This window comes from Dyella sp. Tek66A03 (assembly GCF_052567735.1).
Window position 1 is genome coordinate 4,287,745 of sequence record NZ_CP199584.1, and the last position, 115,343, is coordinate 4,403,087.

At 64.1% G+C, this 115,343-nt stretch carries 90 protein-coding genes (2 of these 90 only partly in view); 26 read left to right on the forward strand and 64 right to left on the reverse strand.

What is annotated here, in order from left to right:
* From ACT01B_RS19175 to ACT01B_RS19190, 4 genes are all read right to left on the reverse strand, one after another.
* Window positions 1-2,773, reverse strand: the 5' portion of a protein-coding gene (locus ACT01B_RS19175; protein ID WP_445144800.1) for a TonB-dependent receptor domain-containing protein. The gene continues 38 nt to the left of window position 1, outside the view; only the first 2,773 of its 2,811 coding nucleotides appear in the window; its start codon is at window positions 2,771-2,773; its stop codon lies beyond the left edge, outside the window.
* A gap of 129 nt (window positions 2,774-2,902) precedes the next feature.
* Entirely contained in the window at window positions 2,903-4,042 is a 1,140-nt protein-coding gene (locus ACT01B_RS19180) for a FecR family protein (protein WP_445144801.1), read from the reverse strand.
* On the reverse strand, window positions 4,035-4,550 hold the full coding sequence (locus ACT01B_RS19185) for an RNA polymerase sigma factor (RefSeq protein ID WP_445144802.1): 516 nt from the start codon (window positions 4,548-4,550) through the stop codon (window positions 4,035-4,037). The genes ACT01B_RS19180 and ACT01B_RS19185 overlap by 8 nt, the downstream gene beginning before the upstream one ends.
* A 301-nt stretch (window positions 4,551-4,851) precedes the next feature.
* On the reverse strand, window positions 4,852-6,204 hold the full coding sequence (locus tag ACT01B_RS19190; protein WP_445144803.1) for a GH1 family beta-glucosidase: 1,353 nt from the start codon (window positions 6,202-6,204) through the stop codon (window positions 4,852-4,854).
* A 141-nt stretch (window positions 6,205-6,345) separates the two neighbouring features.
* On the opposite strand from ACT01B_RS19190, the gene ACT01B_RS19195 reads away from it, so the two are divergent.
* The gene (locus ACT01B_RS19195; protein ID WP_445144804.1) at window positions 6,346-7,437 is read left to right on the forward strand and encodes an ABC transporter ATP-binding protein; all 1,092 of its coding nucleotides are present in this window, start codon (window positions 6,346-6,348) and stop codon (window positions 7,435-7,437) included.
* Window positions 7,438-7,460: 23 nt separating this feature from the next.
* Here ACT01B_RS19195 and ACT01B_RS19200 read toward each other — a convergent pair whose 3' ends face one another.
* The 11 genes from ACT01B_RS19200 to tsaD all read right to left on the reverse strand — a co-directional run bounded on the left by ACT01B_RS19200 (window position 7,461) and on the right by tsaD (window position 22,264).
* Window positions 7,461-10,241: a discoidin domain-containing protein gene (locus ACT01B_RS19200; RefSeq protein ID WP_445144805.1), complete on the reverse strand. Its 2,781-nt coding sequence runs from the start codon at window positions 10,239-10,241 to the stop codon at window positions 7,461-7,463.
* A gap of 2 nt (window positions 10,242-10,243) precedes the next feature.
* The gene (locus ACT01B_RS19205; protein ID WP_445144806.1) at window positions 10,244-11,065 is read right to left on the reverse strand and encodes a carbohydrate ABC transporter permease; all 822 of its coding nucleotides are present in this window, start codon (window positions 11,063-11,065) and stop codon (window positions 10,244-10,246) included.
* The gene (locus ACT01B_RS19210; protein WP_445144807.1) at window positions 11,062-11,940 is read right to left on the reverse strand and encodes a carbohydrate ABC transporter permease; all 879 of its coding nucleotides are present in this window, start codon (window positions 11,938-11,940) and stop codon (window positions 11,062-11,064) included. The genes ACT01B_RS19205 and ACT01B_RS19210 overlap by 4 nt, the downstream gene beginning before the upstream one ends.
* The gene (locus ACT01B_RS19215) at window positions 11,937-13,244 is read right to left on the reverse strand and encodes a sugar ABC transporter substrate-binding protein (RefSeq protein ID WP_445144808.1); all 1,308 of its coding nucleotides are present in this window, start codon (window positions 13,242-13,244) and stop codon (window positions 11,937-11,939) included. Before ACT01B_RS19215 ends, ACT01B_RS19210 begins: the two co-directional genes overlap by 4 nt.
* A gap of 3 nt (window positions 13,245-13,247) precedes the next feature.
* Complete coding sequence (locus tag ACT01B_RS19220) at window positions 13,248-14,711, reverse strand: glucoamylase family protein (protein ID WP_445144809.1); 1,464 nt, start codon at window positions 14,709-14,711, stop codon at window positions 13,248-13,250.
* 168 nt (window positions 14,712-14,879) lie between these two features.
* Entirely contained in the window at window positions 14,880-17,885 is a 3,006-nt protein-coding gene (locus tag ACT01B_RS19225) for a TonB-dependent receptor (RefSeq protein ID WP_445144810.1), read from the reverse strand.
* A 50-nt stretch (window positions 17,886-17,935) separates the two neighbouring features.
* Entirely contained in the window at window positions 17,936-18,964 is a 1,029-nt protein-coding gene (locus tag ACT01B_RS19230; protein WP_445144811.1) for a LacI family DNA-binding transcriptional regulator, read from the reverse strand.
* A 385-nt stretch (window positions 18,965-19,349) separates the two neighbouring features.
* Complete coding sequence (locus ACT01B_RS19235; RefSeq protein ID WP_445144812.1) at window positions 19,350-20,207, reverse strand: DUF6159 family protein; 858 nt, start codon at window positions 20,205-20,207, stop codon at window positions 19,350-19,352.
* A gap of 72 nt (window positions 20,208-20,279) precedes the next feature.
* Window positions 20,280-20,762 (reverse strand): 2-amino-4-hydroxy-6-hydroxymethyldihydropteridine diphosphokinase, encoded by a 483-nt coding sequence (gene folK / locus ACT01B_RS19240; RefSeq protein ID WP_445144813.1) that lies wholly within the window; start codon window positions 20,760-20,762, stop codon window positions 20,280-20,282.
* Between the two features lies 1 nt (window position 20,763).
* Window positions 20,764-21,120, reverse strand: coding sequence for a dihydroneopterin aldolase (gene folB, locus ACT01B_RS19245; RefSeq protein WP_445144814.1), 357 nt, complete (start codon window positions 21,118-21,120; stop codon window positions 20,764-20,766).
* Between the two features lie 109 nt (window positions 21,121-21,229).
* Window positions 21,230-22,264 carry a tRNA (adenosine(37)-N6)-threonylcarbamoyltransferase complex transferase subunit TsaD gene (gene tsaD, locus ACT01B_RS19250; protein ID WP_445147530.1) on the reverse strand — a complete coding sequence of 345 codons (1,035 nt, stop codon included), beginning with the start codon at window positions 22,262-22,264 and terminating at the stop codon, window positions 21,230-21,232.
* A gap of 114 nt (window positions 22,265-22,378) precedes the next feature.
* Here tsaD and rpsU point away from each other — a divergent pair, with 114 nt between their 5' ends.
* Window positions 22,379-22,594, forward strand: a complete 216-nt coding sequence (rpsU, locus tag ACT01B_RS19255) for a 30S ribosomal protein S21 (protein ID WP_055999514.1) — start codon at window positions 22,379-22,381, stop codon at window positions 22,592-22,594.
* A gap of 166 nt (window positions 22,595-22,760) precedes the next feature.
* On the forward strand, window positions 22,761-23,207 hold the full coding sequence (locus ACT01B_RS19260) for a GatB/YqeY domain-containing protein (protein ID WP_445144815.1): 447 nt from the start codon (window positions 22,761-22,763) through the stop codon (window positions 23,205-23,207).
* Here the strand turns inward: ACT01B_RS19260 and ACT01B_RS19265 are convergent.
* Window positions 23,185-23,355: a hypothetical protein gene (locus tag ACT01B_RS19265; RefSeq protein WP_445144816.1), complete on the reverse strand. Its 171-nt coding sequence runs from the start codon at window positions 23,353-23,355 to the stop codon at window positions 23,185-23,187. The two genes, ACT01B_RS19260 and ACT01B_RS19265, sit on opposite strands and share 23 nt — an antisense overlap.
* A gap of 97 nt (window positions 23,356-23,452) precedes the next feature.
* Between ACT01B_RS19265 and ACT01B_RS19270 the strand changes: the two genes are divergently transcribed.
* Entirely contained in the window at window positions 23,453-23,623 is a 171-nt protein-coding gene (locus ACT01B_RS19270; protein ID WP_445144817.1) for a DUF1328 domain-containing protein, read from the forward strand.
* Between the two features lie 8 nt (window positions 23,624-23,631).
* Here the strand turns inward: ACT01B_RS19270 and ACT01B_RS19275 are convergent, their stop codons facing one another.
* Window positions 23,632-24,327 (reverse strand): GNAT family N-acetyltransferase, encoded by a 696-nt coding sequence (locus ACT01B_RS19275; protein ID WP_445144818.1) that lies wholly within the window; start codon window positions 24,325-24,327, stop codon window positions 23,632-23,634.
* A 100-nt stretch (window positions 24,328-24,427) separates the two neighbouring features.
* On the opposite strand from ACT01B_RS19275, the gene ACT01B_RS19280 reads away from it, so the two are divergent.
* Complete coding sequence (locus ACT01B_RS19280; RefSeq protein WP_445144819.1) at window positions 24,428-26,221, forward strand: DNA primase; 1,794 nt, start codon at window positions 24,428-24,430, stop codon at window positions 26,219-26,221.
* A gap of 143 nt (window positions 26,222-26,364) precedes the next feature.
* A complete protein-coding gene (locus ACT01B_RS19285; protein ID WP_445144820.1) occupies window positions 26,365-26,994 on the forward strand; it encodes a DedA family protein in 630 nt (209 codons plus the stop codon).
* Window positions 26,995-27,039: 45 nt separating this feature from the next.
* On the opposite strand, the gene ACT01B_RS19290 is transcribed toward ACT01B_RS19285, so the two are convergent.
* From ACT01B_RS19290 to ACT01B_RS19335, 10 genes are all read right to left on the reverse strand, one after another.
* Entirely contained in the window at window positions 27,040-28,566 is a 1,527-nt protein-coding gene (locus tag ACT01B_RS19290; RefSeq protein ID WP_445144821.1) for an efflux transporter outer membrane subunit, read from the reverse strand.
* Between the two features lie 2 nt (window positions 28,567-28,568).
* Entirely contained in the window at window positions 28,569-31,664 is a 3,096-nt protein-coding gene (locus ACT01B_RS19295; RefSeq protein WP_445144822.1) for an efflux RND transporter permease subunit, read from the reverse strand.
* Window positions 31,657-32,784: an efflux RND transporter periplasmic adaptor subunit gene (locus ACT01B_RS19300; RefSeq protein ID WP_445144823.1), complete on the reverse strand. Its 1,128-nt coding sequence runs from the start codon at window positions 32,782-32,784 to the stop codon at window positions 31,657-31,659. Before ACT01B_RS19300 ends, ACT01B_RS19295 begins: the two co-directional genes overlap by 8 nt.
* Window positions 32,785-33,060: 276 nt before the next feature.
* Window positions 33,061-34,716, reverse strand: a complete 1,656-nt coding sequence (locus tag ACT01B_RS19305) for a Na/Pi cotransporter family protein (RefSeq protein WP_445144824.1) — start codon at window positions 34,714-34,716, stop codon at window positions 33,061-33,063.
* Window positions 34,717-34,891: 175 nt separating this feature from the next.
* Complete coding sequence (gene mgtA / locus ACT01B_RS19310) at window positions 34,892-37,558, reverse strand: magnesium-translocating P-type ATPase (RefSeq protein WP_445144825.1); 2,667 nt, start codon at window positions 37,556-37,558, stop codon at window positions 34,892-34,894.
* A 169-nt stretch (window positions 37,559-37,727) separates the two neighbouring features.
* Window positions 37,728-37,973 (reverse strand): hypothetical protein, encoded by a 246-nt coding sequence (locus ACT01B_RS19315; RefSeq protein WP_445144826.1) that lies wholly within the window; start codon window positions 37,971-37,973, stop codon window positions 37,728-37,730.
* Window positions 37,974-38,565: 592 nt separating this feature from the next.
* Window positions 38,566-39,471, reverse strand: coding sequence for a heme o synthase (gene cyoE / locus ACT01B_RS19320; RefSeq protein ID WP_445144827.1), 906 nt, complete (start codon window positions 39,469-39,471; stop codon window positions 38,566-38,568).
* 2 nt (window positions 39,472-39,473) lie between these two features.
* Window positions 39,474-40,640: a COX15/CtaA family protein gene (locus ACT01B_RS19325; protein WP_445144828.1), complete on the reverse strand. Its 1,167-nt coding sequence runs from the start codon at window positions 40,638-40,640 to the stop codon at window positions 39,474-39,476.
* Window positions 40,640-41,209, reverse strand: coding sequence for a hypothetical protein (locus ACT01B_RS19330; RefSeq protein WP_445144829.1), 570 nt, complete (start codon window positions 41,207-41,209; stop codon window positions 40,640-40,642). Before ACT01B_RS19330 ends, ACT01B_RS19325 begins: the two co-directional genes overlap by 1 nt.
* Window positions 41,209-41,946 carry an SURF1 family protein gene (locus ACT01B_RS19335; RefSeq protein ID WP_445144830.1) on the reverse strand — a complete coding sequence of 246 codons (738 nt, stop codon included), beginning with the start codon at window positions 41,944-41,946 and terminating at the stop codon, window positions 41,209-41,211. The genes ACT01B_RS19330 and ACT01B_RS19335 overlap by 1 nt, the downstream gene beginning before the upstream one ends.
* Window positions 41,947-42,005: 59 nt before the next feature.
* Here ACT01B_RS19335 and ACT01B_RS19340 point away from each other — a divergent pair, with 59 nt between their 5' ends.
* Window positions 42,006-42,221, forward strand: a complete 216-nt coding sequence (locus tag ACT01B_RS19340) for a twin transmembrane helix small protein (RefSeq protein ID WP_266151663.1) — start codon at window positions 42,006-42,008, stop codon at window positions 42,219-42,221.
* A 223-nt stretch (window positions 42,222-42,444) separates the two neighbouring features.
* Here ACT01B_RS19340 and ACT01B_RS19345 read toward each other — a convergent pair whose 3' ends face one another.
* From ACT01B_RS19345 to ACT01B_RS19365, 5 genes are all read right to left on the reverse strand, one after another.
* Window positions 42,445-43,326, reverse strand: a complete 882-nt coding sequence (locus tag ACT01B_RS19345; RefSeq protein WP_445144831.1) for a cytochrome c oxidase subunit 3 — start codon at window positions 43,324-43,326, stop codon at window positions 42,445-42,447.
* Window positions 43,327-43,439: 113 nt separating this feature from the next.
* Window positions 43,440-43,571, reverse strand: coding sequence for a hypothetical protein (locus ACT01B_RS19350; protein ID WP_445144832.1), 132 nt, complete (start codon window positions 43,569-43,571; stop codon window positions 43,440-43,442).
* A gap of 50 nt (window positions 43,572-43,621) precedes the next feature.
* Window positions 43,622-45,238 carry a cytochrome c oxidase subunit I gene (gene ctaD, locus ACT01B_RS19355; RefSeq protein WP_445144833.1) on the reverse strand — a complete coding sequence of 539 codons (1,617 nt, stop codon included), beginning with the start codon at window positions 45,236-45,238 and terminating at the stop codon, window positions 43,622-43,624.
* A gap of 49 nt (window positions 45,239-45,287) precedes the next feature.
* Window positions 45,288-46,253 carry a cytochrome c oxidase subunit II gene (coxB, locus tag ACT01B_RS19360; protein ID WP_445144834.1) on the reverse strand — a complete coding sequence of 322 codons (966 nt, stop codon included), beginning with the start codon at window positions 46,251-46,253 and terminating at the stop codon, window positions 45,288-45,290.
* A gap of 20 nt (window positions 46,254-46,273) precedes the next feature.
* A complete protein-coding gene (locus ACT01B_RS19365; RefSeq protein WP_445147531.1) occupies window positions 46,274-46,714 on the reverse strand; it encodes a DUF2244 domain-containing protein in 441 nt (146 codons plus the stop codon).
* Window positions 46,715-47,219: 505 nt separating this feature from the next.
* Between ACT01B_RS19365 and putA the strand changes: the two genes are divergently transcribed.
* Window positions 47,220-50,375, forward strand: coding sequence for a bifunctional proline dehydrogenase/L-glutamate gamma-semialdehyde dehydrogenase PutA (putA, locus tag ACT01B_RS19370; protein ID WP_445144835.1), 3,156 nt, complete (start codon window positions 47,220-47,222; stop codon window positions 50,373-50,375).
* 54 nt (window positions 50,376-50,429) lie between these two features.
* Window positions 50,430-51,158, forward strand: coding sequence for a TlpA family protein disulfide reductase (locus tag ACT01B_RS19375; RefSeq protein ID WP_445144836.1), 729 nt, complete (start codon window positions 50,430-50,432; stop codon window positions 51,156-51,158).
* Window positions 51,159-51,261: 103 nt separating this feature from the next.
* Here the strand turns inward: ACT01B_RS19375 and ACT01B_RS19380 are convergent, their stop codons facing one another.
* Complete coding sequence (locus tag ACT01B_RS19380; RefSeq protein WP_445144837.1) at window positions 51,262-52,059, reverse strand: acid phosphatase; 798 nt, start codon at window positions 52,057-52,059, stop codon at window positions 51,262-51,264.
* 119 nt (window positions 52,060-52,178) lie between these two features.
* Here ACT01B_RS19380 and ACT01B_RS19385 point away from each other — a divergent pair, with 119 nt between their 5' ends.
* The 6 genes from ACT01B_RS19385 to ACT01B_RS19410 all read left to right on the forward strand — a co-directional run bounded on the left by ACT01B_RS19385 (window position 52,179) and on the right by ACT01B_RS19410 (window position 62,095).
* Entirely contained in the window at window positions 52,179-53,261 is a 1,083-nt protein-coding gene (locus tag ACT01B_RS19385; protein ID WP_445144838.1) for an AraC family transcriptional regulator, read from the forward strand.
* 186 nt (window positions 53,262-53,447) lie between these two features.
* Complete coding sequence (locus tag ACT01B_RS19390; RefSeq protein ID WP_445144839.1) at window positions 53,448-55,568, forward strand: TonB-dependent siderophore receptor; 2,121 nt, start codon at window positions 53,448-53,450, stop codon at window positions 55,566-55,568.
* Between the two features lie 166 nt (window positions 55,569-55,734).
* On the forward strand, window positions 55,735-56,973 hold the full coding sequence (locus tag ACT01B_RS19395; RefSeq protein ID WP_445144840.1) for a parallel beta-helix domain-containing protein: 1,239 nt from the start codon (window positions 55,735-55,737) through the stop codon (window positions 56,971-56,973).
* Between the two features lie 11 nt (window positions 56,974-56,984).
* Window positions 56,985-58,133 (forward strand): SO2930 family diheme c-type cytochrome, encoded by a 1,149-nt coding sequence (locus ACT01B_RS19400; protein ID WP_445144841.1) that lies wholly within the window; start codon window positions 56,985-56,987, stop codon window positions 58,131-58,133.
* Between the two features lie 68 nt (window positions 58,134-58,201).
* Window positions 58,202-60,676, forward strand: a complete 2,475-nt coding sequence (locus tag ACT01B_RS19405; protein ID WP_445144842.1) for a TonB-dependent receptor — start codon at window positions 58,202-58,204, stop codon at window positions 60,674-60,676.
* A 6-nt stretch (window positions 60,677-60,682) separates the two neighbouring features.
* Window positions 60,683-62,095, forward strand: coding sequence for a coniferyl aldehyde dehydrogenase (locus ACT01B_RS19410; protein ID WP_445144843.1), 1,413 nt, complete (start codon window positions 60,683-60,685; stop codon window positions 62,093-62,095).
* A 147-nt stretch (window positions 62,096-62,242) separates the two neighbouring features.
* Here the strand turns inward: ACT01B_RS19410 and ACT01B_RS19415 are convergent, their stop codons facing one another.
* Window positions 62,243-63,682: an OmpP1/FadL family transporter gene (locus tag ACT01B_RS19415; RefSeq protein ID WP_445144844.1), complete on the reverse strand. Its 1,440-nt coding sequence runs from the start codon at window positions 63,680-63,682 to the stop codon at window positions 62,243-62,245.
* 305 nt (window positions 63,683-63,987) lie between these two features.
* Here ACT01B_RS19415 and ACT01B_RS19420 point away from each other — a divergent pair, with 305 nt between their 5' ends.
* Both ACT01B_RS19420 and ACT01B_RS19425 read left to right on the forward strand, forming a co-directional pair.
* Window positions 63,988-64,284, forward strand: a complete 297-nt coding sequence (locus ACT01B_RS19420) for a YcgL domain-containing protein (RefSeq protein WP_445144845.1) — start codon at window positions 63,988-63,990, stop codon at window positions 64,282-64,284.
* Window positions 64,285-64,357: 73 nt separating this feature from the next.
* Window positions 64,358-67,825 (forward strand): ankyrin repeat domain-containing protein, encoded by a 3,468-nt coding sequence (locus ACT01B_RS19425; RefSeq protein ID WP_445144846.1) that lies wholly within the window; start codon window positions 64,358-64,360, stop codon window positions 67,823-67,825.
* Here the strand turns inward: ACT01B_RS19425 and ACT01B_RS19430 are convergent.
* The 5 genes from ACT01B_RS19430 to ACT01B_RS19450 form a co-directional block, all read right to left on the reverse strand.
* Entirely contained in the window at window positions 67,744-68,901 is a 1,158-nt protein-coding gene (locus tag ACT01B_RS19430; RefSeq protein ID WP_445144847.1) for a glycosyltransferase family 9 protein, read from the reverse strand. The two genes, ACT01B_RS19425 and ACT01B_RS19430, sit on opposite strands and share 82 nt — an antisense overlap.
* Before the next feature lie 256 nt (window positions 68,902-69,157).
* Entirely contained in the window at window positions 69,158-70,999 is a 1,842-nt protein-coding gene (locus ACT01B_RS19435; RefSeq protein WP_445144848.1) for a monovalent cation:proton antiporter-2 (CPA2) family protein, read from the reverse strand.
* A gap of 107 nt (window positions 71,000-71,106) precedes the next feature.
* Window positions 71,107-71,991, reverse strand: coding sequence for a LysR substrate-binding domain-containing protein (locus tag ACT01B_RS19440; RefSeq protein WP_445144849.1), 885 nt, complete (start codon window positions 71,989-71,991; stop codon window positions 71,107-71,109).
* A gap of 150 nt (window positions 71,992-72,141) precedes the next feature.
* Window positions 72,142-72,291 (reverse strand): hypothetical protein, encoded by a 150-nt coding sequence (locus tag ACT01B_RS19445; protein ID WP_445144850.1) that lies wholly within the window; start codon window positions 72,289-72,291, stop codon window positions 72,142-72,144.
* Window positions 72,279-73,364 carry a hypothetical protein gene (locus ACT01B_RS19450; RefSeq protein WP_445144851.1) on the reverse strand — a complete coding sequence of 362 codons (1,086 nt, stop codon included), beginning with the start codon at window positions 73,362-73,364 and terminating at the stop codon, window positions 72,279-72,281. Before ACT01B_RS19450 ends, ACT01B_RS19445 begins: the two co-directional genes overlap by 13 nt.
* A 399-nt stretch (window positions 73,365-73,763) precedes the next feature.
* Between ACT01B_RS19450 and ACT01B_RS19455 the strand changes: the two genes are divergently transcribed.
* The gene (locus ACT01B_RS19455) at window positions 73,764-74,327 is read left to right on the forward strand and encodes a DUF4865 family protein (RefSeq protein ID WP_445144852.1); all 564 of its coding nucleotides are present in this window, start codon (window positions 73,764-73,766) and stop codon (window positions 74,325-74,327) included.
* A 12-nt stretch (window positions 74,328-74,339) separates the two neighbouring features.
* Entirely contained in the window at window positions 74,340-74,720 is a 381-nt protein-coding gene (locus tag ACT01B_RS19460; RefSeq protein WP_445144853.1) for a tautomerase family protein, read from the forward strand.
* Window positions 74,721-74,775: 55 nt separating this feature from the next.
* On the opposite strand, the gene hemB is transcribed toward ACT01B_RS19460, so the two are convergent.
* Window positions 74,776-75,768, reverse strand: coding sequence for a porphobilinogen synthase (hemB, locus tag ACT01B_RS19465; protein WP_445144854.1), 993 nt, complete (start codon window positions 75,766-75,768; stop codon window positions 74,776-74,778).
* Between the two features lie 183 nt (window positions 75,769-75,951).
* Between hemB and ACT01B_RS19470 the strand changes: the two genes are divergently transcribed.
* Window positions 75,952-77,496 (forward strand): S53 family peptidase, encoded by a 1,545-nt coding sequence (locus ACT01B_RS19470; protein WP_445144855.1) that lies wholly within the window; start codon window positions 75,952-75,954, stop codon window positions 77,494-77,496.
* A 7-nt stretch (window positions 77,497-77,503) separates the two neighbouring features.
* On the opposite strand, the gene ACT01B_RS19475 is transcribed toward ACT01B_RS19470, so the two are convergent.
* Window positions 77,504-78,070, reverse strand: a complete 567-nt coding sequence (locus tag ACT01B_RS19475) for a YbhB/YbcL family Raf kinase inhibitor-like protein (protein ID WP_445144856.1) — start codon at window positions 78,068-78,070, stop codon at window positions 77,504-77,506.
* Window positions 78,071-78,142: 72 nt separating this feature from the next.
* Window positions 78,143-79,000, reverse strand: a complete 858-nt coding sequence (locus tag ACT01B_RS19480) for a fumarylacetoacetate hydrolase family protein (protein WP_445144857.1) — start codon at window positions 78,998-79,000, stop codon at window positions 78,143-78,145.
* 444 nt (window positions 79,001-79,444) lie between these two features.
* On the opposite strand from ACT01B_RS19480, the gene ACT01B_RS19485 reads away from it, so the two are divergent.
* The 5 genes from ACT01B_RS19485 to ACT01B_RS19505 all read left to right on the forward strand — a co-directional run bounded on the left by ACT01B_RS19485 (window position 79,445) and on the right by ACT01B_RS19505 (window position 84,226).
* Window positions 79,445-80,254, forward strand: a complete 810-nt coding sequence (locus tag ACT01B_RS19485; protein ID WP_445144858.1) for an alpha/beta fold hydrolase — start codon at window positions 79,445-79,447, stop codon at window positions 80,252-80,254.
* The gene (locus ACT01B_RS19490; RefSeq protein WP_445144859.1) at window positions 80,238-81,287 is read left to right on the forward strand and encodes an SAM-dependent methyltransferase; all 1,050 of its coding nucleotides are present in this window, start codon (window positions 80,238-80,240) and stop codon (window positions 81,285-81,287) included. The genes ACT01B_RS19485 and ACT01B_RS19490 overlap by 17 nt, the downstream gene beginning before the upstream one ends.
* 132 nt (window positions 81,288-81,419) lie before the next feature.
* Window positions 81,420-81,737: a hypothetical protein gene (locus ACT01B_RS19495; protein ID WP_445144860.1), complete on the forward strand. Its 318-nt coding sequence runs from the start codon at window positions 81,420-81,422 to the stop codon at window positions 81,735-81,737.
* 310 nt (window positions 81,738-82,047) lie between these two features.
* Window positions 82,048-82,368, forward strand: coding sequence for a hypothetical protein (locus tag ACT01B_RS19500; protein WP_445144861.1), 321 nt, complete (start codon window positions 82,048-82,050; stop codon window positions 82,366-82,368).
* Between the two features lie 25 nt (window positions 82,369-82,393).
* A complete protein-coding gene (locus ACT01B_RS19505; protein WP_445144862.1) occupies window positions 82,394-84,226 on the forward strand; it encodes a GGDEF domain-containing protein in 1,833 nt (610 codons plus the stop codon).
* Between the two features lie 278 nt (window positions 84,227-84,504).
* On the opposite strand, the gene ACT01B_RS19510 is transcribed toward ACT01B_RS19505, so the two are convergent.
* The 7 genes from ACT01B_RS19510 to ACT01B_RS19540 all read right to left on the reverse strand — a co-directional run bounded on the left by ACT01B_RS19510 (window position 84,505) and on the right by ACT01B_RS19540 (window position 94,903).
* Window positions 84,505-87,549: an efflux RND transporter permease subunit gene (locus tag ACT01B_RS19510; protein ID WP_445144863.1), complete on the reverse strand. Its 3,045-nt coding sequence runs from the start codon at window positions 87,547-87,549 to the stop codon at window positions 84,505-84,507.
* Window positions 87,546-88,592, reverse strand: a complete 1,047-nt coding sequence (locus ACT01B_RS19515; protein WP_445144864.1) for an efflux RND transporter periplasmic adaptor subunit — start codon at window positions 88,590-88,592, stop codon at window positions 87,546-87,548. Before ACT01B_RS19515 ends, ACT01B_RS19510 begins: the two co-directional genes overlap by 4 nt.
* Window positions 88,589-89,959, reverse strand: a complete 1,371-nt coding sequence (locus ACT01B_RS19520; RefSeq protein WP_445144865.1) for a TolC family protein — start codon at window positions 89,957-89,959, stop codon at window positions 88,589-88,591. Before ACT01B_RS19520 ends, ACT01B_RS19515 begins: the two co-directional genes overlap by 4 nt.
* Before the next feature lie 224 nt (window positions 89,960-90,183).
* Window positions 90,184-91,611 (reverse strand): ATP-binding protein, encoded by a 1,428-nt coding sequence (locus ACT01B_RS19525; RefSeq protein ID WP_445144866.1) that lies wholly within the window; start codon window positions 91,609-91,611, stop codon window positions 90,184-90,186.
* Window positions 91,608-92,273 carry a response regulator gene (locus ACT01B_RS19530; RefSeq protein WP_445144867.1) on the reverse strand — a complete coding sequence of 222 codons (666 nt, stop codon included), beginning with the start codon at window positions 92,271-92,273 and terminating at the stop codon, window positions 91,608-91,610. Before ACT01B_RS19530 ends, ACT01B_RS19525 begins: the two co-directional genes overlap by 4 nt.
* A 133-nt stretch (window positions 92,274-92,406) precedes the next feature.
* Entirely contained in the window at window positions 92,407-92,769 is a 363-nt protein-coding gene (locus tag ACT01B_RS19535; RefSeq protein WP_445144868.1) for an MliC family protein, read from the reverse strand.
* Window positions 92,770-92,920: 151 nt separating this feature from the next.
* Window positions 92,921-94,903 (reverse strand): serine hydrolase domain-containing protein, encoded by a 1,983-nt coding sequence (locus ACT01B_RS19540; protein WP_445144869.1) that lies wholly within the window; start codon window positions 94,901-94,903, stop codon window positions 92,921-92,923.
* Between the two features lie 510 nt (window positions 94,904-95,413).
* Between ACT01B_RS19540 and ACT01B_RS19545 the strand changes: the two genes are divergently transcribed.
* Entirely contained in the window at window positions 95,414-95,749 is a 336-nt protein-coding gene (locus tag ACT01B_RS19545) for a hypothetical protein (protein ID WP_445144870.1), read from the forward strand.
* A gap of 381 nt (window positions 95,750-96,130) precedes the next feature.
* Here the strand turns inward: ACT01B_RS19545 and ACT01B_RS19550 are convergent, their stop codons facing one another.
* From ACT01B_RS19550 to ACT01B_RS19620, 15 genes are all read right to left on the reverse strand, one after another.
* Complete coding sequence (locus ACT01B_RS19550) at window positions 96,131-97,090, reverse strand: RDD family protein (RefSeq protein WP_445144871.1); 960 nt, start codon at window positions 97,088-97,090, stop codon at window positions 96,131-96,133.
* A gap of 159 nt (window positions 97,091-97,249) precedes the next feature.
* Window positions 97,250-99,769: an ATP-dependent helicase HrpB gene (hrpB, locus tag ACT01B_RS19555; RefSeq protein ID WP_445144872.1), complete on the reverse strand. Its 2,520-nt coding sequence runs from the start codon at window positions 99,767-99,769 to the stop codon at window positions 97,250-97,252.
* A 153-nt stretch (window positions 99,770-99,922) separates the two neighbouring features.
* The gene (gene gspD, locus ACT01B_RS19560) at window positions 99,923-102,292 is read right to left on the reverse strand and encodes a type II secretion system secretin GspD (RefSeq protein WP_445144873.1); all 2,370 of its coding nucleotides are present in this window, start codon (window positions 102,290-102,292) and stop codon (window positions 99,923-99,925) included.
* The gene (locus ACT01B_RS19565) at window positions 102,293-103,030 is read right to left on the reverse strand and encodes a hypothetical protein (RefSeq protein ID WP_445144874.1); all 738 of its coding nucleotides are present in this window, start codon (window positions 103,028-103,030) and stop codon (window positions 102,293-102,295) included.
* Window positions 103,027-103,656 (reverse strand): type II secretion system protein GspM, encoded by a 630-nt coding sequence (gspM, locus tag ACT01B_RS19570; RefSeq protein WP_445144875.1) that lies wholly within the window; start codon window positions 103,654-103,656, stop codon window positions 103,027-103,029. The genes ACT01B_RS19565 and gspM overlap by 4 nt, the downstream gene beginning before the upstream one ends.
* Entirely contained in the window at window positions 103,653-104,816 is a 1,164-nt protein-coding gene (locus tag ACT01B_RS19575; RefSeq protein ID WP_445144876.1) for a PilN domain-containing protein, read from the reverse strand. Before ACT01B_RS19575 ends, gspM begins: the two co-directional genes overlap by 4 nt.
* Window positions 104,813-105,691: a general secretion pathway protein GspK gene (locus ACT01B_RS19580; RefSeq protein WP_445144877.1), complete on the reverse strand. Its 879-nt coding sequence runs from the start codon at window positions 105,689-105,691 to the stop codon at window positions 104,813-104,815. The genes ACT01B_RS19575 and ACT01B_RS19580 overlap by 4 nt, the downstream gene beginning before the upstream one ends.
* Window positions 105,688-106,386 carry a prepilin-type N-terminal cleavage/methylation domain-containing protein gene (locus tag ACT01B_RS19585; RefSeq protein WP_445144878.1) on the reverse strand — a complete coding sequence of 233 codons (699 nt, stop codon included), beginning with the start codon at window positions 106,384-106,386 and terminating at the stop codon, window positions 105,688-105,690. The genes ACT01B_RS19580 and ACT01B_RS19585 overlap by 4 nt, the downstream gene beginning before the upstream one ends.
* The gene (locus ACT01B_RS19590) at window positions 106,383-106,784 is read right to left on the reverse strand and encodes a prepilin-type N-terminal cleavage/methylation domain-containing protein (RefSeq protein ID WP_445144879.1); all 402 of its coding nucleotides are present in this window, start codon (window positions 106,782-106,784) and stop codon (window positions 106,383-106,385) included. The genes ACT01B_RS19585 and ACT01B_RS19590 overlap by 4 nt, the downstream gene beginning before the upstream one ends.
* The gene (locus ACT01B_RS19595; protein WP_445147532.1) at window positions 106,781-107,200 is read right to left on the reverse strand and encodes a GspH/FimT family pseudopilin; all 420 of its coding nucleotides are present in this window, start codon (window positions 107,198-107,200) and stop codon (window positions 106,781-106,783) included. Before ACT01B_RS19595 ends, ACT01B_RS19590 begins: the two co-directional genes overlap by 4 nt.
* Window positions 107,201-107,313: 113 nt before the next feature.
* Entirely contained in the window at window positions 107,314-107,682 is a 369-nt protein-coding gene (gene gspG, locus ACT01B_RS19600) for a type II secretion system major pseudopilin GspG (RefSeq protein ID WP_445147533.1), read from the reverse strand.
* Between the two features lie 114 nt (window positions 107,683-107,796).
* The gene (gene gspF, locus ACT01B_RS19605; protein WP_445144880.1) at window positions 107,797-109,014 is read right to left on the reverse strand and encodes a type II secretion system inner membrane protein GspF; all 1,218 of its coding nucleotides are present in this window, start codon (window positions 109,012-109,014) and stop codon (window positions 107,797-107,799) included.
* 306 nt (window positions 109,015-109,320) lie between these two features.
* A complete protein-coding gene (gene gspE, locus ACT01B_RS19610; RefSeq protein WP_445144881.1) occupies window positions 109,321-111,054 on the reverse strand; it encodes a type II secretion system ATPase GspE in 1,734 nt (577 codons plus the stop codon).
* A 502-nt stretch (window positions 111,055-111,556) separates the two neighbouring features.
* The gene (locus tag ACT01B_RS19615; RefSeq protein WP_445144882.1) at window positions 111,557-113,557 is read right to left on the reverse strand and encodes an ESPR-type extended signal peptide-containing protein; all 2,001 of its coding nucleotides are present in this window, start codon (window positions 113,555-113,557) and stop codon (window positions 111,557-111,559) included.
* Between the two features lie 236 nt (window positions 113,558-113,793).
* On the reverse strand, window positions 113,794-115,343 hold the 3' portion of the coding sequence (locus ACT01B_RS19620) for a PA domain-containing protein (RefSeq protein ID WP_445144883.1). 439 nt of this gene lie beyond the right edge of the window; the window shows 1,550 of its 1,989 coding nt (coding positions 440-1,989); its start codon lies beyond the right edge, outside the window; the stop codon is at window positions 113,794-113,796.

Genomic DNA, 115,343 nt, shown 5'->3' on the forward strand with positions numbered 1-115,343 from the left:
CCAAGAGCGGACGGGCGATGAACACGCCCTTGCCCGCATCGCTGCTGGCCAATTCGCCTGCACGTGGATTGCCCTCGGTCAGACCCAGGGAGTTGTTGAGATTGTCGGCATACAAGAAGAACGACAGTTCGGGCGTGGCCTGGTAGCGGGCGCTGAAGCCGATCGTGTGGTATTGCGGCAGGATCACCGAATTCGCGGTATCGACATAGCGCTTGCCTTCGTACTCGTAGGTCATCTGCAGACGAAGCTTGTTGTCCAGCAAATTGAATCCCGGCACGACACGGAAGCTGTTCTTCGGCACGCGAATCAGCTGATTGTCATCGTAGTTGAGCAAGACCGGTGCCCCGGCCACCAACGTCGTATAGCTCAGGCCCTTGTACTTGGGATCCTGCAGGGTAGCGGTGTACTGCACGTCGAACAGCTGCGACGGGTAAACGGTGCCCTCGAGCTCCAGGCCGTAAGTTTCGGTATTGGCATAGCCCGTTTCCGGCGTCGACACGCCGGTATTGGCATCGAACACGTAGTTGCTGAAGGAGACATTGTTGTACTTCGTGTAGAACAGCGTCGCATAGGCATCGAGGTAGCGATCGCTGTACTTGTAGCCGATCTCGGGCAACACCATGGTTTGCGTAATCGGCGTCGCGGTGGGCGTGGTGATATACGAACTCAGGTTCGGCAGGCGAAAAGTCGACGTGTAGCGAGCGAATAGGCCCTGGCGGTCGCTGAACTGGTAGTTCGCGCCGAGCGTCCAACCGAGTTTGTTGAAACTGTGGTCGTAATCGACGAACTGGCCGCTGCCGGTGATGATCTGCGAGCTTGCTGGCGTGCCCAGGTTGACCGTCGTCGGCAGCTCGGTCCAACCCGCGGTATTGACCTTCTCCCAGCGCATGCCACCGTCGATGCGCAACTTGTCGTTGACCTGCCACTCGTCCGAGACATAGAACGCATTCGTCGTCGAGGTGCCCTTGGCGTGGGCCCACTCGTAGCCGTAGTTGTAGATGCCGTTGCTGGTCAGCGTGCCCAGAGGATTACCCGCCGCATCCAGGGCCACAAGGTTCAGCAGGCGCGCATTATTGGTGGCGTCGAGCAGCGCCGTGGAGGAGTAGCGATCGAAGCTCTGGTTGAAGCGCGCGTAGTAATAGCCAAAGGAGACATCGTGGACCTGATCACCGAACTCGAACTTGCGCAGCACGCGCGTATCGCTGGTGAACTCATTCATGGGCATGGTGATGCCGCGCAAGCCACCGATCACGACCAAACCATTGCCGTTCTGGTTGGCGTTGTTGAATACCTGGTTCGGCGCATTGACGTATTGCAGCTGCATCCCGCTGGCCGTCGGGTAGTACTGGGTCAGCCTTGACTGCGCCGATGCCAGGAAGGTCGCCGCCGTCTCGACCGCATTCGGATACACGCCATTGCGCTGGGTATCGGTATCGCTATAGCGAAGATTTTCCGCGAGCTTCCAGTCGTCGCCCAGGTTGTAGTCGAATTTCACCGTGAATTGGGTGCGCTTGACCTGGGTGCCCAGGCTGTTGTCGAAGTTGTACGCGCTGCCATCGCCCTGCAGCATCGTGACGTGCTGCGTATCCGGCCCAGCCAGGGTGCCGTAGTTGCCGTTGAAGCCCGGCACGGCGACCAGGTTGCCGCCCGTATTGCGATACATGGGAATGCCAAGGTCCAGCGCAACCTTGTCGTCCAGATGCTTGACGTCGAAACTGATGTCGCCGTTTTCGAATGTGCGCGAGAGTGTTGCGCGCAGCTGGCCGCCCTGGTCGTTGGTAAAGCCCGGGCTGCGGATGCCGTTGTCGATCCGGTAGAAACCGCCGGCACTCAGTTTCCAGCCGTTGCCCAGTGGCGTGCCGTACCAGAAGTCGAGGCGGTTCAAACTGTAGTTGCCGACGGTGTACTTGACGAGTCCCTCTGCCGTGTCGCCGACCTGGCGCGGTATGAAGTTGATTGCGCCGGCCGGCGCATTGGAATAGAAGATGGAGGACGGTCCGCCACGCACGACCTCAATGCGGTCGATGGTTTCATCCAGGCGGAACACCTGGTCGGCGTTGAGGTAGCCAAGCGCAGGGTCATGCTGCACTGGAATGCCATCCTCAAGCAGATTGACCGAGCCGTAGCCGTCTACCGGAATACCGCGCGCGCGGATATTGCCGCTCGCCTCACCACCGGATGACTCCACCCAGAAGCCCGGCACGGATTTCACCGCCTCGGTCACGCTCGTCGGCGCCTGCATACGCAAGCGGTCTTCATCGATCGTGGTGATCGAATAGCTGGTCTGCGCCTTGGTGCGCACATCCACACCCGATCGGCCGGTAACTACCACCTGCTCGAGGTCCTTGGCGCTCTTGCCGTCGACCGATGAAGGCGCGGGGTTTCCGCTGGGGTCCGCTTGCTTGCTATCGGCCATCGTCGCCGCAGCGGCGGCCGTCGTGCCCGCATTGGCTGATACGTTTCCCGGGACGATCGTGACCGTATTGGGCGTGATGAATCGATAGGCAAGCCCTGTACCCGACAGCAATTGATGCAACTGCTGCTCGGCGGACAGACCCGCATCGGCGCCAGGGCTGCGAATGCTGTCGGCTATCTCCGCGCCATAGACAACCTGCATGCCCGCCTCGCGCGAAAAGCGGTCCAGCGCCTGGGACAGCGGCATGGCCGCAATGGCCGACGTGTGCGGCACGGCCGTGGGTGCATCAGCGAAAGCGGTCCACGGAATACTGCCCGCGAGGGCAAAAGCGATATGTAAAGCAAGACGATTGCGCATGTCGGTGGTGGCCTTGATGGGATAGACGTCATGGCAAGCACCGACGCTCTATGCGCTGCGTGCTTGCCGATACCCATCTAAGAGTCACCTTCGTCACAACCGGGTACCGCGAATTCGATGAATTTTTTCTTACAGCCGTCCAGCCTTTGCCGTGCCGTGGCTCGACAAGGCAACCACGCGTACGCGGTCGCCCTCCTGCTCGATGCGAACATCCGGCAGCGTTGCCAGGTAGGCGATGAATGCATGGGGATTGTTTGCGTGAAAGACACCGCTGATGCGCATGCTGGCAATTCGCTCATCCTCGATCACCAACGGCCTCGTGGTGTACGCATTGAATCGCCGCGCGACGTCACCGACGGTTTCGCGGTGGAAGCGAATGTCTTCCGGCAGCCACGCCGTGGCCTGCGCGATCTGTACCGAGTGAATCGCTCCCACGCCGGAGGCGCTCAACTCAACTTGTTGGCCGGAAACCAGGTCAGCGAGGGCATCTTGGCCGGTCGCCAGGTCGGCCACCCTGACATCCTGCTTGTCCATGCTCGGCCGCCACGCGTTCAAGATCCGGACACGGCCACTGATGACCGTCAGCGTGTCGCCGCCCGTATCACGATTGACATCGAAAACCGTGCCGATGTCCTGCAGCACATGGTCGCCTACGCTCACTAGCATGGGTCGAGCTGGATCCTTGCCGACGTCGAACAAGGCATGCCCGCGAAGCACTTGGATACGCCGGCAGTGCGCATCGAAGTGCACATCGATGCTGCTGTTGCGGCCGATCTGGACCAGAGTTCCGTCCGACAGCTTGACCGCCTTTACCGCGTCGGCACCAGCGGCATAATTTTGGTCCTCTACCTGGCGCGCCAGGTTCCAACGCGCGATGCCCAGCAAGGCCAGGAGCAGCAACGCAACCGCTGCGATCGCCCCGGCAAGCTTGCGCCCGAAGCGACGGGCCCTGGTTGGCGCGACAGCTCGGTCGCAGGCGACATCGGCGGCGACCTTCGGAAACAGCACCACGGGATTTTCGCGCCGAGCGCGCTCCACCAGCGCATCGGTGGTGTCCGCCTGCAGCGAGGAAGCTGCCTTGAGATCGCCATGCATCTGCGCGATGGCCAGGTATTCGGCCACATGTGCGGGCGACGCTCGCAGCCAGGCAAGGAAAGCGGCACGCTGGCGTTCGCTGGGCTCATCCTGTTGTTCGAGATACCAGGTAGCGGCCTGCTCGGTGATCCGGCGCGTGTTGCCCGCGGCTTCGAAATGCCTGGGCTTATTCATAGTCAGCCATCCTTTGCCGGCATGCCGCCAATCCCTTCACGATGTATTTTTTCACCATGTGGGTGGAGATCGACAATTGCTCGGCAATCGCACGATACGACAGCTCGTCTCGGTAGTGCATGACGAGCACCGCCCTGCACTTGGGCGGAAGCCGTGCGATGAGTTCGCCCAATCGTTGGCGGCGCAACTCCCGATCAAGCTCTGCTTCGGCACTGGAAGGCGCACTGAGCCGCTCCATCACCTCTTCCAGGCCATCACTCGCCAGCGGGAACTGCTGCCGAAGCACGGCGTGCTCTTTGATCAGATTGGCGGCGACGGTAAAAAGATAGGCCTCAGGGTTGCGAATGCTTGCCGCATCGGCAGGCTCGATGCGCAGCAGCCGCAGATACACTTCCTGCACCAGGTCCTGAGCATCCCATCGATGCTTCACCCGGCGCAAGAAATAGCCGCTCAAGGCCGCGCCCTTCTCCGCGAACAACGCGGACCACGCCCCCAGTGCTTCAGGCATCACACCACCTCCGGCCATCATCGCCGAAGCAGGCTTACGGCACCGATGGCCGCAGAGCCTAGTGCGCGCTTATGACTGCTTTGTGAAACTTTTACGAAGTCGCTGCCGACGGGCACGGGTTCGCGCACAGAGTCCGTGCGATGGAATCGCCAGGACCATCGATGCTCAAGTTCTCAAACTTGCCGTAGGAGCGCACCCTGTGCGCGAAAAGCCCGCACCTGGACGACGTCGCCACCGCGCAAAGAACACGCCCCGGACTCGATCCGGGGCATGCCACGTGGCCGAAACGAAGGTACCGTGATTATTCGTCCAACACCGTACCGTTGCTTTCAATCACCTTCGCATAGAGTTTTGCCGTAGCCTTCGGCGTGCGCTTCTGCGTGGCGAAGTCCACGTGGTAGAGACCGAAACGCTTGGAGAAACCGAGCGACCACTCCAGGTTGTCCATCAACGACCACGCGTAATAGCCCTTGAGGTTCACGCCTGCATCAATGGCACGGTGCAAGGCCTTGAGGTGCTTGCGCAGGTAATTGACACGCAGCGGGTCCTCCAGCACATCGGCTTCGGCCACCGGCGGATCGTAGAACGCCGAGCCGTTCTCGGTGATGTACAGCGGGATGTCGCCGTAGCGCTGCTTGAACCAGGTCAGCGTGTCGGTGAGGCCCTGCTCGTACACCTCCCAACCCGTCTCGGTGTACGTCTTGTTCGGCTGGCGTACCGGCACGGCCTTGAGCGGGTAGGCATTCGCATCGTGCTTGACCACGGCGCGCGTGTAGTAGTTGATGCCGACAAAATCGACCGGTTGCTGGGTCAGTTTGAAATCGTCTTCCGGAAAATCCGGCCACGCATCGCCGAAGATTTCCTTCAGCTCGGGCGGATAGCTGCCGAGCAAGGCGGGGTCGGCGAACTGCTCATTCATGTAGGCATGGGCGCGACGGGTGGCGGCCAGGTCCTCGGCACTATCGGAAGCCGGATACTTCGGCTCGATATTGAACACCACGCCAATCTCGTGCTTGCCCAGCGCGCGATAAGCCTGGATGCCGGCGCCGCTGGCACGCATCAGGTTATGCGCGGCGATAGGCGCTTCGTACTTGCTGCGGTGACCCGGCGCCAGCGCGCCATGCAGGTAACCACCATCGGTAACCACCCACGGCTCGTTGAGCGTGGACCAGCGCTTGACGCGACCGTCCAACGCCTTGAACACCACACCCGCATACTCGGCGAACCAGTTCGCCACATCGCGATTCAGCCAGCCGCCGCGATCGTCCAGCGCCGCTGGCAAATCCCAGTGGAACAGTGTGGCATTCGGCTCAATACCGTTTTCCAGCAGTTCGTCGACCAGTCGTGAATAGAAGTCCAGACCCTTCTGGTTGATCCGGCCGGTGCCTTCAGGCAGCACGCGCGCCCAGGCCACGCTGAAGCGATAACCCTGCAGGCCGAGCGCGCGCATCAGCTGCACGTCGTCCTTGAAACGGTTGTAGTGGTCGCAGGCCACGTCGCCGGTATCGCCATTGATCATCATGCCGGGGGTATGCGCGAAGCGTTGCCAGATGTTGGGGCCGGCGCCATCGGCGAGGGGCGAGCCTTCGATCTGATACGCCGAGGTGGCGGCACCCCAATGGAAATCCGCAGGAAAACGGTAACGTTGAGTCATGTCGGGAAGTTCTCTTGTGCCGCATTGCGGCTTGATGTAAACGATTACATGGTGAGAATAGCCTAGCAAGGCCCGAATGTGCAGCGGGTCGACTCAAGCAGGCGCGCACGGCCCCACGGGGCACAGGAGCGAAGAACATCGATGGCGACGGTAAAGCTGGATCGCGTGTGCAAGGTCTATCCCAATGGCCACGTTGGCGTCGCTGAGGCGAGTTTCGACATCGCCGATGGCGAGCTGCTGGTGCTGGTGGGGCCGTCCGGCTGCGGCAAGACCACCTTGCTGCGCATGATCGCGGGGCTGGAATCGATTTCCTCCGGCACGCTGAGCATCGATGGGCGCGTAGTGAACGAGGTGTCGCCCAAGGACCGCGACATCGCCATGGTGTTCCAGAACTACGCGCTGTATCCGCATATGACGGTGGCCGACAATCTCGGTTTCGGCCTGCGCCTGCGCGGCAAGCAGCCGGATGAGATCGCGGCGCGCGTGCGCGATGCGGCGCGGCTGCTGGAGCTGGAGCAGCGCCTCGATTCGCTGCCGGCGGCGCTCTCCGGCGGCCAGCGCCAGCGCGTGGCGCTTGGACGTGCGCTGGTGCGCGAGCCCAAGGTATTCCTGCTCGACGAACCGCTCTCCAACCTGGACGCCAAGCTGCGGCTGTCGATGCGGGTGGAAATTGCGCGGCTGCACCGGCAGCTCGGCGCCACCATGATCTACGTCACTCACGACCAGGTCGAAGCGATGACGCTGGGCCAACGCATCGTGGTGCTCGATGGCGGCAAGATCCAGCAGATCGATACGCCGATGAATCTGTACGACAAGCCGGCCAATCTGTTCGTGGCAGGGTTTCTCGGCTCGCCTGCCATGAACCTGCTGCGTGGCCAGCTGCAACGCGAGCGCGCATGGCAGCTGCAGACTCCGCATGGCTCACTGAGCCTGGGCGAACTGTCCACGCAGTCGCCGGAGCTGCTGCCGTGGCTCGACCGCGACATCGTGCTGGGTGTGCGACCGGAAGACCTGCGCTTGAGCAGCGCCGACGCTTCGGCACTGACCGCCGTGCTTGAAGTACCCGAGCCGATAGGCAACGAGATCTTTCTCAATCTCCGCTATGGCACGCAGGCGCTGGTTTCGCGTGTACCGCCGGGCCAGCTACCGGAGCCGGGTACCCCGATGCATTTCAAACTGACGCAGGAACGTCTGCACTTTTTCGAACCGGTGAGCGGCGCGCGTATCGTCTGATCCGCCTGCGCCCTGCGCATCGATCAGCGCATGTCCATTTCCAGCGTGGCAGGCAACTGGCGAATCGCCACTTCGCCGGCTTGCCATGCCACTGCCTTGCCGTTGAGCGACGCCGATGAGACGGGCTTATTCGCATAAGGCCAGCGGAATGCCAGCCCCCCCGGCGGCATTTCGAGCCCGGCAGGAATGTTTAGCACCAAGCGTCCGTGCTCGGCCCGCAGGCGATAGCTCAGCTCGCCATACGGCGTGCGTAAACGTTCGATGCCTATGCCGTCGCCAGCGAACCATGCGGGATCGAGTCCAGCGCCGAGCACGAGCGCGTGGTCGCCAGATCGCTCGTAGGCAAACATGTCGTACACCGAGCGGAGATAGTCCGAGGCGATCCAGGCATGCGGCATATCGCCAACGAAGCGCGGCTCACGCGGCTCCCTTCCCACCACCTCGGCCCACTGGTTCCACGCTGCGGGTCGACGGTCGGCCATAAAGAACGCCAGCAACTGCCCTACCCGATCGCGCCAGCCCAGGCGCACGAAGCTCGCTACCACGCGTAGTTCGTAGGGCGTATAGGCGTCCCAGCTCTGGGGACCGTCACGGCGCTGCACGAAGCCGGCCCAATAGCGCTCAAACGTGCGCTCCAGCAGGTCGCGCGGCAACCAGGCCAGGCCATCGCCGGGCGATAGCGCGACGGTGGTCGATGTCGCATCGAAATCGCCCAGTTCAGCGGCACCGGGCAGGTAGTCGATGTGATGTTGTGCGATCGATGTCTTGATGGAAGCGAGCAGATCGCTACGGAACTGATCGCGCGACTGAGCCATGCGTGTAGCCTGGTCGCGCTTGCCCAGCACCTGCGCCAGCATGCTGGCATCGTTGTAACCGATCAGCGCCCAGAAATTGTCCCAATACGCATGCATCGGCTTGGCCGAGTAGCCTTCATGGCTGATCGAGGCCGGCATCAGGCCGTACAGCGATTCGCGCCCCGCCTGGTGATTGGCCTCGGTGCGCTCACTGGCGCGCAGTGTGTCCATATAGGCCACCGCACGTTCGACATGCGGCCACAGCGCCTCGAGCTCGGCGCGATCGCGGCGGTAACGCCACAATTCGCCGACGGCAAAGATCAGCTCGCCGTGGCTGTCATTTTCTGGCACCGGATCCGAGCCGCGGGCATCGACGCAGCACGGCACCTTGCCGCTGCGGAACTGATAAGGCGCGTACCAGTGCACGAACCGCGCGGCCACGTCACCATGGCCGCTGCGCAACAAGCCCTCGGTCATCATGGCGCCATCGCGCACCCAGCTGCGACCGTAGGAGCGGGTACCTGGCTGCAAGGCCGACCCGTCGCGCGACATCAGGATGTGCGCCAGCGCACTGCGTGCGGTGTCGGCAATCGCCTGCTGCGACGCGGGCAACGCGAGCGTCACGCGATTCAAGCTCTCGCGCCAATGCGCGGCCACGGCGTCCTGTTGCTGCTGCAGCCATGCGGCGGCATCGGCCGGCGGTGTCAACGCGCGCGTGGAACCCGGTACGGCCAGACCCATCACGCGCTGGCCGTGCGGCGGCAAGGTGACCGTATACAACAGGGCGCCTTGGGCGAGCCCGCTATCGTCATGCAGCGTCGAGGTGATGGGCCGCTCGCCGCGCAACAGACGCTCCGGCAGAGCGCCATCCTTGTCGGTACTGGCAACGAAGCTGGCACCTGGCTGCAAGGGCACGACCTGCAGATCGCCGTTCACCTGCACATGCTGGCCATTCCAGCTGAGCTCACGGATCGGACTGATACCGCCAGCCGTATTGAGGAACTGCGTCGGCGGGTTGACCTGGAAAGGACGCTGGAGCAGCGCCAACGTGACCGTACGTGGCAGCGCGCCGGTATTGGACAGCACGTATCGCAACAAGAGATCGGCATCGTCGCCATCGCCAGCCGCGATAAGCGTGGTATCCAGCGACAACTCACCGGATTGCCAGTGCACCGTAGGCACCGGCAGATAGCCATCGAGCAGGCTCTGCGTGACGTTCGACGAGGCCCAGTCGATCACATGCCGGCCGTCGAAGATCATTGGCTCGATGGACCAGCCGCCCCGGCGCACCTCGACTGCGCCATCCTCGGACATGAGCGCCGAGCGTGCAGCACCGCCATCGGTACCTACCAGGGTCCAGTAGCTCTGCTCGCCCGAGAAGCCCCGAGGATAGAGACCGCGGGCCACCTGCTTCGCTCGCTGCTCAAGCAACGCGTTAGGTGTCGCCGGCGGCGGCGCAGCGTTCTTCGCCTCGGGTGGCAACGCACGCAAGCGTAAGTTATCCAGGCACAACTCGCCCTTGCCGCCATGCCCAGCGTAGACCGTGAAAGCCAACGCCGCCGTGTGGCGAAGTGTGCGATCGGCGCTTGGCCCCCAGGCGAATTCGACCTGCGACCGGCGTATGTCGATGCTCTGCCATATCGTCGACGGCACCAAGGCCTCGCGCCGATACCACCACACGTTGTCGCCGCTGGCATCGATCAACTTCACCTGCAGGTCGTTGGCCGGCATAGTGCCGCGCACGTCGAACGACAGCATGAAATTCGCCGGCCAATCGATGGGCAGCGCCTTCTGCACGGTGGCGCCGCCCGACACGCCGTTGAAATCGAAGTCCAGGCAGATCGCCTTGCCCTGCTGGCCATCGATGCGACGCAGCGAAGCGGACAGGTCGTCGGTGCCTTCCGCCTGCCAGCCCTGGGCTGCGAACGCCGCTTCGAGCGGGTTGCCCGTGGCGGCATGTACCGCGGCAGCAGCAAAGAGCACGAAACCGAACAACGCAGCCCGACGCATGCTTATCCCTTCACGCTGCCGAGCAGCAGGCCCTCGATGTAGTAGCGCTGCATGGCCAGGAACAGCACCAGCACAGGCACCACGGTGACCACCGAGCCGGCCATCATCTGCTCGCTGTCCTGCCAGTGCTCGCGCGCCAGCGAGGCCAGGCCGATCGGCAAGGTGTAGTGCTCCTGCCCGGTCAGCGCGATCAGCGGCCACATGAAATCGTTCCACGCGGCGAGAAAGGTGAAGATTGCCAAGGTCACCATGATCGGCTTCAGCAGCGGCATGACGATCTGCGCGAAGATGCGCAACTCACTGGCGCCATCGATGCGCGCGGCCTCCATCAGCTCGTCCGGAATGCTGCGCGCGTACTGGCGCACCAGGAAGATGCCGAACACGCTCGCCATCGCCGGCATGATCACGCCCGCATAGGTGTTGACCAGGCCGAGGTACTTCAGCAACAGGAACAGCGGCAGCATCGCCACTTGCGCAGGAATCACCAGCGCACCGATCAAGGCCTGGAACAGGCGCTCACGGCCGGCGAAACGCAGCTTGGCGAAGGCATAGCCGGCCATCAGGTTGAAGCTCAGCGCCAGCAGGGTGATCGCCGACGACACCAGCAGGCTGTTGAGCAGGTAGCGGCCCATGCCGGCGTGCACGAACAACTCGCGATAATTGCCCAGGGTGGCATGGGTGGGCAGCAAGGGCGGCGGTTGTGCGCTCGCTTCGCCGGGCGACATGATCGACACCGAGAACATCCACAGCAGCGGGAACAGCGCGATGACGGCGCCGCCGATCAGCAAACCGTTGATCATGGCCTTGGCAATTCGTGGGCTCATACTTCACCTCCACGACGCGACAGTCGCAGCATCAGCGCCGTCACCCCGAACATGATCACGAATAGCAGGAACGCCACCGCCGAGGCCGAACCGAGGTTCCACCATTTGAAGCCTTCCTCGTACATCAGGTACAGCACGCTGGTGGTGCTTTGCAGCGGACCGCCCTCGGTCATCACATACGGTTCGGCGAATAGCTGAAAGTAGCCGGACACGGTGAGGATGCTCACCATCAGCAGGGTCGGCCGGAGCATCGGCAAGGTGATGTGCCGGAACTGCTGCAGCAAGGAAGCGCCGTCGATGCGCGCGGCCTCGTACAGGTCGGCGGGAATGGCCTGCAGGCCGGCGAGAAAGATGATCATGTTGTAGCCGAAGTTCTTCCACACGGCGAACAGGATGATCGTGGGCATGGCCCAATGCGGATCGCCCAGCCAGTCCACCGGATGAATGCCGATCAGGCCGAGCACATGATTGGCCATGCCGTACTTGGTGTTGAACAGGTAACGCCAGATCAGGGCTACCGCCACCACCGTGGTCACCACCGGCGCAAACAACGCGGTGCGGAAAAAAGGCTTGCAGCGCGCCAGCGGCGAATTTAGAAGTAACGCCGCACCCAGCGACGCGCCCATCGACAGCGGCACGCCGACCGCGACGAAGTAGACGGTATGCCCCAGCGCGGACCAGAACAGCGGCCGCTGCAGCAGCTCCCAGTAATTGCCCAGCGCTACGAAGCGCAGGTTGCGGATATCGGCCAGGGCGTAGAGATCGAAATCGGTGAGGCTCAGACCCAAGGCCGCGATCACCGGCAATAGAAAGAACACCCCAAGCACCAGCAGCGCGGGCGTCAGAAACAGCCACGCAGCGCGTTGCGAATTCATGGCTGCTTCCTTGGGTGGTCGAGTATCCAGCGGTGCTTTTCCAGGATCGCGTCGGTGCGGCGGTCCATCTCGGCGGCGGCCTGGTCGACCGTCAGTTCGCCGGCCACGGCACGCGCGGCCACCAGCTGCATCTCGTTGGCGATGCGCTCCCATTCGGGCACCGGCGGGGTGGGCTTGACCCGTTCAAGCTGTTCGCGGAATGCCTGCGCCTGCGGGTCCTCGTGCAGCATGCCGCCTTCCCACGAGCTTCGCCGTGGCGGCATGTCGCCGAGCAGTTCGTAGAAACGCTGTTGCACTTTTGCTTGCGACAGGTATTCGATCAGGATCCAGGCCGCGTCCTGATTCGTCGACTGACGGAAGATCACCAGACTGGAGCCACCGGCCACCGAGGCGCCCGCACCGTTCGGACCAGGCAGCGGCGCGGTCGACCAATCGCCCTGCTGAGCGGCCGGCAGACGCTTGCGGAACTCACCGATATTCCACGGGCCGGACAAATAGAACGCGTACACGCCGCGACCGAATTCCGTCCACGGGTTGCCAGCTTCCGCATTGGTAATCGCCGGCGCCTGGTGTCGCTTGAACAGGTCCACGTAGAACGCGAGCGTGCGCTTGAAGCCGGCGCTTTCGAAATTGCCGTAACGGTAGTTGTCGCGAAGCAGTGGTTCGTCCTGCTGCAGCGCCAGCGCCATCAGCGGCTCGTATTCGTTGACCGGCAGCAGGATGCCGTAGGCCTTGCGCTCGGGATGGCTGAGCGCGGCCAGCATTCGCCGCCACTCGGCCCAGTCGCGCGGCGGCGCTTCGAAGCCGGCTTGGCGCAGCAGATCCTTGCGATAGAACAACAATCGCGTATCGACATACCAGGGCACGCCGTACAGCGTGCCGTCGATGACATTGGTGGCCCAGATGCTGGCGAAGTAGTCGTCGGGTTTCACCCCCGCGGAACGATCGACCCGCGCCTGCAGCGGCTCCAGCGCACCCAGCGCGACGAACTCGGGCAGCCAGGTATTGCCGAGCTGGGCCAGGTCTGGCGTCGAGCCGCCCGCGAAGGCGGTGAGCATCTTCTGGTGCGCCGCCGTCAGCGGAAGCTGCTGTAGCTTCACGTGGATATCCGGATGCGCGCGCTCGAAATCCGGCAGCAGCTGGACCATGGCCTCGCCTTCGCGACCGATGGTCCAGAACGTCAACGTGCGCGATTGCGGCGGTTGCTGCGTACATCCGCTCAAGCACAGCAGCACACACGCCGCCAGGCCGACCCACACGTCTCGCATCGCCGAAGCCACGCCATGATGCGAGCGGTGAAGCATCGCCTACTGCTCCGCCTGGTCCAGCCAGCCGCCGGTGAAGCCGGCCCGCTCCAGCCCCTTGCGGATATAGGGGTTCTTGCGCATGACCTTCCACACGAAGTCGCTGCGCCAGTTTTCGATCATCAGCACGATCGGGCCCTGGTCGATGCCCAGCTGCTTGGTATCGGCCCAGCCCATGCCCGGCACGATCCGGCCCACCGTGGGCGCGACCTTGCCATCGAAGCTGAGGTTGAACGCATCGACGAAGCCATATTGGTTGTAGATCGCGTGGCCGTAGCGCGCCTTCATCTCCATCAGCGCCGGCACCACGATTTCCGGCGCGAAGGCGATCGAGCCGCCCGCCGCGGTCGGCACGATGGTGCCGTCATCAACGATCTGCTCCATCCCCGCGCCGCGTGCGATGTAGCCGTGGAATTGACGCGTGCTGCCGTCGCTGGCCTTCACCACGATGTCGCCGGGTCCGTTGGAAGCGGTCAGGCCCCACACGTTTTCGCCGTAGCCGGTCCAGTGTCCGGGGTTGGCGATGGCGTACGCGCGCTGCGTATAGGTGGCGAGGCGGCTGTTGTCGAAATAGTCCAGCTTGTGCTCGCGGCTCCAGGCATCGCGGATGCCGCGGAAGTCGATCCAGCTATGGCTGTACTGATGACCGAACAGGGGCGCGAAGTTGAGGAAGGTCTTGCCCTGGAACTCGCCCCAGGTACGCGGATAGGTCTTCGACCACGCCGACCAGGCATCGTCGCTGATCGGATGCGTGGGCGAACCCAAGGCCAGCACATAGACCAGCATGCCTTCGTCGTAGCCCTGCCAGTCATGCGGGATAAACATGCCGCCCGGCGTCCAGCCCATGCTGATCAGGGGCGCGCGCGGCTGCATCCAGGTCCATTCGACGCGGCGGTAGATCGCATCGGCCAGCTCCCGGATGTCCTTCTCCTTCGCGGTGGGACGGTCGTAATACGACTGCGCGAACAGTACCCCGCCGAGCAGCAGGGTCGTATCCACGCTGGACAGCTCGACCCAGCGCGCTTCGCGCTTGCCGGTCTTCATATTGAGGAAGTGATAGTAGAAACCGTGGAAGCCGGTGGCGCCGTCCTCGCTATCGTCTTGCGGTGCATCGTGGAAGAAGCGTAGCGTCGTCAGCGTGCGCTCGACTGCTTGCTCGCGCGTGATATAGCCGCGCTCCACGCCGACGCCGTAAGCGGTGAGGCCAAACCCCACGGCGGCGATGCTGGCGAAGGATTCGCTCGGATAGTGGTCGGGCACCAGCCCGGTCTTCGCATCGGCGCTGTCCCAGAACCATTGGAAGGTGCGCTTCTCCAGGTCGTCGACCATGACCCGCTGCTGCTGCGGCAGCGCGTCGAATCCGCTTGGCGGCCCCTTCGCCAGCGCGGGCGATGGCCAGCCCGTCCCCAGGGTCAACAGCGCGGCAAGCGCGCTGGCGAATACGACACGATGCAGTTTTTTGAACATGGTCAGAAGCAACTCGAGATAAGGCGCCGGAACTTGGCGCTGTACGGAAGCGACTCACGCCGCGATGGTAGCTGCGGCGCGTTGTCGAAGGTGCTCATGGCCCGCCCCAAAGACGAAGCGGGTCATGACAGCCAGCTCACCGGATCACCCCGGTCGGCCGAAACGAACTTAGAACCTCAGCCCGACCGTCAGCTTGACCGTACGCGGCACACCGAGGATGTTGCCGATCGGGTTGTAGGTCACCGGCCGGCTGTTCAACACACCGCTCGAGCCGAAGTTGGTCGCGTAGTCGCTGTAGTTGTTCCAGTTGAATGCGTTCAGCAGATCGAAGCGCAGGTACGCGTTCAGACCATCGTAGATCCTGAAGTTCTTGGTCATCTGGAAGTCGATATCGCGATAGCCGAAGACCTTGCCGCCGATCAGGAAATGCGAACCCGGCGGCACGAAGGTCATCGGCACGCAACCGTTTGGCGTGTCTGCGCCATAACAGGCAAGGTTGACGGACGCGATCGGCGTCGCCAAGGTCAGCTTGGCGGCGAACAGCAGGCCCCACGGGCCGTCCAGCGTGCCGGTCGAGACGAGACGATGCCTGGACACAGCCGAACCGATGAAGGGATATTGACCTATCGTCGCCTCATCGAACGCATACGTGTCGGTCATATCCTGGCTGTCGTTGTTCTGCTTGGCGTCCGTGTAGGTATAGGCGATCGTGGCACTCCAGTGCGAGTCAGGGGTGTAGGGCTTCTCGGCCGACAGCAATACCTGCGTCGTCCTCGTCTGCAAGCCGTTATTGGCAATGATCATGCTGCCAAAGCCGGGAATGCCGTTACCCCAGGGCTGGCTGCAGCTGTTTGGACCGTTATTGCAGTTGCCCCAGAACGCACCGTTGGGAAAGCGGTTGCCGAGCTGGAATACCAGGCCGTCATGGCTGTTGATGCGCTGGACCGTAGCGTCCGTATTCCACTCGCCGAAGCTGTTGCGCATGCCCAGGCTGAACTGGTCTGCAAACGGCGTCTTGAGGTGGTTGGTGATCATGTCCACCTCCTTGCCCGCCGTAGTGCCGGCGACCAAGGCCTGCAATCCACCCAGGCCGTTCAACAGGGCCGGATCCCACGGGACGCAACTCGGGCTGGCGACACAGGGATGCAGTGCGCTGGGGAAATTGATGACCGGCTGCGACAGCACCGACTTGGTCTGTTCCAGCTGCAGGATCTGGTACAGGTTGCGGTCGAAGGAACGACCGATACCTGCATGGAAGACATGCGCCTGGTCGCCGTTGAGGTCATACGAAAAGCCCAGGCGCGGCTGGAAGTTGCCCTTCGGCGCACTGCGATTGTTGCCGGTGCTGATGTAGTCGTTGACGTTGACGCCGCCCTTGGCCAGGGTCTGCGCATAGGTCTGCCCTGCGGGCGCGGCGGGGTCCTGCATGCCGAAGGCCGCGACCACATTGGCCGGCGTCACGTAGTTGAGATAGGAGGGGGTTTGCTCAAGATCCCAACGCAGGCCCAGGTTCAGGGTCAGATGCTCGTCCACCGTCCAGTCGTCCTGGATATAGGCGCCGAACTGCCGGGAGGTGGTGCTGACTTCCGGATTCAGGCCCGGCGCCGGCGACGGAAACTGCACCTTGTACGGAATGGGCAGCGTGCCGTCCGGCGTGACGTCGTAGAAGAACTGCGGATTGAATTCACCCGAATCCTGCGCCGTCAACTTCACCCATTTGGCGCTCACACCCATCTTCACCACATGGTCGCCATGCCATTGCAAGTCGTTGAAGGTGAAGTCGTCCTGCAACGCCGGGCCCTTCTGGCCCTTGTTCTGCGTCGCCAGCGGGGAGGCAGCACCGACGGCGAGGATTTGGTCGTTGTTGTTGTTCGGCCCCGCCGTATAGACATAGCCATTGCCCTTGTTCAGCGCGGTGGCCGTATAGAACGCATCCTCGTAGTTCGCCTGCAGGCGGTTGAACCAGCTGTCGGTGCTGTGATCCCAACGGATGTCGTAGCGCTTGTCGGTATTGATCGTGTCGTAGGCCCAGGAGGCGGCATTGGCGATACCAATGCCGCTGATCGCGCTCTCGTCGCGATACTTGGCGCTCGCCTCGATACGGTCGTTGGCCGTCGGCTCCCAGTCGATCTTGCCGAAATACAGGTCTTCGTTGAACGGCTGGCTGGCCGAACCCAGCTGCGCCTTGGCGCTGGCCGGCAACTGGTCGGCCAGGCCCACCGGGCCGCCCGGAATCACGCTGACCGGCGTGTTGAATTCCTTGCCTTCATAGGTGAAGAAGAAATGCGCCTTGTCCTGCACGATCGGGCCGCCGATGGCAAAACCGTACTCCTTGTTGTGCGAGGCGATCTTGTCGCCGTTCGCCTGTTCGGCGGGCGTTTCGGCGCGCAACGAGTCGTTGGTGTAATTGCCGAACACCTCGCCATGAAACTCGTTGGTGCCGGACTTGGTTTCCGCCGTCACCGCCGCGCTGGAGATCTGCGCGTATTCCGCCTTGTAGTTGGAGGTAATGACCTTGTATTCGCCAATCGCCAACTGCGGGAACGGATTGCCCTGGGTGTTGTTCTGTCCGGCCAGACCGCTGGCCAGGACGTAGTTCTTCTGACCCACGCCGTCGATATAGACATTGATGGCGCCGGGGCTTTGACCACCGGCCTGCAGGCTGGCATTGCCGTTGCTCTGCACGGTAAACACCATGCCCGGCACGGTGTCGGCGAACTCCAGGAAGTTGCGCGTGATCTGCGGAATGGTGGCGATCTGGCGCTGCGAAACCGACGCGCCCACTTCGGACGTGGTCACCTCGGTGAGCGTGGTGGCGTTCACCGTCACCGCGCCCAGGTTCTGTGCAGCGGGTGCAGCCTCAAGATTGAGCGTCGCCGTCGAGGCAACGGTCAAGGTCACCGTCTTCTGCGTACCCGGGCCCGCGTCGACCTGATAGGTACCGGGCCGCAGCCCCACGATCGCGTAGCTGCCGTCCTTGCCGGTGCGGCCCTGGCGCACCGAACCGGTGTCCACGTTCTTCACCGTGACCTCCGCATCGGCAGGCCCCTTGCCTCGCAAGGTGGCATCCGCCGACTGCGCCCACACCAGGGTCGGCGTCACCGCGGTGGCAAGCATGGACGCAGCGATAACCGAAGCGAGCAAGCGCCTCTTGGAATTGCAGTAAACACTCATTGGTTTCTCTCCCCACCTACTTGGTATAGGCCAGTGCAGCGTGGCTAGTTCTAGAGTCCTGCCCTGATGTGGCGCTCGCCACACGAATCTCGTACGACAACATCGCAACCGAGCGTGTGGATGGATGCGGCCGGTGGGCCACTCCCGTCCATCAGTTCGGCCAGCATGAGCAACGCGCTCTTGCCCATGTCCGCGATGCGTACGCGTACCGTGCTTAGCGGCGGCGTCACATATCGCGCGATCAAAATGTCATCGAAGCCGGCCAGGGCGATGTCCCTCGGCACCTCCAATCCGGCTTCCCTGAACGCATAAAGGCATCCCACGGCCATCATGTCGTTCCCTGCAAAAACGGCGCGCGGGCGCACCTTCTGCGCCAGCAATTCGCGTCCTGCGCGGTAACCGGACTCTTCCGTGAAATCGCCGGCAACGATGTTCAGCGCCGCTTTTGGCGCATGGCTGGCCATGGCCGAGCGGTAGCCCTTCTCGCGTTCCTGCGCATCGAAGTTGCCTCGCGGCCCCGCGATGAGCGCGACGCTGCCGTGGCCCAGGTCAAGCAGATGCCGCACCATGGCGTTGGCGCCGGCGAAGTTGTCGATGTTCAAGGCCGGATAGCGCGTGCTCTTGACCGGACTATCGAGCAGCACTGCCGGCAGATCCGACGGCAAGTTCGCTTCAAGGAATGCGGCATCGACGAACTCGGACAGGATCAGCATGCCGTCCACGCGGCCGCGCATTGCGCGCACGGCTGCTGCGGCAGCGTCCACGCCATCGTGGGAGCTGGATACCAGCAGGTGCAGGCCGCGGGCGCGCGCCGCCAGGTCGATGCCACGGATGAGTTCCGAAAAGTACTCGCCGTACAGATCCGGCAAGACCGCACCAACGGTGTTAGTGCGGCCGGTAATCAGGCTGCGCGCTGCGTTGTCGGGGACATAGCTCAGACGCGCGGCGGTCGCTCGAACGATCTCCTGCGTCTCGGGCGTAACTCCGCCGCTACCGTTGAGAACACGCGACACCGAGGCAATCGAGACCTTGGCCTCGCGCGCCACGTCTTTGATGGTGGTTCTCTTTTTCGTCGCCATGGCATTGCCGCGTCGCAGGGCGTGATCAGGTCACGCGACAAAGCCAACGTAAACGTTTTCATGAGAACTTGTAAAGAAGGAGAAACACTCTTCTTACGCTGCGGTGCGGAATTTCAGGACGCGGGAAAATCGCCCTATTGATGCAGAAAGGCGTTTAGGCAGCGGTGCAATTGCACTTGTCCGCCGATACGGCAGTGCAGCATCGACAGAAGATGGGTGGATGCGTCAGCACGGTCTCGTGCCGACCGTGCGCTTCAGTACGGCAGGCCTGGCCAGGCGGGTGGGCGCTTCATCCGGGCATGTCAGCGGGTGAGGCGTTAGAGGAGGCGGGTCATGCGCCCCTCCGCACGCCCTTCTTCCGGCCGCGCAGAGGGGCGCCGAATCCTCACTTCTTCGGACGGAACGCCTGCTCAAGCAGCGCCTGGTCGAAGCCGTGGCCAACCTGGCCCTCTTCGGCATAGCGATACAGCGCTGCCGCATAAATACCCTGCAGCGAAGCCTGGATCAGGCCAAGCAGGGTCAGGCCGATTACCACGATCGCGATGGCCAGCACGACGGCAACGGCCGATTGCAATGCGAATGCACCCATCAGCAGGAGACCCGACACCAGCACCGCCACAAACATCAGCAGGCCAAACACCACCCCGAGACCGGCATTGCCGATGATGTTCTCGCCCCAGGTTTGCTGCAGCAGCTCGACGCTGCGCTTGATGGCATCGGTGGGACCTACTTCCTGACTGGCCAGTACCGGCACCACCAGGAAGGTTGCCACCGTCCAGGCCAGACCCAGGAAGCCAACCACCAGGCGGCCGATCAGGCCCAGGCGCTCCTGCAACGCACGCAGCAGCAAGCCCACCGTGGCCGCGATCAGCGCATAGCCAAAGATGCTCGCGATGCGTTGACGTGCCAACTCGAAACCCGCCGAGAAACTGGCCGGCTCACCGCGCAGATGCATCAAGGCGGCGCCTGCCAGGGCGGTGTTGAAGAAAATGATCACGAAGTACTGCACGAGATAGAACAGGAACAACGCCACGTATCCGCCGGCGGACAAAGCGCGCTCATGGGATTCCAACGCGTGTCCTGAAGCGGCAACAGTCAGCCCGATGGGAATCAGAAAGCTGGCCGCCACCAGCAGGCAGCATATGCCGGATACCAGCGGGAACATCAACAGCGACTTGTCCGAACGCAACACCGCGGCGCTGGCCTTCATCAGGCTCCAGCTACGAGAAAAGCGACCTGCCATGAGCTACCTCCTTGTTGAGAACATGTGCGTTCTATCATCCGCTCTCTGCCGGCGACAGTGCATACGCAGCGCCTACAGCGGCTCCGCCACCAGCGGCTCACTGTCCGCCGGGAACGCGGCCCACAAGGCCGCCATGGTGAGACCGCTGAGCGGGTGCACCAGCGTAGGCGCGATATCGGCGATCGGCTTGAGCACGAACGCGTGCCGGAGCTCCTTGCGCGGGATGTCCAGGTGTCCTTCGCCTTGTCGTACCAGATCGTCGTACAGCACGATATCGACATCGAGCGTGCGGTCGGAGAAACGTGGCACGTCGCGGCGCCGACCATGGCGATCCTCGAGCGCATGCAGCCAGTCGTTCAGCGCCTCGGGCGAAAGATCGGTATCCATGCCCACGGCGAGATTGACGAAATCGGCGCCTTCAAAGCCCACCGACTTGCTGCGGTACGCCGGCGAAACGGACAGCTCGCCGAATTGCGCACGCAACTCGTCCAGCGCCGCACGAAGGTAACGCGTCGGCTCGAGATTGGAGCCCAGGCTCAAGTAAACGCGTGGCATCTTAAGGACGCGTGCCACGCTCAATGCGTACGCCTACCGCCTTCGCGCCGCGCACCGCACCCGGCTTGGACAGCTTGAGCCGCACCCACGACACGCCGAACTCTTCGCGGATGATCGCAGCGCAGCGTTCGGCCAGCGTCTCGACCAGACCGAAGCTCGAGGCACCCACGTAATCGATCAGACGCTTGGAGACGTCCTTGTAGTTGAGCGTGAGCGCAATGTCGTCACTCGCGGCGGGCACCGTGTTGTCGAACGCCATCTCGATATCGAACGACAGCGTCTGGCGCACGCGCCGCTCCCAGTCGTAGATGCCGATAACGGCGTCGATGCGCAGGTCTTCGATGAAAACAATGTCCATGCCGATAGGGTACCGATCTCCCTGTAGGAGCGCACCCTGTGCGCGATCACGGCGTTACCGCTCCGTTGGCTTCTCGCGCACAGGGTGCGCTCCTACACAGGATGGGGGATCACATCGCCGGCGGCAGGCTTTCCAGATCCCAGCGCGGAAACACCTGCACGGAGGCGTCCTGATGCTGCCCGGCCGCCAAGCGGATGGCACCCGCCAGCGCAATCATCGCGCCGTTGTCGGTGCAGAAATCCAGGCGCGGGAAGTACACCTTGAAGCCCTCCTTATCACCCGCGGTCGCCAGCTCGGCACGCAGACGCTTGTTCGCGCCCACGCCACCGGCGATCACCAGTCGCTTGGCGCCACTGGCCTGCAAGGCGCGGCGACACTTGATCAGCATGGTGTCGACAATCGCTTCCTCGAAGGCGCGGGCGATGTCGGCGCGGGTCTGCTCGCCGTGGTCGGAGTGTTGCCAGGCCAGCAACACCTGGGTCTTCAGGCCGGAGAAGCTGAAATCCAGGCCAGGGCGATCGGTCATCGGCCGCGAGAAGCGGAACAGGCCGGGGCGCCCCTGCTCGGCCAGCTTGGCCAATGCGGGGCCGCCGGGATAAGGCAGCCCCATCATCTTGGCGGTCTTGTCGAAGGCTTCGCCGGCAGCATCGTCCAGCGTGTCGCCCAGGATGCGGTACTCGCCGATGGCCTTCACCTCGACCAGCATGGAATGGCCGCCGGATACCAGCAGGGCCACAAAAGGCGGCTCCGGCGGGTTGTCTTCCAGCAGCGGGGCCAGTAGATGGCCTTCCATGTGATGGACGCCGATCGCCGGCACGCCCAGCGCCCAGGCCATGGCGCGGGCGGCCGAGGCGCCCACCAGCAGGGCACCCACCAGACCAGGGCCAGCGGTGTACGCTACGCCACCCAGGTCCGACGGGGTCAGCCCGGCTTCGGCCAGTGCCTCGCGCACCAAGGGCAGCAGTTTGCGCACGTGATCGCGGCTGGCCAGCTCGGGCACCACGCCACCGTAGTCGGCGTGCAGCTTGATCTGGCTGTAAAGGGTATGTGACAGCAGGCCGCGCCCAGGCGCGTCCGGCTCCCAGCGCAACAGGGCTACGCCGGTCTCGTCACAGGATGTCTCGATGCCCAGAACAGGCCCGATAACAGGCTTGGTTGACTGGGGCTTTGAAAATGCTGTCGTTTCCACGTTATACTTCGCGGCTCACCGTATTCAAACGGCTCGTTAGTGCGGGCCAGTCTAACACTTGGAGTTTCCATGCCCAGCGTAAAAGTCCGCGAGAACGAGCCTTTCGAGCTTGCCCTGCGCCGCTTCAAGCGCACTTGCGAAAAGGCCGGCGTTCTGGCCGAGACCCGCAAGCGCGAGTTCTACGAAAAGCCGACCCAGGAGCGTAAGCGCAAGCGCGCTGCCGCCGTGAAGCGTCACCTGCGCCGTCTTTCGCGCGACGTCTCCCGCAAGACCCGGATGTACTGAGTCCGTCGTCCGCTTCGTGCGGACGGCTGGTCGCGGTTACTTCGCGGTACCGTGACCCGGGTTGCCCGGTAGCTGGCGCGTCCATTCGCTGCCGCTGCCCTCAAGCTTTGCACCGGCCGGCGTTGCCTTGAGCAGCGCCGGCTTTGTGTGTTTCCGAGGAAAAACCATGACCCTCAAGCAGCAGCTCACCGAAGACATGAAGACCGCCATGCGTGGCGGCGACAAGCACCGCCTGGGCGTGATTCGCCTGATGCTGGCCGCGATCAAACAGCGTGAAGTGGACGAGCGCATCGAGCTGGACGACGTCCAGGTGCTGTCCGTGCTGGAGAAGATGCTCAAGCAGCGCAAGGACTCGGTGACCCAGTTCGTCGCCGCCAACCGCGAGGATCTGGCCGAGGTCGAGCGCGGCGAGATGGTGGTGATCGAGACTTACCTGCCGGCCAAGCTCAGCGACGACGAAGTCGACGCGCTGATCACCGCCGCCATCGCCGAAACCGGTGCCAGCTCCGCCCGCGATATGGGCAAGGTGGTTGCCGCGGTGAAGGAGAAAGCCGCCGGCCGCGCCGACATGGGCGTCGTATCCGGCCGCATCAAGGCGCGCCTGGCGGGCTGATCACGCCGCTTTCACGCAGCCAGAGCAGCAGCGCCACGACCAACCCGATCACTGCGGCCACCGACAGCGCAGTGATCCGTTGGCGTTCGCGCAACCCAAGCCAGCCGGGCCGGTCCACGTCATAGCGCCCATTGCCCGGCTGCGCCAAACCAACCCTCGCTGCATCCCCTTCACGTCCGCGCCTCTAAAACCGGCGACGTCGTCAGCGCCGACGCTGGCCATCCCCAGGCATAAGGGAGTGACGCATGCTCAAGTGGGCCATCATCTTCTTCATCATTTCGCTGCTCGCCGGCTGGATGGGCTTCGGCAGGGTATCGGGCGCCGCCGCCACCATCGCCAAGGTGCTGTTCGCGGTCTTCGTGATCCTGTTCCTGTTTGCACTGCTGGTCATGGCCGGCTTGATCAAGGCCATTTGAGCGACGACTCAGTCGATCGCGCGTTCCATGCGCCGATGGTCGGGCACGCGCACCTGCGCGTTGGCCAGGCGCGAACGTCGCTCGCTGACCACTTTGAAGCCTGCACGCCGATAAAGCGCCTCGGCTCGGGGATTGCTTGCGGCGACATCCAGAGCGACGCGCCCCCTGCCCGCCTCACGTGCGCTGTCCACCAGCCGGTCGATCAGGGCACGGCCAACGCCGCATCCGCGTAGCTCCGGCACGACGGCAAGGTGGGCGAGGTAGTGCATGTCGCCATCGGGTGGGCGGATCACCGATTCCACGCGCAAGCCGCGGGTGATCACGGCGGCGCCGTGTCGCAACCCGTAGTGAGAGAGAATTTGCCGCGCGGCTGCAAGCATGAACTTCCCTTTGGTGTCCGCGCCGTAGCCGGCGCCGACGGCTACCACCCGCTCATCGGCGACGCCTACCCAGTGGTTGCGCCAACCGAACTCGCCCGCGCCATCGACAAAGCAGTACTGCAGGAACGATGGTGCATCACCGCCCTTTCCCGCGGCAAAGACGTAATCGAACGCCGCCGGTCCCGAGCTATAGATGAGCGGCACCGCCACTGTCGCGTCTTCAGGCCTGGCAGGGCGAAAGCGCACCTGCAAGCCCGGCCCTGCCATCCCAACGCCATGGTCCATCGCCGCCCCCAACACGTTCAGCTTCCCCGCATGCAGCATAGGGCAACCCAGGAAGCCCCGCAGGGGGCGCTCCGACCACTAAGAGGGCATCCGCGGCCACCGCACGGACAGGCGTCACACCCTCTACACTAAACAGCTTATGCGCGGACGTATCCCTGACAGTTTCATCGACGAACTGCTTGCCCGCGTCGACATCGTCGACGTGATCGAGCGGCGCGTGCCGTTGAAAAAAGCAGGTCGCGAATGGACCGCCTGCTGCCCGTTCCACAACGAGCGCTCGCCATCGTTCTACGTCACTCCGGCCAAGCAGTTTTTCCACTGCTTTGGTTGCGGTGCGCACGGCAGCGCGCTGAAATTCCTGATGGACTACGAGCGCCTGGAGTTCCCGGATGCGGTCGAGGAACTGGCGCAGTCGGTCGGTCTCACCGTGCCGCGCGAAGGCGGCCACGACCAGGCCCCGCGCGAAGACAAGACCGATCTCTACGCCCTGCTCGACGCCGCCGCGCGCTGGTACGAAAACGAGCTGCCCAAGAACGCCGAGGCACAAGCGTATTGCCGCAAGCGCGGGCTGGACGAGGACACCATCAAGCGCTTCCGCATCGGCTGGGCGCCGGCGGGGTTCGACGGCGTGATCAAGGCGCTGGGCAGCAACGACCGCCGCATGCAGTTGCTCAACGAAGCCGGCATGGTGGCGAGCAACGAGCGCGGACACCGCTACGATCGCTTCCGCGAACGGGTGATGTTTCCCATCCTTGACCGCCGTGGCCGCGTGATCGCTTTTGGTGGCCGCATCATTTTCAGCGCGCCTCCTGCGCGCGAGGGTCAAGAAGCGGGCATCCATGCCCGCACTTCTCAACAAGCACCGGGCCCGAAATACCTCAACTCGCCCGAGACCCCACTGTTCCACAAAGGCCGCGAGCTGTTCGCGCTATGGCAGGTGAAGCAAGCCAATCCGAGCCTGGCACGCATCGTGGTGGTCGAAGGCTATATGGATGTCATCGCCCTGCATCAGGCCGGCCTGCCGATTGCGGTGGCCACCCTGGGCACGGCGACCACGCCCGAGCATACCGAGGTGCTGTTCCGCGCCGCGCCGGACGTGGTGTTCTGCTTCGATGGCGACCGTGCGGGCCGTGCCGCCGCATGGAAGGCATTGGAAGCTGCGCTACCCCGCATCCGCGATGGACGCCAGGCGTATTTCCTGTTCCTGCCCGATGGCGAAGACCCCGACACGCTGATCCGCAAGGAAGGCAAGGACGGCTTCGAAAAGCGCATGAAGGCGGCTACGCCCTTGTCCGAATACTTCTTCAACGAGCTGGCGCACGACGTGGACACCGCCAGTCTCGATGGCCGCGCGCGACTGGCCGAGCGTGCACGCCCACTGATCGCCAAGCTCCCGGATGGCGCCTTCCGCGACCTGATGGCGCAGGAGCTGGAAAAACGCACCGGCGCGCGTGCCTTGCTTGAGCCCGACCCGGCCGCACGACGTTCCCTGCAGCGACCGACGGTCGTACAGCGCTCGCTGGTCCGCAGTGCCATTGCGCTGTTGCTGGCCCAGCCTGGCGTGGCCGATCAAGTGGAACGCCCCTATGGCTTCCTGCGCCTGGAAAAGCCAGGCGTCGAACTGCTGGCCGAGTTGATCGACCTGGCGCGTTCGCGCCCGGGCATCAACCCGGCCATGCTGGTAGAACACTTCGCCGAGCGTCCTGAATATCCGTCGTTGCAAAAGCTGATGGCCGCGATGGTGGTGGGTGAACCTGAAGCGCAGCGCACCGAATTCTTCGGTGCCTTGCAGCGCATGGAACAGCAGATCGTCACGCAGCGGCGCGAATGGCTCACCGCCAAGAGCCGCGAAGGCACGCTGGATAGCGCCGAAAAAACCGAGCTGCGCGAATTGCTGGCGGCGCGCGTCCCGCCGACCGCACCCGCGAACTAGCCGGCTCCGCTCGCAGCATCCCCGGCCCAGCCCGTCCATGCGTGATGTGTCAAGGGTGCGTTGCCGCAAGCGCAGGCAGGCATGGGTGTGGGATCATCGGCCACTCCCCCACGGCATCGGCAACCACCCGGGCATGGATGTAGATGGAACTGCTTGAACGACTGGTAACCGTGTTCGCCGAGAACGGCTACTTCGCGGTGTTCATCGCGTTGCTGCTGTGCGGCGCGGGCGTGCCATTGCCCGAAGACATCACCCTGGTCGCCGGCGGCGTGATTGCCGGCCTCGGCTATGCCAACGTGCACAGGATGTTTGCCGTGGCAATGGTCGGAGTACTGGCCGGCGACTCCGCCATGTTCCTGCTTGGACATCATTACGGCGCACGCATCCTGCAGTGGCGCCTGGTCGCGCGCGTGCTGACGCCGGAACGCTACGCCAAGGTGCAGCAGAAATTCGAGCGCTACGGCAACCGGCTATTGTTCTTCGCGCGCTTCCTGCCCGGCATCCGTACGGCGGTCTTTATCACCGCCGGTTCCACCCATCGCGTGTCATTCCTGCGCTTTTTCCTCCTCGATGGCCTGGCTGCGCTGATCAGCGTGCCGTTCTGGGTCTATCTCGGCTATTTAGGTGCCGACAACCACGAGTGGCTGGCCAAATGGATACGCCGCGGCCAAAACGGCCTGTGGGTACTTGCCGGCATCTTGATCGTCGTCGCGCTGGTGCTCTGGTGGCGGCGCAAGCGCCGCGCCTCCTGCGCATCGCCGGATTCACCCTGACGCTTTCAGCAAGCTACGCCTTGGCCCCACCGCAGGTGTACGTCTTTAGTACTGTCCCGCGGGTGCAGCAGATGCCGCTACATCCGACGCATCCTGCCGATGCCACCAGCCACCGCCGAGCGCCTGGAACAATGCCACGGTATCGGCATAGCGATTCGCCTGCGCCTGGATGAAGGCGATCTGCGCCTGCCGCCAGGTCAGCTCCGCATTGAGCATCACCGCATCGCTGATATCGCCCAGCGCGAGCTGGTGCTGTGCGATCTCGAAGCTGCGCGCCGCCGCGCGCTCGGCGCGCTCCGCCGCCATCAGCGCCTCGGCATCGAAACTCACCGCATGCAACACATCCGCCACGTCCTGTACGGCGGAGATGACCGTGCCCCGGTACTGCGCAGCGCTCTGCCGATAAGTGGCCTCCGCGGCACGCTGCTTATGCTTCAGCGTGCCGCCGTCGAAGAGCGGTACGACGATAGGGGCACCGATATTCCAGAAGCCCGTGCCCGTGCCCAGCAACGTGCTGGCGCTGTCCGCCGCGCTGCCGATATTCGCGGTGATCTGCACATTCGGCAGCCGGTTCGCGATGGCGACACCCACCTGGGCGCTGGCCGCATGCAACTGTTCATCGGCCATGCGCACATCGGGGCGCTGCTCGACCAGGCGCGCCGGCAAGCTCAACGGCAGTTGGCTCGGCAGTTGCAATCCATCCAGAGTAAAGCGGGCATCCATGCTGTCGCTGGGCATGCGACCGCTGAGTGCGGCAAGCAGGTCGCGCTGCTGGGCCAGCTGCTTTTCGAGCGGCGGCAACGTGGCCCGGCTCTGCTCAAGCGCGGCCTGTTGCGCTGCCACCGCTGCTTCGGCCGCATCACCGAGCGCAAGCTGGCGTTGCAGCGTCGCCATGATCCGCTGCTGGTCATCGATGATGTGCCGGGTGGCGTCGATCTGTGCACGCAGCGAGGCCTCCTGGATCGCGGCATTCACAAGGTTGCTGGTCAGCGTGAGGTAGGTCGCCTCCAGCTGAAATCGCTGTGCGTTGGCCTCCGCCACTAAGGACTCGACCTGGCGGCGATTGCCGCCCCAGAGATCCGGCGAGTACGACACGCTGACCTGTGCGGTGGTGAGGTTGTACAGCGTGCTGTTGGAAGCGACGTTGCTGGCCAATACCGAGCCGGTCTTCTGCCGGCTCGGATCGACACTGGCACTGACGCTGGGGAAGAACGCACCGCGCTGTGCACGCACATTCTCCCATGCCGCCTGCAAGGCCGCATGAGCCGCTTCGGCATCGGCGTTGTGCTTGAGCGCGTCGTCAATCAGCGCATTCAGCGGGGCGGAATGGAACAACGTCCACCACTGGCCCGGAATGTCCATGTCCTGCACGAACTGTTGCGGCTGCCCGCCCGGACCGGAGGTGGAAGCGGTGGTCTGCGGCGTGGCCGTGGGTGCGTAGTCATGGGCGGCAGGCGCCTGCGGACGTTGGTAATCCGGTCCCACCGTACATGCGCTGAGCGTGATGGCGATGCCCAGGGCAAGCAGCGCGCGCTTGCTATGACGAGTCGTTACTTTGCGGATGGTGTGCATGGTCAAACCTCCGTCGCCGGCGGCGCGCGTCGCTTGTGCTTCTCGATGAAGCGTTCCACCCCGAAATAGAAGCCGGGCAGGATGTACAGCGTGAGCAAGGTGGCGATCGGCAGGCCGCCGACGACCACGGTGGCCAGGCCGCGCTGCACATCCGTCCCAATGCCGGTGGCGAGCGCAGCGGGAAGCATGCCCACGCTGGCCACGGTGGCGGTCATCAGCACCGGGCGGAAGCGCTCGGTCGCGCCGGCCAGCACCGCTTCCGCCAGCGGCATGCCTTCGTTTCGAACGCGGTTGATATTCGACACCATGATGATGCCGTTCTGTACGGCCACGCCGAACAAGGCGATGAATCCGACCGCGGTGGCGATGTTCAAGGTCTCGCCACGCAGATGCAGCGATATCAGCCCGCCGACGGTCGCCAGCGGCACCACCGCCAGCACTAGCAAGGCCTGATGCAGCTTGCCGAATTCGGCAAACAACAATACCGCCATGATCGCCAGCACCAGGCCCAACACCACGATCAGGCGCGCCTGCGCACGTTGCTGGTTCTCGAACGTGCCTGCCCATTCGAGGTGATAGTTCTGCTTGTCGAAGTGAACCTTCGCATCAATCCGTTTTTGCGCATCGGCGAGGTACTCCGACAGCGCACGATCGCGATTGTCGATGCGTATCGTCAACTGGCGATGACTTTGCTCATGAGAGATCGTGCTTTCGCCCATCGCCAAGCCGATATGTGCCACCTGCTTCAGGGGAATTTGTGCACCGCCGGCGGACGTCAGCGGCAGCTGACCAATCGCTTCGATATTGTTGGCAGCAGCATTCGGGACCCTGGCCGTAACGTTGTAGATGCGATCGCCCACAAAGACCTGCGCCATCGGCGTGCCGCCGATGGCCGTTTGAATAAGGCTGCTGATATCGGCGATGTTGATGCCATAACGTGCCGCCGCCTCACGATCCGCCGTGATCGCCAACTGGGGATTTGGCGGCTCCTGGAAGATCGACGCCTCGGCCGTGCCGCGCACGTTCTTGAGCACATCCACGATCTCGCCACCGATGCGGCGCAGCTCCCTGAAGTCATCGCCATAGATGCGCAACACCAGCGGGCTATGCGCACCACCGATCATGTCGTTCTCGCCGTCCACGATCGGCTGGCTGATACCCACGCTGATGCCTGGCATCTGCTGCATGCGCGCATTGAACCGGCGCAGGAATTCCGCCTTGCTCTCACCGCTCGCCCAGGTGTTGTACGGCTTCAGGCCGACGCCCGATTCGACGTGTGACGGCGTCCAGGGATCCGTGCCGGAATCGTTGCGGCCGAGCTGGGTCACCACATAGGAAACCTCGGGAAACTCGCGCACGGCATGGCGCAGATCGGCCGCCATCGCACTGGCCTTGTCCAGCGAAATACCGGATGGCATCTGCACCTGCAACCACAGCGCACCTTCATCCAGCTCGGGAAGAAACTCGCGCCCGATCGTGGCCCCGAGCGCCAGCACGCCGAGGAAGGTCACGCCAGCGGCCGTATAGGCCACCGGCAGTCTTTGCATCAACCGCCCAAGGCTGGCGCTATAGGCTGCCTGCAGTCTTTGCAGCGGCTTGTTGTGGAACATCTTGCGCGGCTTGCGCAGCGCGATATAGGCGAGGCCCGGCGTCAGTGTCACCGTGCATAGCAAGGCGGCCAGCAAGGCATAGCCCACGGTGAAGGCCATGGGCCGGAACAGCTTGCCTTCCGCATGTTCGAACGCGAACAACGGCAGATACGCCGTAATGATGATCAGGGTCGCAAAGAAGATCGAACGGCCGACGTGCTTGGTCACCGTCATGACGTCGTCTTCGGTGAGCACGTCGTCGGGCTTTTCCTCGCGGCGCCGCAGGATCGCCTCCGTCACCACGATGGTGCCGTCGACAATCACGCCGAAATCGATCGCGCCGAGCGAGAACAGATTCGCCGGCATATGCGTGAACTGCATCAGGATGAATACCGTGACCAGCGACATCGGTATCGCCACCGCGGCCACCAGGGCCGCGCGCGGGCTGCCAAGGAACAGGATCAACACGATGCAGACGAGGCCGACGCCCTCCATCACCGTGCGGAAAACTTTCTCCTTGGTGGCATTGACCAGGTCGTCGCGGTCGATATACGGGACGATGCGCACGTCCTGCGCCGCGAGCTGCTGGTTGAGCTCGGCGACCCTGGCATGGATACCTTCCAGCACGCGCGACGGATTCTCGTACTTCAGTTGATCGACGATGCCCTGGATGGTGTCGGGATTGTTGTCCTTGCCGAGGATGCCCTGCCGCACCTGATGGCCATAGCGCAACTTGCCCAGATCGCGTACGAGCACGGGCACGCCATTGCTCTGGGTGACCACGATGTCGCCGAGCTCCTGCAGCGTATGCACCATGCCGATGCCGCGCACGATGTACGACTGCTCGCCGCGCGTGATGCGACTGCCGCCGGCATTGGAGGTATTGGCCGAGATCGCGCTGGTGACCTGATTCACGCTGACGCCGAAGCGCAGCAGCTGGGCAGGATCCAGCTCCAGCTGGAACTCCCTGGTGAAGCCGCCGAAGATATCGACATTGGCCACGCCAGGCACTTTCTTCAGCGCGGGAACGATGACCCAGGTCTGCAACTCGGACAGCTGCATAAGATTCTTGCTGTTGGACTCCAGCGTGTAGCGATAGATCTCGCCGGCCGGACCCGAGACCGGATCGAGCCCAGGGGTGACCCCGGGAGGCAGACTGACCTGGCTGACCCGCTCCATGATGCGCTGGCGCGACCAGTAATCTTCTGCCCCATCCTTGAACACCATGGTGATCAGCGACAGGCCGAAGGTGCTGCTGGAGCGCATGCTCACCAGCCCCGGCGTGCCGGCGAGGCCGCGTTCCAGCGGCGTGGTGATCTGCTGCTCGATTTCTTCAGCGGCCAGGCCCGGCACCTGGGTGGTGACCTGGGCGGTGACATCGCTCAACTCCGGGTAGGCCTCGATGGCCAGCTGTGTCCAGGAGTAGTAGCCGAAGCACGCGACCAGGATCGTCACGCCGAAGAACAACACGCGCTTTTGGAAACAGAACTGGAAGATCGTATTAATCATTGAGCAGGACTCCGCCTCTCACGATCACGCGATCGCCGGCCTTCAGGCCCTTGGTCACGCGTGCACCTTCCGTCTCCGAATAGCTGAGCTCGACGGCGCGGCGCTCGAACGCCCACGGCGCAACTTCGACGAACACCGTGATGCTGTCGTTGTTCATCAGCAGGGCCGACTCCGGCACGATGACCTGCGGCGGCTGCGGGATGTGGAAGCTCGCCTGCGCGAACATGTTCGGCTTTAGCCGTCCATCCGGATTGGCGACGGCCACGCGCACCATGCTGCGTCGCGTATCGGCCTGTAGCACGGGACTGACAAAACTCACCTGCCCGTGAATGACCTCTTCCGGATAGGCGGACAGCGTAGCGTCGACCTGCTGGCCCTTGGCCACCTGGCCCACGTCGCTCTCCGGCACATTGGCGGTGATCCACACCGTATCGAGATTGGCGATAGACAGCATGGGCGCGTTGGCGTCGTTGACATACATGCCTGGCGAAACCGACAACGCGGTGACGTAACCGCTGGCCGGCGCCGTGACGTTCATGGACCGTGCCGTGGCATGCGAACCCGACGCACCACCAACCGCGGTCAAACGTATCTGCGCGCGATTGAATTCCGCCAGCGCCTGGTTGTAGCCACTTTGCGCCGCCTGCAGGTCCTTCACTGCGCTACCGCCCGCCTGCTGCACACCCCGTGCACGCTCCAGGCTTTTTCTTGCCAGGTCGAGCGTATCGCTGGCCTTGTCCGCGTCGGCATAAGCCTGCGCCAGGTCGCCCGAATCGATCACCGCCAACAGCTGACCACGGCTGACATGGTCACCCAGACCGACCTTCAGTTCGACCACCTTGCCTGTCAGCGACGGCAACACATTCGCCTGATGCGCCGGATCGACCTCGACCTCCGCCGGGAACGTCATGGCGTGCGGCATCTCGCGCATCTCGACAGCCTGGACGATCAACTCGGAGCGCAGCGGGGACTTTTCAGGAATCCGTAACACGCCGTGATCCGAAATGACGTGGGGCGTTTCCACAGACTCGTTCGACGAGTGCGAGCAGGCGGCCAGGCTCAGCGACACGGCAAGAGCGATGGACAGGCGCGACAGATGTTTGATGGTGAGGAAGAACATGACTTTCCCCTTGCGGGATGGAAGCTCGAACGAAGGCACAGCGGTCACCAGGACCACAGAGCAGAGTTGTGCGACAGGGGAAAGACAGGGGCTGGGAATCTGCCCGAGAGGTCCCGGTTCGCGGTCAAAGCCGTTGACGGCTACCGCTTCCGGGGGCGCCTTCAGAACGAAGGGCGCGCGTTGGCGATATCAGGTCGGCGTATTCAGGATTGACAGATCGCTTGTAGGACTAGGGTCCAAGGTCGGGTTTCTCCTCTACCGGAATGTATCGACGCGTCATGCTGCGCCAGGGGCCGCCGGCTCACGGATCAGGCGATCCTGCAACAAGCCGGCACGCTGCAGCGGCAGATAGGCCAGCGCCGCCAGATGCGAATGCACACGCTTGAGGTCGCGCAAGATGCGCAGGTACACGTCGCCACCGCCGCCGTCGCGGCGTTCGCGCAGCGCACGCACGTGCCGATCCGACGCTTCGTTCTCCAGGCGCCACAACACTTCCTTGCGACCGATCAATTGCTGCGCCGCGCGCAGGTCGCCGCGCAGGAACACGGTCAGGCCCAGGCGCAGGCTCTCCATCACCTGCGCGTGCATGGCGGCGAGGTCCTGAATATCGTCGGCGGAGAAGTCCTGCCCGCTCTGCACCTTCTTGGCGGCGAACTCCATCAGGTTGTTGGCGGTGATGTCGCCGATGTGCTCGATGTTGATGACGAAGGCGTGGATCTCCTGGCTGCGCTCGCCATCCTCTTCGTTCAACGCTTCGCCGCCGAGATCGGCCAGGTATTCGCGGATGGCCAGGCCGAGACGGTCCAGCGAGGTATCCATGCGGCTGATCGATGCCGCGCGCGTACGGTCGTCCTTGCCAAATACCTCGACCAACCCCTTCAGCATGTCTTCGACCATATCGGCCATGCGCATCGATTCGCGTACCGCGTTGGCCAGGGCCACATTGGCGGAGTCGAGCGCACCGATATCGAGATACTGCGGCAGTCCCGGATCGTTCGGCTGTGGCGGCTCCGGCAGCAGTCGCACCAGCAAGCGGGCAAGGCCGTGCAAGGGCACGATAAAGATCAGCGCCAGCGCCAGGTTGAAGGCGGTGTGGAAGTTCACCACGATGCGCGCAGGCGACGTGCCCAGCGGCGCCAGCCAGTGCGCCAGCAGCGGCAAGATCGGCAAGCACACGATGCAGCCGAAAGCGCGCACCATCAAATTGCCCATCGGCAAGCGACGCGCTACCGGCGTATGCGCTTCCAGCAACGCGGGAATGGTGCCACCCAGGTTGGCACCGAGCACCAGGGCCAGGGCACCAGGCGCATCGATCACGCCGGCGCTTGCCAGCGACACGATCAACAACACCACCGCGATGCTCGAATGACAGGCCCAGGTAAGCAACGCCGCCACCAGCATGGCCAGCACCGGCTCGCTGGCCAGGCTCTGCAAGATCGCGTGCAGCACCTGCGCGTTCTCCACCGGCGCCATTGCGACTACCAGCAGATGCAGCGCCAGCAGCATGAGGCCCAGGCCAATCGCCACGCGCCCGATGTTCTCGTAGCTCACGTCGTCGCTGCGGCGATAGATGGTGAAACCGATCAGGATCAGCACCGGCGCCACAATCGAAATATCGAACGACATCACCTGCACGATCAGGGTGGTACCGACGTTGGCGCCGAGCATCACGGCCAGTCCCGGCGCGAGACCGAGGAAACCGCTGGCAGCGAACGAGGTGGCCATCAGGCCCGTCGCCGTACTGCTCTGCAGGATCGCGGTGATGCATACCCCGAAACCGAACGCGGCCGGGCGATGGCCCAGGTAGCGTCCCATCCAGCGGCGCAGCGCACTGCCATAGCCACGCAGCACGCCGCTGGTGACCATGTGCGTGCCCCACAGCAGCAGGGCGACGTAACCGGCAATGTCGAGTAAAGCGAAGGTGCCCTTCATGGCGTGGCCTCCTTGATGCGAATCGAACGCGCGAGGCGTCCGCCCCTCCCTTGGCGGGAGGAGAGGTGATCATTCATGGGCATCGATGCAGGTGCCCTCGTCAGTTGCTGCGTGGCAACGCAGCAAGCCATGAAACGCTTACCCTACGCTTTCGCCCCTCGCGAAATCGGCAGGGTCACAACCAGCGACCGTAGCGGCGGATATAGATCAGCTTCATCAGCTGGGTCAGCACGCAATAGGTCAACACCGTCAGCACCAGCCAGCCAAAGTACACGCCGGGCAAGGCCACCATGCCGATCTTCGCGCCAAGGCTGGTGTAGGGCACCAGCATGCCGATGATGATGATCGCCGTGGTCAAGGCCAGCACTGGTGCTGCCGCCACGCTCTGCAGGAACGGGATCCTGCGCGTGCGGATCATGTGCACGATCAGCGTCTGCGTCAGCAGGCTCTCGATGAACCAGCCGGACTGGAAGAACGCCTGGTGCTCGGTGGAATTGGCGCCGAACACGTACCACAACAGCAGGAAGGTGGTGACGTCAAAGATCGAGCTGACCGGACCGACCCACACCATGAAACGGCCGATATCGCTGGCGTCCCATTTGCGCGGCCTGCGCAGGTATTCGTCGTCCATGCGGTCGAACGGAATTGACAGCTGCGAGATGTCGTACAGCAGGTTCAATACCAGGATCTGCAGCGGCAACATCGGCAGGAACGGCAGGAAGGCGCTGGCGATCAGCACCGAGAACATATTGCCGAAGTTCGAGCTGGCGGTCATCTTGATGTACTTGATGATGTTGCCGAAGGTGATGCGACCTTCGATCACACCCTCTTCCAGCACCATCAAATTCTTTTCCAGCAAGATGATGTCGGCCGACTCCTTGGCGATGTCGGTAGCGGTATCCACCGAGATGCCCACGTCCGCCTCGCGCAGCGCTGGTGCGTCGTTGATGCCATCGCCGAGGAAGCCCACGGTGTGGCCCTGGCGCTGCAACGACTTCACCACGCGCGCCTTCTGCAACGGCGACATCTTGGCGAACACGGTAGTGCGCTTGACCAATTCATCCAGCGCATCGTCATCAAGCGGTTCGATGTGCTTGCCCTGCGCCGAGTGCTGCACATCCAGGCCCACTTCGCGGCAGATCTTGCGCGTCACCGCCTCGTTGTCGCCGGTGATCACCTTCACTTCGACGCCATGATGATGCAGTGCCGCGATGGCCGTGGCCGCGGTGTCCTTCGGCGGATCGAGGAAGGCGAGGCAACCGATCGCGATGAGGTTGCTTTCGTCGGCCACACCATAGGCGCGACCCGCCGGTGGCTGGCGCTTGATCGCCACCACCAGCACACGCAGTCCGTCCTCATTGAGGCCGCGCGTCATCGCCTTGATGTCGGCGCGCTGCTCATCGGTCATCGGCAGGACTTCGTCGCCGGCCTTGGCATAGGAGCAGATCGAAAGCATCTCCTCCACGGCACCCTTGCACACCAGCAAATCGTTGCCGTCGCCGTTACCCAGCACGACCGACATGCGACGGCGCTGGAAGTCGAACGGAATCTCGTCGACGATGCGGTAATGCTGCGCGACTTCTTCCAGGTCGCGATGGGTCAGCACCGCCTTGTCCATCAGGTTCTTCAGGCCAGTCTGGAAGCGGCTATTGAGATAGCCGTATTCCAGCGCCTCGTCGGACTCTTCGCCGTACAGGTCCAGATGGCGCTCCAGCACGATCTTGTCGAGCGTCAGCGTGCCGGTCTTGTCCGTGCACAGCACGTCCATGGCGCCGAAGTTCTGGATCGCATTGAGGCGCTTTACCACCACCTTGCGCTTGGACATCGCCAGCGCACCCTTGGCCAGGTTCGCGGTGACGATCAGCGGCAGCATTTCCGGAGTCAGGCCTACCGCCACCGACAGCGCAAACGTGAACGCCTGCAGCCAGTCGTGCTTGTCCAGGCCGTTGATCAGGAAAACGATCGGCACCATCACCGCCATAAAGCGGATCAGCAGCCAGCTGACGCTGTTCACGCCGCGGTCGAAGCTGGTCTGCACGCGCTGGCCGACGATAGTGCGCGCGATCGAGCCCAGGTAAGTACGCGAACCGGTCGCCACGACCACCGCCGTGGCGGTGCCGCTGACCACGTTGGTGCCCATGTAGCACACGGTCGGCAGATCCAGCGGATTGTCGGCGCCGCCGGCATGCAGGTCGTCGGACACCTGAGCATGCGCGGGCGCCGACTTCTCCACCGGCAGGGACTCGCCAGTGAGAATGGCCTGACTGATAAACAGATCCTTGGCCGAAACCAGGCGCAGATCCGCAGGCACCATGTCGCCAGCGGCGAGATGCACGATATCGCCCGCGACCAACTCGCCCACCGGCACTTCGATGCGCTCGCTGTGGCCGTCCGAAGCGCGGCGCGTCACCGTGGCGGTGTTGCGCACCATCGCCTTGAGGTTTTCCGCCGCCCTCGACGAACGGTATTCCTGGGTGAAGCTCAGCAGCACGCTGATGCCCACCATCACGGCGATGATGATCGGCCCGGTTAGGTCGCTGGCATCGGTAAACAGCTGCACCGCAGCGAGCACCAGCAGCACGATGATGAACGGGTTCTTGAACGCACGCAGCAGCTGCGCCGACCAGTGCGGCGGTTTCTCGTGCGACACCTCATTGAGGCCGTCCCGATCCAGACGCTCGGCAATCTGTTCCTCATTGAGACCTGCGGCGCTGGTATCCAGCGCGGCGTACAGTGCCTCGTTATGGCGGAACGCTTCCTGCGCGACGGCCACGCGCACGGGTGCGCCGGCGCTCTTGCCGGCCGGCTTGCCGGTGACGGTCTGGGTGGAGTGCTTGAACATGACTCGCTTCCGTGAAATCGGTGACATCTGATGCGGACCAGCGAGCCGGCAGGGTTACCCCGCGCGTGACGCCAATGCCTGCGCTACGACCTTCGTCGCCATCGAAACCACGGGACTGGCGGAGGCCAGCCCTTGCGCGGGACATCGATGCGAGCCGACGACGGCTTCATCAGTGACTGGATACCAGCTGTAGATGACGATGCGCTTGCGACGGGGCATGTTCGTGCCAACGGGCGACAGGGCGACCGCGGGACGTATCGGGCTTCCAATGCATGTCGAGCACGGCCGGAGCCGCTGCGTCATGCAGCGGCGCGGGGACGGTGATCGTCCAGGAACGGCGAGATTCCACACGGCGGCCTGCCAGCAACTGGCGTCCCGCGGTGCGCAGACGAAAGAAATCGCGAAGGAGCTTCATGGGCCCATCTCCTCGTAACGGCGCCGACGGCGCCATCAGAGGTGGGCCGGACTTCCCTAGTCTAGGAAAGCACCAGCCGACCGCAGGCGGTCGCCGCAGGCAATCAATTTGTTATGCAATGCCGGCACCCGATGCTTGCGGATGTCGACGTTGCGACTAGGGTAAACGTCCATATGCCTTGGTTTGATAGGACAGAGGCCCACAGGGCAGGTCATGCCGAGGGGCTCGGGTATTGTCTTGCTGCGGTGCGCAAGTGTCAACCCGATGACAACGCGCCGGATGGCGAAAGTTGTTGCGCATTTTGGACGCGACGGCCATTTCGACCACCTGCCGGGGCTGCAGCTCCTTCTCCCCTCCGGGGAGAAGGTTGGGCTGAGGGGGCGGGTGCTCGCGATAACGCTACAACCGAGCGGTACCGCCAGCGTGCCGCTTACGCGGCAGGCGATCGAAACGCCCGCTGCGTAAGCGGCACCCTTGCCATAACGCTCAGTTTTAGCGCTATCGCAAGCACCCGCCCCTCATCCCAGCCTTCTCCCCCTTGGGGAGAAGGAGCAAAGCGTGCGCGACGCGACCTTCCGGCAGACCGCTAACGTCACACCGAACGCTGAAACACCATCCCCTGCTGCACCAACGGCTCCATCAACCAATGGTCGGCGAGCAGGAAGGCGAACAGCGCCATCAGGTACACGATGGAATAATTGAACACCTTCATCGCGAAAAACTCGTCCGGTGGATTCAGCAGACGCACGGCGTAATACAGAAAGCCCGCCCCCAACACCACGGCACCGCCCAGATAGACCATGCCGCTATAGCCGGTAAGCGCCGGCAGCAAGGTCACCAGCACCAGCAGGATCGTGTAGAACAACACGTGCCAGCGCGTGAACACCACGCCGTGCGTGACCGGCAGCATCGGCACCTGCGCACGCGAGTAATCGTCGCGGCGGAAGATCGCCAGCGCCCAGAAATGCGGCGGCGTCCACACGAAGATGATCAGGCACAGCTGCAGGGCGAACGGATGCAAGGCACCGGTCACCGCAGTCCAGCCGAGCACCGGCGGAATCGCGCCGGCGAGGCCGCCAATCACGATGTTCTGGGGTGTGGCGCGCTTCAGGTAGGCGGTGTAAATCACCGCATAACCGATCAAGCCGCCAAACGTCAGCAGCGCGGTGAGCGGATTCACCAGGAATACCAGAATCAGCATCGACACCACGCCAAGCGTCAGCGCAAACGTCAGCACCTGGCGCGGGGTGAGATGCCCGGTGGCCAGGGGGCGATGTGCCGTGCGCGCCATCAGCTTGTCGATGCGCTGATCGATCAGGTGATTGAAGGCGGCCGCCGAAGCAGAGGCCATCCAGATACCCAGGGTACCGAACACCAGGGCACGCCACGGCGGAATGCCGGGCACGGCCAGGAACATGCCGATGACAGCGCAGAACACCAGCAGCGCGACGACGCGCGGCTTGGTCAGTTCCAGATACTCGTGGAAAAGGCTGCTCATCGTCAGAGATGTCCGAAGGAGAGAAACATGGTGTCGTCATGACGACGCTGCGTGCGCGCCAGCGTGGCCAGCAAGGTAAACAACAGCAGGGCCGCGACGCCATTGTGCAGCGTGGCCACCGGCAGCGGCAGACCAAAATGCACATTGCTGATGCCAAGCAGGACCTGGCTGACCAGGACCAGCGCAATCGCCAGGCCCAGCCCGCGCAGACCGCGACGCGATACCCGATGCGATAACCAGGCGAGGTAGCAGAACACCACCAGGGCACCGATACGATGCGCGATCTGGATGGCACTGCGCGCGGCCATATCGAGCACGCCGCCTTCGTAATTCACGCCGATGCCGCGCCACAATACGAAGCCCTCGCGGAAATCGGTCGGCGGCGCCCACTGGCCGAGGCACTTCGGGAAGTCGGTGCCGCAAGCCAATGCTGCATAGTTCGAGGACGTCCAGCCGCCCAGCGCTATCTGTGCGAGCAACAATACGATGCCAAACACCACAGCCTTGCGCAGTCCGGCATAGCGCTCGTCGTCAACGCCCACGCCAGCGAAGCGCAGAGCCGCGTAGGCCAACAGCGCAAACGTGGTGATGCCGCCCATCAAATGCCCCATCACCACGATCGGCTTGAGTAGCAAGGTCACCGTCCACATGCCGAGCATGGCCTGGAAGATGACTACCGCAAGCGCGAGCACGCTGATGCGCCAGGCCCCGGGCCGATGCAGCCCGATCGCCGCAAGCAGCGGCAAGCTAATGGCGACGCACGAGAGCAACAGCGACCAGTGGCGTTCGCCTCGCATATACAGCGTGACGCCTGCCGCGGCAAAGATGGCTCCCACGATCACCGCATAGCGCGCCCACGGGCGCCGCCAGCTGGCGATCAGGGCCAGCGCGAACACCAGGGCGCTGAGCGTACCGGCGAGGAAGCGATGCACCTGCTCGCGCCAGGCCTTGTTCGTCTCGAACGGGCGATCCGGGAAAGCCGCATTGGCCTGCACGATCTCATGCGCGTGTTCTGGCCAGCTGGCCTTGCCATAGCACGTCGGCCAGTCCGGGCATGACAGGCCGGCGTTGGACAGGCGCACGAAGGCGCCGAACATCACCACGCCGAACGCAAATACGGCAGCAAGCAGTGCCAGACCGCGCAGGATTCTCAGGGAACGGGAAGCCATCAGCGGATGACCTTCTGCAGATCCTTGCGCAACCCGGACGGATCAAAACCAGCGGGATAGAGCGACAACGCCGTTCCATCGGATTCCACCAGCAAGGCGGCCACACTGTCGGGCGCGCTGGGACGGAATGCGGCCAACTGATCCTTGCTGTCCTGACCCAGCTGCCAATAGCTGGTCATGCCGCTGCTGGCCGCCTCTGCCGGAGGTTTCCCGACATACAGCAGGCGCAGGCGTGGCGCGTTGCGATTGAGCGTGATGCGCGCTGCGGCGATCTTGGTCAGCACGTCCAGGCACTGCGTGGCGCAGTCGGGCCCTGCCAGGGCGATCAAGGTCAGCTGTGGTTCGTCCGCACGCCATGCCCACGACTGGCCATTGGCCAGCGTCACCTGCAACTGCTCGCTGGCGAAGTTGCGCTGCGGCACGATCGCCTGGCCATTGGCCTTGCCGCTGGGCTGCCAGCCCATCACGGTGAGCACGCCGGCAGCCACCATGGGCGCGGCGAACACCAGCATGATCAGCAACAGTTTCAGTCGGCTCGCGCGCAGCGCGGCGGGATCAGGCTTGTTCATCAGTTGTCCGACGGTATCTTGGGGCGGCGGCGATGCAGCACCAGCAGGATCACCACCGCCGCCAGGGCAAAGGTGAACCATTGGAAGGCATAGGCACGGTGCCGGGCTGGCGGCATCGAGGAGAAATCGAGCATGTGCTCGCGCACGAAGATCGCGGCAGGGTCCGCGTCCAGCGCCAACACCTGCGGGTACAGCTGCGAGCCCAGATCGGTCGAGACCTGGGACAGGTTGAGGTAGATCGTGGTCTTGGGCCAGTGCGCCTGGCGCGCGAGCGCATCGCCGCCCATTTCGAAACCGACTCCCGGCGGCGGCAGATACAGGCCATGCAAGGTTTGCTCACCGGTAGGTAGCGACGGCAGCTGTGGCGCCTGGTCGGTACCGTTGCCTGGCAGGAAGCCCAGGTCGACCAGCAGTACGCGCTCGCCATCGCGCGGACGGAAAGGCGCATAGACTTCCACACCACCGCGTTGATCGTGCTTCGGGTTGTCGAGCAGGTAGGCGCGATCGGCGAGGTATTCGCCCTGCACGTGCACCCGCGCGAAGGCGTTCGCGGGCGGCGCCAGGGCCACCGCGGCAAAGTCGCGCGGCTGCGCCGAGTCCGCCGCGGCATACCGTCGCAGAAGCTCGTCCTTTTCGTCCGCACGATGCAGCTGCCATACGCCTAAGCGTATGAACAACAAGGCGCCGGCCGCCGTGAGCAGCAGCGCGAACCAGGATGGGCGGCGCAGCCACTTCACGCGGCGGCACCGCAAGCGGCCGCTATACTGCGGATGTCTAAAGCGTTCGGACCTATCACGTGGAAACCATCTACAAATACGCGCTGGTGATCCTGCTGTTGGTGGTGCTGTTCAATCTCGGTCAGGCCCTGTTTTTCATGATGACCGACAAGGACGGCAGCAAGCGCACGGTGTGGGCGTTGACCCGCCGCATCGGCTTGTCGGTGCTGCTCATCCTGATGGTCGTGTTCGGCATCTGGATGGGCTGGATACACCCGCACGGCGTGGGCCAGTAATTGTAGCGTGACGCTGGCGCCGACGCCTCGCATGCGACACCTCGCGCCGCTACGCCAAGGGGAAATACCGTAGTTGTTGTCGTTGTAGGAGCGCACCCTGTGCGCGATCACGGCGTCTCCGCCACGTAGGCTCTTCGCGCACAAGGCGCGCTCCTAGAGGAAACCGTCCATCCAAACGAAAAGCCCGCCTTTCGGCGGGCTCTGCCTGTGACGCCGGGGCGTCTCAGAGGATGTAGACGAACATGAACAAGCCCAGCCACACCACGTCGACGAAGTGCCAGTACCAGGCCACCGCCTCGAAGGCGAAGTGGTGATCCTTGCTGAAATGGCCCTTGGCCACACGCAGCCAGATGATCGCCAGCATGATCGTGCCCAAGGTCACATGCATGCCGTGGAAGCCGGTAAGCATGAAGAAGGTCGAACCATAGACGCCGCTACGCAGGGTCAGGTTGAGTTCGCGATAGGCCTCCATGTACTCGTGCGCCTGGAAGTACAGGAAGGTGGCGCCCAGCAACACGGTGAGACCGAGAAACAAGAGGATCTTGCCGCGATGGCCGACCTTCAGCGCATGGTGCGCAATGGTCACCGTCACGCTGGAGGACAGCAGGATCAGCGTGTTAAGCAGCGGCAGACCCCAGGGAGCCACGGTCTGAAAGTCACCGCCGACATGACCCGGGCCGGTATTGCTGCCCCAGGCCGCCGTGTAGTCGTTCCACAGGAACTGATGGGTCAGCACACCGTGACCTTCACCACCCAGCCACGGCACGGCGAACATGCGGGCATAGAACAGCGCGCCGAAGAAGGCGCCGAAGAACATCACTTCGGAGAAGATGAACCACATCATGCCCATGCGGAACGAGCGATCCACCTGGCTGTTGTAGCGGCCCGCCAATGATTCGCGGATCACCGAGCGGAACCAGCCGAAGAACATCAGCAGGATGCCGACGAAACCGATCGTCAGCATGGTCTTGCCGAAGCTCGCCTCACCCGGAGGTGCATTCAGCCAGTGCGCGGCACCGAACACGGTGACGAACATGACGACGGCGGCCACGATCGGCCAATAGCTCTTGGCCGGTACGAAATAAGCGTCTTGCTGCTGACCCATGGTGAGACCCCGTGGATTTCTCTTGTTTACTTCCGCCCCCGCCCAACTGTGCGGGGAACTTCAACCCGCAGCGCCTCACCGGCGCCACGGAGGTGAGCGATTGCCCTAACGCGTTACGAGTAATGCAGCCCTTGCAGGATCGAGAGCAGGAACAGCGCCACGGCGATGGCACCCACCACCAGGGCGGTGCGTCGCACGCCTTTCTGGCGCGCTTCCTTGATCAGATCGTTCGACAGCTGCTTCATCTAATGCGCTTCCCGCCCGCCCCGGCCAAGGCCGGAGCGGTAGTCATGGATCAATCTTCGACGTGGCCGTGAGCCAGATCGTAATCATGGATCACGGGCGGCACATCGAAGGTGTGGTGCGGGGCCGGCGACGGCACGGTCCATTCCAGGCCCTTGGCACCTTCCCATACACGGTCGGTGGCCTTCTTCTTGGAGAACCACAACGCGTGGACGATCACGCCGAGGAAGATCAACTGCGAGGCGCCGAACAGGAAACCGCCGATGGAGCTGATCATGTTGAAGTTGGCGAACGCGACGTTGTAGTCCGGGATGCGGCGCGGCATGCCGGCCAGACCCAGGAAGTGCTGCGGGAAGAACAACACGTTCACCCAGATCATGCTGTTCCAGAAATGGATCTTGCCCCACGTCTCGGAATACATGTGGCCGGTCCACTTCGGCAGCCAGTAGTACGTCGCGGCGATGATCGCGAAAATCGCACCGGTCACCAGCACGTAGTGGAAGTGCGCCACCACGAAGTAGGTGTCGTGGTACTGGAAGTCGGCCGGAGCCAGCGCCAGCATCAGGCCGGAGAAGCCGCCGATGGTGAACAGGATCACGAAGGCAATCGCGAACAGCATCGGGGTCTCGAAGGTCATCGAGCCGCCCCACATGGTGCTGACCCAGTTGAACACCTTCACGCCCGTCGGCACCGCGATCAGCATCGTCGCGTACATGAAGAAGATCTCGCCGCCCAGCGGCAGACCCACCGCGAACATGTGGTGTGCCCACACGATGAACGACAGGAAGGCGATCGAGGCGATTGCGAACACCATCGCCTTGTAGCCGAAGATCGGCTTGCGCGCGAAGGTCGGGATGATCTCTGAGACCAGGCCAAAGGCCGGCAGGATCATAATGTAGACCTCGGGGTGACCGAAGAACCAGAAGATGTGCTGGAACAGGATCGGGTCACCGCCACCGGCGGCATTGAAGAAGTTGGTGCCGAAATACTTGTCGGTGAGCAGCATGGTCACTGCGCCGGCCAGCACCGGCATCACCGCGATCAGCAGGAACGCCGTGATCAGCCAGCTCCACACGAACACCGGCATCTTCAGCAGATCCATGCCCGGCGCACGCATATTGAGGATGGTCGCGATGATATTGATCGCGCCCATGATCGAGCTGATACCCATCAAGTGGACGGCGAACACCACGTAGGCGGTCGAGCTGCCCTGCAGCGACAGCGGCGGGTACATGGTCCAGCCACCGGCAGGGCCGCCGCCCGGCAGGAACAAGGTGGACAGCAGCAGCGCGAACGCGAACGGCAGAATCCAGAACGACAGGTTGTTCATGCGCGGCAACGCCATGTCCGGCGCACCGACCATCAGCGGAATCATCCAGTTGCCCAGGCCGACGAAGGCCGGCATGACCGCGCCGAAGATCATGACCAGCGCATGCATCGTGGTCATTTCATTGAAGAAGTACGGCTGCACCAGCTGCAGGCCGGGCTTGAACAGTTCGGCGCGGATCACCATGGCGAAGCTGCCGCCGATGAAGAACATCAGCAGCGAGAAAACCAGGTACAGGGTGCCGATGTCCTTGTGGTTCGTGGACATGCACCAGCGGACGAAGAAGTTCTTCGGCGCGCCGTGATGATCGTCGTGGTGGTCGTGAGTGGCTGCGTGAGCCATGGCCTTGCACCTCTACCTAAATGCGGAAACGGTTAAGCGGGCTGACGAATCAGCCCTGGTGGCCCTGAGCAACAGGTGCGTCGGGTGCAATCTGCGCCGTGCTCGGCGTGGCCGCAGTCGAGGCAGCCGCCGGAGCAGCCGGCGCCGGCTGCTTGGCCTGCGCTTCCTTGTCGGCCAGCCACTTCTCGAACTCTTCCTTCGGCAGGGCCTTCACCACGATCGGCATGAAGCCGTGATCCTGGCCGCACAGCTCGGCGCACTGGCCACGGTACACACCCGGCTCGATGATATTGGTCCAGGCCGCATTGACGATGCCCGGGATGGCGTCCATCTTCCAGCCGAGCGCAGGCACCCACCAGGAGTGGATCACGTCACCGGCAGTGATCACGAAGCGGATCTTGATGCCGACCGGCACCACCAGCGGCTCATCCACGTTGATGAGGTAGGTGTTGTCACTGCCCACCTTCACCGCGTTCGGATCGAGGCCCGAGTTCAGCTGACGCGTCTCGTCGCTCTCGCGATCCAGCTTGGACATGAAGCCGACCTTGTCGATCGCCTTGCCCTGGTAGTCGACGTAGTCGTAACGCCACTTCCACTGGTAGCCGGTGACCTTCACCGTCATCTGCGAGCCGGTGGTGTCGGAGAACGTACGCAGACCGCCGGTGGCCAGATAGGCCAGCACGATCAGGATGACCACCGGGATGGTGGTCCAGATGATCTCGAGCGTGGTGTTGTGCGACCACTTCTCGGCCACCGCACCGCGCGATTTGCGGAAACGGAACATGGCGATGAACATCGCGCCGAACACCAGGATGCCGATGACGACGCAGACACCGAGCGCGACGTTATTGAGGAAGTACGGCACCGGCGACCACGTGGACGCGCCACGCGTCATGTTCAACTGGCCCGGCTGAGGGTTGGCCATCGCCACACCGCCGAACATTGCAAGGGCGATGAGTGCGCATGCTGCGACTGCTCGCTTGGTACTGCCAGGCCTGATGCCGCCAGATGTCATGTCTTGCACCTTTGTTGAACCTACCTGCGTTGCTGACTGTTGATATCGGCCAGCAACACCTTGAGTTTCCTTGACAGTTCGGCGCGCTCCTCATCAGCGAGGAAAGCCCCGATCTCCAGTTCCTGCCCATGCGACGTCAGCCATAGACGAGCACTCCCCTTGCCGCTGCGCAGCTGCACGCGCACCCAGTAAGTCTGGAAACGCGCACTGCGCCGACCTGGCAGGGATTGCACCTCCAGCGACGATTCGTCGAGGGTGATGCGCTCGCTGCGGTCGCCGGCTCGCCAGGCCACGCCTAAAGCGAAAGCCACAGCAAAGGACTCGACCAGGGCAAACAGCGGAGCAAACACATTCCCCTGCCACGCGCCCAACCCGGCCGTCGTCAACGCCAGCGCCACCAACACCCCGATCACGCGACGCAAGTCACGGCGACTCAGAGCGCGATTGGGCTTGAGCCACATCGTCGCGCACGGCAAGCCGGCCGCTGCTGGTCGAAGCACGATCATGGGGATCCGGCGTGCCTAGAACGCAGGAATGATAGGCCGCGATGGCCTCGATGGGCAAGAATGACGCACCCACTTGATTTGAAGCCGGCATGAATAGCGCTAGTGGCTTGTTGAGCCACGCTTTCTTGGTGCGTGATCGAAGCCGCGCATGGCGAAGCGGGGCGCAACACTCGCGCCAAACTCCCAAAACTGGCGTTAGGGTGCGCGCCTTTACACCACCACCGATGTCGAAATCCACGACAAATCGCTTGCATGCGCGCTTTTGCCGCAGTCACTTGATGAACGTGAGGCTCCGAATCCGTCATCCCAGCGAAAGCTGGGATGACGCAGAGGGGAACGTTTTTCGAGGTGCCCTTCATCGAAGGTGTCTTGCGCCGCAACACCCCATACGGATGCGTGCGCCGCCACCCCCGCGTACAATCCCGCGATTCCCCACCCCGCATTCTTTGGCTACAGCTCTGTGACCCAGCCCATACTCAGCCCCGAACTTCCGACTGGCATCGAGCCGGCCCGCGCCCGCATCACTGCGGCCTGGCTGCGTGACGAGACCGAGGCGGTCAACGACCTGCTGGCCCAGGCCACCCTGCCGCCTGTGGAACGCGAAAAGGTGATCGACCTGGCCGCCGACCTGGTCTCCCGCGTGCGCCTGCGCGCCAAGGACCAGAGCGCCGTCGAATCCTTCATGCGCCAGTACGACCTGTCGTCGGAAGAAGGCGTGCTGCTGATGTGCGTGGCCGAAGCCCTGCTGCGCATCCCCGACAAGGCCACCGCGGACAAGCTGATCCGCGACAAGCTGGGCGATGCGAACTGGAAGAAGCATCTGGGCCAGAGCGAATCGCTGTTCGTCAATGTGTCGACCTGGGGCCTGATGCTCACCGGCAAGCTGGTGACGTTGACGGAGGAAACCCGCCACGACTTCACCGGTGCGCTGCGGCGCCTGGTTGGTCGCGCGGGCGAACCGGCCATTCGTCTCGCGGTGCGCCAGGCCATGCGCATCATGGGTCACCAGTTCGTCATGGGTCGCACCATTGGCGAAGCGCTGGATCGTTGCGCGCAGAAGGAATACGCGGTGTACCGCTATTCCTACGACATGCTCGGCGAATCGGCACTCACCAGCGAAACCGCCGAGCGCTATCAGCAGGATTACCGCAACGCGATCGCCGCGATCGGTTCGCGCGGTCCGTTCGCCAGCCACACGGAGGCACCGTCGATCTCGGTGAAGCTGTCCGCCCTGCATCCGCGTTACGAAGTGGCCAAGCGCGAGATCGCTCACCGCGACCTCAGCGCCAAGCTGCTTGAGCTGTCTCAGCTGGCCATGAAGCACGGCATCGCCTTGTCGGTGGATGCCGAGGAAGCGGAGCGCCTGGAACTGTCGCTGGACATCATCGGCGACGTCTTCGCGCATCCCTCGCTGCAGGGCTGGAATGGCCTGGGCATCGTGGTGCAGGCGTACGCGAAGCGCACGCCGTTCGTGATCGACTGGCTGATCGAAACCGCGCGTGCCACCGGCCGTCGCTGGTACGTGCGCCTGGTCAAGGGCGCGTATTGGGACGCCGAGGTCAAGCGCGCGCAGGAAAACGGCCTGGCCGGCTACCCGGTGTATACGCGCAAACCGAATACCGATGTGTCCTACCTGGCCTGCGCACGCAAGCTGTTCGATGCGGGCGTGGAGCTGATCTACCCGCAGTTCGCCACGCATAATGCGCACACCATCGCCGCCGTGCATCACGCGGCGCAGGGTCGTCCGTACGAATACCAGCGCCTGCACGGCATGGGCACGGACTTGTACGCCGAGGTGATCGGCAAGGGCAACCTCAACGTGCCATGCCGCGTGTACGCGCCGGTCGGCACGCACGAGGACCTGCTGCCTTACCTGGTGCGCCGCCTGCTCGAGAACGGCGCCAACACGAGCTTCGTCAACCGCGTGGTCGACGAAAGCCTGCCGGTGCGCGAACTGGTCGCCGATCCCTGCGAGACCGTGCGCTCCTTCGCCTCCATACCTCACCCGCGCATCCCGCTGCCGGTGAATCTCTACGGTGAACTTCGGAAGAATTCCATGGGCGTCAACTTCTCCAACGACAACGAACTGAAGGCCCTCGCCGAGGCGATCCATAGCAAGAACGGTCCGTGGACCGCCGAGCCGCTGGTGCCTGGCACCAAGAGCGCCGGCGCCACCGTGCAGGTGACCAACCCAGCCGATCGTCGCCAGGTCGTCGGCAGCTATGTCAGCGCCGACAGCGCCACCGTCGACAAGGCGCTGGCCAATGCCGTCGGCGCGCAGCACAACTGGGATCGTCTGCCGGCCGCCAGCCGCGCCGCCATCCTCGAACACGCGGCCGAGCAGCTCGAAGCGCGTCGCGGCGAGTTCATCGCGCTGTGCGTGCGCGAAGCGGGCAAGAGCCTGCCGGACGCGATCGCCGAGATCCGCGAGGCGGCAGACTTCCTGCGTTACTACGCCACCATGGCGCGTCGCCTGTTCGGTCATCCGGAACAGTTGCCCGGCCCCACCGGCGAGAGCAATCAATTGTTCCTGAACGGCCGCGGCGTGTTCGTGTGCATCAGCCCGTGGAACTTCCCGCTGGCCATCTTCCTGGGCCAGGTCAGCGCCGCGCTGGCTGCCGGCAATGCGGTGATCGCCAAGCCGGCCGAACAGACCAGCCTGATCGGCTACGCCGCGGTGAAGCTGTTGCAGGATGCCGGGGTGCCGGCCGAGGTGCTGCAGTTCCTGCCCGGTGACGGCGCCACCGTCGGTGCCGCGCTCACCCGCGATCCGCGCGTGTCCGGTGTGGCCTTCACCGGCTCCACCGAAACCGCCTGGGCGATCAACCGCGCCCTCGCCGCTCGCAATGCGCCGATCGCTGCGCTGGTCGCCGAAACCGGCGGCCAGAACGCGATGATCGCCGACTCCTCGGCCCTGCCCGAGCAGATCGTCAAGGACGTGGTCGCCTCCGCCTTCCAGTCCGCCGGCCAGCGTTGCTCGGCCGCGCGCGTGCTGTACGTGCAGGAAGACATCGCCGACAAGGTCTGCGCGATGCTCGCCGGCGCCATGGCTGAGCTGAAAGTGGGCGACCCGGGCCAGCTGTCCACCGACGTCGGCCCGGTGATCGACGAGGACGCCAAGAAGATCCTGGTCGACCACGCCGCGCGCATGGACAAGGAAGCGAAGAAGATCGGCGAAGTCGCACTCGACCCGGCCACGACCGGCAACGGCACTTTCTTCGCGCCGCGCGCCTACGAGATTCCCTCGCTGGCCACGCTCACCCGCGAAGTGTTCGGTCCGGTGCTGCACGTGATCCGCTGGAAGGGCGACGAGCTGAGCAAGGTGGTCGATGAGATCAACGCCACCGGCTACGGCCTCACCCTGGGCATCCACAGCCGCATCGACGACACCGTGGAGTACATCCAGAGCCGTGCGCGCGTGGGCAACTGCTATGTCAACCGCAATCAGATCGGTGCGGTGGTCGGCGTGCAGCCGTTCGGCGGCGAAGGCCTGTCCGGCACCGGCCCGAAGGCGGGCGGCCCGCATTACCTGCTGCGTTTCGCCGGCGAACGCACGCTTACCATCAACACCACGGCGGCTGGCGGCAATGCGTCGCTGCTGACCATCGGCGAGTAATCGCGTTATCGGGCCGGTGCGCCCGCACCGGCCCGGACTTCCCTGGAGATTCCCATGCGGCGTCCATCGCATCTCCTAGGATGGTTGTTTCTGGCGCTGTTCACGGCCCCGCTGCATGCCGCACCGGGCCATGACGAGGAGCAGCGCCTGGTCGCGTCGCTGCAACTTGGCTCATCGCCTTCCGTGCGCTATCTCGATGCCGCCGGTGCGCCCATCGACTACGCCGCCTTCGCCCGACTGCTGGGCGACGGCAAGACCTATAGCAGCACCAAGGACGGCGAGGCGGGCGCCGCCGTGCTGCGCATCCGCACGCCGGGACAACCCGGGCGATTCGCGTTCAAGCGCGGCGATGCGTTTCCGCCGTTCGAGCTGCCGGCACTGCAGGGCGGCACACAACGATCGGGCTCGTACCAGGGCCGCTACACGCTGATCAGTTTCTTTTTCGCCGATTGCGCGCCATGCATTGCCGAAGTGCCGACGCTCAACGCCTTTGCACGCCAGCACGGCGATATGAACGTCGTCGCGATCACCTATGAGGATGCGCAAACGGCGCGTCAGTTCGCCAGCGGCCGCGGCTTTGCCTGGCCCATCCTCCATGACGGGCAGGCGTTGATCGATACCCTGGGCGTCAGCACCTACCCCACCTTGATCCTGCTGGACCCCACGGGCCACATCGCGGGCGTGGCCATCGGCATGAACATGCGCGATGACGAGGCGAAGCGGCTGGCGGATATGAATCGGTGGATCGAACTTTGGCGGACCGAAACACGCGCGCCCTTGTAGGAGCGCACCCTGTGCGCGATCACGGGGGTTACGGCGTCGTCGCCCTGTAGGTTTTTCGCGCACAGGGAGCGCTCCTACACAACGCAGCATCGTTGGGCGTCATTCAATAAGGCGTCGGCTCGATCAACGCCTTCTCGGCGGAACACTGCGGCCCGGCATTCGAAGGTGTCGCCTTGCGATAGTCGGCCAACTCCGCGCGCGCCGCGGAGAGCTGTGCCTGGAACGCTTCCGACGCACGCAGGGTCGCCACCACGGCGGCACCGTTCATCGCGCCCGCCTCGATCGCACTGAGGTTGTGCGCGCCGCAAACCACGCGACTATCGGCGAAGGCGCGGGAGCGCAGCAGTAGATCGGAGGCGCGGTCCGGCGCCAGCTCGGCGAGCACCAGGGCCACCGCCCAGCCGCGCGTGGCGTGGCCCGAGGGGTAGTCGAAACTCTTGGCCAGCTTTTCCGTGGGCTGGCAGACCGCGCCCTGGTCGATCAGGAAAGGACGCTGCCGCTGGTTGGCCTGCTTGGCAGGCCCGGTCGATTTATCGGCGGCATTGCTGGTCTGGTCGACGAGTGCGGCCAGTGTCGGCAGATGTGCGGGGTCCAGCGGCACGCCCATGGCGCAGCTAAAGTCGTCCATCAGCACCGGCGTGGCGTAGTCCACGTCATGTTGAGCCAAGGCCCAGCGCGGCGTGCCTTCCAGCTTGCGAGTGGCGCGAAACACCTGCCGGTCGGCCTCATAGCGGGGCGACCCCGGCTTGGGCGCGGCCGGCAGCAGCATGGCGGTCTGTAGTGGGGGAGCCTCCGCCCCGGGCGGCTTCGCCGGTGTTTTTTGCACCGGCGCACAGCCGCAGGCCAGGACCAAGGCTGCGAGCAGCCCGGCACGCCATACCCGGACAACAAAGGGTTTCATCGCTGTTCTCCCCTAGGCATTGAGCGGTTGGTGCAATGCATAAAGCGGTAGAGCCGCTCCGCATGATATAGATCAAGTCGGCGTCGGGCTTATCTGGCGTCAGGGGTTGGAGTGAGTAGATGACGTCCGTTGCCGCCATGCCCGGCCAAGCAACAGAAGAGTCCACGGGTGCGCCAGCTGGCGCCGACCCGCGCTTTACCTCGGCCGAAACCCCGCCGAACATCCTGGTCCACCTCACCCAGCTGGCAATCGCGCGCGGCCTGCCCTACGACGCCTGGTTCACGGGTTCCGGCTTGCGGCGCGACCAGCTCAACGACCCCACCCTGCGCGTGTCCTATCGGCAGGCCCAGATGGTGATACGGCGCGCCCTGCTGGTCACGGGCGTGACGGGACTGGGGCTCGAGGTGGGTCGGGTCGAGACTTTGGGTAGCTTTGGCCTGCTGGGCCTGGCCATGATGACCTCGGCCACCTTTGGCGAGGCCATCAACGTCGGCATCACCCATCATCGGGTCAGCGGCAGTCTGCTCGATGTCAGTTTTGAAGTGATCAGTCCGGGCGAGGTAGCGCTGGCCGCGTGGCCGCGCTTCAACGACGCACCCTTGCTGCCGTTCCTGTGCGAGGAATTGTTCGCCAGTTCGCTGGCGATTTCACGCCAATTGCTGGGCGGCGACTTCCGCCCGTCACGGCTGGAAGTGACCTACGCCAAGCCAGCACACGTCGATGCCTACACCGACTACTTCCAGTGCGAACTGGTGTTTGGCGCTCGCTTCAACCGGATCGTGCTCGATGCGCAATGGCTCGAGCATCCGCTGCCCTCGCATAACCCGCTTACGGCGCAGCAGGCGCTTGCCCTATGCACGCAACAGCATGGCGTCGGCGGGGTACGGCAAGAGGTCGTTACGTCCGTCGAGCGTCTGCTGCGAAGCCATCTGCGCCAGCAGCCGCGGCTTCCGGATGTCGCCCGCATGCTCAATATGAGCGAACGTTCGCTGCGCCGTCGGCTGGCCGAGGGCGGCTGCATCTTCCGCGAGATCCACGACCGCGTGCGCGCCGAGCGGGCGCTGGAACTGCTGCACGGCGGTGCGCTGAGCGTGGCCGAAATCGGTCTCGAGATCGGCTTCAGCGACCCGCGCGAATTTCGCCGTGCGTTCAAGCGCTGGACCGGCATGCCCCCGCGCAGTGCCCGCCAGCACGCGGCCTGAGCGCCCTCAGAGCTGCCAGCTCACGGCTCCAAGCAAGTCGTTGCCCCTGACACGGCCAAGCGGCCCGGGCATTGACGTAAAAACTTGAATTCCAAATACGAATCACTATCATTCGCCTATCCGCCGTAAGAGCGGGTGGCGCCGGTGCGGGCCACTACCTAATTCCTTCTGCCCAGGCTGCCCCGCATGTCCGCCACGTTTTCCAGAAGCGCGCTTCTGGTCGCGATTTCGCTTGCCCTCGCCGGCCCGGCCTTTGCCGCTGAGCAAACCGATACCCCCACGACCCAGCCAAAGACCACCAGTGGCAAGGACACCAAGGACGGCAGGGACAGCATCGCCCTCGAGGCGGTGAACGTCGTCTATTCGACGACCAAGACCGAGACGCCGACGGTCGACATTCCGCAATCGGTCAGCACGATCACCCCTGATCGCATGCACTTGTACGGTGTACAAGGCCTGGACGAAGCGGTGCGCTACCTGGCCGGGGCGGTGGGCGGCAGCTATGGCGCCGACCCGCGCAGCGACTGGATCCTGATCCGCGGCTACGATCCGGCCAAGTTCCTCGACGGCCTTGCCCTGCCCAGCGGTGTCTGGACCGCCGACTCGCGCATCGAGCCCTACGGCCTGGAGCGGATCGAGGTGAACAAGGGGCCGTCGTCGGTGATGTACGGGCAGTTGCCGCCCGGCGGCATGATCGACATGACCAGCAAGCGCCCGAGCCTGGATGCACCGCACGAAATCGAGGCGACCGTAGGCAGCTTCGGTCAACGGCAGCTGGCGGGCGATGCCGGCGGCCAGCTCGACAGCGACGGCAAGTGGCTGTGGCGCGTGGTGGCACTCGCTCGCGATGGCGACTCCAACCTCAAGCACTCGCAGGACGATCGCTACTACTTCGCCCCCAGCCTCACCTGGAAGCCGGACGACGACACCTCGCTGACCTTGCTGGCGCGCGACCAGCGCAGCCTGTCCAGCGGCGTGGGTGGCTTCCTGCCCTCGCAAGGCACGCTGTATCCCAATCCGAACGGCCAGATCCCGCGCGACGTCAATCCGGGCGAGCCCGACTACGACTACTACCACAAGACCGACGCGTCCCTGGGCTACGAATTCACCCACCGCTTCGACGATGTGTGGTCGGTCCGCCAGGACCTGCGCGTGCAAAACGAAACAGTCGACCACCGCTCGATCGGTAGCCTGGGCCTGCAGGACGACCTGCGCACGCTCAATCGCTACAACTATCCGCTGGTCGACGAAGCGCACGTCTTTGCCGTGGATAACCAGGCCGAGGCGAAGTTCGCGCAGGGCGAGGTGCAGCACACGGTGCTGATGGGCGTGGACTATCTGCACAGCACCAACGACTACAAATCCGGCTTCGGTGCCGCGCCGCCCATCGATATTTTCGATCCGGTCTACGGCGCGCCGATCGAGCCGACGCCGTACACCTTTCACACCCACAGCGTGCTCGAACAGCTGGGTGCCTATGTGCAGGACCAGATCAACTGGGGCCGCTGGGGCATCGTCGCCAGCGGACGTAACGACTGGGTGACCAACACGGTCGACGACCAGATCGCCGATACCCAGCAAAAGCAGCGCGACAATGCCTTCTCTGGCCGCCTCGGCATCAACTACACCACCGATATCGGCCTGGTGCCGTATATCGCCTATTCGCATTCGTTCAAGACGACGGTGGGCCAGACCTTTGACGGCAGCGCGTTCAAGCCGATCACCGGCGATCAGTACGAAGGCGGCCTGAAGTACCAGACCCCCGACGGGCGCTCGCTGATCACCGCGGCCGTCTACCAGCTCACCCAGAAGAATGCCCTCACGGTCGATCCCGAGCACCTGTTCTTCTCGCTGCAGCAGGGTCAGACGCGTACCCGCGGCGCGGAACTGGAAGCAAATGTCGCGCTGACCGAATATTTCAGCATGACGGCCGCCTACGCCTACACCGACGCCAAGGTCACGCGGGCCAACGATGCCACGCTGGGCAAGCAGGTCGCCCTGGTGCCCAAGCAGCAGGCCTCGCTGTCGGCCGACTACAACGTCCATGCAGGCGCGCTCGCCGGCCTCGGCTTTGGCGGCGGCGTGCGCTACATCGGCGCACATTACGGCGATGCGAACAACGCGTTCCGCACCGGCGGCTACGTGCTCTACGACGCCAACGCCCACTACGATCTCAGCAACTGGCGTTTCCAGGTCACCGCGGCCAACCTGTTTGACCGGGAATACGTCAGCGCCTGCAACAGCGCCATCTGGTGCTATTACGGCTATCCGCGCGAAATCACCGTATCGGCGCGCTACCGCTGGTAGCCCGCGACGGCCAGCGTGCCCGCGGGCGGACGCTTCGGGTCGTCCGCGGGAGGCACACTGGCCGAATTGCCCCCCTTCACCGCTGCTACGCCCCTCCCCGCCGCCTGCGGATTCCGAGACAGTGGCTCGTCAAGCAGACAGCTGCTCCCGGGGAAGCAAGGCAACCATGCGCAAAACTCATCTGGCCGTCATCATTCCGTTCTTGCTGGCCGCCTGCAGCAGCCCGCAGGCACCTACGCAGAGCAGCACCGACGCATCCTTCGAGGCCCAGCTGCAGCAGCAGTTGCTGGACGCCAAGCCGGGCAGCGTGATCGAGATTCCCGCCGGCCATTACCATCTTCAGCGCGGCCTGAGCCTGCGCACCGATGGCGTGACCATCAAGGGTGCCGGCAAGGATCAAACCGTGCTGTCGTTCAAGGGCCAGGTGGTCGGCCCCGAGGGCCTGCTGGTGAATGCCAACGACTTCACCATCGAAAACCTCGCCCTGGAAGACACCAAGGGCGACGCCTTGAAGATCAACCAGGGCAAGAACATCACCATCCGCGGCGTGCGCGTGGAATGGACCGGCGGTCCCAAGACCACCAACGGTGCCTACGGCCTGTATCCGGTGAAGACGCAAAACGTGTTGATCGAGGACTCGGTCGTCATTGGCGCGTCAGACGCGGGCATCTATGTCGGCCAGTCCGACAATATCGTGGTGCGCCGTAATCATGCCGAATATAACGTGGCCGGCATCGAGATCGAGAACTCGGTCAACGCCGACGTCTATGACAACACCACCACCAACAACACGGGTGGCATCCTGGTGTTCAACATGCCGAACCTGTCGCAGGCCGGCCATAGCTCGCGCGTGTTCAAGAACAAGGTGTTCGGCAACAACACCGACAACTTCGCCGCCAAGGGCGCGGCGGTGGCGAGCGTGCCGCGCGGCGCCGGCGTGGTGGTGAACTCCAATGACAAGGTGGAGATTTTCGACAACGACATTGCCGACAATCAGAGCGTCAACATCATCATCTCCAGCTACTTCTCCACCAACTACTACAACAAGAGGGGCGTGGCGGCCGAGTACAACCCCTACCCGAAGGGCATCTTCATCTACGACAACCGTTTCAAGGGTGGTGGCGATTCGCCTGACGGCTTCAAGCTGAAGGCGCTCAAGACCGCCGTTTACGGCATCAACGGCAGGTTCCCGGACATCCTCTGGGATGGCTATGTGAACGAGAAGACCCTGGTGAACGGCCTGCCGCCCGACGGCGAGCGCTTCTGCGTTCAGAACGGCGACGTCGGTGTGATCAACGCCGACGGTCCGCACGACTACAAGAACCCCAGCACCGACACCAAGCCGTACCAATGCACGCTGCCCAAGCTGCCGCCGGTCGTACTCGATCCGGAACCGAAGGCCTGAGGTAGTAGTCGATGTCGATGAAGTCATGCTTGCGCGCTGGCCTGTTGCTGGCGTTGTTCCTGCTCAGTGCCTGCCACCGCGGACTGGACCCGGTGGCTTTCCAGGCGGATGGCCGTCCGCCGAAGCTGAGCGACTGGCACGTCGTGGAGGTACGCGGCGGCAAGCTCGTGCTCAATCAAGGCGTGGTGCCATACGACCTCAACACGCCGCTGTTCACCGACTACGCGCACAAGCTGCGCACGATCTGGATACCCAAGGGCGTCGCGGCCAAGTACGACGCCACCGATACGTTCGATTTCCCGGTAGGCACCATCATCAGCAAGACGTTCTATTATCCGAAGACGGCGAACGGAAAATTCAGCGACGTCGCGCGCACCTACGACAGCTCGCGCGATTTCGCTGGCCAAGGCCTTGATCTGGACCACGTGCACCTGGTCGAGACACGCATCCTGGTGCGCCGTGAGGCGGGCTGGGCGGCCATTCCGTATGTGTGGAAGGACGACCAGAGCGACGCCGAACTGGCCCGCACCGGCGCGGTGATTCCGCTGACCCTGGTCGCCGATGCCGGCGAACGCGAAGACTTCAACTATGTGGTGCCCGACGAAAGCCAGTGCTCCAGTTGCCACGCGCAGGACTTGGTCACGCGCAAGATCCATCCGATCGGACCCAAGGCGCGTCACCTCAATCGCGACTATCACTATGCCGAGGGCGAGGAAAACCAGCTCGCCCATCTGATGAAGGTGGGTTATCTCACCGGTGCGCCAACGGCGGCCGAGGCGCCGCGCAACGCGAACTGGATGGACACACACGCTACGCTCGATGCACGTGCGCGCGCCTATCTCGATATCAATTGCGGGCATTGCCACAATCCGAAGGGCGCGGCGAATACCACCGGGCTGACACTGGACGTGAGCGCGCCTGAAGATCGCCACCTGGGCATCTGCAAGCCGCCGGTCGCGGCCGGCCGCGGCACGGGTGATCATCTGTTCGACATCGTGCCAGGCATTCCGAACGACTCCATCCTGCCTTATCGCATGGACTCGGCCGATCCTGGCGTGATGATGCCCGAGTTGGGGAGAAGCACGGTGCACCGTGAGGGCGTTGCACTGATCAAGGCATGGATCGCGGCGCAGTCGGGGGGCTGCGTCGCGATCCATTGAATGCTCTGCAAGCCGCGGGCTGGGACCGCGGCTCTACATAATTCAAAGGGGAGAAACCGGTGATGATCATGCGTCCACGTCCGCTATCCGTTTGCCTGCGCCGCCTGTTGTTCGGTGGCACGGTACTTCTGCTCGGCACTCATGCTGCCGTCGCGTTCGCTGACGATCAGGCACAGCCGTCGCCGCAGGACAACCCAACTTCGGGCGCCAGCGGCACCACCGCCAATCCCGACAAAGCCAAGCTGCTTGGCAACGTCACCGTGACCGCGCAGAGCCGCACCCAGGAAGTGCAGTCGGTGCCGATTCCGCTGCAGATCATCACCGCCAAGCAGATTGATACGCTGGCCGCGACCGACCTCAGCAAGATGGACATCTTCGTGCCGGGCCTGGTGGTCAGCGCCAGCCAGCCGACCCAGCCCACCTACGAATTGCGCGGCATCAGCACCGGCAACTTCGGCGTCGGCACCGAACCCGCCGTCGGCGTTTACGTCAACGGCGTCTACGCCGCGCGTTCGGGTGGCGCCTTGCTGGCTTTCAACGACATCGCGCGCATCGAGGTGTTGAAGGGTCCGCAAGGCACGCTGTTCGGCCGCAATGCCGCAGGCGGCGCCATCTCGATCGTCACCAACGAGCCGACCGACAAGTTCGAGGGCGACGCGCGCGTGCGCATCGGCAACGAGGGCCAGCGCTACGGCGACGCCTTGCTCAATATCCCGATCAACCAGGACATGGCGCTGCGCCTGAGCGTGCTGGACAACCAGAGCGACGGCTGGATCAAGGACGCCGCCACCGGCAAGCAATACGGCGGAGAGAACCAGTGGGGCACCCGTGCGGTGTATCGCTGGAACGTCACCGACGATACCCGCGTGCTGCTGTCATGGGATCACGAAAAGCTCAACCAGGCGCCCGAACCGGCTATCGGCCTGATACCGCTGTCCAGCGACACCAACCAGCGCGCGCCGTTTCCGGCCGATCCGACGACCTATCTCAACCCGCTGCACGCGCCGCTCTACAACGATGCGATCGGCGCGAAGGAAACGCGCCGTTTCGACGGTGGCACGCTGTCGATCGATCACTCCTTCTCCTGGGGCAGTCTGGTGTCCACCACAGCCTGGCGCGGCTTCGATACCGTCAATCTCGGCGATTACGATGGCACCAACCATGTCGTCACCTATCTCGACACGGCCAACATCGAACACAACAACAGCTGGTACCAGGAGTTCAAGCTTTCGGGCAACAACGACTTGATGGACTGGGTGAGCGGCGTCAGCTACTACCAGGAACAGGCGCGCCAGCAGAGCCAGACCAATACCAACACCAGCAGCCTCGACACGCTGGCGCAAAACGTCCTCGGCGTCGGTACACCACTGACCGATATCAGCAACGCGCTGGCCTCGTTCGGCCTGCCCTTCAGCCTGCTCGGCTATCCCTGGCACGAGGGCATCAGCAATAACGGCAACTTCAAGGCGTATGCCGCGTTCGGTGACGTGATCTGGCACGTCAACGACAAGTTCAACATCACCACCGGCCTGCGCTATACGCGCGACGAGAAAGAGTTCAGCTGGTACAACATGCCGCGCAGCGCGCCCGCGTTCGATGGCGTCATCACCGGACTCAACGGGCTTGGCATCACTCAGATGCTGCCGCCCCAAGCGCAGGCGGCGCTGGCCGCGTTCGGCGGCAATGTGATCTTCCCCACCTTCGTGGGCATACCGGTATCGGAAAGCAACACCTGGAACAATTTCAGCCCCCGCGTCGTGGCGGACTACAAGTTCACGCCCAACGTGATGGGCTACGTGTCGTTTACCCGAGGCTACAAGGCTGGCGGCTACAACAGCGTGGAGATCGGCTCGCGTTTCGCACCTGAAACGGTGACGAACTATGAGGCCGGCATCAAGAGCCTGTTCCCCGACCAGAACCTGCTGCTGAATGCCTCGATGTATTACTACCGCTACAACAATTTGCAGTCGCTGGCGCTGGACCCGAACAGCGCCGGCTCGGCCGTGCCGGTCTACATCGTCAACAGCAGCAACCAGGAAGCCAAGGGCCTGGAGCTCGAAGCCCAGTGGCAACCGATCGACAGCTTGCGAATCAGCTTCAACGGCGCCTATATCGATGACACTTATCGCAATGCAACGGCGCCCGACGGCACCAACCTGAACGGTCAGCCGACCGGCACGCCGGAGTTCTCTGCCGCCGCCTCGCTGGCCTACACGTGGCATCATGTGGCAACCGGCGATGTGGAGTTCGACCTGTCGCAGGCCTACCGTGGCAAGACGCGCTGCAATTCCGATTCGCAGGTGCAGGGCCAGTGCAACATCAGCCCCAACTTCCAGGTCGGCACCAGCCAACAGCGCACCGACGCCCGCTTGGGCTGGAGCGCAGCTGGCAATCGCTGGGGTGTGGCACTGTATGGCACCAATATCTTCAACAAACGGTACGTGACGGGCGTGAACAACATCAGCACCAGCGTGTTCGGCACACCGTTCGGCAGCATTTCGCCGCCCCGTGTGTGGGGCGTCGAATTGCATGCCAAGTTCTGACCTGACATGAGCGATACCAGCCAGTCTCTCAACGCTACCCTCACCCGCCTGCGCGACGCGCAGGCGGGTGACCCGATGCCGGTGTGGAGTGTGCGCGCCGCCCGCCTGCGCGCTCTGGAGAAGATGCTCAACGAACAGCGCGATGCCTTCGCCAAGGCCATCAGCGCTGATTTCGGCCACCGGCCGGTCGAAGAGACCGAACTGCTGGAGATCTACCCGAGCCTGTCCAACCTGCGTTACTCGCTGCGCCGGGGACGCCGCTGGATGCGACCACGTCGCGGGCTCGCCAATATGGTGTTCCTGCCCGCGCAAATCTCGCAGCTGCCGCAACCACGAGGCGTGATCGGCATCATCGTGCCGTGGAACTACCCGATCTTTCTCGCCGTCGGCCCGCTGATCGATGCCCTCACCGCGGGCAACCGCGTGATGCTGAAGATGAGCGAATACACGCCGCGTTTTTCGGCGCTGTTCGCCGAGCAGGTGGCGCACTATTTCAAGTCCGACGACGTGGTGGTGGTGACGGGCGACGCGGAGGTTGCACAGGCGTTCTCGGCGTTGCCGTTCGACCATCTGCTGTTCACCGGCTCGACGGCGGTCGGTCACCATGTGATGCGCGCCGCCGCGGCCAATCTCACGCCGGTGACGCTGGAATTGGGTGGCAAGTCGCCAGTCATCATTGGTCCCACCGCGCGACTGGAGCACGCCGCCGAACGCATCGTGGCGGGCAAGCTGTTGAACGCGGGCCAGACCTGCATCGCACCCGACTACCTGCTGGTCCCACGCGAACGTGTGGCGGATTTTGTCGGTGCCGCTCGTGCGGCCGCGGCGCGGCTGTATCCCTCGCTGGCTACGCAAGGGCAATACGCCACCGTGATTACCGACCGCCAGTATGAGCGACTGGCCAAGCTGCGCGACGACGCCGTGGCGGCGGGCGCACGCCTGGAGCCACTCAGCGATGCGCAGGAGGATGCGTCGCGTCGCCTGATGCCGCCGGTGATCCTGACTGGCGTCAACGACAGCATGGCCGTGATGCAGGATGAGATCTTCGGCCCGCTGCTACCCCTGCTGCCCTACGACACGCTGGACGAAGCGATCGCCTACGTGGCTGCGCATCCGCAGCCACTCGCCCTGTATCTGTTCGAGCAAGACCGGGCCACCATCGACCGCGTGCTGTCACGCACCCATGCGGGTGGTGTCACCATCAACGACACGATCTACCACATTGCCCAGCATGACCTGCCCTTCGGCGGCGTTGGTCCCTCCGGCATCGGCGGTTATCACGGCGAAGCCGGCTTCCGCACGTTCTCGCATATGAAGCCGGTGTTTCACCAGTCGCGCATCAATGGTGCCGGCATGCTTAGCCCGCCCTACGGCTCGCGCTTCCGCCGCATGCTTGGCCTGTTGCTACGCCACGGCTAAAGCTCTAGCTATATAAGTGGGAGCGGCTTCAGCCGCGACAGCCGTTCACTCGATCGCGGCTGAAGCCGCTCCCACTCGCCCATACACCCATAAAAAAACCTCCCCGCTCGCGCGGGGAGGTTTTCCTGTTTCGCGGCGTAGCGCGAGTTAGAACTTGTACTGGGCCGAGAAGCTCAACAGGTTGCCGTAGTCGTCCGAGCTACCGGTCAGCACGTCGCCGGTGGAGCTGGTCGCGTTGATGGTCGCCTTGTTCACGAAGATGTGCGCGTACGAGGCGTTGAGCACGAAATGCTCGCTGGCCTTGTAGCCCACGCCGAACGACACCAGCTGGCGGGTGCCATCGGGCACGCGCGGGTCGCGGGTGCTGTTCTTCGTCGGCGTGGTGTCGACGGCGAGACCGGCACGCAGGGTGACTTTTTCATTGAGGTAGTAATCGCCACCGACGGCCGCGTACCAACTGTTCTTCCAGTTGAACTCTTCCACGGTGGCCGGCTGCGCCGGGTTCGCATAGTTGACGGTCAGGTTCTTGAACACGTCCCACTTGGTCCAGGACAGATCGGCACCGATGCCGAACTTCTCTTCCTGATGCCAGTAGCTGGCGGTGGCCGTGGCCGGCGTGGTGAACGGCGCGGTGCCTTCGGTACGGGTGAACGGCACGCCACCGGCGCCGGCCAGCAGTGGGGCTACGGTCGGGCTGGACAGCAACGCCTGCACATTCGGCGGCATGCTGAAGTTTGCCGTGCCGGTAAGCGTGTGCGAGATCTTCGAGCGATAGTCGAAGGCCAGCTTGTCGTTCGAGGTGATCTTCCAGTACGCGCCGACCTGGTAGCCATAAGCCCAATCGTCACCCTTGATGCGGGCGATGCCATCCGAGCCCGGCGGGATGATGGTGTTGACCTGCTGGCCCAGCGCCTGGGCCTGGGCCGGCGTCAGCGCGCCAGCCAGCGCGGCCTGGTTGACCAGGCCCAGACCGACCGCGTTGTAGTTGATGGCGCTGGTCAGTTCGGCCGAGGTGCGCTGCGCAATGCCGCTCACGCCCAACGCAAAGTTATCGGTGACGTCGTAGGACACCGACAAGGTGGCGTCCAGCGAGGTGAACTGCGATTTGATGGCGTTGTAGCGGCCCATCCAGTTCTGCTGGTACTCGGTCTGGAAGCCGAACGGCACGGTGAACGCGCCACCGATGTGCCACTTGTCGTCGATCTGGGTGGCAAAGAACAGCGCCGGGACCGGCATGGTGGTGCCGGCGTCGCCGCCGCTGCCGCCGCTGATCGGGCGACCGAGCGCGTCATGGGCGGAACCGCTGAAGGTGGTGCCGAAATTGATGGCGGTAACGTCCGCCTGGAAGTACGTGCCCTTCAGGTCGGACATCGCGGCCGGGTTGTTGGCCACGACAGACACATCCCCACCCGCCGTAGCGGAACCGGCGTAGGCGCGGCCCATGGCGGCGGCACTGTCTTCATGCAACTGGAAGGCGCTGGCTTCGGCGCGCTGCGGCGCAGCCAGCGTCCCCAGGATGGCCAGGCTCAGCGCAGCAAGCGTGAGCGGACGGCCCGCACGTGAAAATTGACGGAAAGACATCTGCATCAGCATTGCTCCTGCTTATCGTTGATCTGGCTCGGGTCGTAGCGGGAGGCTTGACGATGGCGCTGAATTCATACGCGCGTTTAACACCCCCGGCCGGCACTTTGCCGGCTCGCCGCGGGGCTTGCAAGTGCAGTCGCAGCAAACCTTCAAGGGGATGAACACCCATGTCGCGTGTTCGTGGGCGTTAGCCGAAGATCGCGACGTTCAGGTCGTGACGGGGACGTCAACGCCTTGGACTGTTACCCTTGCAGTCCGTACCGATGCCGGTGCGCCCTCCTTAACGATTCTCTGATGGGTGCCCCCTCATGCACTGTTTTGTCTATGCCAGCCAGCGCAAGCCCGACTCCTACCTGTGGTTGGGTCGCCGCGACGACTTCAGCACCCTTCCCGACTCGCTGACCCAGATGCTCGGCGAATTGCGCCTGGTGCTCGAAGTGGAACTGAACGACCAGCGCAAGCTCCCGCATGAAGATGCCCAGCAAGTGATGGAGCATTTGCGTGGCCAGGGCTGGCATCTGCAGCTGCCACCGCAGCAGACGCTGGGCGCTGCCAATCATCTTGCCTACAACAGCGCACCGCAGGATCGCAGTCGCGATCGCTGAACGTTCAATTTCATTGGCGCTGTTAACACGGGATTACCGTCTGCCCTCGTAACGATTCCTATACTCCGCGCACATGGCCTACTCAAAAACGCGTCGCCCGCCCCCGCTGCTGCAAGCACTCGCCTGGTTCGTGCCTGGACTGATCGCCACAGCGATCGCCGCGCTCGGCGCGCACCCGCTTGCACTGATCCCGCTGCTGATAGCCAATGCCTTGACCATGGCGGCGGTGTGCCACGCCATCGGCTTCGATCCGGAGCCACATTTTGGACGCACCGTGCTGCGGCGAGGCGCGGCCTACCTGGTGATGTTCAGCGGCTACGTGGTGCTGGTGTTCCTGCTGGTCGCCTGGCCGATGCTCAGGTTGAACCAGGCGCCAAGCCTTAGCGCGGCGCTGCTGCTGGCCGGCGCGCTGATGGTGGCACTGACGGCGCTGTGGCGCGTCTGGCCCGCCTTCGGGCTGGTCTATGTATGGGACGACGCCTATCCGGCGCAAAGCGACGGCTCATGGATCTTTACGGCGACCGCACGCAGCCTGACGTTTGGCCGCCACCTGTCGCGCGAGGAACGCTTCTTCACGCACTTCCTTCCGGCGGCGTTCTCGCTGCTGGTGCTGGCCTTCGTCGCCGTCGCGCTGACCGGGCTTTATGGCGTGCTGCCATCGGAGATGCGCACGGCTGCGCTGGCCATCTACGGCGTCGTGTTGATGCCGTTGGGCTGCCTGGTGATCGCGAACCGCACCTTGCGCGCCCTGTTGTGCGAAACGCGGCGCCCACTGCGACGTCCATCTGCCGGCGTGGTCGAGCCGCGTCCGCCCGCCCCAGCGCCGAAGCCCGCGCCGCAACTGAGCGAGGAAGAGCGCACCGCGGGCACGCCCGAACAGGCACACGCCCTGCTGGCCGCCGTGCGTGACAGTGACATCGAGCGCGCGCTGGCCCTGGTCGAGGCCGGCGCCGATCCCAACACCATGGCGGCCAGCGGCGAACGCGATCAGCGCCCCGTGCTGACCCTGGCGGCCCTGCTGCCCGACACCAGGCTGTTGCGCGCTCTGATCGCCAAGGGTGCCGACGTGAACCGCGCCAGTGGCGGCCTGACTCCATTGCTTGCGGTGACCCGGAACAGTTGGCACGGCCGCGCCGATGCGGTGATGACCCTGCTGTCCAACGGTGCCAGCCCGCTGGCGGCGGACAGCGAGGGCAACACACCACTACACGGCGCGGTGCTCAGCGGCGAGCCGATCGTGGCTGCCATGCTGCTTGACGCCAGTGCCTCTATCAATGCGCTCAACAAGGCCGGCCTGAGTCCGCTGGCCATCGCCTGCCGCGCGGCCAACTGGCCGGTGGCGAAGTTCCTGCTCGAACGCGGCGCCAAGCCGAACCCGCCCGATGGCGAGCCGGCGATCGTCGCCGCGGCCGGCGTGGCCGACGACGATGTGGAAGGCGTCAAGCTGCTGCTCAAGCATCGTTCCTCGGTCAACGCCGTGTGTGCACGCCATCGCAGCGCGCTGATGGCCGCCGCCGCTGAAGGCCACGAGCAAATTGCGCGTGCGCTGCGCACCGCCGGTGCCGACGTGGGGCTCACCGATCGCCACGGCAGTACCGCCCTGATGGAAGCCTCGCGCGCCGGTGCCGTGGGCATTGTGAAACTGCTGGCCGAAGTCCAGCCCGATGCGCGCGTGCGCGACAGCCATGGCCGCGACGCGCTGACCCTGGCCTGCCAATCGCCGCATGCCCACGCCGACATGGTGCGCGCCCTGCTCGCACTGGGCGCCGAGCCTAAGACGGTGGGCAGCGACGGGCGCAGTGCGCTGGACCACGCGGCCGCGGCCGGTCGCTGGGACCTGGTCGCCCTGCTCGACCCGGAAACCCCGCTTCCCGCCAGCCTCAGCCGGGACGCGCTGCCGGAAGGCGCCGACACCCCCGCGCACCTGCTCGACGCGCTGCGCTTTGGTCACTGGGCCATCGTGTCCACCTTCGCGGCACGCGTACGCGAATGGCCGCAGGCGCAACTCGCCCAGCTGTATCTGGATCTCGCTGCACCGGGCCAGGGCGCGGCACGGCGTTGGTTGCTCGATCACGCCCTCGATCCCGAAGCGCGCCTGCAACCGCAGCTGGTCGACGATGCCGACACCATCGAGGAGCGCGAGCAGCCACTGCCGCCGCTCGGCCGCCGCTTGTTCGACGCCTTGCTGCAACAGCTGCCGGCGGCCACCGAGGCGGTGGAAGACTTGCTGCAGGCGGGCGCGACGCCGGCCGGTGCGGGCCTGATCACCCAGGCCTTGCTGCGACTGGAAGACAGCGTGCAGGGCGCGGCGCTGCCGTTGGCCATGCTTGAGCGCGGCGGCGATCCGTTCGCCCCGGATGCGCGCGAGCGCACGCCGGTGCACCTGGCGGCCACCTTTGCACAGCCCGCCTTGCTGCAAGCGCTATTGGCGCGCGGCTGCGATCCCAATACCCGCGACCATCACGGCCGCACGCCGCTGTTTGCCGCGTTGGAGCATGGTGAACACGCGCTGCCACTGGTGCGCGCGCTGGTCGCGCATGGCGCCGATGCCGAGGCGATCGATGCCAATGGCGAAACCCCACTCGGCCTCTCGCTGGAACATGCCGCGGTGGAGCGCTGGTTGAACTGGGGCGACTGGGCGCGCCCGCGTCGACCGCTACGCGCCGACGATCTGCCTCAGGCCGCGGCGGCCGGCGCCCTGGCCGCCGTCGAACGCCTGCTGGAACTCGGCTTCGCCGCCGACACGCAAGACCAGCAAGGCGCCACGGCACTGCTGCACGCCTGTGGCGCCGGTCATCGCGAGATTGCCGCCCTGCTACTGGATGCGGGCGCAGACGCATCGCTGGCCGCCAACAACGGCATGACGCCGCTGACCGCAGCGGTCGGCGCCCGCCGCGAGGCCTTGATCGCGCTGCTGCTGCAGCATGGCGTCAGCGTGGACCAGCGCCTGCCCGGCGACGCCACGGCGCTGATGATTGCCGCCGCCATGGGCTATCCCGAGATCGCCGAGCAACTGCTGGAAGCCGGCGCCGATGTGAACGCGGTCGACGCACGTGGCCATGGCGCCCTGCACGCCGCGGCGCAGTTCGGCTTCGAGCACAACGACAGCCTGCGCGCCCGCCGCCTGTTCGATGCACTGCTCAAGCGCAGTGCCGATGTAAGCCTGGCGGACAAGGAAGGCAAGACGCCGTTGTTATTGCTCCTGGGTGCGCACCTGCGTCCGGGCAGCGACTGCGATGCGACCCATATCGGCGCCCTGGTGCCGGTGTTGCTGGATGCCGGCGCCTTGCTGGGACACGCGGATCAGCGCGGCGTCACCGCCTTGCACGCCTGTGCCATGCATGCCTTGCTGGCACCGGCTCGTGTGCTGCTGGCGCGCGGCGCCGACCGCCAGGCCGCCGATGCGTTCGGCCGTACCGCGGCCGACGTGGCCCGCGCCATCGGCTACATCGATATCGCTCACGAACTGGCGGCGCGTACCGGCTCGTCGATGCCCAGCGTGCGACAGACGTTGCGGCAACCCGCCCAGCCGTCCGACTGAAGCGCATTTTCGGCCAGCTTCCTGGCCAACGGCTCCGGTCGTGGTGGCAATTGCCGCCACGACCGCACCACCTGATCCAGTCCGATCCGGTCGACGCGCTCAACTTGTGGCAACCCGCCCAGCACGGTGACGGCGCTGCCGACGCCACTGCGCGGCGCCCACTGTGACGGCCAGCGATTCCCGAACAGGACCACCAGCGGACATCCCACCGCAGCGGCCAGGTGCGCCGGCCCCGTGTCGACCGACACCATGCTGTGTGCGGTATGCATCACCGCGCGCAGATAGCCCAGCGGCAAACCGTCCTTGGGCACGATCACCTGCGGATGATCGGCCGCTGTTCCGATCGCGGTGAGGTAGCCGGCCTCGGCCGCCGAACCGCAGAGCAGTACGCTCGCATGCGGCATTTCCTGCAGCATGGCGCGAGCCAGTCCAGCCCAGCGTTCGACCGGCCATGATTTGTCGTCATCCTCGGCCTCGCGCACGCCATTCCAGCGCAGGGTCCGCTTGTTGGCGGGCTGCAGCAGCACCAGTGGACGGCCTTCCAGACCGCGCTCCGCGATCCAGACGCGCGCCCCGTTCTGCTCTGCCTTGGTAGGTAGCAGCCTGGGTGCGCTCGGCAGACCGGGCCCGACACTAGGCACATCGTTGAACGCTGTCGGCGTTTCATCCGCAAATCGCATCAGCCAATCCACCCAGTGCTCGTCCGGGTGCAGCGGGAGGTCTTCAATAAAGACGCAATGGTCGGCCGGAATCGCGGCCAGCGAAAGCATCGGGCGCACCTTGGTGCGGGTACGTACATCGGGCTCACAGATATAAATCGGCGCCCCGCGCATGGCGCGCATCGACAAAGCCGTGCGCAAGCGCTGCGGATTGAACCAGAGCGAACCGTGCTGCTTGTCGAAATGCCTGACTTCGGCGACGTCCTCGTCGCCCTCGTACAACACGCGTGAATAGTCGCCCAACGATACGAGGATGCATTTCTCGCCGTAGCGACAACGAAGCTTGTGCAGCAAGGGCTGCAGCAGGATGGTGTCGCCAAGTCGGCCGAAGCGGATGACGACAGGATGGGCTGGCACGCGCGAATTCATGCACGAAAAAGCCGGCGTCGGGCCACGCCCGATCCCGGAAGCGATCCGTCCCTCGACGGCAGGACTTCCCGGCGGAGCTATCTTTCCCCATCCGCGTCGAAATGAGTTGCGAACACGGCGAAAGTTGCCACGCCGGCCCTACGTTTACCGGAACACGCACGGGGCCGAGATTTGCGGGACACCGGCCAGCGTGCATCGAAGACACTTGCGACGATGAAGCTTGCTACGTCGGTACCTTCAGTGACTAGGGCGTGACATCCTTGTCATCCGGGGTGACGCCGGTCGGGCGCTTGCGCTCGCGCGCTGGCTCCGGCTCGGCATCGGCCTGGTACAACTGGTCGAGATCCTTCAGCGCTTCGCGCGTAGTCTGCACGATGCGCGCGTCGTCGTCATACACCAGGTACTGCCGCTTGAGCAGCTCCGCATCGTGTCGACGAAAGCGCTCGACGCGGTCGGCCGCCAGCTCGGGCTGCATGCCCAGCGCCTCCAGTGTCTGCCGCGTCATCTTGAGGCTGGAATACAAGGTTTCGCGGATCGGCACATCCACGCCAAGATCCATCAGGCGCCACGCGTGCTGGCGATTGCGCGCGCGGGCGACGATCTTCAGCTTTGGATACAAGCGGCGCACCACACGCGCCGTGCGCAGGCTCGCCTCGGGATTGTCGAGGGCCAGCACGAAGACTTCCGCCTGGTCAATCTGCGCGGCACGCAACAATTCCGGCCGCTCCGGATCGCCGTAGAAGATGTTCTTGGCAGCACCGAAGCGCTGCACCAGATCGATCTGCTCGACCGAATGGTCAAGCGCCACGAACGAGATGCCTTGTGCGCGCAAGACGCGTGCCACGATCTGGCCCATGCGGCCGTAGCCGGCAATGATCACTCTTGGCGAGTCGGCCGTGATGGTGTCGAACTCACGCGTCTTCTTCGGCTTGGTGCCGAACACCCGGCTGCACAGCACGACCAGCAAGGGGGTCAGCGCCATCGACAGCGTGATGACCAGGACCTGCAGGTTATGCTGTTCGGCGGTGATCAGGTTCTGCTCGTGCGCCAGCTTCAGCACCACAAACGCAAACTCGCCGCCGCAGGCCAGCAGCACGGCCAGGCGCAAGGCATCGCGGCGATCGAGCCCACCCACGACTCTGCCCAGCGGCCACAACAACACGCCCTTGATCAACATCAGGCAGCCGACCAGGATTGCCACGCGCGACGGCTGGTGCAGCAACAAGGTGACGTCCATCGACATGCCGACGCTGATGAAAAACAGGCCAAGGAGTAGCCCCTTGAACGGCTCGAGATGAGATTCCATCTCATGTCGATATTCCGAATCGGCGAGCAGCACGCCGGCCAGGAAGGCACCCAGCGTCGCCGACACGCCCACGGCCTCCATGATCCAGGCCGTGCCCATGACCACCAGCAGCGCCGTGGCCGTGGATACCTCCAGCGAATCCGTCTTCGCCACGAAACGGAACACCGGTCTCAACAGATACCGACCACCCACCATCACGGCGACGATGGTGCCCACCGTCCGGGCGACTGCCACGAGATCGAAACCGTGCTTGCTCGAGGCGCTGGCTAGCAAGGGCACGGCGGCAATCAGGGGAATCGCCACGAGATCCTGGAACAGCAGTATGGCGAACGCCTGGCGGCCATAGGGCGAGCCGGCCTCCTTGCGCTCGGCGAGTATCTGCAAACCAAAGGCCGTCGATGAGAGTGCCAGGCTGCCACCCACGATGGTCGCCGCGTTCACCGTAAGGCCGAACAAGTAGTAGCCCGCGGCGCCGATGACGACGCTGGCCGCCAGCACCTGCAGCACGCCGGTACCGAACACGGAACGGCGCATCACCCACAGACGCTGTGGCGACAACTCCAGGCCGATCACGAACAGCATCAGCACGATGCCGAACTCGGAAATGGTGGCCACGCCGGCGGTGTCGTTGATGAGGCCCAGCTCCTGCGGACCAATCACGATGCCGGCCAACAGATAGCCCAGCACCGAGCCCAATTTGAATCGCTTGGTCAACGGCACCGCGATGACGGTCGCCACCAGGAAGATCAGCGCCGTCTGCAGAAATTGGCGGCTATCCATTCGCGCGCTCCGTTCGGGGAACGGCCATTATTCCACGCCGTTGCATTCGACGAGCCGAACTCAACGCGCTGCGCCGATGTGACACCTCGGCGTAACGGTGCTGTCCATCACAGGTGTAAACCCTGCCACTGCTGCGCAATGATGTTCGCCAGGCGCTCGACGGCCGGCGACGGCTCGGCATCGGCACGATGCAGGTATAGTCCCAGCGTGCCGAGGGCAGGCAGGCTCGTTTCATGCGGTGCGAGTGCGCGCACGCTTGGCGGCAAGCCAAACGGGGTGCGCAGCGACACCCCCAAACCGGCCGCCACCGCCGCCCAGGTGCCGGCCAGGCTGGCGCTGGTGAAGGCGATGCGCCAGGGCATGCCGGCGTGATCGAGCGCTGTGATCGCTGCCGTACGCATGAGACATGGCGCTTCCAGCATCACCAGCGGCAGTGGCTCGCTGCGATCGCGCGTCCTCAAACCGTCGGCATCCGGGCCGCCGATCCACAGCAGCGGTGCATCGCCCAGCCGTTCGGCATGGGGCGAGACCGTCCCCGTGTCCCAGGCCAGGGCGAGGTCGAGCCGCCCGGAGGTCACCCGGTCAAGCAACTCCACGTTGCGCGCGATGCGCGCTTCGATACGCACCTTGGGATGCGCTCGTGCGAAACGTCCCAGCACTTCAGGCAACAGGGTTTCGCCAAAATCCTCTTGCAGGCCTAGCCGGACCCAGCCTTCCAGCTCGACGCCGTGGAGCGCCGCGGCAGCTTCGTCATTGAGTTCGAGCAGGCGCCGCGCATAGGACAGCATAGTCTCGCCGGTTTCGGTCAGCACCATGCCGCGCCCCGATTTGCGCAGTACGGGCGTGCCGACCTGGTCTTCCAGCTTCTTGAGCTGGGCGCTGACGGCCGAGGTGGAGCGCCCAAGCCGCTCGGCCGCCTTGGCAAAGCTGCCCAGCTCGACGCCGGCAACAAAGCTGCGCAAGACATCCAGATCGAACGTGACACGTCGCATAGATCATCCCATTGCGCGGGAAAACGAGCGCAGACGCTCCCGATTTTCACCCAGAGATTGCTGCCCGGCGCGGGCTGCCGTCAAGCGAAACCGGTGATCGATCGGCCAACGAATCGAGATGCCCCATGCCGCAGCGACGGGAGACACGCGTTATCGGGGCGCCGCGGCCGGAGCGCCGGAGAGGTAGTACTCGAAATACGCCACGCTCACCGTCGGGTGCAGTACCCAGAACGCAAGCACCGCATAGAACACCAGCAAGGCGACGATGAGCAGTGGATAGATCCGGCTCAGACGACCCATGATTTCACCGCCATCCACGCTATGTACATATAGGCCAGCCCCAGCACGAAGATGGGCATGAGCACGATCATGGTCGCCCGCCGACTGATCACGTTCGCCAGCACCAGCAGGATGGGCGCCTGCCACCAGATATAGCGTGGCATCGACTGCAATCCCGTCCACAGCGGAATCAGGGTGCAGAACAGCGAGAACAGGCCAAGCGTCAGGCGACGGGTGAAGATCAGGAACAGTGAGGCGCCCAGCGCAAGCACCGACATCGACGCCCAGATCAGACGGATCTTGCCCTGCTCAAACCCGCCGACAATCACCGACAGCGGATTGCTTAGCGGGCGACCCCAGGCCTTCTGCACGTGGATAAAGGCAAGCGCGTCGCCGGTGACGGCATGCAGGTGCAGCATGAACAGCGCGATGCCCAGAGGAATGAGCAGACCGCCCAGCACCATCTCCAGCTTCTCCTCGCGGCTTGCCGGCAGGAAGTGCTGGGCGACCACGATGGCGTAGGGAAGCACTACGAAAATTCCTGGCACGCGGGTGGCCGACAGCAAGGCACCCACCAGACCGCAGGCCAGGTATCGACGATCCTTCAGGAACACAAAAAACACGCACGTCAGCAGCAGGAACAGCGGCTCGGTGTATCCCGTATTGCCGTAGACCGCATACGGACTCAGGGCGACGATCAGTCCCGCACAAAGCGGCGGCACCTGCTCGCTGTATCTCGTCGAGAACTCGATGAAAGCATAGATGGAGAACAGGAAAAGAACTTTCCCGAGCAACACCGACGCCAACGGGATCGACACGGAAGTGGCCGCGTTTGTCAGCAGCACCAGCAACGGAAACAGTGGAAAGAACGCCCAATTGGCCTGGTGGTTCGCGGCGGTCGCCGTCGGTGCGTAGCCGTGCAGGGAAATGCCCGCATACCACTTGCAGTCCCAGTAGCAGACGTCCAGCACATGGCGGTGAAACACGAAGGCAACCACCAGCTCAATCAGCTGATGAGCCGCGAAAAGTCCCACGGATAGCCACAGGGCATAAAGGCGCTCGTGACGCCTTGAGCCCTCCCCTTCGAGCATCATTGCGATACATCCCGGTGGAATCCCCTGGCCATCATAGCCGCCGGGAGCGGCCTTCGAACGCCGGAAGTAGGTGGCAAGGGGCTAGCGCCTGCTTTCTCTGTAGACGCACATCCCGACCAACGGCCCAATCGGTCGAAGACCATCCCGTTTTTCGGGATCAGTACTCAAAAAATTCCCGCTTTTTTTGCATGAAATGATTGGCCTACAGTGAAATCCTTCGAATTCACCGGGCAAGCGCGACATGAACGACGACACCGGCCAGCGCAGGCGCGCACGGGATCGTGATGCCGGCCGGAACACACTGCTCGAGCTGAACGCGCTTGCCACGTACCACGCCGGCTGGCCGCGCACCGTCTGCCGAGGTCACGCGGCAGGTCGCCCCGATGGAGCCAGTTCGCCATGATCGCGATGCAATACAGCTTCGTGCTGCCCGCCGACTACGACATGGCGATCGTCCGCCAGCGCATCGCCAGCAAGGGACATCTGCTGGACGATTTCGAAGGCCTGCATCTCAAGGCGTACCTCTATGCCGAGCGTGGCGCGACCTCGCGGGACAACCTCTACGCGCCGTTCTATTTGTGGCAGGACAGCGCAGCGATGCAGCGCTTTCTCGGCAGTCCCGGCTTTGCTGGCCTGACCCAGGCCTTTGGCTGGCCAGCCATCCAGTGCTGGCCGGTATGGGACGCCTACCTGATGCCGGAATCGCGCCACGCTCGCTACGCTTCGCGGGATATTGTCCGCATCGCGCCGTATACCGCCCTGGATGTCCTGCGCCAGCACGAACACGAGACGCTGCAGAACGATGTCGATCGCGGCGCACTGGCCGCCGCCAACGCGTTTGAGCCCACCACCTGGACCCAGGTCCGCTTTCGCTTGTGGGATGAGCCAAACGCCGCTCTCGCTGCCGAACATCGCCAGCTTTACCAGGTCGGTCACATCTCCCAACCGCAAGCCCACAGCTAGGGATCTCCTGCCATGCCTCTCGTTCGCATCAGCCTTCGTCGCGGCAAGTCGCCGCAACACATCGCCGCCCTTCGCAACGGCATCTATCGCGCCATGATCGAGGCGTTCAACGTGCCGCAGAACGACCGCTTCATCCTCGTGCAACAGCACGACGCCGACGAGTTCGACTACGACGCGAACTATCTGGATATCCCGCGCAGCGACGATCTGGTGATCATCCAGATCACCTGCAACAACACGCGCACCGTCGAGCAGAAGCAGGCGTTCTATGCGCGCATCGCCGAGCTGCTGAGCGCCGAACCCGGCTTGCGACCCCAGGACGTGTTCATCAGCCTGCTGGAAACGGCCAAGGAGAACTGGTCGTTCGGCAACGGCATCGCGCAGTACGCGTGATGTGTGTGAACTTACTCCCTCTCCCCTCTGGGGAGAGGGAAAAAACGCGCGCCGCCTACTCCCCGCGCAACCACCGCGCCGCGTCGATCGCGAAGTACGTAAGAATCGCATCGGCACCCGCACGCTTGAATGCCGTGAGCGATTCGAGCACCACCGCTTTCTCGTCCAGCCAACCGTTTTGTGCGGCGGCTTTCAGCATCGCGTACTCGCCGCTCACCTGATAGACGAAGGTGGGCATGCCGAAGGCGTCCTTGACCCGACGCAGCACGTCGAGGTACGGCATGCCGGGCTTGACCATCACGGCATCGGCGCCTTCGCTGATGTCGAGTTCGATTTCGCGCAGCGCTTCATCGCTGTTGCCGACATCCATCTGGTAGGTGTGCTTGTTGCCCTTGCCCAGGTTCGCCGCCGAGCCCACCGCGTCGCGGAACGGGCCATAGAACGCCGACGCGTACTTGGCCGAATAAGCCAGGATGCGCGTGTGGATATAACCGGCACCTTCCAGCGCATCACGAATCGCGCCAATGCGGCCATCCATCATGTCCGACGGCGCCACGAAATCCATGCCCGCCTCGGCCTGCGCCAGCGACATCTTGATCAGGGCCTCGATGGTCGGCTCGTTCATGACGTAGCCGTCGTCGTCGATCAGCCCGTCCTGCCCATGCGTGGTGTACGGGTCGAGCGCCACATCGCCGATCAGGCCCAAGTCCGGATACTTCGCCTTCAAGGCACGCGTGGCGCGCTGCATGAGACCCTGCGGATTCCACGCTTCGCGCGCATCCTCGGTTTTCACCGAACCACCGGGCGCGGGAAACAAGGCGAGCGCTGGTATGCCCAGGCGCACGCATTCGCCCGCCAGCTTCACCAGCTCGTCGATGGACAGACGCTCAACACCCGGCATCGACGGCACCGGCTCGCGCTGGCCCTCACCCTCGATGACGAAGGCGACCATGATCAGGTCGCTGGGCAGCAAGGTGTGCTCGCGCATCAGGGCACGGGAAAAGGCATCGCGGCGCATGCGACGCATGCGGACGGCGGGGAAGCTCATGGGCGGACTCTCGCGTAAGACATCGCAGCATTTTAGCGCCACTCGCGCTGGCAGCCTGTAGGGCCGGTTGACGCGGTCCCTGAGACCACCAAACCGCACCATCCATGAACGGCGCCGCCGCGCATCACCCAACTGACACGTTTGCCCATGCAGTCTGTCCCCGCCCACCAAGGAGTCCCATCCATGAGCACGACTTCCGCCCGTCGCAAGCATTGGCCCCTGGCCGCTCAGGCCCGTTACCTCGGCCCGCACGAAGGCACGGAGCCTATCGACGTCACCGTGGTGCTGCGCCGGCGCGGCGACCAGCCCATGCCCACCGCATGGCCACACAAGTCGGTGCTCCGACGTGAGGATTTCGGCGCGCAATGGGGTGCCGATCCCGCCGACGTGGACAACGTGCGCGGCTTCGCGCGGCAGCACGGCTTGCAGGAAACCGCATGCGAACCGCATCGACGCGTGGTTCACCTGCGTGGCACGCCGCAGGCGTTGCAGCAGGCGTTCGGCGTGACCCTGGGGCGCTATCAGTTCGATGACGGTGGCGCGCTGATGCTCGGCTGCCACGGTCAGCCGACCTTGCCGACCGATCTCTCCTCGCGCGTGATCGCCGTGCTGGGCCTGGACAAGCGGCCCGTGGCGCGTCCCCACATCCGCCGACCCGCGGCGCAACCGTCGGTAACCTATACGCCATTGCAGCTTGGCCAGCTCTACGATTTTCCGGCCAACACCGATGGCAGCGGCCAGACCGTGGCCGTGCTGGAATTGGGCGGCGGCTACACCCAGGCCGACTTCACCCAGTACATCCAGGGACTCGGCATCAAGCAGGTGCCCACGGTTACCCAGGTATCGGTGGCCGGAGGCACCAGTCAGACCGGCAGCGATGCCGACGGCGAAGTGATGCTGGACGTGGAAGTGGTCGGCTCGCTCGCGCCGGGCGCCGCCATCGCCCTGTATTTCGCGCCAAATACCGACCAGGGTTTCTACGAAGCCATTTCGCAAGCCGCCCACGACACCACTAACCACCCTTCGGTCATCTCGATCAGCTGGGGCGGCCCCGAAGACAGCTGGGCGGCAGCCTCGCTCGCCGCCATGGAATCCGCATTGCAGGACGCGGCGGCACTGGGCGTCACCGTCACCGTGGCCTGTGGCGACAGCGGCTTCACCGACGGCGAAAGCGATGGCAAGGCGCACGTCGACTTTCCCGCCTCCAGCCCTTACGCCCTGGCCTGTGGTGGCACCAAGCTCGTTGCCACTGCCAGCGCCATCCAGAGCGAGACCGTGTGGAACGAACTGGCAAGCAACCAAGGCGCCACCGGCGGCGGCGTCAGCGCCAGCTTTGCCCTGCCCACCTGGCAGAGCTCATCGAAGGTGCCCAAAGGTGCCAACAACTTCGTGGGCCGCGGCGTGCCGGACGTCGCCGGCAACGCCGATCCGACCACGGGCTACCAGGTACGCGTCGATGGCACCGACGAAGTCATCGGCGGCACCAGCGCGGTGGCCCCGCTATGGGCTGCGTTGATAGCGCGCTTCAACCAGCAACTCGGGCATAGCCTCGGCGATCCGCATGCAGCGCTCTATGGCATTGGCGAAAGCGCGTTCAACGACATCACCGTGGGCAACGACGGCTACTTCAAGGCGGCCAAGGGCTGGGACGCCTGTACCGGCCTGGGTACCCCCAACGGTGCGGCGCTGCTTGCGGCGTTGGCGGCCATGGCGCCGGGCGCCGCCTGACGGATGGTTAGCGACGCTCGAAGAGACCTTCGAGCGTTCCGCGCGCAAGCAGTTTCCCCTTTAGTGCCTCAACCAACTCATCGCGGCGCGCACCCTGCTCGAGTCCGGACGGCCGACCCAACGCGAACAGCTGGAACACGTAGCGATGTGTGCCGTGCCCTGGCAGGGCGCGCGGCCCGCAATAGCCAAGGTGGCGAAAGGTAGTGAGACCGAACACGCACGGCGCGCCATCAAGCGCGCTCAACGCACCATCTTCCAGGCGGTTCAAAGAAGGATCGATGCCTGCAGCGATCAGATGAACAAACGGTCGCCGCAACGGTGCGTCCGGGTCCTCCATCACCAGTACCAGCTCCATCGTAGCTGGCGGCAATGCCGACCATGCCAATGCGGGGGATACATTGGCACCCACGCCTTCACCGGCGTATCGGACAGGAATGGTTCCCCCCGCGGCGAAAGCCGAACTCGCGAGCTGCAATGCTTCCTCTCTGGATTCCACCGGCAACTCATGGCAAAGCAGGCGCTGATCACCGGCGCGGCGTCCGCGCAGCAAGGTACCGAGAAGACGTGCAATCACTTGGGTGACGCCATGTCGTGAGGGGACGACAAGAGAACCACAGCACGGCGCTCCTGCTCCAGTGCCGCAACTTCAGGTCTCCTCAGCCACCACATTGCGCAAGATGCCGATACGCTCAATGTCGACTTCACAGATATCGCCGGCCTTCATGAATACAGGCGGCTTGCGCGCATAGCCCACACCCGATGGCGTGCCCATGACAAGCACATCGCCCGCGTCCAGCGTCATCGCGTCGCTGAGCAAGGCGATGGTCTGCGCCACGCCAAAGATCATGTCGCTGGTCGACGCGCGCTGCATGACGATGCCGTTGAGACGCGTCTCCAGCATCAAGCCCGTCGCGCCCAGCGGCAGTTCGTCCGCCGTGACCACCCACGGGCCGAACGCGCCCGTGCCGTCAAAGTTCTTGCCCACCGTCCATTGCGGCGTGAGCAACTGGTAATCGCGGATCGAGCCGTCGTTGAAGACGGCGTAGCCAAAGACGTGATCTAGTGCCGTCGCCTGCGAGATGTGCCGTCCCCCGCGGCTGAGTATCACCGCCAGCTCGCCCTCGTAATCGAACTTGTCCGAGACACGCGGGCGGATCAGGTGCTGGCCATGGCCGATCAGGCTGGAGGCAAACCGCGCGAACAGTGTGGGATAGGCGGGCGGCTCGAAGTCGAACTCGTGGGCATGGTCGCGATAGTTCAGGCCAAGGCAAACGATCTTGCCGCTCTGCCCGCAAGGTGGAAGAAACGTGACGGCGGCGAGATCGACGCTTTCACCGGTACGTAGATCGTCAGCGGCGCGGGCCAGCTCGCCCGCGCTCTTGCGGGCCAGCAACGAGATGGGACCCGGATAAGCGGTCTCGCCCACGAAGCGCGCGCGATATCCGCCATCGATGTCGATGGCTACACCTTCGCGGTCGCCTTTGATGAAACGAAGGAATCGCATCACGGCTCTCCTCTGAGGAAGCTCCACACTTTAGAACGGGTACGCACCCATCGCACGCCAATCGTCACCAGGCCGAACGGCACTGCACGGACTTAGACCGTTGGTACAGGATGCCGCATCGCATCGGCGGGCGGCCGCTGCGGCGCATGGGTATTCAAAAAGGATTGGGAGGCATCACCGATGGAGGCATCCGGGACTTCGGAAGACCTCTCACCACGTTCGTCATCCCAGCGGCTCTCAACAGCCTGATGGCTGGTCAAGCTGGGATCCAGCGCCTCTACAGCCTTGCGCCAAACCCCAAGTCCAAGTCACTGGATCCCAGCCTTCGCTGGGATGACGAGCGAGAGGGATGACGAGCGAGGGGAATGACGTACCCCGGGGAAGCTTTTCGAGGTGCCCATGATGGGTCCAGCCAACCGACTCCCAACCCGATATCGAGCGACCATGGATGCCCACCTTTCGCCTCACCGAGAACACTTCATACGAGGCAGGCGGCTCGCCTACCGCACGGCTGGAGACGAGGACGGCGAGCCGGTCGTACTCATCCACGCGTTCGCCAGCCAATCCACCAGTTGGGCCGAGGTGGCCGGCGCGCTGGCGCGGCGAGGATTCCGGGTCATCGCCCCGGATCTTCGCGGCCACGGGCGCAGCGCCTGGGCCGACAGCTACGCGCTGGAGGATTTCGAGCAGGACCTGATCGACTTGCTCGATGCACTCCAGCTGCAGCGTACGAGTCTGGTCGGTCACTCGCTGGGCGGGCACCTCGCCCTGCGACTGGCCATGCGCCTGCCCGAGCGCATCGATCGACTGGTGATCGAGGCAGCACCGGTGCCACCCCGGGATGCCGCCGATGCGTTACTGCTCAAAGCCATGCAGGCGCAGCCCTCATGGTGGAGGTCCGCCCAAAAGCTGGGTGCCGCACGCGTGGCTCGACTCTGGCTACTCAGGGCATTCGACTTTCGCTCGGCGCGCACCGTGCTGCCGGCGCTGCGCTCGCCGATGCCGCACTGGTGGCAAGGGCTAGACCGTGTAGACACGCCCTGCCTGTTGCTGGCCAGCCACAATGATGGCGCTGTCACGCAGCGAATCGGCCTGCTCTCCGCCCGACTCGTCCATGCCTGCACCCACTACCTCGGCAACGGCCATCGCTTGCACACGGAGCACGCCGAGGCATTTCTGGATGTCGTCCTGCCGTTCCTGACCAGTAGAGCTCCGCTGCACACGCGCATTTGTGAGGGTGCCCATCGAAGCTGAATCCGCCGGGCCATCTCCCAGGCCGGCGAGTGGCCACCTTGAATACGGTTGCCATAGTCAACGTGGCGACCTGTCCCAGCTCTTTGCACGATGGCAGACATCACCAGGCTCGGCTTATGCTGGGTTCCAGCAATACTGGCATCCGCCTCAACCAGCGCAATGGCTCATCCACTGCCCGTTACACACATCGGAGCACCATTCATTGAGCACACCCTCATCCACTGGCAGCCTGGCTTGCGTCGGCATCGGCATTACCCTGGGCTCGCACATCAGCCCGCTCGCCCGCAGCCATATCGAAAGCGCGGACGTCGTGTTCGCCGGCGTCTCCGACGGGATCGTCGAACTCTGGCTGCAGCAGATGCACGCGGACGTGCGCAGCCTGCAGCCTTACTATCAAGAAGGTAAGTCGCGGAAACAGACTTACCGGCAGATGGTGGACGCCATGATGGCCGAAGTGCGTGCAGGTAAGCGTGTATGCGGTGTGTTTTATGGCCATCCGGGCGTGTTTGCTTGGGCACCGCACAAAGCCATCCAGACGGCCAGGCAGGAAGGCTTTCAGGCGCACATGGAACCGGGTATCTCGTCGGAGGACTGCCTCTACGCCGACTTGGGCATCGACCCTGGCACCTACGGTTGCCAACATTACGAAACCAGCCAGTACATGCTTTATCGACGTTGTATCGATCCAAGTGCCTGGTTGGTGCTGTGGCAGGTGGGCCTGGCCGGCGACCAGACGAGCAAACGCTTTGCCACCGGCGCCGCCTACCGTCAGGTACTGGTCGACGTGCTGACACGGGACTACCCGCTGGATCATGAAGTCATTATTTATCGCGCCACGACGCTGCCCATCCAATCTCCCCGGATCGAGCGCATGCCTCTGCGGGCTTTGCCAGAGGCCGATCTGACCATGTCAGACACGCTGGCCGTCCCCCCCTGTCGCTCCATGCAGGCAGATCCAGAGATACAAGCGCGCCTTACCGCTCTGGATGCTGGCTTGGCAGCCGAAGCGGCCATCCCGGAGCCGATGACCTAGTCCTTCGATCCGCTGGTCCGCAACACCTGCAAGTAGACGTCTACGTATATGATCGAAGTCCCGCGAATCCTCTGAACGGGACGCGGGTAATGGGATGTCTAAGGAAACAATCAACTATCGGAGGCAGGTCCAATGTTTAGCGTGATTGAATTTCTGGAAAAGATGGGACGCGATGCTCAGCTACGCCACGCCTCGCTGGACGAGGTCGCGAAGGCGCTGGAAGTCGCCGGCGTAGAGGCCCCGCTTTGCACGGCCATCCTTGCCAAGGATGCTGCGGAACTGCAGGCGTTGCTGCATCAAGGGCCGCTCTATTGCATCCAATCGACTGGCACGGACGACGAAGAGAGCGAAAAACGCAAGCGCCAGGCGGCCGGCGAGGAAGATGAGCAGGAAGGTCGCAAGGGCGACAAGACCAAAGGGACTCAGCACAGCCCCACTATTACGGCTTGATTCCATCTCAAGCTGACCTGATTCAGGGTAAGTGGCCAGTTCCAAAGGCACTGAAACTAGCTTATTGCGCGAAGTCGCATTACACGGGCACAGCCGCAATAGCTGTGCCCGTTCGAGATAGGGTCTGTTGTGGAGCCCGCTCAAGAACACCGCCAGTCGCGCCGATGACGGCTGGTCAGAGCCGAGTATTGGCCCTAGACATAATTTGCTAAAAAGCGGGCTATGATCGCGAATGGACACCGGTCTCCAGGAAGGGGGGGCCGAAGCAAGTGGATAAACGCAGTTCTGCAACCACTAGGGGGAAAATCTAATGTTGAGCGTCATCGACTTTCTCGAAAAAATGGGCAAGGACGCGCAACTGCGTCACGCCTCGCAAGACGACATTGCACAAGCCTTGGCGGACGCAGACATCGAGTCTGCGCTCGGGGCAGCCATCATTGCCAGAAGTACCTCCGAACTCTATGCGCTCCTAGGTCAGGGGCCGATGTTCCATGTCCAGATGGATCCCGGCAAGGAAGACGAGGAAGAGGATGAGGACGAAGAGGGGGATGAGGGTGAAAAGCCCTCGTCAGAGATGCGTCAGCAAGTGGAAGTTGCCCCTGATGATTGTGTTGCCGTCGCAGTGATTTAAGTCTGCGATGCCGTGGCAAGGCAACATGGGCCGCAAGCCGCTGGCAGGATTGTTCCTGACCATTGGCGTGTCTGTAGGCACGGCCGCTTTGGCCGTGCCTACGGCAGATGACCCTGCGCAACTACTGGAACGTGCGGAAGGCGTAAGGACGTCCAATCACTCTGAGTTCGTGAGCATCCTCAAACGGCTTGACCAACAGGCCGCAGGCCTGTCTTTGGAACAGCAATGGCATCTGCGGTACCTCGACGCCTGGCAGATGGCCTTCGACGGAAATTACAGCAAGGCCGGAGCAGCACTCAAAGCGATTGAAGATCAATCGCCTTATGCGCCGCTAAGGCTCCGCGCTACTGCAACGCAATTGAACATCCTTGGCTTCGGGCATCGTTACGAGGTTGGTTTCGCGCAGTTGGATCGACTGGCCAACCTGCTGACTCAGGTCAATGACAAGGAGGCCCGCTTCTACGCCCAAGGTGAGGCAGCTCAGTTTCTCATCATCGCCGGCCAATACGACCTGGCCAGCGACTATGCCGAGCAAATGTTCGAAAACATTCCGACGGGGAGGAGCGCCTGCAAGGCGACCTACATGAAGCTGCATGCCCTCTTTCACGGGGGCGCCAACCGAGTGCAGCAACAGGAGTTTCAACAAGGCATAGACACTTGCACGCACGGCGGTGAATCGCTGTTCGCCAATGCCTTGCGCAGTGACCTGGCTGACCTCGATATCCAACTAGGCCAGGCGGCCAACGCGATTGAGCTGCTACAGGGTCATTATGCAGAGGTCGAGGGATACCACTACCCGGCACTCATGGAATTCTTCAATATCCTGCTGGCGAAAGGCTATTTGAAGCAGGGCGACCTCGACAAGACACGCAAATTTGCGCTCGCCACGATCGCGAACGGTGTCGAGAACGAATACAGCGAGCCGCTAAGTCAGGCATACGACTTGCTGTATCGACTTGAAACGCAGCAGGGGAATATGCGTGCGGCGCTGACGTACCACGAAAAGTTCATGGCGGCAGACAAAGGCTATCTGAATGACGTCAGCGCGCGGGCACTCGCCTATCAGACCGTCAAGCAGCAGCTGCTCGCCAACAAGTTGCAGGTCGACACGCTGAACAAGCAGAACAAGATTCTGCAACTCCAGCGCGAACTCGACCACAAAGCCGTGGAGAACGGTCGCCTGTATATCGCGCTGCTGCTGATGTTTCTTGCCTCCATCGCACTATGGCTCTATCGCCTCAAACGCTCGCAATTGCGCTTCAAGCGACTGGCTCAGCAGGATAGCCTGACCGGGATCTACAGCCGCCAGCACTTTGTCGATGCTGCGGAGCTGGCTTTGCGACAGGCGGCAAAATCCACACGAAGCGCCTGTCTGATCCTGATGGATCTGGATCATTTCAAATTGGTCAACGATACCTACGGTCATGGAATCGGCGACGCCGTGCTAAAGCGCACCGTGACTGCCTGCCAGGGGCATCTACTTTCGCACGACGTATTTGGCCGTCTCGGAGGCGAAGAGTTTGCGATTCTGTTGCCTGAATGCGGACCGGCCCAGGCTCGGGATAGAGCCGAACGTATCCGCATGGCCATCGCCGCCACTCCCGTGGACGGCGAGACCCGCGACGTGGTGATCTCCGCGAGTTTCGGTGTCGCGTCCACTGACCGCAGCGGTTACGAGTTACGCCAGCTCATGATCGATGCCGACAACGCGCTCTACCGCGCCAAGCATGATGGGCGTAACCGCGTGGTCTATGGCGAGCTCGGCGATGTCTCCACGGGTCCCGGGGCCGATACCGGCGGGCACGGGGTGAACGGCGACTTGCACCCGATGCCGCCGCACACCGGCGCCGTTAGCTGACAACCAAGCCACGCGTCAGTCAGCGCGAGCGATCCAACAATTTGGGATCGGCCATGGCGGCCTGGGCCGACACCAGGCTCACCCATCCAGGCCTAGGCGTTGTGATAACGCGAGCGCGATTCGTGGTGGGAGCGACTTCAGTCGCGACAAACACTTGCCTCGATGTGGGAGCGACTTTAGTCGCGACTAGTACTTGCCTCGAAGTCCGATGTCGCGACTAAAGTCGCTCCCACAAAAACAGAGCAGGTATTTCGGGGCTCGCTGACGGGCCATGAAGGTCATGGCCCAGCCGAGCGTTGGGAGCGGCCCAACGTGAGACCGATCAGCGTCGGCATCACCAGCAGCACCAGTGGGTACTGCAGGGTCAGACCCGCGATGATGGCGATCGCCAGCGGTTGCTGGATGCCCGCACCCTGCCCCAGGGCGAGCGCCAGCGGGAACAAGGTCAGGATCGCCGCCAGCGTCGTCATGGTGATCGGCCGCAGACGGTCCCGGCTGGCGAGGCGCAGCGCCTCAAAGGGCGACATCTCGCGTGCCAGGGCGACGTATTCGGACACGTAGAAGATCGCCATTTCGGTGCCCATGCCGATGATCATGGTCATGCCCATCATGGCCGTGATGTTCAGGTCCACCCCACACAGCCATAGTGCAATGAATACCGCGGTGGCCGAGAACAGCGAGCAGCCCATCACGATGATGGCCAGTCCCGGGCGCCCGTACAGGAACAGCAGCAGCACGAACTCGGCCACCAGCGCCATCAGGAACACTTTGCTCAAGCCGACAAAGGCAATCTGTTGCTGCTGGTACAGGCCACCGAGTTCATAGCGCACATCGGCGTCGAGCATGCCCGGCTGAGCCAGCAGCTTCTTCACGTCGGCGACGCTCGCGCCAATGCCACGCCCTTCGATGCGCGCGGTGACGGCGACCATCTGCTGCAGATTTTCGCGGGATATTTGCGGCTGGCCGGTGACGGCCGTGACCGCGGCGACGCGACCCAGCGGAAACACGTGGCCATCCGGCGCCTTGATCGGCAGCGCAAGAAGCTGCGGGATGCGCCACTGCGTCGCGTTGGGCATGCGCACGCGCACGCCGACACTCTTGATCGCCGAAGGCAACTGCGTCGCCACAACACCGGTGAGCGCATTGTTCACTACCTGGGTGACCGCTTGCACGGTCATACCTTCCTGGGTCGCCTTGTCCGCATCGACATCCACGTTCAGCGCATCGCCGGCCAGCTGCACGCCGTCCTTGATGTCGACCACGCCCGGAATATCGGCAATCGCCTTGGCGATTTTTTTGGCCTGCGGCACCAGTTGCTCAGGATTGGCCGCGTACAGCTTGATCTCGATCGGCTGCGGCACCGCGGTGAGGTCGCCGATCAGATCCTCCATCAGCTGCGCCAGCTCGACTTTAACGCCGGGGACTTCCTGCTCGATGTGCCCACGCACATCGCTCATCACGTCCTCGGTGGCCCGCGCATGCCCGGGCTTGAGCCGAACAAAGAAATCGCCGTGATAGGACTGCCCAAGATCACCGCCCAGCCCCGTGCCGAGCCGACGCGAGAAGGTCTCGACTTCGGGCATGCTGTGGAGGATGGCCTCTACCTGGGCGATCTGGCGATCCGTTTCGGGCAGCGACGTACCGGGTGTCGTGTAGTAATCCATCACGAAGCCACTTTCATCGACGGCCGGCATGAAACCCGTCGATACACGGGTAAAGGCGATGCCACCCACGATCAGCAACGGAACGACGACGGCAAGCAGCCACCAGGGCCGCCTGGCAAGGCCGTCATAGAGATGGACGTGAACGCGTGCCAGCCTGCTTTCGTGATGAAGACCGGGGTCGCGCCAACGCGTGAAGTCGACCAGCCGACGCAATAGTGGCGGCACCACCCAGGCGGCCACCAGCCACGACACGGTGAGCGCGCTCGCCATGGTGACCGACAAGGCCTTGGAAAATGCGCCAGTGACGCCGCTGAGCAGACCCAGCGGAATGAACACGATCAGCGTGGCAAGACTGGAACCCGTGAGTGGCGCCAGGAATTCGCGCGCCGCCGGCAACACCGCATCCGGACCACCGCCCTCATCGGCACCGGCACGACGCGCGACGTGTTCCACCATCACGATGACGTCGTCGATCACCAACCCCACGGCCGCGGCAATGCCGCCAAGCGTCATGATGTTGAAGCTCAAGCCCATGACTTGCAGCAGCAAGACCGTGACCGCGAGCGTCACCGGCACTACCAGCATGGCGATCAGGGTCACGCGCAGGTTGCGCAGGAACAACAGCAATACGGCGGCGGCGAGCAGCAGGCCGATCAGCACGGCGTCGCGCACACTGTTGGCCGATTCCACCACCAGCTCGCTCTGGTCGTACCAGGGTCGCAGCTTGACGCCGGCAGGCAGGCGGAAGGTCGCCAGCCTGTCGCGCACCTGCTTGGCGATCTGCACGGCATTGCCGTCCGGCTGCTCGAACACGTTGAACAGCACGGCGGGACGACCGTCCTCGCTCACCTTGATCCACTGGGGCACGAAGCCATCGCGCACGGTCGCGACGTCGCCAAGGCGCACCCACCCATGCGGATCGTTCTTCAGCATGATCTGGCGGATCGCCTCGATCCGCTTCAGCGAGTGATCGGCCACGACCAGATAGAGCTTGTTGTGGTCCTGTAGGCGTCCGACCGCCTGCAGCTGGTTGGCGCCGGCCAGGGCATTGGACAAATCATCGATGCTTAGGCCGTACTGCGCGAGCTTGCGCGGGTCGGCCTCGACCTGCAGCTCGGCCGTTTGGCCACCTTGCACGTCGACGCGGGCCAAGCCCTCTACCGAGGCGAGCAACGGCACGATCTGGTACTGGGCCAGATCACGCAGTGCGACCGGTGACATGGTGTCCGATTGCAGCGCGTAGGAAATGATCGGGAAGACCGTGGGGTCCATGCGACGCACGTTAAACGCCGTCCCCGGCGGCAGGCTGGGCAGCACACGCGCAATCGCCGAATCGACCAGCAGGGTCGACGCCACCATGTCGCGGCCCCAGCCAAAGTCGATGGAGATCTGCGCCGAACCTCGGGTGGTTTCCGAACGCAAGCCGGCTACGCCGGGCACCGTGCGAATCGCCTCCTCGACGGGTCGCGTTAGCAGCAGCGAGGTCTGGTCAGCGGGACGATCGCCGGCATCAAGATCCACGACTACGCGCGGAAACGAGACTTGCGGAAACAACCCGACCGGCAGGGTGAAGGCGCTAGCGAGTCCGGCGAGCGCCAGCGCAAAAGCCACGATGACGATGGCCCGGGCATGCCGGGCGAGAAACGTGACGCTGGTCATGGATGAGAGTCCGGCGCCGCGACGCGAACCGCCATGCCGTCATCGAGCTGTGTGGCGCCAACGGTCACCAGCGGGCGATGCGCGTCGAGTTTGCCGGTGGCCACGCTGGTGCCGTCCGATTCGCCGATCACCTGCACCGGCACGCGCACGGCTTTGCCATCAGCCACCTGGAACACGTAGCGCTCCGCTTCGTCACCGAGCACGGCGTCGCGCGGCAGCATCCAGCCCTGCGCCTGGCCGACGACGATGTCCGCACGGAATCCCTCGCCCGCGACAGGCGTGCCGTCCGGCACCACTTCCACATCGAGCTGATGCGTATGCGGATTCAAGGCACGGGCAACTCGGCGCACCGTGCCGTGCATCGGCGCAGCGGCATCCAGCGGCGTCAGCTCAACCTTGGCCCCCGCGTGTACGCGCTCCATGGCCTGACGCTCGATGCCCACGGTAATCACCAACCCATCGCCCCGCTGCACGGATAGCAAGGCTGCTCCGGGTTGCAGCACATCGCCTTGCGCGGCATCGACCGTCACCACGGTACCGTCAAACGGCGCCGTGAGTTCGACCTTCGGCGCACTGCCCTGCTGCTGGACCAAGGCATCGAGGTTGGCCTGCGCATCCTTCAGCGCCTTGTCGGCCTGTTCGAGCTGATCGCGCGTGGCCAGCTGCTGCGCCAGCAATTCGGCCGTATGCGCACGCTGTGTTTCGGCCAGCTTGCGCGCGCTCAGCGCCTGCTGATAAGCCGCCACCGCCGAGGGCGCCAGCTCAAACGAAAGCAGTCGCTGTCCGCGCTTCACCGGCGTGCCTGGGATCACGGCCCACTGCGTGACGCGACCTGCGGCCTGCACATTCATGACCAGCGCCGCGTCAGCGGCGGGACCGGCCGTGCCATAGGCCACAACCAGCTCGGGCAGGCTGCCCTGGCGGACCGGGATGGTGGAAACGGCCGCACTCACGGCCGATGCTTCGGGTGTCTCGCCGCCGGAACAGGCGGTGAGCGCCAAGGCGGCGATGGCCGGAACAAACCATGGCAGTCGGGAAATCATGGGGCGATCACATCCTGGTCAAGTGAACTCGGCATGCCACGTCCCACCAGCAGCTCCAGCGCCGCCTGCTGCTCCAGCATGGCCTGCTCCAGCGCGATCATCGAGATCTGGCGGTTGATGGCAGCCACGTCGAGGTCGACGTAGCTACGAAGGTCGAGCAGTCCCGCCTGCCAGGCTGTTCTGGCCCGGGTCGCGGCGTTGACGGCATCAGCGGTGACCGGGGCAAGGGCGAGCCATTGCGCATGCAGCTGCCCGTATTGAGCGAGCAAGGCATCCACGTCATCGCGTGACGTCGCCAGTCGGGTGACGTACTCCTGATGCAGTTGCTCGCGGGTGGCGCGGGCCACGCCGATATTGCCCTGGTTGCGGTCGAAAATTGGCAACGCGAACGACACGGCCGGGCCGCCGTTGCGCACACGGCTATTGTCCTGCGATGCGTCGTAGCCGATGGACAGTGGCGGAAACTGCGCCAGCACGGCAGCGCGCAGCGTGGCGTCCTGCGCCTGGTAGCCGAGCTGCAAGGCCACCATGTCCGGTCGGCGGCGGCTGATGGTGGCCGCTTCATCCTGGATCGATGCCGCGTCCAGGTCCGCACGTGCCAATGGTGCTAGCGGCACCACCACGTCGGGCTTGAGCCCCAGCAGGGCCGTCAATTGCTGCCGCTGGTCGAGGCGACGGCGCTGCAGGTCATTCATCGCGGCGCGCGCATCGGCGGCGGCGGCGAGATCGGGTTCGACGGTCAGGCGCTCGAGATTGCCCTTGCCGACCTGCTGGGTAATCCGCGCTTCGCGTTGCTTCAGCGCATCCAGGGCCTGCTGTTGCAACTGGATCTGGCGATCGCCCTCGACCAGGCCGATCACCAGCAGGCGCGCCTTGCCGAGCGTCTGCCATTGTTCCCACAGCAGTCCGGCATCGACTTCGTCGGCCGCGGCCTTGGCCGCTTCACGGCGTGGCTTGAGCGTGATCAGCGAGGCAATGTCCTGGCTGATCGAAGCCGTCCATGCGGTGGCATCACCGGCCCCGGACAGCAGATAACCGAGGCTGCCGCCGACGACGGGATTGGGCAGCACCGTGTTCTGCCGGCGCTGCGCCTGGGCGGCCTGATGGCGCGCATGCGCAGTAAGCAGGTCGGGGTTGTTCAGCAGGACAAGGCGCTCCACGGCCGCCGAATCCAGCGGCAGCGTCGTGCCGTCGTAACCACGCAGTTGGGACAGCGAGGTGGCGGACTCCGCCTGCGTGGGCAGCGGCAACGGCTTGTAGGTGGCGCAGCCAGCAAGTCCGGCACCGATCAGGGCGGCCAGGAGCATGCCCGCCGACAGGCGATGCGCAGTGACGCGTCGATAGCGAAGATGACTGGGAAACAGCACCGATAGACCCGGAATACGGTGGGGGAGCGCACACCCTAGCGGATTTGCCTTAGCGTTAACTTTTGCCGGGCTGTCCGGACCAGCCCCGCCCTTCCTGCGCCACGCGCTGAAGGTGGGAGCGACTTTAGTCGCGACAGCGGCTATCGAGGCAAGGGTTTGTCGCGACTGAAGTCGCTCCCACCGCGCCATCACAGCAACCTGGTGCAGAGGTTTTTTGAGGTGCTCTATACGGCGGGCGACGGCGCGGCCGACATGTCTTGTATCAACGGAATGCAGACGCGCACCCGCAAGCCCCGGCCCAGCGGCGAATCGAGCAGTTCGATGGGGGCATCGTGCAGCTGGGCGGCGCGCTGCACGATGGACAGGCCCAGCCCATAGCCCTCGCCGCGACTGCTGGCTTCGCGATGGAAGCGTGCGAATACCGCATCCCTGCGCTCAGGCGGAATGCCTTCGCCATTATCGATGACTTCGATCACCGCTTGATCCCCTTCGCGAGCCACCGATAGCTGGACGCGGCCCCCGGCGGGAACGTGGCGTAGCGCGTTCTCCAGCAGGTTGCGCAGCAAGGCAGCCAACGCTACCTCATAGCCCGACACAGGCAGGCGCTCGGAAGACAGCGCAACGTCCAGCTCGACATCCGTGTCGCCGATCACCGTCGAAAGTTCTTCGATGACCATGGTGGCGACGTCCACCAGGTCGACCTCGGCGCGGTGCCCCGCGCGCGAACTGGTCTCCAGCCGCGCCAGCGACAGCAGCTGCTCCACCCGCCGGGCCAGCGCGGCCAGGCTTTGCCGGGCGCCTGCCAGGGCGACGTCCGCCTCCTGCGTAGAGCGGCTCGCTTCGGCGTTCTCGAGATTGATCATGGTCGACGCCAACGGCGTGCGCAGCTCATGCGCCACATCCGCGCTGAACCGGCGTTCGCGCTCCAGCGCGTCCTCGAGGCGTGCGAACTGTTCGTTGAGTGCCGTCAGCACCGGCTCCAGCTCCCGCGGTGCCTGTGCGATTTCCAGCGTGTCGTGGCTGCCCGGTTGTCGCTCGGACAGCCGCTCAGCCAACACATCCAGCGGTCTCAGTCCCCGTCGCACCGCCCAGCCGATCAGCAAGGCGAGTACCGGCAGCGCAACCAGGGGCGGCAAGCCATGTTCAAGCCACAAGGCATTCGTGATGTCGCTGCGGCTGTCGTAACGCTCGGCCGAGCGGATGACGATGCCATTGGCGTCCGGCGGCAGGGTGAACATGCGCCAGCGATAACGCCCGATCTGCAGGTCGCTGAAACCCCCGCTGTCGGCCGCCGGCGGGGGCAAGGCGCTCAAGTTGGCCGTGACCAGCAGCGGATGCGCGTCACGATCGAACACCTGAAAGCCGACTTCCGATTCGTTGGTTTGATCATGCAACACGTGCTCTTGCAGGGACCTGGTGGCGATCGGCACCACCACGGCGCGCCCCGTTTCGCGACCTTGCAGCGCCGAAAGCCCGCCGTTTTCAATCAACACCTGCAAGGTGCGCGCCGATTGCGCGAGGCGCCCGTCGGAGAGTTCACCGACCTCGTGCACCGTGCGCCGGAAACTGTAGACACCCAGCGGCAGCAGAACCACGGCGATCACGCCAAGGATCAACCAGCGCAACCGCTCACGCAGGCTTGTCGCCCTCACTTCGGGTCCCGCGGAATCATGTAACCAAAGCCACGCACGTTGCGAATCGTCTCGAAGCTCAACTTGCGCCGCAACGAATGCACCAGCACTTCCAGGGCGTTGTTGCCGACTACATGATCCAAGCCGTACAACGAATTCTCCAGGCTCTCGCGCCGAACGAGTTTCCCTGCGTTCTCCATCAGCGCCTGCAGCAAGGAAAACTCGCGCCGCGTCAGCTCCACCGTTTCACCGCGAAAGCTTACTTCGGACGTGCCAAGGTCCAGGCTCAGGACGCCCACGTCGATGCGATTGACGGCAAGCCCACGCATGCGTCGACTCAACGAGCGTATGCGCGCCGCCAACTCTTCCACATGGAAGGGCTTGATCATGTAATCGTCGGCACCCGCATCGAGACCGTCGACGCGGGCGGACAGACCGTCACGCGCGGTCATCACCAGCACCGGCGTCTCAATGCGTGCACGACGCGCCTCGGTCAGCACCTCAATGCCGTCCCGGCCCGGCAGGCCAAGGTCGAGCAGGATCAGATCCGCTGTCCGGTCGCGTATCGCGCTGGACGCCGAGCGGCCATCGCGCAGCCAGGACACCGTATAGCCCAGGCGCTCAAGCGCGCGCTGGATGGCATCGCCCAGATGCGCGTCGTCTTCGACAAGAAGGATGTGCACGAACCGATAACTCCCGTCACCTGGCCGGATGGGCAACCGCCCGCGGCGGCGGTCCGATTATCCGTCAGTCGCCTTATGAAAGACTTAACCGGCAAGGCTAGCCGCAGAAAGGGCCACAGGGCGCGGCTACGCGTCACTTGCTCGCCGAGCAACCTGCCACTACAGGCGCTGCATTCTCGCCCTGCATGGCGTCATAGAGATCGCCGCGATTACCCTTGCTCCACCATATATACCGTCCCGCCTGGTAGCGGACACCCGACGCGGCCATGCTGTCGACAAAGAGCAGCGGTTTGCCATCGACGGGAAGCAAGGCAAAGCTCTGGCCGTTCGCTGCGTTCAAGTACATCACCTGCAACGACTTGCCGCCGGCGCACTGATACGTTTGCGTGATGGTTTTCGCCAGTTGAATCTGGGGCACTTTGAGAGTGTCAGCGGAGGCAGTCGATGTGGCCAGCAAGGTTACGACGACACATAGCGACTTGATGAGCTTCGACATCACCTTTCACCTCGACCAAGCTAGAAGATCGTCAGGGCAACACTTACACCCGACCGTCATCCCAGCGAAAGCTGGGATCCAGTGACTCGGCTCGGACCTCAAGGCACTGGATTCCAGCCTTCGCCGGAATGACGAATAGGGAGGCGCGCACCTACTTCACCGCATCATAAACATACTCATGCTGCCCATCGCGCAACACCAGCGTGCGACTATCGGGCTTGCCGGCGACGACAAACTCGAATCCGTCCGCGCCCGGCGAGATGGTCACGAACGAGATGGAACCATCGTCGTTCTTGCGCGAGGCAACATCGCTATGCCAGACGCCGAAGTCGAACACGGCATTTTTGCTATCGCGTTGAACCTGGATGCTTCCCAGCGCGGCGTTCCTGTAGCTGCCCGCCAGTTTGGCCACTTCGGCAGGATCGGCCGGCACCGTCAGGCGCTTACGCTCGGCCGCGATCTGCGCCTTGAGCCGCTTCACCCCGGCATCGATATCGCCCTGTGCCAGCGGCTTGCCATCGAATAACACCTCCAGCAAACGGCGTTGGAACGGGCCGCGAATAAACACGCCGGCATCGGCATTGGTGAGTATCACCGCGCCCACGCCCTGCTCGGGCAACCACATCATGTCGGAATGGAATCCGGTGACGTCACCACCGTGATGGACCACCGGCACACCCCAGGTGTGATCGACCATCAGGCCCATGCCATAGCTGGCGGTCGTACCCATCGCGACATTGGCCTTGCGCCGCTCCAGCAACGCCGCTTGTGACACGTAGCGCTGCCCATCCGGCAGCAGGCCGTTATCCAACTCCATCTGGACATAGCGCAGCATGTCGCTTACGGCGCTCCAGGCGGCACCCGCCGGTCGCGCCGCGCGAATCGAATTGTTGATGCCCATATTGGCCACGGCCGTACGGCCGTCGACATCCAGACCATGCGGCGTCGCGTGATCGGCAAGCAGCGCGCGATCGTAATCGAACGTGGTCAGGTGCATACCAAGCGGATCGAAAACCTGCTTCTGCATGGCCAAATCGTAGGCAGCGCCGAGTTCCATCTGCGGGTAGAGCACGTGCGCACCGATATAGCCGGCGGCAGCCGCCATCAGGTTGGAATACTGGAACAACTCGCCGAACTTGCTGGTCGGCTGCATGCCCGCCAGCGCCTTCAGCACCGTGTCCGGCGTGGCATCGCGGCTGTTGAGCAACCATTCCATGTCCTGCCGCGGCATGCCCGTGCACGCGCAGATCAGGTGCCGCATCAGCACCTGGCGCGTGGTTTCGGCGTCCCCAAGCTTGAACGATGGCATCACCTGGGTCACCGGCGTATCCCAGTCGAAGCGATGCTGGTCGACCTCGCGTGCGAGCATCAGCGTGGTGAGCGCCTTGGTGTTCGAGGCAATCATGAACAGCGTATCGGCATCGACCCGTTCGGGCTTGCCGAGTTCGCGCACGCCAAGGCCACCCGCGAAGACGACCTTGCCGTGATCGATCAGGCCAATGGCCACACCCGGCACGTCGTAGGCCTTGCGCGCCTCTTCCACGAACGCCTTGAGCGCTTCCACGCGCTCGACATCCAGAGCGTGCGCCTTCTTGTGCGCGAACGTCTCGCGCTTGTAGCCCTTCGGCAGCAAGCGATCCGAAATGGCACGCAGCTGCGAAGCGCGCTTCTCGCCAACCGCATTGGCGACGTCATAGATGAGCACGGTGTAGCGACCATCGTGCCGGTAGGCGATCGCGGTCACGCCGCGCTTGTCGTTGGCCGAGGTCTCGTAGCTATAGACCTTGATCTGGTCCCAGTTGTCGCGCGGCGAACTGTCGGTGGCGACTTGCAGCGGCCAGGTCTTGGCCGGGCCATAGACCTTCCACGCCGCGGCAACCGCCGCATCCACATCCGCCGCCTGTACATCCACCAGCACGACTTGCGAGCCGGGCTCCGGCGGATTCAGCGTGACCTTGTTGCCCCGGGTGTGGATCGTCCACTCCGCTGGCACGACAAACTGCGTCCCCGCCGACGTGATGCGCTGGGCATCGGCCTTCACCGTGATGTTTGGCGCGGGCGTCGGTGAATCGTTCGCCGATACAGGCGCCAGCCACAGCAGGAAGAGCACGAAGACAACGCATCGCATCAACATGGAGGTACCTCGTGGGTGGAGGAAACGCTCTGCTGTCAGTCATACGCCCGGCCAACAATCCATGCCCGGCGTGGCTGAATACACCGGTGACTCCGCCGAAGTCTACACGCGTGGGTTGGGGTTGCCAGTGCAAGCCGCTTGGCCCGCATGTAGCCGAGCCGCGGCATGCTGGAAGCCATACGGCACTGAGGCAAACTGACCTCCAGGAAGTCCTCTCAAGACCAGGGAACTCCCACCGCGCGATGGGCGGCCTGGCGGGTACCGGTCAGCAGGCCCAGCACAGTCCGAAGTCCAAGGACCACAACATCCATGTCACGGGAACGGAGGCGCCGCAACGGCAAACCCTGACAGGCAACAATCTTTTCGTTTGCTACTTTCGGCCCGTCACTCGCGGCGTTCTTTTCGATTGGGCAACGCGCGTGACCATGGCAGCAATGTCATGAGGCGCGGGCCGTAGGTGCAGCAACACCGACGACCCGCTAACCATCACCAACTTCGAAGGAGTTGATAGTGGCTGTCCACGATCATACGGCACCCGCACGCCTGTCGTTTCCTACCTTGGGTGACCCGTTCACCGCCTCGTTCGCCGCCGGTCTACCGGCTCATCGTCCACAGGCATCCTCGCCACGCGGCACGACCTTCGACGACGTTGCGCTAGCGCATTACGCGCTGGCGCAATTGTGGTTTGAAGACGAGCGGTATCGCGCGGCAAAGGCAAGACAAATCTCCGCCGAGCCCATGACATGGCCGCTTCCACCGCTTTTCAAGGAGGGAGTGACCGTGGCGATCCAGTGCCTGGAGCAGTACCCCAAGCAGCTTAGTGACGAGCGAGCGATGAACGGGTAAGCGCGTCCTTATGATCGTCCCCGCGGTGCACCGGCCGATTGGGCGGTGCACCGCACCTTGGTGACGACTTACGCCGCTACAGGGCTTTGCCTTACACGGATCGCGGACAGCGCTTATCCGTCGATCCGCTGTGCCCTACGCAGCGGTTCCTGCCTGGCAACGCCTAAGTGATGATGAGCTACAACGTGTGCGCGCACATCTTCGCCAAGTGCGGGGGCTCGGAAGTCAACGATTCCAGGCCATGGTGGAAAAGGCGCTGGGGCGTCTCGTTGCAGTACGCCCTCCAGGCCGACTACGGCAAGAGGATCCTTCCAACAACTGACCGCTTAACTACCTCTGAGCTGGCCATCGAGACGGACGCCTGCTTCCCTGCCCCCGGCCTCATTCCAATTCAAGCGGCTTGAACGAGTAGTTGTGCTTCGTCCACCAGGATGCGATGCCGATGTCGAAACCGTAGGACAACCCCACCGTCACCACGTCCTCATCAGCCAGATGTGGATCACCCTTGGCCATCACCTGGGCGATGCGGCGGGCGTAGTCGGCGTCCTCGGTCATCGGCGCGTCGAGCCGCAGCTGGGCACTGAGATAGCGCCTGGTCGAATGGCCGTTATTGGCTGACCACAGGGATGACGTCCCACGCATCACCTGGGCATTCATCACATGGGGCTGAGCTTCGAGCGACTGATAGAGGGGCAGGATCCCGGCAAACAGGGGACTTTGCGCAAATTGCTTGGTCATCATGGGCGCGCCGAGGCAAAGCAGCGCAACCACCGCCGTCACCACCAGATGACCGCGCCAGACGGTCCCGAAGCGCGCTTCGCTGGCGTCCGACTGCACGCGCACCACGTAGGAACCGACGACAAGATCATGCAGCGACTGCCGCGTACGGCGGTTGAAGATATACAGGTAAACGATGGCGAAGCCGCCGCCAAATACGACCAGCGCCAGCAACGATCCGACGATGGGCGACATCAACGTCGCCCCTGGCAACGGCAGGCCATTGAAGAAGAGCGGAATGCCAAACACCGCATAGCGCAGCAGCGCACGCGGCAATGACAAAGTCTGACCCTGCGCATTGACCACACGGATGCCGAGCCATCGATTGGCCAGCGTCTGCCCGTTGCCGATACGACTATTTAAAATGCCAAAATAGGCCAGCGAGATAACCAGTCCAACCAGCCGCGCAGGAGCCCCGATGGGTGCGAGCCACTGGTACAGCAGGCCGCCGATCGCCATGCCGACGATGCCGACGATAATGGTGTCGCTGAAAAAGGCGCCAATGCGGCGCCAGAAACCGGCAATGGCAAGCTCCTGCCTGCCTTCCACTACAGACGTGTCCATGGTTCTCTCCCCTGATTTGTCGAGCATCTTGCCGTAAAGATGTGAAGAATGCCGAGCGGTCTGAAGATAAAGCGGCAACAGCCGGCCTTTAGGAACAGTGCACGCAGCCCCCTGATCATCATGGGTTGAATCGATCTTGATGTGCCACGTGGCGGCCCCTCAAGTGCCGCGCGGTTTGGCTCGATGCGTCGGCGCTGCGGTCCACGGATCGTCCGGCCAGGGGTGGCGGGGGTAGCGGCCCTTCAGTTCTTTCTTCACTTCGGGATACGTGCGTTCCCAGAACCCCTTCAGGTCCTGCGTCACCTGGATCGGTCGCCCAGCTGGTGACAGCAGATGCAGGGTGACGGGAATGCGGCCATTGGCAACGCGTGGCGTGTCGGCGAGACCGAACAGTTCCTGCAGTTTCACGGCAAGCACGGGCGGCTCGCCTTCGGCGTACTCGAGGCGGCGACTCATGCCGCTGGGTACGGTGAGGCTTTCGGGTACCTGGGCATCGAGCTGGCGACGCTGTTCGTAGTCGAACAAGGTGCCGAGCGCCTGCGAGAGTTCTTCCGCGCTCAAGGCGTCGAGGCGACGCTTGCCGTTGAGATAGGGCGCCAGCCAGTCGTCCAGCGATTCGAGCAAGGCCGTGTCCGAGATGTCGGGCAGGCCAAGCTCCGGCACCCAAGCGCGCAGTGCCTGCATACGTGCGCGCAGACGGCGTGCATTTTCGCTCCACGGCAAGGCGTCGATGCCCTTGGCACGAACGGCGGCGAGTAGCGCGGGCAAGGCGTCTTCCGGTTTCACCGGTACGCTGCGACGTTCAAGCACGATGGCGGCGTAACGCTGCTCCTCGAACGCTTCGACTGCATTGCGCTCGTCGTTCCAACGCAGGACGCGTTCGCGGCGAAACAGCGCAGGGTAGTCGCGCTCGAGCACGCGTAGATCAATCGGTGCAGCAGCAAGGATCAGGCTATCGCGCGCTTCGAATCGAAGATCGAGCGCCACCAGCCACGGCTCGCCGTGCAGGGCGGTGTTTTCGTGCAGGCGGGCTCCACGGCCATTGGCCAAGGTGTAGCGCAGCGGGTTGTTTTCGTCGCGACGCGCCACCCGATCGGGAAACGCATGCAGCAGCAGATCACCCACGGCATGACTGTCGGGCATGCCGCTAGCGGCCGAGCGCACATCCAGGCGGCGGCGCCAGCCTTTGCTCGCCTGTTCGATGGCCGCCAGCGCACCTGTGTCGGCACCACCACGCGCGCCCGCGGTGCGGCGATCGCGCCATGCGTGCAGCGCGCTGACCCGCGCGCGGAAGTCATCGCTTCGCGCCTGCTCGCCGCGCAGCGGCGAGCGCGCTTCCATCAACGCCAGCAGATCGGCGATCAGCGCACGCAACTCGGGTGCGGCACGCAATGCGGCAGCGCCAAGACGCGGCGCTGCACCCAGTTCCAGCATCTCGCGACCCAACGCGGTGATACGCCCATCGGGGGCCAGCGCGGCGAGTTGCACCAGCAACTCTCGCGCCTGGGCGAGTGCGCCAACGGGCGGCGCATCCAGCCATGGCAAATCGCTGCCGCTGTTTGACGTGATACCCCATGCCGCCAGTTCGAGCGCCAGCCCGGACAACTCGGCTTGCGCAATCTCTGCTGTGCGCGAGGCGTCCAAGCGTTTGCTTTGGGGCCACAGGCGATACGCCGTGCCCTCGGCGACGCGACCGGCGCGACCGGTACGCTGGTCAGCAGATGCCTGCGAGATATTGACCGTTTCCAGCCGTGTGAAGCCGGAGTTGGGGTCGAAGCGCGGTTCGCGCGCGAGACCGCTGTCGACGACCGCACGGATACCCGGCAAGGTTACGCTCGACTCGGCCACGTTGGTAGCCAGCACGATGCGCCGCGTACCGGGCTCGGCCGGATTCAGAGCGGACTGCTGCTCCGCCAGCGAGAGTTCGCCGTGCAGCGCGACGACTTCCACATCGTCGCGCGTGAGCGACTGCTCAAGCACCGCCTGGGTGCGCGCGATTTCGCGACGACCAGGCAGGAAAGTGAGCACATCGCCGTCGCTTTCCTCAAGCGCCTGACGTGCGATGCGTGCGAGGTGATGCTCCATGCTTTCCTGCACGCGCGCCGGGGGATACTCCACGCGCACCGGAAAACTCCGACCGGGACTGCTGACGCGCGGCGCATCCAGCCACTGCGCAATGCGCTCGCCGTCGAGCGTGGCGGACATCACCACGATGCGCAGGTCTGGTCGCAGAGTGCCTTGTACGTCGAGCGCCAAAGCCGCGCCAAGATCGCCGGCGAGATGCCGCTCATGGAATTCGTCGAACAGGATGACGCCGAAGCCGCTGAGCTCGGGATCGTCCTGGATCATCCGTGTGAGGATGCCTTCGGTCACCACTTCGATACGGGTGGCGGCGCTTACCTTCGACTCAAAACGGATGCGGTAGCCAACGGTCTGCCCGACCTCTTCACTCAGCTGTTTGGCCATGAACTGCGCCGCCGCTCGTGCGGCGATACGGCGTGGTTCCAGCATGAGGATCTTGCTGCCGGTCAGCCAGGACTGGTCGAGCAAGGCCAAGGGGACTTGTGTGGTCTTACCGGCGCCCGGCGGCGCTTCCAGCACGAGGCGCGGATGGGCCGCGAGCGAGGCGCTGATCTCGGACAGCAGCGGGGTGATCGGGAAGGACAGCGGCGTACTCATCGCGTAAATGATAGCGGGAGTGGTGCGCCGGCTCGCATGGATCGGTACCGTTCTGCAGCACACGCGATTTCCAACAGGCTTCGACTCTACACTTTCTCGAGCACCCGCCCCTCACCCCAACCCTCTCCCCCTAAGGGGAGAGGGAGTGGCGACTCAGTGTTGAGTCGTCTCGCCTGCCGTGGTCCGCAACGGCGCCAGCGATTCGAACTTGCGCTGGTACTCGTCGGTCACCTGCTTGGCTTCTTCGCTACTGGCGATCACGCGCGGCGTAATCAACACGATCAGTTCGGTGCGGCTGCGGTTGCGGCTGGTGGTGCCGAACAGTCGGCCCAGGAACGGGATTTGATTGAGCCCCGGGATGCCCGTATTGGTGTTGTCTTCGTTTTGCTGGATCAGGCCGCCTAGCAAAACCGTCTGGCCGCTTTGCACGGCAATCTGAGTGCCGACTGCGCGTTGTTGAATGGTGAAATTGCCCTGATCGTTCGCCACACCGATCGTGTTGCTGACCTGCTGCTGGACTGTGAGATAGACCAGGCCGCCCGGATTGACGCGCGGCTGCACATCCAGGATGACACCGGTCGGCAGGTAGGTGACGCTGCTCGCGGTCGAACCGGCGGTGGTCGTGCCCAGGCCAGTGACGATCGATGTCTGGTTGACCGGCACCTGATTGCCGACCTGGATATGCGCGATCTGGTTATTCAGCACCACCATGGACGGCGCCGATAGTGTCTTCGTATTGCCGCTGACTTCCAGCGCGCGCAGCGCCACCTGGAAATTCTTGTTGACGAACGAATAGAACAGCGCATCGCCCGGTGAGGTGCTGGTACCGGGGTTGTACTTATTGCCACCCTGGCCCAGGCCTACCTGCCGCGGGTTGCTGGGAGTGCCCGGCGTAAAAGTGCCGTCGCCGTTGTTGGTGCCGCCGGCCAGGCCTTGCAAATACCACTGCACGCCGAACTGGAACTGGCCGGTGAGATCCACTTCCAGGATGCGCATCTCGATCTGCACCTGCAGCGGCACGTTATCCAGCTTCTTAATAGCCTGCTCGATTTCGCCCCACTGCGAAGGGCGCGCGCGCACCAGCAGCTGGTTGTTGGAATCGACCGAGCTGATGCGGATGCTGCCGTCTTCGGAGCTGTATTGCTGGCCGCCCTGGTTGTTGTTGGGGTTGGTGCTATTGCCAAAGGTCCCGCTATTGCTGCCAAAGGCACTGCCGCCGGTGGTGTTGCCGCCAAGCCCAGTGTTGCCTCCCAGGCCGCCCGTGGTGGTACCCGTCGCGCCCGTGTTACCGAGCCCCCCTGTGGTATTGCCGAATCCGCCTGTGGTGCTGCTGCCGAAGCTGCCGGCGGTGCTGCCCATGCCGCCGGCGTTGCCGTTCGCGTTTTCGGTATTGCCCAAGGTGCCCGAGTTGAGGCCCGGACCGACCTTGCCGCCGTTGTTGGCGTTAGCGCCATTGGTATAGATCTGCGCCAGGTACTGCGCGAGTTCGGATGCCTTGATGTTGCGCACGTCGTAGACGAACAGGTCCGGCTCGTTGCCGCCACCGTGATCGATCTTGGCGACCCAGTCGCCGACTTCCCTTAGATACGTCGGCTGGGTACTAATCACCACCAGTGCGTTGGTGCGCTCGATTGGGATGAAGCGCAGCATGCCGGCCAGCGGCGTATCGCCCTTGGGACCGAACAACTGGTCGAGCTGGGGCATCAGCTCGCTGACATTGGCGTGCTGCAGGCTGAACACGCCGACCGACATGCCGCGCAGCCAGTCCACATCGAAGGTTTGCACGGTGCGCTGATAGTTCTCCAGCTCTTCCGGCGTACCGGACAGCACGATCAGGTTGCGCGACGAATCGACCAGCAGTACCGAGTCGGCGCGCGCGAACGGCTTGATCAGCTTTTGCATCTCGGTGGCCGAGATGTAGCGCAGCGGAAACAGGCGCGCCCGCAGTCCCGCCTGTGGCGCGACGGCACCGAGGCTGGGCACCAGGTTGCCGGCCACCGCGTCCTTCGACGGCATCACGATATAACGACCGTCGCGCTGCACCAGCGAATTGCCCGTCCACGACAGCAGGGTTTCCAGGATCGGCAGCGCCTGGCTGCTGTCCACCGGCTGGGAGGTGGAGAACGAGATGTTGCCTTGCACCCCCGGCACGATGGTGTAGTTCTGCTTGAGCAGGTCGCCAAGAATGGCTTTCACCACCGCCTGCACCGGCTGGTTCTCGAAGTTGAAGGTCACCGCACCCTCGCCGCTGGCCGCCTCGCGGGGCTGCGCCAAACCGACCGCCTGAACGAATTTTCCCGTACCGGTGTGCAGCTGCGGCTGCAAGGCAGCGTTCTGGCCCTGGGGTTGCGCACCGGTATTGAGTGGCCGTTGGGCGGGCACGGGGTTTTCGGTGCCTGCCACGGCCTCGCGCTGCAACGCGCCGTCATCGTGGGGCTGCGGCAAGGTTTGGCAACCGCTGAGCCATATCGCCAAAGTGAGCGTACTGATGCGGCGAATCCGCGACGTGCGCTTGGTGAACATTCAGTGTGCTCCTTCGGGGGGCGCTGCCGACTGTTCGGCGCGACGCTTCTGGATAGCTTCTTTTAGCTGGCGGATGCGGTCCGATTGCGAATCCGCGTTGATCTGCGTCGCGCCTGGCGCATTCGCATTGGGCATCGAGGCGCTGGAGGCCGGCAGCACAGGGCCTGTCACCATGCGCACCGCACCAGGCGGCATCGCCGTCGGCGGCTGCGCGGGCGGAGGTGCCATGCCATTGGCCGTGGCGGCGTTTTTGGGCATGTCGATCGGCGCTCCGGCCGGCAAACCGAGTTCGGTGCGGCCACTGGCTGATTCGAAGATCGCCGCACGCGGCTTGAGTTCGGCCAGGCGCCAGCTGCCATCGGGCAAGCTGTCGCCTTCGCGCACACGCACTTCGTGCTCGCCACTCTTGTCGCGCAGCAAGGCCATGTGCAGCGACGGCGTGAGGATGATGCCGGTCAGCTGCATATCGCCCAGGCTCGCGCTGCCGCTGGCGGCGCGCATGCCAGGCTTGCGATCGGCATTGAACAGCGGCTGCGTCCACACCGCCGCGAACTGATCCAGCGGTACCGGCGTCGGCAAGCCCTTGTCATGCACCTCAGGCAACGACGCCACCGGCCGTGGCGCTTCCCAGTGCACGGCGCGGCCGATGCCGACAAGCAGCAGCAATAACAGCAAGCCGAAGATCGCGGCGAGGCCACCGAGCACGGGGGTCAGGCGGCGCTGCGCTTCGGCGTTCATGGCGCATCTCCCTGAGCATCGCCACCCGCAGTACGCGGCTGGCGCACATAACCGGAGAGGGTGAACTGCACTTCCAACGGTGCACCCACCTGCTGCTGGGCGGCGATGGGATTGCGATAAATGCTCAGGTCGTCCACGAACAGATACGGCGAGCCTTGCTCCAGATCATGCAGCGTTTCAGCCAGCGGCTGCACTTCGCAATGCAGGCTGATGCTCACCGCCACTTTGCGATAAGGCTCATCGGGCGCGGCAGGCGGATTGGGCACCGGCATCTTCTGCGTCACGTCGCAAGCGCCGCTCTGCGGATGCGCGGCGACGGTGTCGACGACGCGTTGCATGAGTCCAGCGGCGGCGGCGTTCGGATCGTCCTCGGGCAGGAAGGCATGGCTCGCCACCTGTCCCGCGCCCATCGCGGCAATGCGCTTCTGCAGCTGCGGCTTCTCCGCAATGGCCGCGGCAAAACGAGCATGCGTATCGCGCAGGTCGTCCATCTCCGCGTGGATGGATTGCAGCGGCGCCACGAACCACCAGTGCAGCAGCACGAAGTAACCGATGACCAGCACCAGCATTAAAAGCAGGATCGCCGCGATGCGGCTCTCGCGCGGCTTCATCGCGTCCAGTTTCATGGGGCGCCTCCCGCTGCAGCAGGCGGCGCCTTGGGTTTCGGCTCGGTGTTCTTGCGCAGTTGCGCGACCATGTAAAAGCGTTCTTTACCCGTCGACGGATCGACCTGGATAGTGCCCTGGAAATTCGCGTCGGTCAGCACCGTCGAGCCCTTCAGTGCATCCACGAGGCGTGCGGCCTGCGGGCTTTGTCCCTGGAAACCGACCTGGCCACTGTTGTCGATGCTCAGGCGCTCCAGCCACGCCGTGGTCGGCAGGCGCTGGCTGATGTCCTGCAGCACGGCCAGCGCGGACACCGTACGCATCTTGCGCTGGGCCAGGAAACCGGCGGCGCCGGCGTTGTCTTGCAGCTGCTGGCGCAATGCGGTCACCTGTTGCGCGTCGGCACGCATGCCTTCCACCTCGGTGCGCATCTGTTGCAAAGCGATCGCGCGGTTGTGCACGAACTGCAACAAGGACAGCACCAGCAACAGAATGGCCGCCGCACCCAGCGCAATGTTCAGTCGCTGGCGCGGATGCCGGCGACGTGGCGCCAGTTCAGCCGGTAACAGGTTGACGCCAAGGCGGCCCTGCTCGACGGCGACATCCACGGCATCGACCTGCAAGCCGGAGCTGGCCAAGCGTGCGAGCAGCGGATCGAGCGTGGCGCGCGGCACGGCCACCAGTTCCGCCGCGAAGCGACCGGCCGGCGCGTGTACGTTCAACTCGCGCACGTCGTAATGCACCTGCTCGGCGCGGAACGGCGTCTGGCGGTCCATCTCGAAGGCGCCGATCTGCCGCAGGTTGTCGCGCGCGGCGAGCGGCAGGGTCAGGCGGGGACGCAATACCTCGGCCGGCGTCAGGCACAAGGCCACGCGCAGGTCTTCGCCATCGACGCCGCGCACGGCATCGGCGAAGGCCACCTTCTGGTCGGCCGCATCGAGCTGGCTGCTCCATTGCACGGGCAGATCGGCTCGACCGGCGCGATGCAGTTGCCAGTCATCGCCGGCCGACTTGAGCAGGAACCAGCTCGGGCCGCTGCCAAACATCACGCGCCACCGATGCGGCAGCAAGGCCATCAGCTCGCCCCCCCACCACGCAAAAAAGCGTGGCAGTGGCGATGCGCGCCACGCGCGACGTGCGCGATCGAGCTGCGATCGCAGCGGCTGCGTTGCCGAACTCATTCCCCGTCACCCTCCTGCCAACGCAGCACGGCATACGGCGTGGTGCCGTTGCGAGCTACCTGCATACGCACCGTGGCGCGAAGGATCGCGCGTGTCCCGTCGGCCAGCGTAGCCTCTGAGCGAATACTATGCGTTACTCCCAGACTGACTACTAGGCCTGGCTGGGCTTGCGTCGCCAGCCTCGCCGCCACCATCGCATCCGCTTGTTGCAGGTTCATGCCGGGAGGCGTCGCCGCCAGCGCCAAGGCCTGGGCCGTCGCGGGATCGGGACTGGGCCGACCTGACCACAGGGTCAGCTGGGGTGCCACCGTACGGTAGACCGCCGGATCCATGCCCAGCACCATTTGCAGCTCCTCGACGCTGGCGAATGGCCCATGCCGCGGGCCGTAGTCACGGCCGGCCATCGTATAAGCCGACGAGTTGAGGCCGGCACCGGCCGGCGTCATGGCGAAGCTACGCCAGTCCACCACGTTTTTCGCAAGATCCAGCGCTTTGGCATCCGGCATGCCGGCCAGGCGGAAGAGATTCTGCAACACATCCGGCGAAGCCGCGTTGAGATCCACCTTGCCGCTTTCGTCGATCACGCTGACGCTGACCTTGGCGCCGTCGAACGCGAACGGATAGGGGCGGCCGTCGGCTATCCAGCGCCGCTGTTGCTGCGGATCCTGCAAGGCGTAGATAGCGCGCATCAGTCCCGCTTCGGCGGCGTAATGCGCCTGGGTTTGCGCAAACATGTAGCGCGCCTGCAATCCTTCGGTGCGCGCGAGCATCGCGTACCCGCCCAGCAGGATCGCCAGCAGCGTGCATGCCCACAGCACGACCAGCAGCGCTACGCCTCGCTGCGTCCGTGGTTTGCCCAGGTTCGCGCGCCTCATTGGGCATTCCGTGGCTGCAGGCCTTGCAGCAGGTTCGCCTGACCTTGCGTGGCCGTGGGATCCACCCGCAATGGCGCTTCCAGCTGCGGCCACGAGGTGGTGCCATCCAGGGTCAGGGCGATGCGCACGATGCGCGGCATCAAGCGGCTGTCGTCCCAATGGTTGCGCCAGTCGCCCTTGGCCTGGGCCGTGTCGGGCGCGCGATAGCTGAAACTGCCGCCGCGGATATCGTCCACCAGCACTTCCGGCTCGCCCAACGGGCGCGGCGCGCTGCCGTCGGGCGGCATCAAGGCAAAGCTGGCCTCCAGGCGCGAACCGCCCTTGCCGTTGGGCACCAGCTTCAGTTGCTGCAACTGCGGCCCCAGCTTGCCGAGATAGCCGGGCAAGGAAGCCACGAAGCGCATCTCGTGCGCATCGCCACTGAAATAAGTCTGGTCGCCATTGCTGGATTTCGCGATCGGCACCGCGCGCGCCTGCGCCAGCTCGCTGCGAAGGAATTGCTGGGCGGAGCGCACTTGGTCCTGGCGGCTGATGGCGGCTTCGCCGGAACGCACCGTCTGCGTCGCCGTCCGCACGCCCGAATACACGCCCAACAACAGCAGCGCCAGCAAGGCCAGCGCGCCTAGCACTTCAAGCAGGGTAAAGCCCCGCGCGCCACGCTGTCGCGTCACCGATAGCCCTGCCAACGATCTCATGGCGTATTCACCGTTGGCGGACTCAATACGCGCAGCGTACTGAAGTGCGCCGAACGCTCCCGCGGCCGACTGCCCCAGAACACATCGAGATCGAGCTTGACCAAGCGCAGCTGCGCGCTGGGGTCGACCTGCCCCGGACTCCATGGCGTCACCACCAGATGCCAGCGATAGCGCTCATCGAAACGGCCGTCGCTGCTGCCAGGCCGCAGGGGCGTGTCGATATCCACCGTGTCGAGCAGGCTGCGTGCCCACAGGGCGGCATCGCTATGATCGGCGGCATTGCGTGTCAGGCTTATCGAAGCGCCCGCTACTTTCATCAGCGCAGTAAACGCGATCGCCAGCAGCAGGATCGCCGCGATCACCTCCAGCAGGCTGAATCCGCGCACCTGCCGTTTCATAGCTTCGCGCTCGTATCGGCTACGCTGACCGCGCCCGTCAACCACGATACGTTCACCTGCCAGCGCCGACGCTCACGCTGCAGCGTGACGTGACCGCCGGTGGAACTGCCATCCGGGAAAAAGCGGATGCGCCCGGTCGTGGCATTGACCTGGTCTTCCTTCGCGCTGGTGATGCCGACACGCATGCCTGACGGCAAACGCACCACCTCGCCACTCGCGGGCCGATAGGTATTGGCGCGCGTATCCACATCGAACGTGCGCTCTTCACCATGCACGATGGCCTGCGCTCGCGTCGCCCGGAGTGCAGCCGCCAGCTCGCCGCTCGCCGCGCTCACGCGCGCGCTCGCCAGGCCTTGCGACACCGATACGGCAACCGCGGCCGCCGCGATACCGATCAGCAGGATCACCGCCAACATTTCCAACAAGGTGAAGCCTGCGGCGCGCGATGCGCGACGCGGGCCACGAGACAGGCGACGACAGGCGGCCGCGCCGCCCGCCTTTCGCTGTCCCATGTCCCCTACAGCCATCATTACTGCCAATTACCCACGTCCGCGCTATAACCGTCGCCGCCAGGCTGTCCGTCCTGACCGAAGAAAATCAGGTCGAAGCTGCCATGGTCGCCTGGGTACTTGTAACCAAAGTCGTGACCCCACGGATCATGCAGCTCGGACTCCTTCGCATAGGGGCCCTGCCAGTTGCGCGCGTTGGCCGGCTTCACCAGCAGGTCCTGCAGTTGCTTCGGTGGCGTGCCGTTGTCCAAGGCGTAGTTCTCGATCTTCTGACTGAGCGTGGTGAGCTGCGCCTTGCCCGCACCGTACTTGCCCTTGTCGACGTTCTTGCCCACCTGGGTCACCACCACGGCGCCGATGATGCCGATCAGCACGATCACCGCCAGCATTTCCAGCAGGGTGAAACCGCGCGTGGCGCGAAGACGGCGCATATTCCCTTGTTGCATGTCCAGGTACCTCGTGTAGTTAATGAGTCGGAGAGTTGCTTTATCGGACAGCGTGGCTCACTGAATGTTGCTGGTGAGGCTCAGCAGGGGCAGCAGGATCGCCGCCATGATGACTGCCACCATCAGGGTCATCACGATGGTCAGCGCCGGCACCAGCGCAGCGAGCAGACGATCGATGGCGCGGCGGCTTTCCAGCTCAAAGGTGTCGGCCACCTTCAAAAGCATGGTGTCGAGTTGGCCAGCCTCCTCGCCCACCTGCACCATATGCAGGGCCAAGCGCGGAAAACGCTGCGACTGAGCCAGGGAAAAGCTCAGGCCGGCGCCGCCTTTCACCTGTTCCGCCGCCTGTTCGAGCGCCTGGTCCAGCGCGCGATTGGCGGTGACCTGGCGCGCGATGGTCAGCGCCGACAGCAGCGGCACGCCGTTCTTCAGCAGGGTGCCCAGCGTGCGCGCGATGCGCGCGGTCTGCACCTTCAGCAACAGCGGGCCGACGACCCGCAAGGTGAGCAGGCGCGCATGCCACGCCAGCAGCATGGCCGGATCGCGCAGGCGCGCACGCACCACCACCACGCCCATCACCAGCAGGATCAGCAGTAACCACCACCACGACTGCAAGGTGTTGCCCACCGCCAGCACCACCTGGGTGATCAACGGAATCGGCACCTGCATGTCCTGGAAGATCGGCACGAACTGCGGCACTACATAGGCCAGCAACAACAGCAGCGAACCAAGCACGCCGACCATCAGGAAGGCCGGGTAGATCAGCGCGTTGATGATGCTGCCGCGCAGCTGTTGCGAACGCTCCAGGTATTCGGCGAGCCGACGCAGGGTGTCCTCCAGCGAACCACCCGCCTCACCCGCGCGCACCAGGCTGATATAGAGCTTGGGAAAGACGCCGTGCTCTTCGTCCAGCGCCTGCGACAGCGGCGTACCGCCGCGCACACGATCGCGCACCCGTTCGATGAGTTTCTTCGCGCGCTCGCCTTCGGGCAGTTCCATCAGGATGCCCAGCGCACGATCCAGCGGTTGGCCGGCGCCAAGCAAGGTCGCGAGCTGATAGGTGAACTGCGCCAGCTGATCGCCTGTGAACGGGCCGCGCCGGAACAACGCCGCCAGACCACTGCCGCCAACATCGGCGCCCGCCGCCTGCGCGTCCAGCGGCGTGTGGCCCTGATCCTGCAGGCGACTGATCACTTCCTCGAGGCTGGCCGCTTCCATCTGCCCCTGCAGCGTCTCACCGGCAGCACTGATGGCGCGATAGCGGAATTGGCTCACGCCATCACCTTCAAGGAACTTCGCTTGAGCAAAGAAGCGGGGAAGAGGGGCCCGTATTCGCCATAACCTCTCATACCCGTCATCCCACCTCTCCTACCTGTCATCCCACCTCCCCTCACCGTCATCCCAGCGAAAGCTGGGATCCAGTGCCTTTGGATGTTTGGTAGCGCGGAAAGACGCTGGATCCCAGCTTTCGCTGGGATGACGGTGAGGGATATCCAGGCGTCGCTAACGGATAGTCGTGCCCTCGCAAGCACCCGCCCCTCGCCCCAGCCCTCTCCCCACAGGGGAGAGGGAGTAGAAGCTTTAGCTCTCCTGCGTAACACGCAACACCTCCTCGAGGGTGGTGATGCCGGCGACCGCCTTGGCGATACCGTCCTCGTACATGGTGCGCATGCCTTCGGCGCGCGCCTGCCGTTCAATCTCACCGGCATCGGCGCGTTGCATCACCATGCGACGTAGCGGATCGCTCATCACCAGGAATTCCATGATGGCGCGGCGCCCGCGGTAACCGGTCGGGTTGGCCGCGCTGGTGCCTGGTTTCCATAAACGAATCGGACGCTCGTTGGTGTACTTGTGCAACTCGAACTGCTCGATCACTTCGGGCAAAGCCTCATACGACGTCGCCGTCTCGGGATCGAGGCGACGCACCAGCCGCTGCGCAAGAATGCCGTTGACGGTGGAGCCGAGCAGGTAATCCTCCACCCCCATATCGAGCAGGCGCGTGATGCCACCGGCCGCACTGTTGGTATGCAGGGTGGACAGCACCAGGTGACCGGTGAGCGCGGACTGGATTGCGATGCGGCAGGTCTCCAGATCGCGCATTTCACCGATCATGATCACGTCCGGATCCTGGCGCACGATAGAACGCAGCGCACCAGCGAAATCCAGCCCGATCTGCGGCTTCACCTGGATCTGGTTGATGCCCTCGATCTGGTACTCAACCGGGTCTTCGACGGTGATGATCTTCACGTCGGGCGTGTTGATCTTCGACAGCGCGGTATACAGCGTGGTGGTCTTGCCCGAACCGGTGGGGCCGGTGACCAGCAGGATGCCGTGCGGGCGATCCAGCACGTCGATGAAGCGCTGCTGGAAGTTGTCGGTGAAGCCGAGCGAGGCGAAGTCGAACACCACCGACTCACGGTCGAGGATACGCATCACGACTGATTCGCCGAAACTGGTCGGCACGGTAGACACGCGCAGGTCCAGCTCCTTGCCCTGCACGCGCAACTGGATGCGACCGTCCTGCGGCAGGCGGCGCTCCGCAATGTTCAGCTTGGCCATGATCTTGACGCGCGAAATCACCGCAGCGGTCGAGCTGGACGGCGGCGCTTCCACCTCGTGCAGGACGCCGTCGATGCGGTAGCGCACTTTCAGGCGGTTCTCGAACGGCTCGATATGCACGTCCGAGGCCCGCTGCTCCACCGCGCGCTGCAGGATCAGGTTCACCAGCCGGATCACCGGCGCCTCGGAGGCGAGGTCGCGCAGGTGCTCGACGTCGTCCTCGACCGCGGCGCTGCCGTCCAGGTTTTCGACGATGGTGCCCATCGCCGAGCGGCCAGAACCGTAATAACGTTCGATCAGGTCGTCGATTTCCGAACGCAGGCCGATGCGCAGCACCACCGGGCGCCCGGCGGCCAGCTGAATGGCCTGCAAGGGATAGGGGTCAGCCGGATCAGCCACCACCAGGCCCAGGCCGTCCTCGCCCACCCGCACCGGCACCACGTGCTGCTGCTTCAAAAATCGGCTGGAAACGTCGAGCTCGGAGGGCGGCAGCTCGGGGGCTTCACGGGCGGCGAGCAGGGGCGTCTGCAGCAATTCAGACCAGGCTTCGGCCAGCTCGCGCTCGGATACCAGGCCCAGCCGGGCCATCAGCGCGGTGAGGGTACCTTCGGGGGACTCCTCATGCAGCCGGCGCGCCCGCACCAGGTCGGCGTCTTTCAGCCGACCACGCGAAACCAGCAGCGCACAGACCGCTACTTCCTGGCCATCCATCGCCACTCCCTCCTTACTGACCACCGGCTTCGCAACTGCCGACATGCGTTCACCCCGCTTGGAAACTCGGCAATGTGCCCATCGGTGCCGCCCCCAAACGGCATCGAGAGCGCATTGTTAACACACCCGTAGACCGTGACGCGAGCACGATTCCTCACCTTGGCTCACTGGTATCGACTGCGACCCCATCGGTACGTTCAACTCGCGCCAAAAGGTAATCAACCCAGATGACCGTTCGCTTGCCATGCCGGAAGCCGTTCATCGCGCGGCGATAATCGCAAGAACAGTGCCTGCACAGACAAAACCGGCGCCAACAGGCGCCGGTTTTCACCCGTTGGGCGGTTGAACTGATTGTTGCCCCGGTCGCGCGGGCGTTGAGGTCCTTGCCACTTGCAATGCCACCCCACTTCTCATCGGCACAGGCGCTGCCTTGTTGCACAGCGGTATTGCGTCCGACTGTTCATGCGTGGCCGCCCCCGTTGGGACGAAATGCAAATCACCAGAAGAATGCACCGCGACAGTCATTGCCGCGGTGCTGTGCTCTGACCTACAAGTCGACGCCGAAGCCGACACCAGCCGAGTTCTCCGAGCCGGAGAAAGCGCCGCCTAGGCTGACGCGCGTGCGCTCCCCGATCGATGTCGCATAGCCCACGGAGAGGGCGCCGTGCCCGTTCTGCACGCCGACACCGGCCGCGACACGCCCACGCCCACTGGCGCCCGCCGCGTTGATGGCCATCTGCGTGTTGGCGGCGCTCATCGCACCGAGCCGGTCCATGCGCTGGTCGACACGCTGGAAGCGCCGATCCACCGAACCGCGAAACGCATTGAAGTCGTCGACGCCCACGGCATTGCTCATGCGGCTATCGGTGTACTTCTTGGACGCGTTGAGGGTCTGCGCATCGCCCGTGTCTGCATAGGCCTTGGCCGTCGCCAGCGCATCATTCAACTGGCCGACGTTCGCCGCATCCGTGGTCGCGGTGCCGGCAGCCACGTTGGTGATTTGGCGTTCGTGCCCCTTGCTGCCGACGGAGACGCTGTTGGCACGATCGGCGACGGCATTGGCGCCCAGCGCCACGCTGTTGGCGGCGGTGGCCGAAGCTCCCTGACCGATCGCGCTGGCGGAAGCTGCCGTCACGATGCTATCCGCGCCAATGGCGACCGCGTTGGTGGCTTGCGCACTGGCCGAGGCATTGTTGCCCACCAGGGTCGAACCATCCGCCCCGGCCTGAGCACCATGGCCAACCACGGTATCCCTGGCATCGTTGGCATGACTGTTGATGCCGATAGCCAAGCCATCGCCGGTCCCCGCAGGTAACTGGGTGCTGTCGCTTTGAATGTCGATACGACGAATCACTCCGGTCAGGCTACCGTCGAGCGCGCTCAGGGCACTGCCTATGTCGTTGTACACGCTGCCCTGGATATAGAACGCCGGGGCACTCAAGCCAGACGCGCCAAAGCTGGCGCCGCCACCTAGCGACGTGGCCACGCGATTGCCAAAGGCATAGAGCTGACCGCCGTTGATCGCTTCGAGACTGCCCGCGTCGATGGCGCCGGCCGCGACATTGGCCAGCACGGTGCCGCCGTTGCCGGCGAAGCTGACTCGGTTGCGGCTCACATCGGCGTAGCTCACCGCGTTTAGGTCGGCGAGCGCACCGTTCACGTCAGCGACCGCAGCGTCGAGCTGGGCCAGATTCACCGCATCGGTGGCTTCAGTGCCGGCCGCCATATTGGTGATCTGGCGTTCGGAGCCGACTGCACCCACCGAAACCGTATCGCTGCGAAGCGCGACGCTGCCATATCCCAGGGCGACGCTGCCCTCCCCAATGGCCTGCGCTCCACTGCCATAGGCCGTCCCCTGTGACCCGGCCACTGCACCGTAACCACCCGCCGTAGCGAAATCGCCCGTCGTGTTCGCATGGCTGCCGAAGGCCGATGCACCGACACCAAATGCATTGGCATTCGCACCAACCGCCGTCGCGTTCGCATCGGCAGCGACGCTCTGGTAACCCAAGGCCGTGCCTTCTTCAGCAACGGCCATGCTACTGGCACCAAGCGCTGTGCTGCGTTCGCCGAACGCCGCGCTGGCGGTGCCGATCGCCGTGCTATCGGTTGCATCAGCGGTGGCATCACTGCCGATTGCGGTAGCACCGCGTGCATTCGCGCCCGCATCGGCACCCAAGGCCACGCCGTAGTCGCCCAGGGAGTGCGAGCCGGAGCCCAAGGCCACGCTCCATTGGCCGCCCGCATAGGCGTGCCCGCCGAGTGCGACGGCATAGTCGAAGGCCACCGCCGCATGCCCCGCTGCCAGACCACCATTGAAGACGAATGGGTCAACCCACGCTTCGCTCCCTCCGTCCGCCGCGATCTCCGCTGCAAGCGTCGGTGCCGCACCCAACACCAGAGCCAGCGCAGCCACTAGCGGCACGGCGCCTCCGATGGCGCGGCGTCCCTTCCTAGACACCCCGCCCTCTCGGGTCCTGGCAAGCTCGCCAGCCACGACGAGCAAACCCAAGGCTCTGTTCCATACTTTGCTGTAGATCCTGTTCATCGACGATCTCCTCCGATGGATGCTGCTGATCCCTGGGCGCCGTGACACGGGCACAGCGTGACGAAACGACACGGGCAAGCACGTCCAATTTGCCGACGCGCGTCCCGCGGACGGCAGCCGAAGCTGCCGCGGCCATGACCTCCCGCGATGTCGTTCACTGCCCCTGCGCGGGCACCCTGCATGTGTCTTGCAAATGCACTGCCGGAATGCCGAACGAATGCTTCCGGCCGGCCATGTCAGGGGGCCGTATAGCTGCCCTGCACATTCACTCCCGCGTACGTCATCGCCCCAACCAGCTTCAGGTAGTAGATTCCCGCCGCCGGACGCGCGATCACCACGGACTCGTTATTGCCGACGTGCACGGACTGCGCGTCGAAATTTGCCGTGGTAGGCACCGCGCCCACCTTGACGTAGAGCGACACGTCACCGCTGCCGCCGAAGGTTCGCAGCACGAGGCTGCGCGCGCCGGCCGGCACGCTTAGCTGGTAGACCGCCTCGTCACCGGCCGCACCGGATTGACCGCCTAGCGTCGCGCCGTTCTGGAGCACGATGGCGGTGGGACCGCTCGGCTCTCCCGCGCCCGTGCCCGGACCCCACGCGGCGAACTGCTTCAGCAAGGTGGCATCGGCAAGGCAGGCGTTGAGACGGCTGGCCTGGGATTGGCTGATCAAACCACTCGACGCAAGTCGCGCTGCATACGTCAGCGCCGCCGAACGATAGCTGGCAAACGTCGTCGCCGCGGCCGCCTGCGCCTTGAGATTGGAAATCACATTGGCGCCCACGATCACGCCACCCGGCAACCAGGTCGGAATGCCGGTGTCGCACGTAAGCAGTGCTTGTGTGCCCTCGTTGAGTTGCCAGCCTTCATCCTTCAAGAGTGCCGGCGTGAGATCGAGATCGATCTGGCCCATCAGGTCCGCAGTGATCGCGTACTCCATCAGCGCGTTCGGCGTCAGGCGAGTGTCGTAATGCGAGAACGACGAGCCCTGTACCAGCGCGGTCGGTGCGTACAACAGCACGTTGCCGTCAACGTCACCCCCAGCGAGACGATGCTGTGGGTCGGCACCGAAGGCCACAGCGAGGTTGCTGAGATTTGCCTTGAACGCATTGCCGACCGCCTGCGTGACGGCCAGGGTCGGGATGGTGACAGTGACATCGTCGCCAGCGGGCGAGATGGTGCCAGCCTGGTTGTTGGCGATGATCACCGCTGTTGCCCCGGCGACCTGGGCGTTCTTCACCTTGATGGTGAACCCACACGTACCGCGATCGATGAGCGCCACCTTGCCCCTGACGCCTGCGTCGACGGCGTCACAGGCCAAGGGATCGGAGGGCCGATACACGGCGCCGCTGAAATTGGCGGCAGTGGCCGCTGGACCGAACGACGCCGTGCTGTAGTCGTAGGCGCCGGCAATGACGGCGGGTGCCGTCACGCTCAGGGTTATCAGCGGCTTCAATGCCAGTGGCGCCTCGGCCTTTACGGAGGCGCCGGTGAACACCAGGTGCGTGTCGTTCAGAGCCGCTACCTTGCGCTCGGCATTCGTCATCTTGGTCCATGCTTTGCCGGTGAGGTTGTCCTTCACGAAGGTCGAGTAGATATCGGACCTGCTCTGAAGCTGCGCGCCAGTGGACAGCGTATTGAAGCCGGAGAAGCCCAGGCCGTGCGCCATCTCGTGCAGGACGACGTTGAGAAAATTGATCTGGCCTGCTGGGGTTTTGCCATCGAGGCCGAAATACCACGATGCACCTTCAAGACACCCGGTGCTGCCCATCTTGCCGTTGAACTGGC

Bases quoted from the DNA above. Each gene is read 5' to 3' on its own strand.
- ACT01B_RS19180 (WP_445144801.1), bottom strand. From the start codon at position 4,042: ATGAATAAGCCCAGGCATTTCGAAGCCGCGGGCAACACGCGCCGGATC.
- ACT01B_RS19185 (WP_445144802.1), bottom strand. From the start codon at position 4,550: ATGCCTGAAGCACTGGGGGCGTGGTCCGCGTTGTTCGCGGAGAAGGGC.
- ACT01B_RS19190 (WP_445144803.1), bottom strand. From the start codon at position 6,204: ATGACTCAACGTTACCGTTTTCCTGCGGATTTCCATTGGGGTGCCGCC.
- ACT01B_RS19195 (WP_445144804.1), top strand. From the start codon at position 6,346: ATGGCGACGGTAAAGCTGGATCGCGTGTGCAAGGTCTATCCCAATGGC.
- ACT01B_RS19200 (WP_445144805.1), bottom strand. From the start codon at position 10,241: ATGCGTCGGGCTGCGTTGTTCGGTTTCGTGCTCTTTGCTGCTGCCGCG.
- ACT01B_RS19205 (WP_445144806.1), bottom strand. From the start codon at position 11,065: ATGAGCCCACGAATTGCCAAGGCCATGATCAACGGTTTGCTGATCGGC.
- ACT01B_RS19210 (WP_445144807.1), bottom strand. From the start codon at position 11,940: ATGAATTCGCAACGCGCTGCGTGGCTGTTTCTGACGCCCGCGCTGCTG.
- ACT01B_RS19215 (WP_445144808.1), bottom strand. From the start codon at position 13,244: ATGCTTCACCGCTCGCATCATGGCGTGGCTTCGGCGATGCGAGACGTG.
- ACT01B_RS19220 (WP_445144809.1), bottom strand. From the start codon at position 14,711: ATGTTCAAAAAACTGCATCGTGTCGTATTCGCCAGCGCGCTTGCCGCG.
- ACT01B_RS19225 (WP_445144810.1), bottom strand. From the start codon at position 17,885: ATGAGTGTTTACTGCAATTCCAAGAGGCGCTTGCTCGCTTCGGTTATC.
- ACT01B_RS19230 (WP_445144811.1), bottom strand. From the start codon at position 18,964: ATGGCGACGAAAAAGAGAACCACCATCAAAGACGTGGCGCGCGAGGCC.
- ACT01B_RS19235 (WP_445144812.1), bottom strand. From the start codon at position 20,207: ATGGCAGGTCGCTTTTCTCGTAGCTGGAGCCTGATGAAGGCCAGCGCC.
- folK (WP_445144813.1), bottom strand. From the start codon at position 20,762: ATGCCACGCGTTTACTTGAGCCTGGGCTCCAATCTCGAGCCGACGCGT.
- folB (WP_445144814.1), bottom strand. From the start codon at position 21,120: ATGGACATTGTTTTCATCGAAGACCTGCGCATCGACGCCGTTATCGGC.
- rpsU (WP_055999514.1), top strand. From the start codon at position 22,379: ATGCCCAGCGTAAAAGTCCGCGAGAACGAGCCTTTCGAGCTTGCCCTG.
- ACT01B_RS19260 (WP_445144815.1), top strand. From the start codon at position 22,761: ATGACCCTCAAGCAGCAGCTCACCGAAGACATGAAGACCGCCATGCGT.
- ACT01B_RS19270 (WP_445144817.1), top strand. From the start codon at position 23,453: ATGCTCAAGTGGGCCATCATCTTCTTCATCATTTCGCTGCTCGCCGGC.
- ACT01B_RS19275 (WP_445144818.1), bottom strand. From the start codon at position 24,327: ATGCTGCATGCGGGGAAGCTGAACGTGTTGGGGGCGGCGATGGACCAT.
- ACT01B_RS19280 (WP_445144819.1), top strand. From the start codon at position 24,428: ATGCGCGGACGTATCCCTGACAGTTTCATCGACGAACTGCTTGCCCGC.
- ACT01B_RS19285 (WP_445144820.1), top strand. From the start codon at position 26,365: ATGGAACTGCTTGAACGACTGGTAACCGTGTTCGCCGAGAACGGCTAC.
- ACT01B_RS19290 (WP_445144821.1), bottom strand. From the start codon at position 28,566: ATGCACACCATCCGCAAAGTAACGACTCGTCATAGCAAGCGCGCGCTG.
- ACT01B_RS19295 (WP_445144822.1), bottom strand. From the start codon at position 31,664: ATGATTAATACGATCTTCCAGTTCTGTTTCCAAAAGCGCGTGTTGTTC.
- ACT01B_RS19300 (WP_445144823.1), bottom strand. From the start codon at position 32,784: ATGTTCTTCCTCACCATCAAACATCTGTCGCGCCTGTCCATCGCTCTT.
- ACT01B_RS19305 (WP_445144824.1), bottom strand. From the start codon at position 34,716: ATGAAGGGCACCTTCGCTTTACTCGACATTGCCGGTTACGTCGCCCTG.
- mgtA (WP_445144825.1), bottom strand. From the start codon at position 37,558: ATGTTCAAGCACTCCACCCAGACCGTCACCGGCAAGCCGGCCGGCAAG.
- ACT01B_RS19315 (WP_445144826.1), bottom strand. From the start codon at position 37,973: ATGAAGCTCCTTCGCGATTTCTTTCGTCTGCGCACCGCGGGACGCCAG.
- cyoE (WP_445144827.1), bottom strand. From the start codon at position 39,471: ATGAGCAGCCTTTTCCACGAGTATCTGGAACTGACCAAGCCGCGCGTC.
- ACT01B_RS19325 (WP_445144828.1), bottom strand. From the start codon at position 40,640: ATGGCTTCCCGTTCCCTGAGAATCCTGCGCGGTCTGGCACTGCTTGCT.
- ACT01B_RS19330 (WP_445144829.1), bottom strand. From the start codon at position 41,209: ATGAACAAGCCTGATCCCGCCGCGCTGCGCGCGAGCCGACTGAAACTG.
- ACT01B_RS19345 (WP_445144831.1), bottom strand. From the start codon at position 43,326: ATGGGTCAGCAGCAAGACGCTTATTTCGTACCGGCCAAGAGCTATTGG.
- ACT01B_RS19350 (WP_445144832.1), bottom strand. From the start codon at position 43,571: ATGAAGCAGCTGTCGAACGATCTGATCAAGGAAGCGCGCCAGAAAGGC.
- ctaD (WP_445144833.1), bottom strand. From the start codon at position 45,238: ATGGCTCACGCAGCCACTCACGACCACCACGACGATCATCACGGCGCG.
- coxB (WP_445144834.1), bottom strand. From the start codon at position 46,253: ATGACATCTGGCGGCATCAGGCCTGGCAGTACCAAGCGAGCAGTCGCA.
- ACT01B_RS19365 (WP_445147531.1), bottom strand. From the start codon at position 46,714: ATGTGGCTCAAGCCCAATCGCGCTCTGAGTCGCCGTGACTTGCGTCGC.
- ACT01B_RS19375 (WP_445144836.1), top strand. From the start codon at position 50,430: ATGCGGCGTCCATCGCATCTCCTAGGATGGTTGTTTCTGGCGCTGTTC.
- ACT01B_RS19380 (WP_445144837.1), bottom strand. From the start codon at position 52,059: ATGAAACCCTTTGTTGTCCGGGTATGGCGTGCCGGGCTGCTCGCAGCC.
- ACT01B_RS19385 (WP_445144838.1), top strand. From the start codon at position 52,179: ATGACGTCCGTTGCCGCCATGCCCGGCCAAGCAACAGAAGAGTCCACG.
- ACT01B_RS19390 (WP_445144839.1), top strand. From the start codon at position 53,448: ATGTCCGCCACGTTTTCCAGAAGCGCGCTTCTGGTCGCGATTTCGCTT.
- ACT01B_RS19395 (WP_445144840.1), top strand. From the start codon at position 55,735: ATGCGCAAAACTCATCTGGCCGTCATCATTCCGTTCTTGCTGGCCGCC.
- ACT01B_RS19400 (WP_445144841.1), top strand. From the start codon at position 56,985: ATGTCGATGAAGTCATGCTTGCGCGCTGGCCTGTTGCTGGCGTTGTTC.
- ACT01B_RS19405 (WP_445144842.1), top strand. From the start codon at position 58,202: ATGCGTCCACGTCCGCTATCCGTTTGCCTGCGCCGCCTGTTGTTCGGT.
- ACT01B_RS19410 (WP_445144843.1), top strand. From the start codon at position 60,683: ATGAGCGATACCAGCCAGTCTCTCAACGCTACCCTCACCCGCCTGCGC.
- ACT01B_RS19415 (WP_445144844.1), bottom strand. From the start codon at position 63,682: ATGCAGATGTCTTTCCGTCAATTTTCACGTGCGGGCCGTCCGCTCACG.
- ACT01B_RS19420 (WP_445144845.1), top strand. From the start codon at position 63,988: ATGCACTGTTTTGTCTATGCCAGCCAGCGCAAGCCCGACTCCTACCTG.
- ACT01B_RS19425 (WP_445144846.1), top strand. From the start codon at position 64,358: ATGGCCTACTCAAAAACGCGTCGCCCGCCCCCGCTGCTGCAAGCACTC.
- ACT01B_RS19435 (WP_445144848.1), bottom strand. From the start codon at position 70,999: ATGGATAGCCGCCAATTTCTGCAGACGGCGCTGATCTTCCTGGTGGCG.
- ACT01B_RS19440 (WP_445144849.1), bottom strand. From the start codon at position 71,991: ATGCGACGTGTCACGTTCGATCTGGATGTCTTGCGCAGCTTTGTTGCC.
- ACT01B_RS19445 (WP_445144850.1), bottom strand. From the start codon at position 72,291: ATGGGTCGTCTGAGCCGGATCTATCCACTGCTCATCGTCGCCTTGCTG.
- ACT01B_RS19450 (WP_445144851.1), bottom strand. From the start codon at position 73,364: ATGATGCTCGAAGGGGAGGGCTCAAGGCGTCACGAGCGCCTTTATGCC.
- ACT01B_RS19455 (WP_445144852.1), top strand. From the start codon at position 73,764: ATGATCGCGATGCAATACAGCTTCGTGCTGCCCGCCGACTACGACATG.
- ACT01B_RS19460 (WP_445144853.1), top strand. From the start codon at position 74,340: ATGCCTCTCGTTCGCATCAGCCTTCGTCGCGGCAAGTCGCCGCAACAC.
- hemB (WP_445144854.1), bottom strand. From the start codon at position 75,768: ATGAGCTTCCCCGCCGTCCGCATGCGTCGCATGCGCCGCGATGCCTTT.
- ACT01B_RS19470 (WP_445144855.1), top strand. From the start codon at position 75,952: ATGAGCACGACTTCCGCCCGTCGCAAGCATTGGCCCCTGGCCGCTCAG.
- ACT01B_RS19480 (WP_445144857.1), bottom strand. From the start codon at position 79,000: ATGCGATTCCTTCGTTTCATCAAAGGCGACCGCGAAGGTGTAGCCATC.
- ACT01B_RS19485 (WP_445144858.1), top strand. From the start codon at position 79,445: ATGGATGCCCACCTTTCGCCTCACCGAGAACACTTCATACGAGGCAGG.
- ACT01B_RS19495 (WP_445144860.1), top strand. From the start codon at position 81,420: ATGTTTAGCGTGATTGAATTTCTGGAAAAGATGGGACGCGATGCTCAG.
- ACT01B_RS19500 (WP_445144861.1), top strand. From the start codon at position 82,048: ATGTTGAGCGTCATCGACTTTCTCGAAAAAATGGGCAAGGACGCGCAA.
- ACT01B_RS19505 (WP_445144862.1), top strand. From the start codon at position 82,394: ATGGGCCGCAAGCCGCTGGCAGGATTGTTCCTGACCATTGGCGTGTCT.
- ACT01B_RS19510 (WP_445144863.1), bottom strand. From the start codon at position 87,549: ATGACCAGCGTCACGTTTCTCGCCCGGCATGCCCGGGCCATCGTCATC.
- ACT01B_RS19515 (WP_445144864.1), bottom strand. From the start codon at position 88,592: ATGATTTCCCGACTGCCATGGTTTGTTCCGGCCATCGCCGCCTTGGCG.
- ACT01B_RS19535 (WP_445144868.1), bottom strand. From the start codon at position 92,769: ATGTCGAAGCTCATCAAGTCGCTATGTGTCGTCGTAACCTTGCTGGCC.
- ACT01B_RS19540 (WP_445144869.1), bottom strand. From the start codon at position 94,903: ATGTTGATGCGATGCGTTGTCTTCGTGCTCTTCCTGCTGTGGCTGGCG.
- ACT01B_RS19550 (WP_445144871.1), bottom strand. From the start codon at position 97,090: ATGGACACGTCTGTAGTGGAAGGCAGGCAGGAGCTTGCCATTGCCGGT.
- hrpB (WP_445144872.1), bottom strand. From the start codon at position 99,769: ATGAGTACGCCGCTGTCCTTCCCGATCACCCCGCTGCTGTCCGAGATC.
- gspD (WP_445144873.1), bottom strand. From the start codon at position 102,292: ATGTTCACCAAGCGCACGTCGCGGATTCGCCGCATCAGTACGCTCACT.
- ACT01B_RS19565 (WP_445144874.1), bottom strand. From the start codon at position 103,030: ATGAACGCCGAAGCGCAGCGCCGCCTGACCCCCGTGCTCGGTGGCCTC.
- gspM (WP_445144875.1), bottom strand. From the start codon at position 103,656: ATGAAACTGGACGCGATGAAGCCGCGCGAGAGCCGCATCGCGGCGATC.
- ACT01B_RS19575 (WP_445144876.1), bottom strand. From the start codon at position 104,816: ATGAGTTCGGCAACGCAGCCGCTGCGATCGCAGCTCGATCGCGCACGT.
- ACT01B_RS19580 (WP_445144877.1), bottom strand. From the start codon at position 105,691: ATGAGGCGCGCGAACCTGGGCAAACCACGGACGCAGCGAGGCGTAGCG.
- ACT01B_RS19585 (WP_445144878.1), bottom strand. From the start codon at position 106,386: ATGAGATCGTTGGCAGGGCTATCGGTGACGCGACAGCGTGGCGCGCGG.
- ACT01B_RS19590 (WP_445144879.1), bottom strand. From the start codon at position 106,784: ATGAAACGGCAGGTGCGCGGATTCAGCCTGCTGGAGGTGATCGCGGCG.
- ACT01B_RS19595 (WP_445147532.1), bottom strand. From the start codon at position 107,200: ATGTTGGCGGTGATCCTGCTGATCGGTATCGCGGCGGCCGCGGTTGCC.
- gspG (WP_445147533.1), bottom strand. From the start codon at position 107,682: ATGCTGGCGGTGATCGTGCTGATCGGCATCATCGGCGCCGTGGTGGTG.
- gspE (WP_445144881.1), bottom strand. From the start codon at position 111,054: ATGTCGGCAGTTGCGAAGCCGGTGGTCAGTAAGGAGGGAGTGGCGATG.
- ACT01B_RS19615 (WP_445144882.1), bottom strand. From the start codon at position 113,557: ATGAACAGGATCTACAGCAAAGTATGGAACAGAGCCTTGGGTTTGCTC.